Below are 115,343 nucleotides of genomic sequence, written 5' to 3'. Positions count from 1 at the left end.
GTCAGGAAAATGTAATTGCAGGTGAAAGTGGTGGGATTACCCAGCATATTGGTGCTTACAGTGTGCAGCTGGAAGGCGGACAGAAAATGACCTTCCTGGATACACCGGGTCACGAAGCCTTTACGGCAATGCGTGCTCGTGGTGCACAGGTTACAGATATTGCGATTATTGTGATCGCGGCAGATGATGATGTGATGCCTCAAACAAAAGAAGCGATCTCTCACGCCCAGGCGGCAGGAGTCCCTATCGTTTTTGCCATCAACAAATCTGATTTGCCAACAGCAAATCCTGAAAAGATAAAAGAAAAATTAGCTCAAATGAACCTGTTGGTAGAAGATTGGGGTGGAAAGATCCAGTCCCATGATATTTCTGCTAAAACAGGAAGCGGAGTTAAGGAGTTGCTTGAAAAAGTTTTACTGGAAGCAGAGATACTTGAATTACAGGCTAATCCGGATAAGCTTTCCAAAGGTACAGTAGTTGAAGCATTCCTTGATAAAGGCCGTGGATATATTGCCACCATTCTTGTTCAGGCAGGAACCTTGAAGATTGGGGATTATGTACTTGCCGGTAGAAATAGTGGTAAGGTTAAAGCAATGCATGATGAACGTGGTCACGAGGTAAAGGCCGCAGGTCCTTCAACGCCGGTTTCAATTCTAGGTTTAGATGGAGCACCACAGGCTGGTGATACGTTTAAGGTCATGGAAGATGAGCGTGAAGCGAAAGATATCGCTGCCAGAAGAACGCAGTTGCAACGTGAGCAGAATGTTAGAACTCAGCGTCATATTACCCTAGATGAAATTGGAAGACGTATCGCGCTTGGAGATTTCAAAGAATTGAATATTATCCTGAAAGGGGATGTTGATGGTTCTGTGGAAGCGCTTACAGATAGTTTCCAGAAACTTTCTACGGAAGAGATTCAGGTAAATATTATTCATAAAGGAGTTGGGGCAATTACTGAAAGTGATGTATTGCTAGCATCAGCTTCAGATGCGGTAATTATTGGCTTTAACGTTCGTCCGGCTGGAAATGCCAGACAGGTTGCTGATAAGGAAGAAATCGACATCAGGACTTATTCTATTATTTATGATGCGATCAACGATCTGAAAGATGCCATGGAAGGTATGCTCTCTCCGGAATTGAAGGAAGAGATTACCGGTACCGCAGAGATCAGGGAAACTTTCAAGATATCGAAAATTGGTACGATTGCAGGTTGTATGGTGACTTCAGGAAAAATTTATCGAACGGCTGGCGTAAGATTGATACGTGATGGCGTGGTTGTTTACACTGGTGAACTTTCTTCTTTAAAACGTTTTAAAGACGATGTGAAAGAAGTTGCAAAAGGTTACGATTGTGGGCTTCAGGTCAAAAACTACAACGACATAAAAGAAGGCGATGTAGTGGAAACATTCCGTGAAGTAGAAGTGAAGAAAAAGCTTAAATAAGAGGAATTATATAAGAACAAACCTCACAGGTTTTTAAAACCTGTGAGGTTTTTTTTATAAAGAGATTTAGATCGTTCTTCTAAGCTTTTGCGCGGGACAGGAGTAATTTACCGCATCTAAGTATTAAGTAGTGCGAAGTTGCAATTTTCGCACAGCACAAAACCTTTCGCGAAGTTGAGGTAAGAAATACGGTAAAATAATGGAAAATCTGGAATAAAAACCTGTGGGGTTTTTTCTTAACGAACTTTAGATTGCCCTACAAAGTTTTTAAATTTATAGCACGAGATTTAAGAGGTGATAAATTTGACTTCAGCTTTCAAAACATTTCAAAGCCATCCATTATACCTTTTACATTAATTATTATCGTCTCTGCGGCTTCGGGATAAACGCTGCAGGAAAATTTTCTTTTATTTTCAATAAAGCCCTATCGGCTTCCAGCCTGCTTCTAAATTTACCCACCCAAACTTTATAATTTGGAGCTTCGTAGGTGATTTCAGAAGAATACTCGTATAAACTTCTGTATTTCTGAATCACATTATTTGCTTCCCCATTATCGCCATAATATAACTGGATCACGTAGCGGTCACCAATTTTATTACCTTCATTTAAGCCTTTTTTTACTTCCATCAGCTTCTCGATTCTGGAATCTTGTTGAATATGAACAGTTCCCTCCTGGGCTTGTGAATTCGTGTTAAATAGGATCATTCCTAAGATAATAATCAGGCTATAAATGGGGTTTTTCATCTTCATATTTGTGTATTTAATGACAAAAGTAAAACTTAATAACTTAAACAGGACTTAATTTATTATTTAGAACAAATATAAATTAGCTGTTAACACTTATCTAACATTCCTAGAATCGTCTATAAGTATTACTTTTGTGCCGGAATTTAACGGTACTTTTTTAGGTTTTTCACCCTAATTTATTGAGTGTAAAAACCGTACCAAAGTTTAGACGTTAATCGAACTTATAATATGAAAAAGGTGATTTTGCGCCAATCAACTTCGCGACAACAACTTTTAAGCGTAGCTTTCTTATTCTCATTCACTTTCCTTTGTTTTTCTCAGGATACACCTCAGCAGGATTCTACATCGCAGGCGATGGAAAATCAGGCTGCCGCCGCAGATGCTTCTACGGCAAGTACAGCTCAGGTTGGGGCAGGGGATGCGACTGCAGGTAAGGAATTATTCAACACGCTTTGTGCGTCCTGCCATAAACCATACTCTAACTCAGTTGGGCCCGCATTAAATGGGATTACTGAAAGACATGATAATGACTGGATTTACAAGTGGATTCATAATTCGGCAGAACTTATTGCATCTGGTGATGCGGAAGCGAAAGCTGTGTATGCAGAATGGAACCAAACGGCAATGCCGGCATTTCCTCAGTTATCTGAATCGGATATTGATAATATTCTTGCTTATGTAGAACAGCCAAAACCTCAAGCACCTACAGCAGTTGCTGGTAGTGGGATAGGAGAAGGTAGTGGCGCCGGTGGCGGGGTTTCCATGAATATAATTTTGGGAATTCTAATCTTTGTATTGGTCCTTCTTTTATTGGTGTTATTTCTGGTTAACAAGACACTTAGGAATTTTGCCAGTGCTTCTGGTATTGTAATTCCGGAAAAGCCAAAAAGAAAGCCTCTGTACAAATCATTTGTAGAAAACCAATTCCTTGTTTTAACCAGTTCAATATTTGTATTGCTGGCCGTGGGGTATTTTGCCTACGGATGGACGATGCAGGTTGGTGTGGATAAAGGATATCAACCCATACAGCCCATTCATTATTCTCACAGGATTCATGCAGGGGATAATGAAATTGAATGTAAATACTGCCACTCCTCGGCAAGGACTTCAAAAACTTCCGGAATTCCGTCTTTAAATGTTTGTATGAACTGTCATAAAGCAATTGCTGAAGTGGCCCCTGAAACAGCAACGGAAGATTACTCAAAAGAATTTTACGATAAGGAAATTGCGAAATTATATAATGCCACAGGTTGGGACCCTGCCAGTAGAACCTATTCCGGAGAAGAAAAACCGGTGAAGTGGGTTCGGATCCATAATCTTCCAGATTTTGCCTATTTCAACCACTCACAACACGTAAGTGTTGCCGGGATCCAGTGTCAGGAATGCCACGGCCCTATTGAGGAAATGGAGGTTGTTTATCAAAACGCCCCGTTAACCATGGGATGGTGTATTAATTGTCACCGGGAAACGAATATAAGGATTGAGGGTAATGAATATTACGAAAAGATCCACGAAGAATTGTCTAAGAAATATGGCGTGGAAGAACTTACCGCCGCTCAAATGGGTGGATTGGAATGTGGTAAATGCCACTACTAATTTGCTGATTTTTCAGAATAATTTAAGAAGCTAATATCTAGATATAATATGTCATCAAACAAGAAATACTGGAAAAGTGTTGAAGAGCTAAACGATAGCTCTGTTGTTGAGACGCTACAACAAAAAGAATTTGCTGAAGAAATTCCCGTGGAGGATTTTCTTGGAGATAAAGCATCTCTGGAAAGTTCCAGTACTTCCAGAAGGGATTTTCTTAAATATGTTGGTTTTAGTACTGCCGCAGCTACATTAGCAGCCTGTGAAGGTCCTGTGGTCAAATCTATTCCTTACGTTGTTCAGCCGGAAAGGATAGTGCCGGGAATTGCCAATTATTACGCATCTACGATTGCCGATGGATTCGACTTTGCCAGTGTTTTGGTAAAGACCCGCGAAGGCCGACCTATTAAGATCGAAAATAATGATATGTCTACCTTTAAAGGTGGGGTTAATGCCCGTGTTCATGCATCGGTATTGTCTTTATATGATACAAAAAGGGTAAAGCGCCCTATGATTGAAGGAAGGAATGTTTCCTGGGAAGAATTTGACCGTGAAGTTGCCGGAAAGTTAGATAGTGCTGAAGGTGAAATTGTACTTCTTACCCAAACATTTGCGAGCCCTTCAACTACAAAATTAATCCAGGAGTTTTCTTCAAAATATGGAAATGCCCGTCATATAGTTTATGATAGTATTTCTGAAGATGCTGCTTTAAATGCTTTTCAGTCTAAATACGGAAGAAGGGCATTGCCAAATTACGATTTTTCAAAAGCTGAAATGATCGTTGGGGTTGGCGCCGATTTTCTTGGTGACTGGCAGGGTGGAGGTTTTGATGCAGGATATGCCAAAACCCGAATTCCGAAGAATGGTAAAATGTCACGTCATATCCAGTTTGAAGCAAATATGACGCTTTCCGGGGCGAATGCCGATAAGAGATTTCCGGCTACTCCTTCACAGCAATTGGCGATTCTAAAAGCTTTAGCGGGATATTCTTCCGGGGGTTCTTCTACCAGTGAGTTAGATTCAAAAATTGATGATGCTGTGGTAAAAGCAGCACGCCAGTTAAGACAAGCGGGTTCTAAAGGAGTGTTGGTTTGTGGTCTTCCAGATGAAGAAGCACAAAAGATGGCTTTGGAAGTAAATGAAAGAATTGGTAGCCAGGTAATAGATACAACCAATGCCAGGATGATTCGTCAGGGTGATTCTTCAGCGGTTGCCCAATTAATTGAAGATATGAATAATGGTAGTGTGGGAGCACTACTTATTGCAGGGCTAAACCCTGTGCATACCGTTCCCAATTCAAAGGAATTTGTGGAAGGAATGAGAAAGGTAGGAACGGTTATAGACTTTGCGGTAAGAACCGATGAAACTTCAAAACTTTGTAAGTATGTTGCTGCTGCTCCGCATTTTCTGGAGAGCTGGGGAGATGTTCAGTTTAGCGAGAACACTTTCAGTATCATGCAGCCTACCATAAAACCTTTATTTGATACGCGTCAAATTCAGGATAGTTTATTAAAATGGGCAGATAACAATACTTCGTATTACGAATATATTAAAGAGACCTGGGGAGCAGGTTTTGGTGGAAAAGACTGGAACCATGCAGTTCAGGATGGTGTTTTTGAAGGCACTTCGCCGGTTTCGGCTACTTCTGCAAGCAATTCCGGAAGCTCTTCAAAAATCGCAATGGAACTGGAGGGTGAAGGGTATGAACTTACGTTATATTCCAGTACGGCTATAGGTGATGGCCAGCAGGCTAATAACCCATGGTTGCAGGAAATGCCAGATCCCATTACCCGGGCATCCTGGGATAATTACATTATGATGTCTAAAGCAGATGCTGAAGATCTTGATGTAATGAATGAGAATGTGGCCAATGGAGGTTTAAATGGGAGTCATGTAGATGTAAAGGTTGGTGACCATATCGTGAAAAACATTCCGGTAATCATTCAGCCGGGACAGGCCAAAGGTTCTGTAGGTTTAGCGCTCGGATATGGTAGAAAGGCCGGAGTCCAGGCTGAAATGCAAACCGGGGTAAATGCTTATCCACTTTATCAGGATTTTAAATCTGTTCAAAAAGTAAAAATTGAAAAAGCTGCAGGGGTTCATGAATTTGCCTGTGTTCAGTTACATAATACCCTAATGGGTAGGGGTGATATCATTAAGGAAACAAGCCTTGAGGTTTTCAATACTAAGGATGTCCATATTTGGAACAAAGTACCTGAAGTTTCCATGGATCACCAGGAAATTGCGGTTACGTCTCCAGAGGTTGATATCTGGGAAAGTTTTGACAGGACTACCGGGCCACATTTTAATTTGAGTATCGACCTTAATGCCTGTACCGGTTGTGGTGCCTGCGTGATTGCATGTCATGCTGAAAATAATGTGCCTGTTGTTGGGAAAACCGAGGTTAGGAGATCCAGAGATATGCACTGGTTGCGTATTGACAGATATTACTCTTCTGAAGAAAGCTTTACTGAAGATCGTGAGAAAAAAGAAGACATTAGTGGCCTTGGAAGCTCGCTGTCCGAATTCGGGGAATTAGAAGAAGCCGCTGATAATCCTCAGGTGATCTTTCAGCCGGTAATGTGTCAGCATTGTAACCATGCACCATGTGAAACTGTTTGCCCGGTAGCGGCAACTTCACACGGTCGCCAGGGTCAAAACCAGATGATTTATAACAGATGTGTGGGTACAAGATATTGTGCCAACAACTGTCCTTATAAAGTACGTAGATTCAACTGGTTCAGTTATGTTCAAAATGAGGAGTTTGATTATCATATGAACAACGACCTTGGAAGAATGGTGTTGAATCCAGATGTTACTGTGCGTTCCAGAGGGGTTATGGAGAAATGTTCTATGTGTATTCAAATAACACAAAAAACGATTCTTGATGCCAAACGGGAGGGAAGAGCAATTAAAGATGGTGAATTCCATACGGCATGTTCAGCTGCATGTGATAAAGGAGCGATGGTTTTTGGAGATGTAAATCTTGAAGGAGCTAAAATTATAGAAAAGAAAAATGATGACAGGATGTATCATCTACTTGAATCTGTAGGTACTAAACCAAATGTAATGTACCAGACCAAGGTTAGAAATACAACTGAAGCTTAATAATAACGAATAACTAAGAACCAATTAGATAAGGATATGTCTCATTACGAAGCACCTATACGAAAGCCTTTAGTTACCGGCGATAAGACCTACCATGATGTATCGGTAGATGTTGCTGCCCCGGTAGAAGGAAGGGCTAACAAATCCTGGTGGATAGTTTTCTCTATCGCCCTTATTGCCTTTCTTTGGGGTGTAGGCTGTATAGTTTATACAATATCAACAGGTATTGGAACCTGGGGATTAAACAAGACCGTGGGTTGGGCCTGGGATATTACCAACTTTGTTTGGTGGGTAGGTATTGGTCATGCGGGTACACTTATTTCCGCGGTACTTTTACTTTTCCGTCAAAAATGGAGGATGGCAATTAACCGGTCTGCAGAAGCAATGACCATTTTCTCGGTAATGCAGGCAGGTCTTTTCCCGTTGATCCACATGGGGCGGCCCTGGCTGGCTTATTGGGTGTTGCCAATTCCTAACCAATTTGGTTCTCTTTGGGTGAACTTTAACTCCCCATTACTTTGGGATGTATTTGCGATCTCTACCTATCTTTCGGTATCCTTAGTTTTCTGGTGGACGGGATTACTTCCTGATTTTGCGATGATTCGTGACCGGGCGGTAACACCTTTTACAAAAAGAGTATACAGCATTCTTTCTTTTGGATGGAGTGGTAGGGCAAAAGACTGGCAACGTTTTGAAGAAGTTTCTTTGGTGCTTGCAGGTTTGGCGACTCCCCTGGTACTTTCGGTACACACCATTGTATCTTTTGACTTTGCTACTGCGGTGATCCCGGGATGGCATACCACGATTTTCCCGCCTTATTTCGTTGCGGGAGCCATCTTTTCCGGATTTGCCATGGTGAACACACTTTTGATTATTATGAGAAAAGTGTCTAATCTTGAAGATTATATTACCATTCAACATATTGAATTGATGAACATCGTAATTATGATTACGGGTTCTATCGTGGGGACTGCCTATATTACTGAGTTGGTTATCGCTTGGTATTCCGGGGTGGAATACGAACAGTACGCATTCCTTAACCGGGCGACCGGCCCTTATTGGTGGGCTTATTGGAGTATGATGACTTGTAATGTGTTTTCTCCACAGCTAATGTGGTTCAAAAAACTTAGGACCAGTATTATGTTCTCCTTCTTTATCTCCATTGTGGTGAATATTGGAATGTGGTTTGAGCGTTTCGTAATTATTGTGACTTCGTTGCACCGTGATTACCTTCCGTCTTCATGGACGATGTTCTCTCCAACCTTTGTAGATATTGGAATTTTTATTGGGACTATTGGATTCTTCTTTGTCCTTTTCTTATTGTATGCACGTACTTTCCCGGTAATTGCACAGGCAGAAGTTAAAACGATCCTGAAGGCTTCCGGAGAAAAATATAAGAGATTACGTGAAAAACACGGTGATGATGTGAAGCATTATGATCCGCAGGCTGTAGGCAGAAATCCTGCTCAAAATGATGCTGAAGGGATCCATACGCATCTTAGCGGGACTGATAATGACCCAACAACAGAGACAGATCATATCCATGAGGATACCGTGAATATGGATTCTATGGTGATATCTGAAGTTCAGAAAGATCGTGTTGATGAAATGTTAGGTAGAATTGGCACATATGATCCTAAGCTTCAGGATGCAGATGATCTAACCAGACTGAAGAATGTAGGGCCATTATTACAACAGCATTTCCATCAGGTTGGTATCTATCTGTTCGACCAGATTAGTAAATTAACAGAACCTGATTTTGAATTGCTGGATGAAGTTATCGAAAACTTCCCTATTCAGGAAAATAGAGAAGGATGGGTAGCTCAGGCAAACAAACTAAAAAATAAATAATCGGCATGGCATCTAAAGTAATACACGCTCTTTACAATGACGATGATTTGCTTCTGCAGGCAGTAAAGCAAATTCGCGAAGGGAGATATCATATTGGTGAAATTTATACACCTTTTCCGGTTCACGGGCTCGATAAAGCAATGGGGCTTGCAACGACCAGAATAGCCATTGCATCCTTTATGTATGGAATTGTTGGCCTTGGTGTTGCGGTGGCCATGATGAATTTTATAATGATCGAAGACTGGCCACAGGATATTGGGGGTAAGCCAAGTTTTAGTTATATCCAGAACATGCCGGCATTCGTGCCCATCATGTTTGAATTAACGGTATTTTTCGCTGCTCACTTAATGGTGATCACGTTCTATATGAGAAGTAAATTATGGCCGTTTAAGAAAGCTGAAAATCCCGATTTGAGGACTACAGATGATATGTTCCTTGTAGAAATAGATGCTTCACACCATGATGTGAATGATCTTACAAATTTTCTATATGATACAGGTGCAGCTGAAATTAATTTAATTGAAAAATAAATAGTGATAATGAGAAGTTTATTCCATAAAACTATAGCATTACTTCTTTTCGCGGTTATGGTCACTTCCTGCCATGATAAAGATAGCCCAAACTATCAGTATATGCCAGATATGTATGAGCCGGTGAGTTATGAAGCTTACGGGGAATACACAGTCTTTGAAAATGGGCAGGAAGCTAAACTCCCGGTTGAGAATTCAATTCCTAGGGGTTGGATGCCTTATGAATATCAAAACAATCCTCAGGATGCAGCAGCAGCAAAATCAGGATTAACCAATCCCCTTGCTTATACCGAAGATAACCTGAACGAAGGAAAACAATTATATACTATTTATTGTGCCATTTGTCACGGTGATAAAGGTGATGGAAAAGGTAAATTGGTAGAGCGTGAGAAAATTCTTGGTGTGCCTTCTTATAATGACGCTGGTAGGGCAATTACTGAAGGTAGTGTTTATCACGTTATGTATTATGGTTTGAACAATATGGGTTCTTATGCCTCGCAAACAACCATTGAAGAACGTTGGCAAATAGATCATTATGTAATGAGTTTGAAAAATTCATTAGATGGTGCTCCTGAAAGGGAATTTGAGAAGGAAACAGCTAAAACTCAGCTTCTTCCTTCAAGAGCCGATGCTGATATTTATAAAGAGGGGGAGGATGTTGACCAGGGCCAATCAGGAGCAAATACCCGGGCGACTGAAGAAAATCAAACTGAAACTCAAGAATAAAGATTTAGATCTATAGATATGTATACGCTATCCAGTAAATTAAGATTAACAGCAATCATTTTTATGATTGTGGGCGCAATAGGTCTCATTTATGGGTTTATCGCCGCACCGGAAACCGTAGAAGAAGTAAAGGAAATGATGGCTTCTCATGGTGAACACGGAGAAGAGGCTACAGATCATGCTGAGAAAGTTAATGTGGAACAACTTCCCGGCGGAAATAACGCCGCCCTTCATACAGATGAAGAAAATCATACGAACTCAGATTCTATGAATACTGAAGCCAATCAAACTGCTACAGCTTCAGATTCTACAGAAACTGAAACAAATCATGATGCATCTGCTTCAGAAGAAGATACAACGGCAACCGCGACGCATGCACAGGGAAATATGGCCCATGAGGACCATGAAGAAGGTGCAGCTGCTGTTCATGGAGAAGATCACGATGGCGGGGAAGCGCATGGCGCAGAAGCAGAACATGGAGATGAACATTATGAACATATTTTACAACAATTACAGAATAAGCCATGGGCAGCATTATATGTTGCGGCATTCTTTTTCTTTATGATCTCCCTTGGGGTAATGGCTTTTTATGCCGTTCAGTACGCTGCACAGGCAGGATGGTCCCCGGTACTTTTTAGGGTAATGGAAGCTATTACCGCTTACCTGCTTCCGGGAGGGCTTATTGTATTTCTTTTACTAGTACTTTCAGGATTACAGTTGAACCATCTTTTTATCTGGATGGATCCGGATATCGTGGCACACGACGAGATTATTCAAAATAAAACTGCCTTCTTGAATGTTCCTTTCTTTCTCATAAGGGCAGCTATTTATTTAGGTGGATGGTGTTTCTTCAGATATCTAATGGTCAAGAATTCCAGGAAATTAGATAATGCCGATGTTGATGATTTATATTACTTCAAAAAGAATTTTAAACTGGCCGCCGGATTTTTAGTATTCTTTATTGTTACTGAATCGATGATGTCCTGGGACTGGATCATGAGTTTAGACCCGCACTGGTTTAGTACGCTATTTGGATGGTTTGTTTTCGCCAGTTTGTTCGTATCTGGGATCACCACTATTGCCATTATTAGTATTTATTTAAAATCAAGAGGATATCTGGAATTTGTAAATGATAGTCATATTCATGATTTGGCGAAATTCATGTTTGGGATGAGTATTTTTTGGACTTACCTTTGGTTCTCACAATTCATGTTGATTTGGTATTCCAATATTCCTGAAGAAGTAGTTTATTTCATTCAGCGAATTGAAGATTACCAGTTACCATTCTTTGGAATGCTGGCCACAAACTTCCTTTTACCTGTTTTGCTATTGATGAACAGCGATTATAAGAGAGTGAACTGGTTTGTGATCATGACTGGGCTTATTTTATTATTCGGTCATTATATCAATATATATGTATTGGTGATGCCGGCTACTGTAGGGGAATCCTGGTTTATTGGAATCCCGGAAATAAGTGCATTGCTATTCTTTACAGGATTGTTTGTTTTCATTGTATTCAGTGCGTTAACCAAAGCACCCTTACTGGTAAGCAGAAATCCTTTTATCGAGGAAAGTAAACACTACCATTATTAATAAAGATTGATTGTTTAAAGAAGAACTTATAAAATGACCGTATTTTTAGTAATCATAGTACTCGCACTTTTGGCCGTTACAGGTTGGCAGATCTCTAAGATCTTTCAGTTGTCCAAAACACACGAAGCAGATACAGATACTTCAGAGGTTGCAAGCGATAAGGATAACCGATGGAACGGTATCCTCATGTTAGGTTTTGTAATCTTTTTATATGTAATAAGTATTTACTGTTTCTGGGAATATGGGAAATTTTACCTGCCGGAATCTGCTTCAGATCATGGTAGTGAATATGATACCTTAATGTTTGTATCCATTGCTTTGATCATGGTGGTTCAAATAATAACCCAGGGACTTTTACATTATTTCGCCTATAAATACAAAGGTAAAAAGGGACAAAAAGCCCTGTTTTATGCTGATAATAATCTTCTTGAAGCGATCTGGACGATTATACCGGTAATTGTTTTAGCGGGCCTTATTCTTTACGGACTTTTCACCTGGAGTGATATTATGAATATCAACGAAGATGAAGATCCTATGGTCATTGAGCTTTATGCCTATCAATTTGCCTGGAGAGCACGATATTCGGGAGAGGATAATACCTTAGGAAAAGCGAATGTTCGTTTTATTGAAGGCGTAAACCAGCTGGGTGTGGATGAATCTGATTCTTATGGTGAAGACGATAAAATTGTGACTGAATTACACCTTCCGGTGAACCAGCCGGTTTTGTTCAAATTTCGCTCTCAGGATGTGTTGCATTCAGCTTATTTTCCCTTTTTTAGGGCGCAAATGAACGTGGTGCCCGGAATGATCACTCAGTTTAGTTTCACGCCAACAATCACTTCCGAAGAAATGCGCCAAAGTGAATATATGGTGGATAAAGTAAGAAGGGTGAATGAAATTAGAAACGACAAAAATAAAGTATTGGCTGCAACGGGAGAATCTCCTTTAGATTCGTATGAATTTGAATACTTCCTGCTTTGTAATAAAATTTGTGGACAGGGTCATTACAATATGCAAATGAAAATTATTGTAGAATCTGAAGAAGATTATAGAGCCTGGATAGCCGAGCAGGAATCTTTTTCTGAAACTATGGCCAAGCAAAATGCCAGCGATTCAGAAAACGCAAATGCACCTACAGAAGAGCCAGCGGAAAATCAGGAAAATAGTGAGCAACCACAGAATGATGTGGCTGTTGTAGCAGATAACGAACAAAATTAAGATAAAGAATTAAAGATATGTCAGCAATTGCAAGCGCACCGGCACACGATCACCACGACGATCACGGACATCATCACAAAGAAACTTTTATAACAAAGTATATTTTCAGCCAGGATCATAAGATGATTGCCAAGCAATATCTTATTACAGGTTTGATCATGGGTATTATAGGTATAGCTATGTCTGTCCTGTTTAGATTGCAACTTGCCTGGCCAGAAAAGTCTTTCTGGGTATTCGAATTCTTTCTTGGAAGGTTCGCTCCAGATGGTGTCATGACCCCAAGTATTTACCTTGCCCTGGTTACCATTCACGGTACCATCATGGTATTCTTTGTATTAACCGCAGGTTTAAGTGGTACTTTTAGTAACTTATTGATTCCGCTTCAAATTGGGGCCCGTGATATGGCTTCAGGATTTTTAAATATGATCTCTTACTGGTTGTTTTTTACTTCCAGTGTGATCATGCTCTCTTCTTTATTTGTAGAAGCAGGGCCAGCATCTGCGGGATGGACGATTTATCCTCCGCTTAGTGCTTTGCCACAGGCAATTGGTGGATCGGGTACTGGAATGACTCTATGGCTGGTATCCATGGCTATTTTCATCGCATCGTCCCTAATGGGTTCCCTTAACTATATTGTTACCGTTATCAACCTTAGAACGAAGGGAATGTCTATGACCAGGCTTCCGCTTACAATTTGGGCCTTCTTTGTAACCGCAATTATTGGGGTTGTTTCTTTCCCCGTTTTATTATCTGCAGCATTGCTGCTTATTATGGACCGTAGTTTTGGAACTTCCTTCTTTTTAAGTGATATTTTTATCCAGGGAGAAGTATTGGCACATCAGGGTGGTTCACCGGTACTTTTTGAACACCTGTTCTGGTTCCTGGGTCACCCGGAGGTATATATCGTAATTCTTCCGGCGATGGGTATTGTTTCCGAAATAATGGCCACCAACTCCAGGAAACCAATTTTTGGTTATCGAGCCATGGTAGCCTCAATCCTGGCGATTGCCTTTTTATCTACTATTGTTTGGGGGCACCATATGTTTATTTCTGGTATGAACCCATTCCTTGGATCGGTGTTTACCTTTACAACTTTATTGATCGCGATTCCTTCAGCTGTAAAAGCTTTTAACTGGATCACAACTTTGTGGAAAGGGAATTTGCAAATGAACCCGGCCATGTTGTTTTCTATAGGATTTGTCTCCACATTTATTACCGGTGGTTTGACCGGGATTATTCTAGGGGATTCCACTTTAGATATTAACGTACATGACACCTATTTTGTGGTAGCGCATTTTCACCTGGTTATGGGTATCTCCGCTTTATATGGCCTTTTAGCTGGGGTCTATCATTGGTTCCCAAAAATGTTTGGAAGAATGATGAACAAGAACATGGGTTATATTCACTTCTGGGTTACGGCCGTGGGTGCTTATGGGATATTCTTTCCCATGCACTTTATAGGGATCGCCGGTTTACCGCGTAGATATTATACCAATACCAATTTCCCTTATTTTGATGATTATGCCGATGTGAATGTGATCATTACCATCGCCGCTATTATCACGGCAGCTATTCAATTGGTATTCTTATATAACTTTTTCCACTCTATTTTCTTCGGAAAAAAAGCAGTGCAAAATCCATGGAGATCAACAACCATGGAATGGACTACCCCGGTAGAGCATATGCATGGTAACTGGCCGGGAGCAATCCCATCAGTTTACAGGTGGCCTTATGACTATTCAAAAATGAACGAAGATGGAGAATATGTGATCACTGGTCAGGATTTTATTCCGCAAACCACACCACTCTTGGAGAACGAGGAAGAAATGAATCATTAGCCAACTTAGTTCAAACAAAACAAAGAGCTCCTTTTTCAACAAAAGGGGCTTTTTTCTTTATATTTGGTAGAACTGTATACGGATTCTAATCAATAGAAATTCCTTCAATTTAAATATGATCAACGAAAATCTTGATGCTTCCGGAGAAAATTTTTCTTCTGAAGAATTTGATGTCGAAAGAGCGCTGAGGCCCTTAAGTTTTGATGATTTTGCGGGTCAGGAGCAGGTACTGGAAAATTTACAGGTTTTCGTGCAGGCGGCAAATATGCGTGGGGAAGCTTTGGATCACACCCTTTTTCATGGTCCTCCTGGTTTAGGAAAAACGACCCTTGCCAATATCCTGGCTAATGAATTACAGGTAGGGATCAAAGTGACTTCAGGCCCTGTTTTGGATAAGCCCGGGGATCTCGCCGGACTCTTGACCAACCTTGAGGAAAGGGATATTCTGTTTATTGATGAAATACACCGCTTAAGCCCGATTGTAGAGGAATACTTATATTCTGCAATGGAAGATTACCGTATCGATATCATGATCGAAACCGGACCGAATGCGAGAACGGTTCAAATTAATCTGAATCCTTTTACCTTGATTGGGGCAACAACCCGTAGCGGTCTCTTAACCGCGCCCATGCGTGCTAGGTTTGGTATCTCCAGTAGGTTGCAATATTATTCCACCGAACTGTTATCGGGAATTGTGGAAAGAAGTGCTGAAATTTTAAAAGTGCCCATAGAACAGAACGCCGCAATTGAAATTGCCGGAAGAAGTAGGGGGACACCGCGTATCGCCAATGCATTGCTTAGAAGAGTCCGTGATTTTGCCCAAATTAAGGGCAATGGAAAGATTGATATGGAAATTGCCAAATTTGGGCTGAAGGCTTTGAATGTAGATGCACATGGGCTTGATGAAATGGACAATAAAATTCTAACCACCATAATAGACAAATTTAAAGGCGGTCCGGTTGGAATTTCAACCCTGGCCACAGCCGTAAGCGAAAGTGCTGAAACTATTGAGGAAGTATATGAACCCTTTTTAATCCAACAGGGATTTATTTATAGGACTCCACGTGGCAGGGAAGTTACCGAGGCAGCCTATAAACACTTAGGCAGGGTTAAAGGAAGCACGCAGGGTGGCCTTTTTTGATAGATATCCGGAATATTAAGGCTATTAGTTTTTTTTGACGGTCAGGCTGAGTCCTTCGGCTTCGCTCAGGATAAATTAAAGTCGATGTCCAAAAGGGATTTTCAAAATTGTCAGGCTGAGCAGCTTGTCCTGAGCGAAGTCGAAGGGCAGTCGAAGCCCTCATGGAAAAGCAAAAGCCCAATGAAAAATAATAAAAAGATTCCTGAGATTTCACTATTAAAATTTCTGAAGCATTCTGCTAATATTTTAAAGAACCCTCTGCCTTTTCATCATCAGAATTTTACGGAGAAAGGAGATACTTTTCGCCTTAATATCGGTTTTAGCAATTCGGTTATTTTTTCCAGAAATGCTGCTTTAGCCGAATATGTACTTCAGAAAAACCAGCGAAATTATGTAAAGTCTAAGATCCAAACTGAAGATATGGTAAAATATCTTGGAGAAGGTTTATTAACTGCTGAAGGTGAACTTTGGAAAAAACAGCGAAAACTTATTCAGCCGGCATTTCATAAAAAACAACTGGCCAATCTTATGGAATCTGTGAAGCAGGCCATTCTCACAGAATATAAGCGGATAGAAACCAGCGAGAAAATGGATATTTTTCCAATTTTTAATGATCTCGCTTTCCAGTCTGTAGTGAAATCATTATTCAGTAGCGCGGCCGGTCAAAAGGAAATTAATAGGCTTCAATACATCACCGAAGCTGCACAGAAAATGCTGGTTAAAGAACTGCGCCAGCCATATTTAGGCTGGTGGTTTAAAGGCAGTGGTCAAATAAAGGAACATGTTGAACTTACCGAAGATGCCCGACGGATTTTGTTGAAACTGGTAAATGAAAGAAAGAATTCTCAGGAAAAACATGGAGATCTTTTGGATATGCTTTTGGAAGCGAGATATGAGGATGGAAATTTTATGGACCAGGGCCAGTTGTTAGATGAAATTTTGATCTTATTTACCGCAGGCCATGAAACGACATCCAATGCGCTCACTTTTATATTTCAACTCCTGGCGTTGCATCCGGAATGGCAGGAAAAAATTTCAGAAGAAATTAAAATTCTGGAGTCTGAAAATGATGATCTCATGATGGTCCTTGCTCAGTCAAAAATCACCCAACAGGTTATAGAAGAAGGGATGCGATTGTATCCGCCGGCCTATTTTATTGATCGGATAAATGTAGAAGCTGACGATTTTGAAGAAATTCATTTAGAACCTAAATCCAATCTTTTATTTTCACTTTACGAAATACACAGGCATCCCGATCTTTGGGAGGATCCAAACAATTTTATGCCGGAGCGTTTTGAGAATGCCGGGAATAAATACAGTTCGCAATATTTTCCATTTGGTGCCGGACCCCGAAAGTGTATAGGAAACAATTTCGCCATGTTTGAAATGATCATTGCCGTTCAGGAACTTGTAAAAAATTACAAAATCTATCCTGAATTTTCAGAGATAGAAATTACACCGTTGATAACTCTCAAGCCGAAAAATGCTATCCTGAAATTCATGAAAAGGTAATGCTGCCTGATGTTTATTTCAACAATTACAATTTCTCAAAATTGCAGCATGTTCATCAATCTTCATAAGATCTCCAAAGATCGTCAGTTGGTCAACCCTATAGGATTAGAGATCTTTTATTTACATACATCTCTGTAAATCAATATTTTGTATATTTATAATTCAAGTTTTTAGCCATGCCAATATATATGGATTACCATATTTTCCCTGGAGTTACCGTAGAGGAGGTGAAAGCCGCCCATATGTCCGATAAGGCAACCCAGGATAGGTATGGCGTAAAATACCATCAATTTTGGGTAAATAAAAAGACGGGGTCTGTATTTTGCTTAATTGAAGGACCCAATCCCGAAGCTTGTGTAAAAGTTCATGAAGAGGCCCATGGCGCTATTGCATGTAATATTATTGAGGTACAGCCCGGAATGTTAAACTTGTTTATGGGCGAAAATCTTCCAGTAAATCACGGTATAGTTTATGACAAAAACGGGGAAATAGATTCAGGCTATAGATTTATAATGGTTTTGGACATTGTGGTAAATACGTCCTTGAATAGTCATTCTGACCTAAACAAATTCATTTTTCCCGAAGTACCCAGGAAACAAGCTCAGAAACTTATAAATAAATTTAAAGGGGAATTAGTGGAAAATCTCTCTGATGATAGCCTTATATCTGTTTTTAAGGATTCTGAAAGTGCCTTAAAATGTACTCTAGAAATTCAAAAGATATTTAACCGCAACCTTGGTGTCAAGGATTGGAACATAACTTACAAAATGGGTCTCAATGAAGGTCAGCCGGTAACAATGTCCGATGGTTTTTTTAAAGATTCTATTGTATATACCAAACAGCTTAGTTTGATAGCGAATAAAAGTCAAATAGTAATATCGCAAGGCTTTAAAAAATTGTGTTCATTTCAATTGATAAAGTTTGATCAAAATAAAATTAAGGTTTTAAATGAAAGACAAAAATCTTTTATTGGTAATTTTTGGCGTTATACAGAATCCAACCCCACCACCGAAAAATTGTCGATAGAGGCAATAAGTCAGGATATTGGACTAAGTAGGCCCCAACTATATAGAAAAATAAAATCCCTTACAGGGCGTTCTCCCCTAAATTTTATACGGGACCTAAAAATGCGTACCGCATTTAACCTTATCAAGGATAACAATCTCAACGTTTCTGAGGTAGCCTATAAAGTGGGTTATGATGATCCTTCTTACTTCTCTAAATGTTTCTCCCAAAAGTTTGGGATTTGCCCCTCCAAATTAGTCTAGTTCCTTTTTTTCTGCTTAAATGAATCAAACTTTCATGATTTTGAACGATTTAACCTGGGTTCACTTTACCATTGCCCAGTAATTTAGAGCATATAAATTCAGTAGCTCATTCATTAGCAGTTACAGCTATAACAAACTATCACCATGAGAGAACAAATCACCCAATTGAAAACCTCCATTGACGGCACAATAATTTTGCCTGAAGATGACAATTACAATGAGGCTAGATCCATCTATAATGCCATGATAGATATAAAACCTGCAATTATAGTGAAATGCAAGGACGTGGTCGATGTCGTTGATACCGTAAACTTTGCAAGAAAGAACAAAATAGAGGTTTCCATTCGCAGCGGTGGGCATAATGGTGCAGGCCTTGCGTTGATCGATGATGGTTTGGTCATAGATCTTTCCGATATGAAAGGATTAAATATAGACCCCACCACAAAAATTGCCATCATAGAGCCTGGCAATACCTTAAGTGAGGTAGATGCAGCTACATACGAACATGGTCTTGCACTCCCAAGCGGTATAATCGGGACAACCGGGATGGGTGGAATAACCTTGGGTGGGGGCATTGGTTACCTAAGCAGAAAAGCAGGATTAACGATTGATAATTTATTGGAATGTAAAGTAGTCTTGGCAAATGGTGATTTGGTCACTGCCAATAAGGATACAAACGCTGATCTCTTTTGGGCCCTTAGAGGTGGAGGAGGCAACTTCGGAATCGTGGTATCCTTTAAATTTGAGCTTATAGAAGTTAAGGATGTTTATGCAGGACCTATGTTTTGGCCTATAGAAATGGCAGAAGAAGCAATGAAATTCTACGATTCCATTACCAAAAATGCCTCTAACGATCTATATGGTTTTTTTGCATTTTTGATAGTACCTCCAGCAGAACCTTTTCCAGAACATCTATGGAACAAAAACGTGTGCGGCGTAGTTTGGAATTATACCGGACCACGTGAGAAAGCGAAAGAAGTTTTTAAACCTATACGAGAATTTGGCCCGCCTATAATGGATTTTGTCGGGGATATTCCTATGAAGAATTTAAATGGAATGTTCGATGCTTTGTACCCACCCGGACTGCAATGGTACTGGCGCGCCCATTATATTAAGGAATTAAGTGAAGATGCCATCAAAACAAACATAGACTATGGTTCAAAAGTTCCATCTATGCACTCTACAACTCATTTTTACCCTATAGATGGCAGAGTCCATGCTAAGGGTAGTGACGATACTGCCTGGGCTAATCGCGAAGCTCGGTGGTCTCAGGTTATAGTCGGAGTCGATCCAGATCCTGCCAATGCTGATAAGGTAACAAATTGGTGCAAAAACTATTTTGATGCTTTGAAACCTTATGCTATGGGAGGGGCCTATGTTAATTTTATGATGAATGAAGGCCAGGATAGGATTAAAGCTTCATACAAAGATAATTACGATCGGCTCGTAAAGGTCAAAACAAAGTACGACCCTACAAACTTTTTCCACGTTAATCAAAATATTAAACCTGGTTCGGAGTAATTATTTAAATGAAAGTAATCTCTAAGGGCAAATTTTAATCCCCCTCATGCATTGAAACGATACAGTCTGAATCCAATGCTCTAATGCTATGGCCAGGCGAATGTGCGGACAACTCAAATTATCATTATTGTGCACTCCAAGTGAAGTGCTGCGGAAACACCTTTTAATTAAATTCTTGAGGCAAGGCCTTGATTATAATTAAATCGAAAAGACAGTGCTTAAGCTTTAATATAAAAACTAGAAAATTAATCATTTAAATATATTTATTATGAAAACAAAACTTGTATTAACAGTAATTCTAACATCCTTTTTATTTTTATATGGTTGTTCGGATAATGATGACACTACTGAAGAATCAGAATTAATTTCCCAAAGTACATTTTCATCCAAGATCTCAAATGAAGGCAAAGGTTCTTCAGTAACTTCCCAAGCGTTTCCGCAAGCAAAACAAGAGGTCATAGAGACTTTCGAAGCCATTGCACAAAGTATTATTGATGGGGATATGGATCTTCTCATCTCTTTTCATGCATATGGACCTAAGTTTACCGAATTCAAAGACGGGGCCTTAAGAAATGGAGGTGAAGCAAATGAAGCTTATGAACGCACGGTTTTTGGTTCTGTGACGGAAGTAGTCAGGTTTGATGCAAATGATTTGCAAGTTGCGGTATATTATGGGAATGTAGCTAATGTAACCTTTCACTCCGATTTTCGTTTAAGGTTTGGAGAAGGGACAGAACCTGTTATAATTAACAATCAAATAACCTTGCTATTTGTTAAAACAAAAGGTAAATGGAAAATTGTTCATGAACATCATTCTCCGCTGCTTTAATATCATACTACAAAACAAGTATAAGTAATAGCGATTTGAATTTCAATTCAAATCGCTATTACTATATATAAACCGTTGGAAAACATGGGAAAAAGATCCAATAACAAACATGAAATGGAAATACAATTTTTAGAAAAAGAAATTCCAGGGCTCGATAGCTATTGGATCCAACCTTGCTGGTTCTTCCCGAAGTATAATTTTCTGAACTGTTCCAAGCAGTGATAAAGGTTAGATTACAGAAGGCCATGTAATTAATGAAAGCCCCACATTCAAATGTTCTATAGGCAGAATTTGCTTCCTGGTTGAATAGTCCGAATATTTTTCGAAATGCTTTTTTTATAAACATATCCCTTGCCCTCCGCTTATAGACGTATATGTTAAGTACGTTAATGTCTTTTGATCTAAAATTACTACTATTTGAATCAAATGTAGAATCCTTTAATATAATAATGAGATAATTTTAAATAATTAAAGTTCTGATAATTAGATACTTAAACAGCATAATTTTTTTTCACCAAGTAATTCGCTGAAGAATAATGTTTTAGAATACAATAAGTCATCGTGGTTTTAACAGGATCAGCCTGTTAAGTGCAAATAATAAAATATCCTATCAAAAACGTTCAGTTCTTTAGTCAATCATCCAAACATTCTTGTAGTAGCCCCCATTTAAGTGAAGTTAAAAAGTTTAATTCTAAAAACAATTAAAATCAATATAGTATGAAACACAAAACTTTTAATGTCCAGAAGCATTCGGGAAGGCTCTTTAGCCTTAAATTTAGGGGAATAATTCTTTTATTCTTTTTTTCATTTTACATTTCGTCTTGTAGCATGGACGAAGTAAGTCTTGTCCCTGAAGATGTAAGTTCAGATTTAACGACGGTTGATCTAAAAATGGGAATTCATTTTGAAACATGGCAGGGCCAAATTAAAAGGCTAGAGCAAAAAACACAAAGGTTTCATAATTTCCGCGTAGGTCTAGCACAGGGATGGGAGCTTCAGGTAACCGAGCATGTGCCAGGAATGGGAATTCACTATTTAAATCCCAAGTATGCAGATGGTATATTTGAGTTGGAAAAACCAGAAGCCTTAATGTATATTTCTACTGAAGAGGGTAAAATGCAATTTGCAGGAGTGGAATATTTAATTTTTGGAATTCCCCCTGAAGGGCCTGCACCAGAAGGATTCATTGGGGATCAAGATGAGTGGCATTATAATCCCGATGTCCCCGCCTGGACCTTGCATGTCTGGGTAGGATTGGAAAACCTTGATGGGGTGTTTGCAGCCACTAATCCCGATGTAGATTAGCTCCAAACATTAGTCCTACTAATTAGACTTTTTAAGTTTAAGCCTAATTAAGCTTAGTAGGATCGAAACGATGAGATACCAATTTAGTCAAAGCCGAAGCGAACCGCCTCGGCTTTTTTTTGTGGTATTTCCAAAGCTAAGTTCCTTGACGCAGAAACTCTAAGGCTGAAATACTGGTAAAAAAAACATACAGGGCGAAATGCACTATAGAGAGAATTGTTTTTATTAACGCCGGGCTCCTCCTAACCTAGCGACCGTTATCTCCTTTTACCCAATTATGACCTTCGGGAATTTCTAAATAAGGATCTCTATATAATCAGTAAAAATGCATACAGAGGGAATACCGCTTTGTGATAAAAGATATACTGAAGGAGTTTTTCTTTCAGTTTTAAAAAGGAGATAGGTGAATTTTAGGGCTGGGACTGTAGGGGATTCCGCCCCGGTGCCGGAGAAAGCTTAAAGGAAAAAAGTACTACCATATAAATTTCTTGATAGGATTTAAAGTGCTGAAGTTTAGAATTTTAAACACTAAACCAATATATTTACTATAATCATTAGGAGAAAACGAGTTGCCAATTTATATGGATCTTCATATTGTCCCTGGAATTACTGCCAAAGGTGCAGCAGAAGCACATAGGCAAGATTTATTGATCCAAAAAGAATATGGTTGTAACTGTATGACCTATTGGGTAGATGAATCGAGAAATAGCGCATTTTGTTTGATTGATGCCCCAAATCCGCAAAAGGTTAAAGAACTTCATGACAAAGCGCATGGATTGATGACGCATCAAATTATTGAAGTAAATAGTACTGTTGTTGAATCTTTTCTGGGGCGAATTTATGATCCCGAAACTTCAGACGTTTTAGAAAGTCAATTAAAAGTATTTAACGATCCTGCGTTTAGAGTACTCCTGGTGATAAATAACTTAGACACTATAATTTTGACCCATCGCCTGGGTAGAGAGAAAGTAAAAAAAATAGTTTCAAAATATAAAAAGTTTTTACAACGCCAGGCTGAAGCCCATGGGGGTCGCGAGGTTGAATATACTGATGTAAATATTATAAGTTTTACCTCCACCTTCAATGCGGTGGCGTGTGCTATAGCCATGCAAAAAGTAATTTCCAAAGAAATACAGGAATTATTGAATGTAAAAATGAGTGTACATGCTGGGATGCCAGTAGCTACAAGTAGTGAATTATTTGGTGATACGATACAATTCGCAAAGCGATTATTTTACACTATAAATAACAAACAAATTGCTGTAGCATCAATAATAAAGGAAATAACCCATAAAAATTATTTCAATCAAATTAATCACCAAATTATCACCTTATCTACCAGCGATGAAAAAATACTGGATCAACTTCTTGATGTTTTGGAGAAAGAGAGTGGGAATTCAAATTTTAATGTCACTGATTTTTGCAAGCACATGGGTGTAAGCAAATCGGGATTGTATAGAATCACGGAGATCTTAATCAAGAAATCCCCTAATCTATTGATAAAGGAGTTTAGACTAGAGAAAGCTATGGAATTAATGAGAAACTCAGGTTTAAATGTTTCGCAGGCAGCATTTGATTCAGGGTTTAGTAGTCCGGGTTATTTTTCGAAATGTTTTTTGGAAACTTATCACTTCCTGCCTTCCGCATATAAACGTATGTGTTAATACGTTAAATTTCTTTTGAACCAAAATCACTAATTTTTGAATAGAATGTAGAAGCTTTTAATAAAAAAGCAGGATACTTTTATAGAGTTAAACCTGTAAAAATGAATGTGATGAGTAAGATAATAGCTTTTATTTTTGGCATCTTAGTATATCTCCTTTTTTTAATATCGTTTCTTTATGCAATTGGATTTGTTGGGAATATATTAGTTCCGAAGTCAATAGATTCGGGCGTAGAAAATGCACTTGCGCCATCAATTTTAATAAACCTGGCTCTGTTAAGTATTTTCGCAGTACAGCACAGTGTAATGGCCAGGCCGGTATTTAAAAAATGGTGGATTAAAATAGTGGGGAAAACTATAGAGCGAAGTATTTATGTATTATCCTCAAGTTTAGCGTTAATATTCCTTTACTGGCAATGGCGACCCCTAAAGACTGTGGTGTGGGAGATAGAAAATGCCACTATTTCAGCAATTGTAATCGGATTATATTTTTTGGGCTGGCTTATTGTCTTGCTTTCAACATTTATGATCAATCATTTCGAGTTGTTTGGGTTAAAGCAAATCTTTGATAATCTAAAAAATATCTCAGCTAAATCTCCAGCTTTTCAAATAAATTTCTTTTATAAAATAGTACGTCATCCTATTATGTTAGGATTTTTGATCGCATTTTGGTCCACCCCTGTTATGACCGTAGGGCATCTTATATTCACGGTCACCACCACGTTCTATATCATTGTTGCAGTAAAATATTTGGAAGAAAAGGATTTGATAAAGCATATTGGGGAGCCCTATGAAATATATCAAAAGAAAGTGCCCATGTTTATTCCGTTTTCCAAAAGCTCAAATTAAAGTTTCAAAATATAATTAAATATAAAAAATACGATCATGGAACCAACAATGGAAAAAGATAAAAAAGAACTTTTAATTAATTTGGAAGGAATATTTAAAAGTTGCGAAGAAAGAGCCGCACACTATGACGCCAACAACCTTTTTTTTCAAGAAGATTTTGAGGAACTCAAGGGTGCAGGTTATTTGCTAATTGCAGTACCTGAAGAATTTGGTGGCTATGGGATGCTCATGGACGAGTGTGAGACACTCACCAGAAAGCTGGCATACCATGCTGCACCCACCGCACTGGCACTTAATATGCATATTTATTGGACGGGTTTAATTGCAGACCTATATCGTCAAGGGGACAAATCCATACAATGGGTGCTGGAAGAAGCTGGGCGGGGAAAAGTTTTTGCCGCAGGACATGGAGAATCAGGTAATGATATTCCCGTTTTATATTCAACCTGTAAAGCGGAAAAAGTTGAAGGAGGATACAGCTTCACGGGCCATAAAATGTTTGGAAGTCTAACCCCGGTATGGGATTATCTCGGCTTTCACGGACAGGACAATAGCGATTCAGAAAACCCAACGATAATTCATGCTTTTTTGCCCAGGGATACTCAAAATTTTGAAATAAAAAAGACCTGGGATAATGTTATGGGAATGCGGGCAACTCGCTCAGATGATACTATTTTAAATGATGTAATGATACAGGATAAATATATTGTAAGAAAAGTTCCGGCAGGGTTTAACGGAATTGATGGTTTCGTTCTTGGTATTTTTTCTTGGGCATTAATTGGATTTGGCAATATCTATTTTGGTTTGGCAAAAAGGGTGGTTGATATGGTATTAGAAACGCTCCATAAAAAGAAATCAATTTCATTGGGTCGTCCCTCGATGGCATATCATCCAGGAATACAACGCGACGTTGCAGACATGGTATTGGAATTGGAAGCCATAGAGCCGCATTTGGATACTATCGCCCGTGAATGGAGTCAGGGAAAAGCCTATGGAGCTGCCTGGGGCATTAAAATATTCGCAGCTAAATGCCATGCCGTAGAAGCTGCTTGGAGGGTTGTAGATAAAGCCATGGATGTCATGGGCGGCTATGGAATTTCAAGAAATTCAGGATTTGAACGCTTATTTCGCGATGCGCGGTTGGGAAGGATCCATCCATCCAATACTTATATAACCAGAGAGGTCATCGCCAAAGGAATGTTGGGATTGGATCTGGATTACCAACCCAGATAGTGGTTATCGGGAAAAGAATTTTGCCCAGATAAAAGGAACTGGTGAGAGAGACATTAAAATTGCAAAACTCGCCTCAAAAGCCCTGAACTTCGATGACCACAGCCTAGGTCAATTGGATAATAAGATCCTTACAACCATCTTAAAACTTAATTTAATGGAGTACCGTTGGGTTAAACACTCTCGGTACTGTCGTTAGCGAAAGCCTGAAACCCTTGTATTAAAGTTTCTATACAAACTGTAGTGATTTAGAGAGGATTTTAAACTCAAAATCATACTCTAAGAAATACAATTTTCACTGTTGAAATTCAGCGGCCGGGTAATTTGTGCCCTGTACCGAACAAAAAGCTAACCCCATCCAGGCAGATCCTTAAATTATAGCCAATGCATCATTAAATCCATAAAATGAAAAAGTATCTACATATTCTAATTGGCCTTTTTCCAATCTTGTTTTATTCCCAACAGGAAATCACTGGACGGGTAGTGGAGGAGGATTCCATTCCCCTGGGATTTACCAATGTTATGTTATTGTCACTACCCGATTCGGTTTTTGTAAAGGGAACAACAACGGATGAGGAGGGAACTTTCGAACTAAAATTAGATAAGGATTTTAATGGGTTTTTACGGGTCTCGTCACTAGGCTATGAAACCCGTGAGATTAAAGTTGTATCCGGTAAGAACAATTACAATTTTCAACTTCCTGTGGCTATGAACCAGTTGGAGGATGTAACAGTGAGTTTCAGGCAGCAGCTTTTTGAAAAACGCCCTGACCGGCTCATTGTGAATGTTCAGAATACCGTGAGCGCTGCCGGAGGAACCGCATTGGAAATCCTGGAGAAAAGTCCGGGTGTTGGGATAGACCGTCAAAATAGTGGTATTTCCCTCAATGGCAAACAAGGTGTGCAGGTGCTTATCAATGGTAAGCTTTCCCGGTTACCGGCTAGCGCGGTTATACAGATGCTTAACGGGATGAGCTCCGAAAATATCGAAAATATTGAGCTTATCACCAATCCGCCTGCAAAATATGAGGCTTCCGGCGCGGCATTGATCAACATCAACCTGCTCGAAAACGAATTTTCAGGCACCAATGGCAGCTATGGCGGCCACCTCGCCTATAATGATGATATGGGCTACGGGCTTAATTTCAGCTTGAACAACCGGGCCGGTAAGTGGAACAGTTTTATAAATTACAATTCGAGCTTAAGCCAAAATAAAAATGAGTGGTACTCCCTTAACCGCTTGAATACCAACGGTGAAATTTTGATAAATGAAGCTTTGCTCGATAGGCATGCTTCCCAGTTCAATCATAATTTAAGATTGGGAACAAGTTATTCCCTAAATGATAGAACCGATCTCAATGTGTTGCTTGCCGGCTTTAATAATAAATGGAAAACCAACGATACTAACCGCGGCCTAATTGAAATAACTCGTGATTCTACCCTCAGTTTTACGGGGGATATTGATGAAAAAAACCATTGGAAACATGGTATGGTTGGGCTGGGTATGGATCACAGATTTTCGGACAGATCAGATTTGACAGTTTATGTGGATGTTTTGCTTTATGATAATGATCAACCGGCGATTTTCGACATTGGTTTTCTGAATCTCCAAAGCAGGAACACCTTCAAGGATATTATTGAAACCCGAAAGAATACGGAAATAAGCATCCTGGTAGGGAAAGTAGATTATTCTGTAAATCTTTCGGAAAAACTGAAGCTGGAAACCGGGGCTAAATCCAGCCTTTCCGAATTTGAAAATGATTTTCAGGTAGCCCAGTCAGGTGATGTCTTACAGGGGGACCTAGAAGGGCTTTCTGCCTTTCTTATTCTGGATGAGGATGTATATGCCGGCTATATCTCTTCAGAATTCAACCCCAATGAAAAATGGAATTTTGCTGCCGGCATCAGGTATGAACATACGCTAACAGAACTGGGTCCACCCGGCGAGGCATTGATCGTCGACAGGGACTATGGGAATATATTTCCCAATTTTACCGCCAACAGGAAAATAGGCGAAGATGGAAATCTTTCTTTTTCCTACGGAAGAAGAATTGCCCGCCCTACTTTTAACGACCTGGCACCCTTTGCTTTTTTTCAGAACCCACAAACCCTGTTTTCTGGAAATTCGAATCTGCTCCCGGCAATCATAGATAATCTGGAGATCAGTTTCCAGCCGGCAAAATGGTGGGTCTCCCTGTCTTACAGCCACACAAAAGATTTTATAGCGGCCTTTCAGCCCGAATTGGATGAAGAGACAGGCACACAGCTTTTCCGAGCGGCGAACCTCGAATATTTACGAAGTTATGGTGGGCAGGTATACCTACCTATAAAAGTAGGTGACTGGCTGGATTTTCAGAATACCATTTCATTATTTAATATTGAAATAAATCCGTATGGCAACGGAAATGAAGACCTGTTCAAAAATCTAAATTTCGGCTATCAGGGTTCCGCTACTTTCTTTATGCCAAATGATCTTTCTTTCGAAGTTAATGCCAATTACCAGTCAAATCCCTCCTGGTGGGGGTTAACTGATTTGCAGCCTTTATATCGTTTTGATCTTGGAATAAAGAAAAAATTAGGCGAAAATGGCGGCACTTTAAGTCTGGTGGGAACTGATGTGTTAAATACCTATAAATGGGAATGGCAAAATCCCGATGAAGCCGGAACCGATTTTGATTTTGAAGGATACTATCACCTGGGGCTTCAGGGCATACGGCTAAACTACACCAGGAATTTCGGCAACAGAAGGCTGAAAGATGTGACTATTGATTCCGGCTCTGATGAAGAGCAGGGAAGGGTGAATTAGATCATCTTTATTTGAGTACCTCTTTCAGTATTTTTTCCAACCCCCACTTAAGTAATTTTTTGGATTCATTATTATTCAGCCCACAAACATCTTTGGTAACTATAAAGGCTTCGATTCCCATTAGAACAGTGGCCAGGTTAGCTATATTTTCCCGTTCCTTCGGGGTGAGTTTGTTTGATTTTTGCTTAAGTGCCAGCAAAAGGGTGTTTTTCCTCCGTGCACCCCGGCTGCGTTTATCTGCCTGGGCATCTATAATTACACTTAGGTATTTCCTGAACCCGGCCTCATTGTCTTCCGTTAGCTGGTTATAATAATCCTGGATGGCCAGGATAGCTTCTGAAAGTTCCCGGGATTTAACTTCTTCATATATTTCTTCCGAACTTTTTGTATTGAAGTCCAATACCGCTTCGGCAGCCAATATTTCAACATTGGAGTAATACCTGTAGATAGTCGCCCTTGAAATGGAAGCATTATTTGCAACGTCTTCCAGGCTAAAATCTTTCCCCTTATTCATTATTTCCTGGGCACTCTTGAGGATTTTCTCTCTAGTCCTAAGCTTCTGGTTTTTCCTGCCGGTATTTACATATTTATTTTTCATGAGACAAATATCTTATAAAATTTGGAATATTAAAAATTCTAAAATATATTTGTGAGACAAAAATCTCATAAGATGAAAAATAATTCCGTTAAATGGGTAATAGGGCATAAAGTAACACTTTGTGACCAGTCAGATGATTATGATCTCGCGATAGGAGAAACGCCTGCCCAGGTACCTGGGCCACCACCGCATCTACATCACACTTTCCATGAAACCTTTTTAATTGTGGAGGGGGAAATGGAATTTATGATCAATGGTGAAACGAAAATATATAAGAGCGGGCAATGTGCCGATATTCCGCCAAATACACTGCACACTTTCGCCAATAAGACGGATAAGTTATGTCGTTGGGTGAACATTCATCGCCCACGGGGGTTTTCAGAATTTTTTAAATCGGTTGGAATTCCCGAAGAAGAAGAAAATGCGAGGGGGAACTCCATCGCTCCCGAAGTCATTCAAAAGGTAATTGAAACCGCACCAGACTTCGACATGCAAATAAAAATGTAAACTAATTATTTATTAACCATTCTAATTAAACTATTATGAAAAAACTCAGTTCCATCTGTTTAGGCATTCTTTTATTTTTAGGTGCTATTTTATTGTCCTGTTCCAGTGACCCGGCAGAAGAAGGGATTTTTGAAACCTATGATTTTAAGATAGAAAAAGCAGAGAGCCTGGAGGACCAGCTTGAAATGCTTACCAAGGCCATGCGCCGCTTCCATAATTTCAAAGTTGCTGAAGCGCAAGGTTATGTGCAGGTGAGTCCGCTCGTTCCAGGTATGGGCTTTCATTATGCAAAACCTGAATATGTAGATGAAAAATTTGAAATATTAAAACCCGAAATTCTCGTATATCATCCAGATGAAAATGGCGTAATGCAGTTCGTGGCTGCAGAATATTTAATTCCTGTAGAGAATTGTGATCCTGAAGGGGATTATACACCACCTTCAGATGGATTTATAGGTGATCTGGATCATTGGCATTTAAATTGTATTGCCGGAGGATGGACATTGCATGCCTGGGTAGGATTAGAGAATGAAGATGGAGTTTTTGCACCATTTAATCCCGCGCTACAATAATCTCCAATATTTAATCTTTAAATTAGCTGTTCAAATTACAATTTTGAATACATCAGCTGCTAAATATTCAGAAAAAATCAAAGCCGAAGCCAAACGCCTCGGCTTTCTTTCATGCGGCATTTCTAAAGCCGAATTTTTAGAAGAAGAAGCTCCAAGGCTTGAAAAATGGCTTTCAGAAAACAGGCATGGCGAAATGCGCTATATGGAAAATTATTTCGATAAGCGGCTGGATCCAACATTACTGGTTCCAGGTTCAAAAAGTGTCATTTCCTTATTGCTGAATTATTATCCTTCAGAATTTCAAAATAAAAAATCCTATAAAATCAGTAAATATGCCTACGGAAGGGATTACCATTTTGTAATTAAGGACAAACTAAAACAATTACTTTCAACACTTCAGGATGAAATTGGGGATTTTCACGGTCGGGCTTTTGTAGATTCGGCTCCGGTTTTAGATAAAGCCTGGGCAGCAAAAAGCGGCCTTGGTTGGATTGGGAAACATTCAAATTTGCTCTCCAAACAAACCGGATCGTTCTATTTTATCGCTGAACTCATTGTAGATCTCGATCTGGAATATGATACTCCTGTAACCGATCACTGCGGAAGTTGTACTGCCTGTATCGATGCCTGTCCCACTCAGGCGATTTATGAACCTTACAAAGTTGATGGCAGTAAATGTATTTCCTATTTCACGATTGAATTGAAGGATGAACTGCCTTCAGGTTTTAAAGATAAATTTGATGACTGGATGTTTGGATGCGATATTTGCCAGGATGTGTGTCCCTGGAACAAATTTTCCAAACCACATGCAGAACCACTTTTCAATCCGCATCCCGATCTTTTGGAAAATGATAAAAAGGACTGGGAAGAAATTACCCGGGAAACCTTCAATGAAATCTTCCGAAAATCAGCAGTGAAAAGAACCAAATTTGAAGGTTTAAAGAGGAATATCGAATTCCTTAAAAAGGACTAATCAAAATTATAGGAATATCTCACTGCTGTTGGTTTCCCATTTTTGTCTTTTGCCGGTTGCTGAATTTCCAAATTTCCCAGTATTTCCTTTATCTCATTTTGAAACTTAGCCGGCAGTGTTCGTACTAAAAGATGTTGCATTCTTCCTTCAGGATCTATCATAAATGTAAATCGTACCTCATTTAACTGCTTTTTAGAATAACCTTTTGCTTTTAATTTTTCCAGAGTCTGATTTTCGATGAGATCTTTTAAGCAGTTCATTTTACTGCAATTATCAATTACTGGTAGCTTTGCTACTTTTTCAAAACTTAAAACCTTTTTTTTACCGGCTTCTTCAGCATAAAAATCATCATAACTGGAGAATTGATTGGATTTGAACCTTATGGGAACTGTATATTTAATTGCTACCGGTTCTCCATTCTTGTATGCTGGTTCTTCAATTTTCATTTGCTGAATAAGTTCCCGGGTTGCGTTTTTTAAAGCTTCCACATTAGATCGCACCTGCACGTCATCAATCTTTCCTTCAGAATTTACAATAAATTGGGCATAAGCTGTGCCGCTGTTGCTTTCAGAAATTTTATTCAGGTCAAGATTTTTTAAAATATAAAGAGTGATCTCATTTTTAAAACATTCTTTCGAATTTTTCGCGTTTTTACACGATTTAAATAAGGGTGCTTCATCCACATTTTCAATGAGCTCAGCATCCTGAGCAGTAACAAAAACTGAAAGGAACAAAGAGAAGAGGAAAGAAAGGCAGTATTTCATGAATAGGTATTTATTACAAAGTAGTAAAAATTTGAATAAATCGAACTTGAGGAAAATAGATGAAATCTTTATCAACATTTTTTCTTTCATGATAAAAGCCTTGTTAACTTTGTTATTCAGCCAAAATTATAGTTATGAGCAACGACTCCAGAAAGAGAAGAGAAGCATTAATCTATCATGCCAAGCCAAGACCGGGAAAAATTGAAGTGGTGCCCACTAAGAAATACGCTACGCAAAGGGATCTTTCCCTGGCTTATTCACCCGGCGTGGCTGAACCTTGCTTAGAAATTGAAAAAGACCCGGAGAACGCTTATAAATATACCATAAAGGGAAACCTTGTTGCGGTAATATCAAATGGAACAGCAGTGCTGGGCCTTGGCGATATTGGGCCGCTGGCTTCAAAACCAGTGATGGAAGGTAAAGGTTTGCTCTTTAAAATTTTTGCTGATATTGATGTTTTTGATATAGAAGTCGATACAAAAGATGTAGATAAATTCATTGAAACGGTAAAAAATATCGCTCCTACTTTCGGCGGAATTAACCTTGAGGATATTAAAGCGCCTGAAGCTTTTGAAATAGAAAGAAGGCTTAAGGAGGAGCTGGACATTCCGGTAATGCATGATGACCAGCATGGAACGGCCATTATCTCGGCAGCAGCTTTGCTAAATGCCCTGGAACTTGCCAAAAAGAAAATTGAAAAAGTAAAGATCGTAGTAAGTGGCGCCGGCGCCGCCGCGGTTTCCTGTACCAAGCTTTATAAATCCTTTGGTGCAAAAGCTGAAAATATCGTGATGCTGGACAGTAAAGGGGTTATAAGACAGGATCGGCCAAGCCTTTCTGAAGATAAAGCTGAATTTGCTACCGCCAGAAAAATTGATACGCTTGATCAGGCCATGAAGGATGCCGATGTTTTCGTAGGCCTTTCCATCGCCGATATTGTTTCTCCGGAAATGCTGAAAAGTATGGCCAAACGTCCCATCGTTTTTGCCATGGCGAATCCAAATCCTGAGATCAATTATGATCTAGCCATGAAATCCCGAAAAGATATTATCATGGCAACGGGTAGAAGCGACCATCCTAATCAGGTTAACAATGTGCTTGGTTTTCCTTTTATTTTCCGAGGAGCTTTAGATGTACGCGCATCAAAGATCAACGAAGAAATGAAACGAGCGGCGGTAAAAGCTTTAGCTGAACTCGCCAAGGAAGCTGTTCCCGAACAGGTGAATATCGCTTATGGGGAAACACGTTTAAATTTTGGCCCGGAATATATTATTCCAAAACCTTTCGATCCCCGGTTAATTGCCAAAGTACCCCCGGCGGTTGCCAGAGCTGCTATGGGAAGTGGTGTTGCCCGCGAAGAAATTACCGACTGGCAAAAGTATGAAGACGAGCTCTTAGAGCGAATGGGAAGTGATAATAAGATCACCAGGTTGTTGATGAACCGCGCGAAAATGAATCCAAAAAGGATCGTTTTTGCGGAAGCTGATCATTTGGATGTGCTTAAAGCCGCTCAAATTGTTAATGATGAGGGAATAGGGACGCCAATTCTTTTAGGAAGAAAAGATGTGATCCACGAGTTAATGGCAGAGATCGATTTCGATCCGGAAGGGGTACAAATTATCGATCCTAAATCAGACGAAGAAGAGGAAAAGCTGAAAGGCTATGCACAAAAATTCTGGGAAACCAGAAGACGTAGCGGAGTTACTTTGTATGATGCTCAAAAACTGCTGAGAGAAAGAAACTATTTTGCTGCGATGATGGTGAACGAAGGTGATGCCGATGCATTGCTTTCAGGTTATTCCAGGGCTTATCCCACAGTCGTGAAACCAATGCTGGAATTAATTGGACTGGCTAGTGGTGTATCCAAGGTTGCCACCACCAATGTGATGAATACCTCACGAGGGCCAATTTTTATTAGTGATACTTCCATTAATATCGATCCTTCCGCTCAGGACCTGGCGAAAATTGCCCAAATGACTTCACGTGTGGTTAAATTATTCGGAATGGATCCCGTAATTGCCATGATATCTTATGCGAATTTTGGCTCCTCGAAAGATCCAAGAGCGAAAAAAGTTAAAGAAGCCGTTAGTTATTTGCATCGGGCATATCCAGATCTCGTTGTGGATGGAGAACTACAAACTGATTTTGCCCTGAACAAAGAAATGCTTCAGAGTAAATTCCCCTTTTCAAAACTGGCCGGGAAAAAAGTAAACACCCTTATTTACCCTGATCTGGATTCTGGGAACAGTACTTATAAACTTATTAAAGAGCTCAATAATGTGGATTCCATCGGGCCAATTATGATGGGGATGAGTAAACCCGTTCATATTCTGCAACTGGGTGCCAGTGTAGAGGAAATGGTAAATATGTCTGCCGTTGCCGTGGTAGATGCTCAGGAAAAGGAAAAGCAGGTGAAAAGATAAGGAGGGGCTTCGCCAGGCTCAACCGGACTTTGTTTTAAAATTGAAATTATTCTTTCTCCCATCTTGATATGTTGAAAAGTAATTTATTGGGGTAGCTAGTAAAAAATATAATGATTTTGTACCGCTGAGCCTGGCGAAGCGCTAACTATGATTTCAATTATGAAATTCTACTACGTGTATATAGTGCTATGTTTAGATTTGTCCTTTTATACGGGAATTACCTCAAATCTTGATAAAAGGATTCAGGATCATAATGATGGCAAGCATCCCGATGCCTATACTTTTTTAAGAAGACCTGTGGAACTAAAGTGGTTCGAAAAATTTACGAATGCGCAGGAAGCTATTGCATGGGAGAAGCAAATTAAAGGATGGAGCCGACGTAAAAAAAAGGCCTTAATCGCAGGGGACTGGGAAAGTTTGATCGAATTTTCAAAAAATTATACTGAATATGGCCACCCGGATTCGAGAAAAACGAAGTAAGTTATTCTGAAATTGGCTTCGACAAGCTCAGCCGGGTAGTGTTTTTATATTGGAATATTTCTTTGCCGGGCCTTTCGATTTTTAGATTATCAATCGAATATTCTAATGTAATAATAGCACTAAAAATCAGCTCTTTCGGAGGGGACGAGGGAGGATTTATTTTGTTACATTTGAGACCGAACTTAAGTTTTTTTCATGATTCATCATTTAAAGGGGCAGTTAATTGAAAAAAATCCAACTTATGTGGTTATCGACTGCAATGGAGTTGGTTATACCGTCCATATTTCCTTACATACCTATTCGCTTCTACCTGAAGGGGAAGCAGTGAACCTGTTTACCTACCTTCATGTAAAGGAAGATTCCCATACACTCTACGGATTTATGGCAAAATCTGAACGTGAGATCTTCAAATTATTGATCTCGGTTTCCGGAGTGGGAACAAGCACAGCAAGGATGATGTTATCATCATTAAACCCGGCTGAAGTTACCGAAGCAATTGCCAAAGGAGATGTTCCCACAATTCAGAGTGTAAAAGGGATTGGAGCGAAAACCGCTCAACGGGTGATCCTGGACCTAAAAGATAAAGTTTTAAAAGTCATGGGGGACGAAGAACTTTTCATCTCCCCAAACAATACAGATAAGGAAGAAGCGTTATCAGCATTAGAGATCCTGGGATACAACCGTCGCCAGGCCGGGAAGGTTGTAGATAAGATTCTGAAAGATGAACCCGACTCTAAGGTAGAATCGATTATAAAACTGGCTCTTAAAAAGCTTTAACCACATTGAGGAACAATTACCCGAAAGTGTCTGTTTCAATACGCCTTATTTCTGCACTTATGCTTGTTTTTGCAAGTCAGGTTTCTGCGCAGGAAACTCCGCAGGACACAACCAGGGCGCCCTATGTTCTAGGGGAAATTAGGCTTCCCAATCCTCAAAGCATCCAAACGAAATACGAATACGATCCCATCCTGGATCGTTATTTTTATAAAGAAAATTTAGGGGATATCAATTTAGGTTTGCCCCTGGTTTTAAGTCCTAAGGAATATGAAGATCTTGTCCTGGCCGAAGAAATGCGCAATTATTTTAAACTGAAAAATGATGCGCTCTCCGGAAGAAAAGAAGGTACTGAAGATTTTCAGCGCGATCTTTTGCCAGACTTTTATGTAAATAACAATCTCTTTGAAAGCCTTTTTGGTGGTACTGAAATCAATATTGTGCCGCAGGGTTCTGTGGCGATCGATCTGGGTTTGCTCTACACCAAACAGGATAATCCTTCATTTTCCCCAAGAAATAGGCGTAATCTTTCCTTTGATTTCGATCAGCGGATTAGTTTGAGCATGCTGGGACAAATTGGGGAGAGGCTTCAGGTAACCGCCAATTATGATACCGAATCTACTTTTGATTTCCAAAACCAGCTAAAACTGGAATACACGCCCAACGAAGATGATATCGTTCAGAAAATCGAATTGGGAAATGTGAATATGCCTTTGAACAATGCTTTGATCCAGGGAGCACAAAGTCTTTTTGGTTTTAAAACCGAATTGCAATTTGGAAAGACCAGGGTAACCGGGGTTTTTTCAGAACAAAAATCAGAAAGAAGAACCGTAAATGTTGAAGGTGGCGCTACGGTAGAAGATTTTGAAAGCTTCGCTTTAGATTACGACCAGGACCGTCACTTTTTCCTGGCGCATTATTTTCGGGATACTTATGATGAAGCCTTGCGAAATTATCCTTTTATCAACACCAATATCCAGATAAAAAGGGTTCAGGTTTGGATCACCAACAGGACGAATAATATTCAAAACATCCAGGATACCAGGAATATTGTAGCTATTCAGGACCTTGGGGAAACCAATGTTCCGGGGAATATAGGACTGGATAACCCGCCTGCGGGATTCTTCAATCAACCCGCCGGATCTTTTCCAGATAACAACAATAACGATTTTAATCCCTTCGGAATTACCGGTGCAGCGGAGTCTATTTTAACTCCGGCGATTCGGGATATCGCCACGGTGGATAATGGTTTTGGCCCGGCCACGGTTTCTGAAGGTATCGATTATGCCAAACTGGAAAATGCGAGACAATTAAAACCTAATGAGTATACGGTAAATACACAGCTTGGTTATATCTCTTTAAATCAGCGATTGAGCAATGATGAAGTATTGGGGATCGCATTTCAATATACTATAAATGGGGAGGTTTTCCAGATTGGTGAATTTGCCAATGATGGGGTGAATTCTACCAGTACAGATATCGATCCTAATGCAAATAACCCCCGGGCCAACCAAAATCTGGTGGTTAAATTGTTGAAGAGTACGGTAATCAATGTAAATGAGCCATTATGGGATTTGATGATGAAGAACATCTATAGTCTTGGGGCTTATAATCTGGAGCGGGAAGATTTCAGAATGAATATTTTATATACAGATCCCCAGCCAATTAATTATATCCAGCCGGTAGAGGGAACTGTACTTCCAAATGATGTGAGCGAAACCCCATTATTGCGGGTTTTTAATCTGGATAATCTGAACAATAACAATGATCCCATTAATGGTGGGGATGGTTTTTTTGATTATGTTCCTGGAATCACTATAGATCCCCAAAATGGGAATATTATTTTCACTACCGTGGAACCTTTTGGAAGTTACCTTTTTGATAAGTTAGATGATACGCCAAACACAGGTGGGGAAGATTATAATATTCCGGAAACCTGGAATGAGAATCAGCAGAAATATGTGTTTAGGTCTATGTATGAAACCACGAAGATCCAGGCAGAACAACAGGATGCGGATAAAAACAAATTTCAGTTAAAGGGAAGATATAAATCTTCTGAAGTTGAAGGGATTCCGGTGGGGTTCAATTTGCCGCCGGGTTCTGTAACGGTTACTGCGGGAGGGAGAATTCTTCAGGAAGGGGTAGATTATGTGGTAAATTATGAACTGGGGCGGGTACAAATTCTTGATGAAGCTTTGCTCGCTTCCGATATTCCCATCCAGGTAAAAACGGAGAATAATGCGCTTTTCGGTCAGCAGACTAAGCGTTTTACCGGGATTAACGTGGAACACCAGTTCAATGAAAATTTCCTTATTGGGGGAACTTTTATCAATTTGAAAGAACGGCCGCTAACCCAAAAAGCCAATTATAGTTACGAACCTATCAATAATACCATTCTGGGGTTTAATATGAACTACAATACCGAAGTTCCATTTTTGACCCGGCTGGTAAACAAACTTCCAAATATTGATACCGATGTAAAATCGAATGTTTCGGTGCGAGGTGAATTTGCGTATCTCATTCCGGGAGCTCCAAATAACAATGATTTCGACGGAAAAGCGACTACCTATATAGACGATTTTGAAGCAGCGCAAACTTCTATCGATATCAACAATCCTTTAAGTTGGGAACTTTCCAGTGTGCCCATTGGATATGGTGGGGAATTGCCCAATGGTTCAATTGATGCCGGTTATAAACGGGCAAAATTATCCTGGTATACTATAGATCCTATTTTTTATAGCAACCGAAGGCCAGATGGGATCAACGATTCTGATATTTCAGGATATGCTTCCCGAAGGGTTGCCTTAAATGAAATCTTCCCGAATGTAGATGTGGTGCAGGGACAGTCGCAGGTGCTCTACACTATGGACCTCGCTTTTGACCCAACAGAAAGGGGTCCTTACAACTATAATCCGGCTGCGTCTGGCACGAATACGCTACCTAATCCAAATGACAATTTTGGAGGGATCATGCGGGCGATCAATACCACCAATTTTGAACAATCCAACGTGGAATATATTCAGTTTTGGGTGATGGATCCATTTATTTATCCTGAAAATGTCGGAAATCAGGGCGGTAATATCACTTTTAACCTGGGAAATATTTCCGAAGATGTGCTCAAGGATGGAAGAAAACAGTTTGAAAATGGCCTTCCGGAAGGCGACGGCGAATTTAATACGATAAACACCAATTATGGAGTAGTCCCGGCAGACCAGTCCCTTATATATGCATTTGATTCTCAGGGTGATGCCAGAACCAATCAGGATGCGGGTTACGATGGATTACTTGATGCCGGGGAAGCTGCCATGTTCCCAGATTTTGGGGCAAACCCAGATCCTTCCGCAGATAATTACGAGTATTTTTTAAATGCTGAAGGGGGAATCCTCGATCGCTATAGAAATTATAACGGGACACAGGGAAATTCACCAACCAATGTGACCGATAATAATCGGGGGAATACCACTTTGCCAACGACAGAAGATATTAACCGGGACAACACCATGAACACGATTAACAGTTACTTTGAATATGAAGTGCCTGTTTTTCCCGGGATGAATATCGATAACAACCGGTACATCACCGATATTAAAGAATTAAGTGTCGAGCTTCAAAACGGCCAAAACCTACCGGTAAGATGGGTGCAGTTTAAAGTGCCCATTTTTGAACCTACGAATGCGGTTGGTGGAATTGCAGATTTTAGATCGATCCGTTTTATACGTATGTTCTTAAATGAATTCCAGGATCAAACCATTTTAAGGTTTGGGACTATGGATCTGGTTCGTGGGGATTATAGGAGATATACACAAAGCCTTCAGGAAGAGAACGGGCAAATTGAAAATCCGAATACGCTTTTTGAAGTTAACGCGGTGAATATTGAAGAGAACGAAAATCGCCAGCCTATACCTTACAAATTGCCTCCGGGAGTAGTTCGGGAAGAATTGTATGAAGGAAATACCAATATCAGGCAAAATGAGCAGTCACTTTCTGTCACCGTTTGCGGATTAGAGCCTCAGGATGCGCGTGCAGTTTACAAGAACTTCCAGATCGATATGCGCCAGTATAAAAATTTGGAAATGTTCCTTCATGCGGAATCCCTGCCCAACCAACAATTGCTTAAAGATGGGCAGTTAGTTGCTTTTGTAAGGATTGGAACCGATTTTACCGATAACTTTTACCAGGTTGAAGTTCCCTTATCACCCACTTCTTTTGGAGAAACCAGTGCCGAAGCGATCTGGCCGGAAGTTAACCGACTAAATCTTCAGCTTGATCTATTACAACAGGTGAAAACTGCCGTTTTAGGGGATCCTTCTCTAATTTCTACGGAACTAAATTTCTTTACGGAAGATCTTCAGCAAATAGATTCTGAAGATCCATATGATCTAGGCAGGCTGCGTATTGGGGTAAAAGGAAATCCAAGTTTTGGAAATGTACGATTGCTCATGCTGGGTGTGAAGAACGGTACCAGAATAGATGGTGTAACCGATCTTTGTGGGGAAGTCTGGTTTAACGAATTACGCCTTTCCGATCTTAAAAATGATGGCGGTTGGGCCGGAGTGGTGAGTATGGATAGTAACCTTGCTGATTTTGCCAATATCTCTGCCACCGGAAGAAGGAGTACGGTTGGTTTTGGTAGCCTGGAACAGGGACCAAATCAGCGAAGCAGGGAAGACCTTCAGCAATATGATTTTGTGACCAATGTAAATATGGGTCAGTTACTGCCGAAAACCTGGGGTGTAAAAATCCCCGTGAACTATAGTAGGGGAGAAGAACTCATCACCCCAAAATATGATCAAGAATTTTTGGATGTGGAACTGGATACGAGGCTGAACAATATTCAGGATAGCAGGGAACGAAAAGCCGTAAAAGAACAATCCCAATCCTATACCAAAAGACAGAGTATTAATGTGATTGGCTTGCGAAAAGAACGGGTGGGTGAGAAAAAACCAATGCCTTACGATATCGAGAATTTCGCTTTTTCCACCTCTTATAATCAAATAGATCATCGCGATTTCGAAGTGGAAGAAAGTCTGGATCAAAGTGTGCGTGTTGGCGGAACTTATGAATATAGCTTTCCGCAGAAATCTATAGAACCACTTCGGAAAATTACTGTTTTGGACAGTAGTGATTATTTTGCCCTTCTGCGTGATTTCAATTTTAATTATTTGCCAACGAATATCAATGCGAGTTCTAATTTCTTCCGGCAGTATAATCAGCAAAAATTCCGATCACTGGATCTTTCAGATAATGATATTGGGATTCCCACGCTTTACCAGCGTAATTACTTATTCGACTGGAACTACGGAATCAATTATAATCTTACAAAATCATTGAATTTCAGCTTTAATGCCAGTAATAACCGGATTATTAGAAATTATATAGACGAAGAAGGTTTCGCCGATAATTCGATTGGCCTATGGGATGATTTTTTCAATATTGGGGAGCCTAATTTGCATTTTCAAACGCTGCAGGTGAATTATGATTTGCCCTTTGAAAAGATTCCCGTGCTAAAATTCGTGAATGCGACCTATTCCTATACCGGGGATTTCCAGTGGCAAAGAGGTTCCAAGGTTTTTGAAAATCTGGAAGGCATTCCGGATATTGGTAATTCTGTACAGAATTCGAATACGCACCAGATCAACGCCAGTCTAAATATGCAGGACCTTTATACATATTTGGGCCTGGTTGAGAAAAAACCAAAAAGCGCGGCAAAAACCATCAGTGAAAGAAGCCGGGGAGTTCCCACATTAGGCCCGCCTGATGCAGAAAATAATCCAGCGCAACAACCGCAAACTCCGCCTGATACCAGGCAGCACAAAGGCTACAATACCTTTATAAATATTGTTACCGGAATTAAAACCTTCCAGGTAAATTACCGGAATAATCGCGGAATATTTTTACCGGGTTATACAGAAAGTATTGGTTTTATGGGCACTTTAAGGCCTTCTGCCGGTTTTACTTTTGGGTTTCAGGATGAGATTCGATATATGGCTGCGGAAAGGGGATGGTTAACCCTGTACCAGAATTTCAATCAGCAATATTCTACCGTTGAAAATGAGCAATTGGACTTCCAGGCCGGGCTGGATCTTTTACCAGATCTAACCATAGAGCTAACCGGGCGTAAAAATTATGCGGAAAATTTTTCAGAAAATTACCGCGTAGATCCGGTTTCCCTGGAATACATTTCGCTAACCCCTTATGTTTACGGAAACTTTAATATTTCAACTATATTGCTGAAGACGGCTTTTAACCAGACCACAGAAGCTTCTTCACAAACTTTTGAAACATTTAGAGCGAACCGTTTAGAGATTGCCCGAAGGCTGGCTATGGAAAGAGGTCTCAATCCCAATGATGTAGATGCTGAAGGATTTCCCATTGGCATTGGGAAAAGCAACCAGGCTGTTTTGTTGCCTGCCTTTATTTCGGCCTACTCCGGAAGGGATCCTTCAGGCACCAAATTGGGGCCTTTTAGAAACATGCCTTTACCAAACTGGAATGTAAAGTATACTGGATTGATGCGGTTGGACTGGTTCAGGGAAAAATTCAGAAGATTCTCCATATTGCATGGGTATAGATCTGACTATACACTGAATCAATTTCAAACCAATTTAGATTATGATGCGGCGAATCCGTTGGAAATGAATCAGGCCGGGGATTTTAAAAATCCTATCCTGTATTCCAATGTGGTTTTAACGGAATTGTTCACACCTCTTGTGCAGGTAGATTTTGAAACCCAGGGAAATATTCAAATTTTGGCGAAAGTTGAAAAAGACCGTTCACTGGCCTTTAGTTTTGATAATAATCTGCTTACCGAATATAGCGGGAATGAATATACCACAGGCCTGGGTTATAGAATAAAAGATCTAAAAATCTCCACCGGAATTGGGGGAAGGAACAGGATTTTAAGCAGTGATCTTAATTTTAAGGCAGATGTTTCCTACCGTAAAAACCGAACGGTAGTGCGATATCTCGATTTGGCCAACAATCAAACCATCTCCGGGCAGGATATCTGGTCCATCAATTTCACGACAGATTATGGTTTGACCAGGAACCTTACCGCACGTTTTTATTATGACCATACCTTTTCTGAATATGCCGTTTCCACAGCATTTCCACAAACCACGATTCGATCAGGGATCACCCTTATCTATAATTTCGGGAATTAACCGGTTAAGCTTTCTTTTTATGAGCGCTCTTTTAAAAGAAAATTACCTCCTTTCGGGAGGTGGGGATTACTTTTTAGCAATTGCGGGTAGGGTAAAATATAATCTCGGGTAACTGAGATTATATTTTGAACAATTCGCTTAAAAAACTAACTTTGCGACACTTTAAAAGAAGACCATGAATATTCCACAAGAATTAAAATACACTAAAGACCACGAATGGGTTAAAATTGATGGCGATGTCGCCACGATTGGGATTACAGATTTTGCCCAGGGAGAGCTGGGAGATATCGTTTATGTTGAGGTTGAAACGCTGGATGAAAAATTAGACAGGGAAGAGGTTTTTGGAACTGTGGAAGCAGTAAAAACGGTATCAGATCTATTTATGCCACTTTCAGGGGAGATCATTGAATTTAACGAAAGTCTTGAAGATGAACCGGAGAAAGTAAACTCTAATCCTTATGTAGACGGTTGGATGATCAAAATTAAAATGAGTGATCCATCTCAGGTAGACGATTTGCTCTCTGCTGAAGCTTATGCAGAAATTGTTGGGAGCTAGAATTTTATTTTTTATTGCCTTTGCCTATACCATGACGCTTACATGGTTTTCTTTAATTCGAATGAATTTTAGAGTGCATCTAGGTGATTTTAATCCTACAGACAAAATGCTCCATGCCGGGGCATATTTGTTTTTGGTACTTTTCTGGAAAATATTTTTCATTATAAAAAAGGACAATTCTTCTTCTTATAAGTCTAATCTACTTTGGGTTGGGTTGGGCTGTTTTCTTTTTGGTATGTTAATTGAGGTTTTACAAGGAACCCTAACCAGTTATCGCACACCCGATTGGTGGGATATTGTCGCGAATAGCACTGGTGTAATCCTTGCTGTGCTTATCTTTTGGTTTTTGGCGCCAAAGATCGAAAGCTGGAGAAAGCAGGGGATTTAATTTAAATAAATCATCGGTGGATCTGCCACCTCTCCCTTGGGAGAGGTCGGAACTGGCCTTCCAGTTCCGGGTGAGGGGCAATATGAAATTTATCCAAATTTTCTATTGCCTTGTAACCTTATTAATCTTTTTTATTATGAAACCCAAGAAAAACCCGAAAGCCGATCTTCGGCGTAGATGGATGCTATTTTTTCAAATAGGACTCATTATTGTACTTTTCACTACCTACCAGGTAATCAACTGGACCACATCAATTCCTGCAATGCAGGTACAGAAAGTAAAAGAGCCAAAAATATCTGAAGAAGAAACCCCGCCTCTCATAGTTTTAAAGAGTGAAACTCCCCCGCCTTTAAAAATTGAGATTCCCGACCCCGTAGATTTCAAAATCATAGATGATGAAACTCCGGAACCTTCAGAAACACTAAAATCTACGGAAGCACCTAAGAAAATTGATATTCCGGAGTATAAAGATATTACCGAGGCTAAAATTCCAGATGAGGATATTGTGGTTCCTTTTCGATTAATCGAAGACGTTCCCATATATCCGGGCTGTGATGATCTGGACGATAATAAAGAACGAAAATCCTGTATGAATTCCAGGTTAGGACAATTTATCAATAAGAACTTTGATACTTCCCTTGGGGAAAAATTGGGATTAGAAGGAATTACCACCGTTTATTGTAGTTTCGTGGTGAATAAATACGGAAAACTAGAAAAGATCCAGGTGAGGGCGCCACATCCGGAATTACAAAAGGAAGCAGAACGGGTGATCAATTTGATCCCGGATATGAAGCCCGGAAAACAAAGGGGAAAACCTGTCCCGGTCTCTTATAGCATCCCCATTCGTTTTAAAGTTCGTAATTGATCTAAGAAACATCAGGTATTTTTAAGTTATTATCCTATATTCATATAGTTTTTTAGAAAAAATCTTTATTTTAGCAAACCTTAATATATAAAAGCATCATGGAACCAAAGAAAAATCCTAAGGCTGATCTCAATAGAAACAGTGTGCTGTTTCTGCAACTTGGTCTTATTTTAGTTCTTTTAATCACCTGGCAGGCGATTGAATGGAAAACGTATGAAAAAGATGATATTGACATAGGTCAGGTTAATATGGATCAACTGGATGAGGAAGATGTGCCGATTACTGAAATGCAGAATCAGCCTCCACCACCTCCACCTCCACCACCGGCTCCGGAAATTATTGAGGTTGTAGAAGACGATGAAGAAATAGAAGAAGATGTGATCGAATCTACGGAAACTACTCTTGATGAGATTATTGAAGTAAAAGAAGTTGTGGAAGCCCCTGTTGAAGAAGAGGTGGCCGATGTTCCTTTTGCTGTTATTGAACAGGTGCCAATTTTCCCTGGATGTGAGAAACTAACCAATAACAACGCGCGTAAGGCTTGTATGCAGGAAGCAATCACAAAATTCGTTCAAAAAGAATTTGATACAGAACTGGGTTCTGAACTTGGATTAAGCGGGATCAACCGTGTAATCGTTCAATTTAGGATTGATGAAAAAGGTAATATTGGTCAAATCCAGGCCCGTGCACCGCACCCTCGTCTTAAAGATGAAGCGGTTCGGGTAATTAATGGACTTCCGAAGATGCAACCCGGTAAGCAACGTGGTAAGCCGGTAGGGGTAATGTACTCTTTACCAATTACCTTTAGAGTTCAGGATTAATCAACTCATATATATTTAAAATCCCGGCAATGCCGGGATTTTTTATTTTATAGCTTTCTCTTTTGGAAAAACTGTATATTAGGCTTCTAAAATAACAGATTTTAGCCCATGAAGTATTTTTTACTTCTTCCCCTTTTCTTAACCTCCATTTTCGTTTCTGCTCAGGACGATAATAGCTTTATTGAAACTTATCCCCAATTTCCTGAATGTGCCGGAATACAGGAAGAATTACAGGAGAATTGCTTTAAACGCAACTTTACAAGCCTTATTTTAGAAAAATTTCAGTTGCCTGAAATTGTCTCTTCGGAAAATTATCGCGGCACTCAAACCGTCATTTTTGAAGTTGATGAAGAAGGAAAGTTCATGATCGTCTATCAGGATGCTGAATTTGATGAACTTAAAAATGAAATGATTCGTGTTTTTCAGGATCTGCCCATCATTAAACCTGCTACCTATAGTGGGCGGCCCATGCATATGCAGTTTAAGATGCCTCTGCGCATTCCGTTAAATAATAATCAGCCCATATTAGAAGAAATTGCTGCGGAAGAGAAAGCCATTATTGCTGCTTCGGAAAATGATGTTCAGAAAGAGAAAGTAAAAGAGGTTAAAAAACCAGGTATTAAAAAACAACCTGATGATAATTATGTAGATAAACCCATTTCAGAATATGACCTTATCAAGTCTGAAAAATTTACCAGTCCGCGTTATACCAGTGAAATCAATATTCCACTTTCTCATGAATTCTATGGTCGTTTTGATGCGGAATTCAATAGAATAGGAACCAATACACATGCTGCTTCAAAACCATTATTGTTCAGTGAAGTAAATAAGTATTACAATTTTGAAGCACATCGTGATGCTTTATTGCAGGACAGAAGATCCTGGGGTGGGCGTAAATTATGGAATGAACATTTAATTAGATTTCAAACCGATAAATATTGGTTCACTTTGGATGCGGGTTTTGACCTTCAGTTGGGCAAGGATTTTAATGATAACAAACATAGTTTTACCTACAATAATACCCGTGCTGCCATCATTCAGGGGGGGTTGGGTAAAAATCTGAATTTTTATTCAGTAATTTATGAAAACCAAGGCCGCTTTGCCAATTATTATAATCGTTATGCGGAATCGATTCGTCCTGCCGGCGGTGATCCTGCAATTATTCCCGGTCGTGGGATCGCCAAGACTTTTATGAATGATGGCTACGATTATCCTGTGGCTGAAGGTTATTTGTCTTTTACGCCTTCAGATTTTTTAAACATTCAGTTTGGTCACGGAAATAATTTTATAGGTGATGGTTATCGCAGTTTGATCGTGAGCGATAATGCCTCGCCCTATCCTTATCTTAAACTAAATACCACTTTCTGGAAATTAAAATACACCAATACCTGGATGTCTTTGCGGGACGTGAGACCTGAGGTGACCAATAGTGGTTCTTACAGGACCAAATATATGGCTAACCATTATTTGAGCTACAATGTGACCAAAAGACTGAACCTTGGTTTTTTTGAATCGGTAGTGTGGGAAAATGATAATGATCGCGGTTTTGATTTGAATTATTTGAATCCGGTAATCTTTTACCGGGCGATCGAATTTAGTACAGGGGCTGATGGCGGTAATGCCATTATTGGGCTTACCGGAAAATATAAATTAAGCAATCAGGGCTATGTGTATGGCCAATGGCTCATCGATGAGTTTTCTTCCGGAGATATTTTCGGCGGGGAAGGAAGCTGGAAGAATAAACTGGGATTCCAGATAGGGGCGAAATATTTTGATGCATTTAAAGTAAAAAACCTGTATTTACAGGCTGAATATAATCAGGTTCGCCCCTATACCTATTCTCATAATTCCTTTGTGCTGAATTATGGTCATAACAACCAGTCTATGGCGCATTTATGGGGGGCAAATTTTCGGGAATTTATTGGAATTGCCCGTTATCGCTGGGATCGATATTATGGAAATGCGAAGATCATTTATGGGAAGCGTGGATTCGATTTTGAGAACACGGGAGATAAAACAAATTTTGGGCAGGATATTTATCGTACCGAAGATGATCGCGCACTTGAAAATGGTGTGGAAATAGGGCAGGGAAATACAACCACTTCATTTTACACGGAACTGGAGGCGGGTTATATTGTGAACCCTACCACTAATTTAAAGTTGTTCGCCAGTTTTATTTTCAGGGATTTTAATCCGCAGGCGAATACGATAAATACATTTAAAAATTCTACGTCCTGGATCAATGTAGGATTACGTACAGATATCTTCAATTGGTATTTCGATTACTAGAATCCAGGCTATCAAATTTAACAGACTCATCTCCTTGCTAAAACCTAATTATGGGGTATCTTTGCGCCAGTTAAAAAAAAGGCTTTTTGAGCACCACACGCGTACATAATCCCAGCGTTTCAATTCTTACTGATTTCAAGGAAATTACCAAGATGAGGCTGGCTATTAGCGTGGTTTTTTCCTCGGTTGCGGGTTATTTTTTAGGTGCTGAAACTGTTGATTTTGTAGTCGTTCTTTTACTTGCGGTTGGAGGTTATTTTATGGTGGGCGCATCAAATGCTTTTAACCAGATTATTGAAAGAGATCTGGATGCTTTGATGGATCGCACGAAAAATCGGCCCCTTCCGGCAGGAAGGATGTCGGTAAATTCGGCATTTGCCATAGCAAGTCTCTTCACCATTTTAGGATTGATCGTTTTATATATCATCAATCCGAAAACGGCCATGTTTGGAGCGATAAGTATTTTTATATACGTAAGTGTCTATACACCTCTAAAGACCAAAACACCGCTTTCAGTTTTTGTGGGGGCTATTCCGGGAGCGATTCCGTTTATGCTGGGTTGGGTCGCTGCTACAGATGATTTTAGTATAGAGCCGGGAACTTTATTTATGATCCAGTTTTTCTGGCAGTTTCCACATTTTTGGGCAATTGGCTGGTGGTTATATGATGATTATAAAAAGGGTGGGTTTTTTATGCTGCCTACCGGAAAGAGAAACAAAGGGACTGCGGTACAGGTAATCTTGTATACGGTTTGGACAATCCTGGTGTCGTTAATCCCGGTTTTTGGGGTTACCGGAAGACTTTATTTAACGCCGGTTTCAGGAGTGATTATATTATTATTGGGATTGGGAATGCTGTATTATGCTTTTAAGCTCTACCAGGAAAAAACAGCTGAGGCAGCAAAAAAATTGATGTTTGCAAGTGTATCTTATATCACGCTTTTACAAATAGTTTATGTATCTGATAAATTTATTAGAGAATGGATTTAACACAGGAAACTGAGAATATAAAGATCGCAAGATCGAAAAAAATGATGCTTTGGTTCGGGATCGCAAGTATGGTGATGACTTTTGCCGGGCTAACCAGCGCTTATGTGGTGAGTAAGAATCGACCGGATTGGTTGATAGATTTTGAACTTCCAACTTCATTTTTATGGAGCACCCTCACTATTATTTTTAGCAGTATTTTTTTAATTTTATCTAAGAAGAGTATACTTTCAGGTAATCAAAGGAATGCGACAGCTTTTCTCATCGGGACTTTTGTGCTGGCAGTTCTTTTTGTAGTTTTCCAATTTTATGGTTTTGCTGAAATCATGGAGCAGGGATATTTTTTCACCGGAAGTGAGAGTAGTATTACGGCAACTTTTATTTATGTTCTTGTCCTTGTACACATGGTGCACCTGGGCGCCGGGATGATCGTGCTGCTTGTGTTAATTTATAACCATTTTAAACAGCGTTATGATGCAGGGCAAATGCTTGGATTTGAGCTTGGTGCGACTTTCTGGCATTTTGTAGATATTTTGTGGATATTCCTGATTTTGTTTTTATATTTCTTTAGATAATAAAATTGCGTATTTTTGCGCAACCTTAACTTAAAATTCTTCTAATGGAGGCTACTGTTGTTAGAACAGGCACTGAAGGTAAAACCTGGGGAGGCGGAAATCAACCGCTGGGAGCCAGCTACGGAAAATTGATGATGTGGTTTTTCATCCTTTCCGATGCGTTGACTTTTTCAGGATTCCTTGCCGCTTATGGTTTTTCCCGTTTCAAATTTATAGACTCCTGGCCTATTGCAGATGAGGTGTTTACTCACTTCCCATTTTTGCATGGTATTGATGCCCCGATGTATTATGTGGCATTAATGACGTTTATCCTTATTTTTTCATCTGTAACCATGGTACTGGCCGTAGATGCCGGTCATCATATGAATAAATCCAAGGTTACGATCTATATGTTCCTAACCATTATCGGGGGTGCAGTTTTCGTAGGTTCACAGGCCTGGGAGTGGAAGAATTTCATTAGTGGGGAATATGGTGCGCTCACTACCAAAGGGGGAAATATCCTTCAGGTCTTAAATACCGATGGTGAAAGGGTTGCTCTTTCTGAAGTTGCTGTTCCTATGGGTAGGGATCGGGTAGAACATGAAAGCAATACCGGGATTTGGTTTGATCAGGGAGAGACTTTACCCACCTATAATTTAGAGCAGATCAAAGCTGGATTTATGGCAAATGAGGATCTTCTGCTTAGAACTCAAATATTAACCGAAGACGGGGAAAAAACCATTTTGACTAGGGAAGAATCCCTTGCGAAATTAAATAAAGATGCCATAGGAACTGTGGAGGGTGCAAACCTTAGCGAAAATGAATATGGCACACCTTTATTTGCAGATTTCTTTTTCTTTATTACAGGATTTCACGGTTTCCACGTATTTTCCGGGGTACTCATCAATATTATTATTTTCTTCAACGTGATCATTGGTACTTATGAACGTAGGGGAAGTTATGAAATGGTTGAAAAAGTGGGGTTGTACTGGCACTTTGTAGATCTTGTTTGGGTATTCGTATTTACATTCTTTTACTTGGTTTAATTCTGAAATAATTTATTATGGCTCATTCAACAGAACACGTACACGAATCTAACACTAAAAGGATCTGGATGGTATTCGGAATTCTTTCTGTAGTTACCATCGTAGAAGTTTTTCTTGGGATCATTAAACCTGAAATTCTTACACACAATCATTTATTGGGTATGAGGCTCCTTAACTGGATCTTCATTATTCTAACATTATACAAGGCATATTATATTGCCTGGGCTTTTATGCACCTGGAAGGTGAAACCAAAGGCCTGAGAAGGGCAGTGGTTTGGACGGCAATCTTTCTAATTGGTTATTTGATGTTCATTCTTTTAACTGAGGGTGGTTACATCTATGATGTTTATAAAAACGGGCATGTAGCTTGGGACTTCTAGGAAAAGTTAAAAGCATTGGAAAAGGCGGTTTTGTAAAACCGTCTTTTTATTTTTGTAATCGTTTGTAAAAGGCTTTTTATCTAAGAAAACAATAGATTCGGCCTAAACATTTAAAGCTTCCCAATGAACCCACAAAGAAATACACAGATAAAGAAATTTCTGGTTCTTGGAATCTTATTCGCTTTGCCCATCGTTGCTTATTTGTTTTTTGCTTCTGGAAAGAATAATTTTGCCAGACTCCCTATCCTTACTGAAAATGTACAATCCATCGATGCTTTTGAATCTGCTTCAGATTCTGCAGTAAGTTTTCAGGATAAAATAAGTGTAATTGCCTTTTTTGGTTCAGATCTGAATAATATAAAGGGCAATACCTTTAATCTCGATAAAAAAATCTTAGAGAAATATTACGATTTTGACGATTTCCAGTTTGTCCTGATCCTTCCCAAAGATGCCCAGGATGAAACTGAAGCTTTTGTAGAGGAATTTAAAAGGATTACCGCATCCACCAAGTGGAAGATTGTATATAGTACGGAAGAAAATGTAAAAGAAGTGTTTGAGAGTCTGAAGACTTCACATCACCTGGATTCAAAATTACATTCACCATATGTTTATATCATTGATAAGGAGGGAAATTTACGCGGCCGGGATGATGACGGTGACCAGGAGAAATTGTATGGCTATGATTCGCGTGATGTCGCTGAACTCAGCGATAAAATGAATGATGACGTAAAGGTGATTTTAGCTGAATATAGGCTGGCGTTAAAAAGAAATAATAAAAGGGAAATTTAATGAAAAAATACATTGGTATTTCACTGGTTATTCTTGTTTTCGGGATCATATTCATTCCTAAAATTCTGGAGAGGATAAAAAATAAAGAAGTTGTTGAAGCAGACAGGCTGAATATACAGGGTGAAAAAGAATATGATGATGCTGAAGAACTGGCTTATTTGGAAATTAACGGTGAATCAAAAAAAGCCCCTGATTTCAAATTTGTAAATCAGCATGGCGATACGATCACCAATCAGGATTATAAAGGAAAAGTTTATCTGGTCGAATTTTTTTTCACCACCTGCACCACCATTTGCCCGGTTATGCATAAGAATTTATTGGAAATCGAAAAAGAATTTGAAAATAATGAAGATTTTGGGATTGTTTCTATCAGTATAGACCCCGAACATGATACCCCTAAAGTCCTTACAGAATATGCTGAAAATTATGGGATAGATAATCCCAACTGGAATTTTCTTACCGGCGATAAACAGAAAATTTATGCTTTGGCCAATCAGGGATTTAATATTTATGCGGGGGAAGATAAAAATGTTCCCGGAGGTTTTGCCCATCAGGGAATGTTTGCCCTGGTAGATAAGAATGGATTTTTAAGATCAAGGAAAGATCAGTTTGGAAATGTGATCTTGTTTTATCGCGGTTCCTTAGAAAGAAATATATCTGTTGCGGAAGGTGGACAAAAGCCGCAAATTGATATCCTGATTGAAGACATTAAAAAGATATTGTGAAAGCATCTATAAAAGAATCTGATAAAATCGCGATTCCGGTGATCATCGGTTTGTCCATCGCGGTGCCATTAATTGTACTGGTGCTAATGTTGTTGCCGGAACGATATAATATTTTTGGGGCAGATCCACTAACGTTTCCAATTTTCCATGGAATTCTTAATTTTTTGACGGCTTGTCTCTTGATTTTTGGATATTTTTTTATGCAGGCAGGATATATCGTAAGGCACAGGAATACAATGATAGCTGCTTTTGGTTTATCTGTAGTTTTTCTGGTAAGTTATGTGTTATCGAAGATTAGTAATGAGCCGGTACCATATGGGGGACAGGGAATTATAAGATATATTTACTTTTTTATATTGATTAGTCATATCGTACTTTCAGCGATCATTGTTCCTTTGGTTCTTTTCACCATGTATCGCGGTTTAAGTGGCCAATACGAAAAACATCGAAAAATTGCCCGATGGACCTTTCCTATTTGGTTGTATGTTGCAGTTACCGGGGTAATGGTATTTATGTTCATGCTGCCTTATTATTAATTTAAGCGGAATTTTTAAATTTGTAATTATAGTTTAATAATGAAAAAATCAATTTACATAGCGATCCTTTTTCTGGGTCTTTTGTTCACCCCGCAGTTTACAGAAGCGCAATGCGCAATGTGTAGGGCCGTCCTGGAAAGTGAAACAGATCAAAGCACCGCTAAAGGAATTAATGATGGCATTATTTATTTAATGATTTTTCCATACCTGCTAATTGGGGGAGTTGGGTACTTTATCTTCAAAACCCTCCGCGATAAAAAGAAAGGTTCTTAAAAATTACCTCGTCTATTTTATAAAATTTTAAGTGCCTATCTGTCTGAAGGCCTAAAAGTTGCTTTTGTCTCCCCGAGCCCAGTCGAAGGGCTAAAAGAAAGCGTCCCGACTTAAACTTTATGTATTTAGGAAGCTTTATGGATATACAAAATTTTATTTTCCTCTGTCGAAAATGTAACTTTTTCGATTTACATGAGTCTTATGTCTTAGAAGGCTTATCACTTCTAATTCATCAATCATGATCGAGATATCAAATCTTCACAAATCCTATAAAACCGGGGCTAATAAGCTTCATGTTTTAAAAGGCATCAATTTCAGCGTACAGGAAGGCGAACTTGTTTCTATAATGGGTTCTTCAGGTTCCGGTAAATCTACTTTGCTCAATATTTTGGGGATGTTAGATGAAGCTGATGAAGGTTCCTATATATTAGATGGGGTTCAGATTAAAAATCTAAATGAAAAGATCGCCGCACAGTACCGCAATAAATTTCTGGGGTTCATTTTTCAGTCTTTTAACCTGATCAGTTACAAAACCGCTTTGGATAATGTTGCCTTGCCCTTATACTATCAGGGTCATCCCCGTAACGAACGTATGGATCGTGCCATGTCTTATCTTGAAAAGGTTGGACTGGCAGATTGGGCAGGACATTTACCTAACGAACTTTCCGGAGGGCAGAAACAACGTGTGGCCATTGCCCGGGCTTTGGCGAGTGATCCTAAAGTATTACTGGCCGATGAGCCTACGGGAGCCTTAGACACTAAAACGTCTTATGAAGTGATGGATTTGATCCAGCAAATTAATGATGAAGGAAGAACTATCCTGGTTGTAACCCACGAGCATGATATTGCTCAAATGACCAAACGTATCGTAAACCTGAAAGATGGGTTGATCATCGAAGATTCTTTAGTCAATCAAATTAGAGCTGCTGAAAATGTTTGATCTTGATAGATGGGAAGAAATTTTTGAGACGATCCGCAAAAATAAATTGCGAACGTTTTTAACAGGCCTGTCTGTCGCATCAGGAATTTTTATTCTGGTAATCCTACTGGGAATTGGAGAAGGAATGAAAAATGGGATTTCCCAGGAATTCGAGCAGGATGCTTCCAATCTTATTTTTGTCTTTTCAAACGTTACTACCAAAGAATATAAAGGTTTGAATCCAGGTCGCAGGATTCAGTTAAAAAATAGGGATTACGAAAATATCTTAAAAAAATATTCTGATAAGATAGACCAGTCTTCATCCAGTTATCAAATATGGCAACTGGTCACCAGTTATGGTAAGGAGACCGGAACTTATAGAATGAATGGCGTTTTTCCCGATTATCAGTTTTTAGAAAACATGACGCTTACTACCGGAAGATTCATCAATAAGACCGATGTTGATAATATGGAAAAAGCCGTAGTCATTGGAAATAGGGTGAAATTAGATCTTTTTAAAGAAAAGGATCCTATAGGGGAAAACATTGAAATGGGGGGGATCAACTTTAAAGTTGTGGGTGTTTATACAGATCCAGGCGGGGAACGTGAAGAGGCCAGACTTGTATTGCCTATTACCACGGCACAGCGCGTTTACGGCGGAAGCAATGATATAGGAACTTTGTATGTTACCCTAAAGCCCGAAGATAACTTTAATAAAGCGGTGGCAGCCAGTAATCAGTTTACCCAGGAAATGGGAAGTATGCTGAAGGAGGCACATACCGTAGCTCCAGATGATGATCGCGCTATCATGATCAATAACTCCCTGGAAAACGCGAAACGTTTTTTCGATCTTATAACCATGATCCGGTTATTCTTTTGGGGGGTGGGAATTTGTACCATAATAGCAGGAGTGGTTGGTGTAAGCAATATTATGCTGATCATTGTAAAAGAACGCACCCGGGAAATTGGAATTCGCAAAGCTTTAGGAGCTCAGCCTTTATCTATTATCGGGATGATTTTACACGAGTCCATCTTTGTAACTGCGATTGCCGGTTTTCTCGGCCTCATCTTCAGCCTGGCACTTCTTGAATTTGTAGGGCCCATGATAGAGACTCAATATATAAGTAATCCTACGGTAAATTTTTCCGTAGCCTTAACCACAGTTTTAATTTTGGTGGTGGCAGGAGCCGTCGCCGGATTTTTTCCAGCCTGGAGGGCGGCCAGGATTAGACCCATTGTTGCATTAAGAGACGAATAATATGTTTAGCAGAGATCGTTGGGATGAAATTATCGAAGCTTTAACCGCAAATTGGTTTAGGACCATTTTGACGGCTTTTGGCGTGCTCTGGGGAATCTTTATCCTCGTAATCCTTCTTGCTGCCGGGAAAGGGCTTGAAAATGGGGTGATGCAGGGTTTTGGGGGTATGGCTACCAATAGCATGTTTATGTGGACGCAAACTGCCAGCAGGCCTTATAAAGGTTTACCAAAAGGAAGAAGGTATAATTTTGAAATTAATGATGTTCAGGCATTAAAAGACCAGATTCCTGAATTGCGATTTGTGTCCCCAAGAAATCAATTAGGGGGCTTTGGAGGGGCAAATAACGTAGTTAGAGGTTTAAACACGGGTGCTTTTAATGTTTATGGGGATTATCCTGAAATTATTCAGCAGGAACCTATGGATATTACCACTGGAAGGTTTATAAATTATTCTGATATCGATCAGAAAAGAAAAGTTGCTGTAATTGGAGAAGGGGTAAAAACCGCGCTGTATGAATATAGCGAAAATCCTATTGGCACTTACATCAAAGTAAACGGAGTAAGTTTTATGGTTATTGGAACCTATAAGAAAAAGGGCAATAATGGGAATGCTGAAGAAAACCAGAAGCAGATTTATGTTCCCTTCACCTCCTTTTCCCAGGCTTTTAATAGGGGAAATACTGTTGGTTGGATGGCGATTACCGCTAAGGATGGTTCATCTATTACCAATTTAAAAGGAAATGTGATGGAGATTATCAAGTCCCGCCACACCATACATCCCGAAGATGACCGCGCCATAGGGAATTTTGATCTTTATGAAGAATACAGCAAAGTGAACGGACTTTTTGTGGCACTTAAGGCGGTGGCCTATTTTGTTGGGGTTTTGGTATTGCTTTCTGGAATTATCGGGATTAGTAATATCATGCTTATCGTGGTAAAAGAGCGTACCAATGAAATTGGGATCCGTAGGGCTTTGGGGGCAACGCCCTGGTCTATTCGGGGCCAAATTTTGATGGAATCTATCTTTTTGACCATTGTTTCAGGAATGGCCGGGATTATTTTATCTACCTGTGTGATCTGGCTGGTCAATTTTCAGCTCAATCAAATGGACACTTCAGAAATGATGTTTTTAAACCCTTCCGTAAATCTGGGAGTGGTGATTGTCGCTTTAACAATTTTAATCCTTTCCGGGCTTTTGGCCGGACTCATACCTGCACAGCACGCCATTAAAGTAAAACCGGTAGATGCTCTAAGGACGGAATAAAATAAGGGACTTGTCCCGGTAATCGTTTATAAGTTGATTATGATCATGCTGAGCTTGTCGAAGCACAACCAAAAAGCCCTTCGGCAGGCTCAGGGAGACACTAGGATCAAAAAAATAATATTGCAGGATATTACGAATAAGAATTTAAAATAAAATCAATTAATATCAATCAAGAAAATGAAAAGAATTGTAACCATCGTCATCTTAGTGCTTATAGCGGTTTCATTCGTGGGGGCACTTTATTATCTCTATCAAAAAAATCAGGAGGATCCTATTGTTTATGAGACTGAAGAACCAAGCGTTCAAACCATCATAAAAAATACGGTGGCCACTGGTAAAATTGTTCCTAAAGAAGAGGTGCTCATCAAACCGAATATTTCAGGAATTATCGATGAGATCTATATTGAAGCCGGGGATAAAATCAAGGCAAACGACCTTATAGCTAAAATTCGCGTGATCCCTAACGTATCATCGCTGCAAAGTGCGAAAGATGCCGTGGCCACTGCGAGGATCAATATGGAAAATGAGCAGAAAATATATGATCGCCAAAAATCCCTTTTCGATAAAGGGGTAATCTCTGCAAATGATTTTGATAATGCCGAAGCTTCCTTTAAAAGAGCGGAACAAAATTACAGATCTGCACAGCAGAATAACGAGATCATTAGAACCGGAACGACCAGCGGAATTGGCAGTTCTTCAAATACCTTAATTCGATCTACCGTGGAAGGAATGGTGCTGGATGTGCCTGTGAAAACCGGAAACCAGGTGATTGAAAGCAACAACTTTAATGATGGTACCACTATCGCTACCCTCGCTGATGTAAATGAAATGATCTTTGAAGGCAAGGTAGATGAAAGTGAAGTGGGGAAAATAAAGGAAAATTTGCCACTGCAAGTAACCGTTGGAGCTATTGAAAATAAAACTTTTGATGCGGTCTTAGATTATATCGCCCCAAAAGGGGTAGAGGAAAATGGAGCTATTCAGTTTGAAATTAAAGGAACGCTCAATAAAGCTGATACTACATTTATCCGCGCCGGTTTAAGTGCGAACGCATCTATTATTTTGGCGAAAGCTGAAGAAGTTTTGGCTATCAAAGAAGCATTGGTTCAATTTGATCCTGAAACTCAGAAGCCGTTTGTGGAAATTATGACCGGCGATCAGGAATTTGAAAGAAAAGATATTGAACTGGGCGTGAGCGACGGCATTCATGTAGAAGTTAAGAATGGCTTGAAAAAAGGCGATAAGATCAAGGTTTGGAACCAGTTGAAACCGGCTAATCCCATGGCTCAAAATTAGATTTTTCAATCTTTTTGTAACAACACTCATTAATTAAAGACATATTATACAGAATAACCATTATGAAGAAATTTAGCATCACCATCTTCTTAACTCTTTTTTGCGCGATCTTAAATGCTCAGGAAAAACAATGGACTTTAGAAGAGTGCGTTAATTACGCACTTGAAAACAACATCCAGGTTAAACAGGCTGAACTGGACGTAGAATTTTCAGATATTGAAAGACGTGACGCCATTGGGAACTTAATTCCAAACATTAACGCACAGGCTTCCAATTCCTGGAACACGGGTTTAACCCAGAATGTGACGACCGGAATTTTACAAAATCAAACCGTTAGGAACTCCTCTTATAATATTACGGCAGGACTCACTTTATTCGATGGTTTAAGAAATTTCAAGCAATTACAGCGGGCAAGAATGTCCAGGCTAGCCAGTGAATATTCCCTGGATAAAATGCGGGATGATATTGCGCTTTTTGTTGCCGACTCTTATTTGCAGGTGTTGTTCAATAAACAGAATTTAGAAGTGCTGCGTTCACAAAATGATGTAACCCAGCAGCAATTGGATAGAACGAATGAGCTTGTTGATGCAGGTGTTTTGCCTCAGGGGGATTTATTAGAAATTAGGGCTACAAATGCAGATGAAGAACAGCGTATCATTTTAGCCGAAAATCAAATTCGTATTTCGCTTATTGGTCTTGCACAGTTATTGGGAATTAAAGATTACCAGAATTTTAATATAGCTGAAAGGGATTATGATATTCTTGGTTCTGAAATATTAGGGAACCAAATTGATGATATCATTTCCAGGGCAAGGGAAGAAAGATCTGAAATTAAAATCGCTGAAGCCAATCGTTCGCTTGCAGAGCAGGATGTGGCCATAAGCAAAGGAGCTTATTTGCCTTCTTTAGGAGCATTTTTCAACTACAATACCCGGGAATCTGGGCAGGGAAGAATTATATCCGGAGGTGTAGATCCAGATGATCCAACCAGGACAATAGGTTTTGTTCAGGAAACAAATCAATTGGTGGTAACTCCAAATAACATTGCAACGATAGGGGAACCGCTCCCATTTTTCGATCAACTATCGAATAATGATGGTTTTAGTTATGGTTTCCAATTAAGCATTCCTGTTTTAAATGGGTTTGCCGCAAGAAATTCTGTTCGTAGAAGTCAGATAAACGTAAGAAGGGCTGAATATCAGTTAGAACAGGCGGAATTAGATCTGGAATCTAATATTTATCAGGCCTATACAGATGCAAATGGAGCTCAAAAAGCTTATGAAGCGGCTCTTGTTGCAGCTGAAGCCCAGGAAAAAGCTTTTGAATACGCTACGGAAAGATATGATGTTGGATTGACCAATGCTTTTGACTTTAGCCAGGCAAAAGCCAGATACGAGAACACCCAAGTTGAAGCCTTAAGGGCCAAATATGATTATATTTTTAAAATTAAAGTCGTAGAGTTATATTTTGGAATTCCGGTGGGGGAATTAAAATTTTAAACAATGAAAAAAAAGACTCTTTTTATAATTATCGGTGCAATCGTTGTTCTAATCATCGTATTGATCGCTGGGAAAAAAGCAGGTTGGTTTGGCAGCTCTACGAATGTTCGTGAAGTTGAGATTGCTAAGATCGAACCTATCAATATTACGGAAACCGTTTCCGCAACCGGTAAAATTCAGCCGGAAGTAGAAGTAAAATTATCTTCGGAAGTCTCCGGAGAAATTATTGAACTTCCTATTGTTGAAGGACAAATGGTGGAGAAAGGCGATCTTCTGGTAAAAGTAAACCCAGATTTGTACCAATCCAGTGTACAAAGAGCCCAGGCAGGATATCAAAATTCGAGGGCGAATTATTCTCAAACTGAAGCGGGTTTAAAACAAGCTGAAGCCGATTATAATCGTAACAAAACACTTTTTGACAAAGGAGTGATTTCCAAGGCAGAATGGGATGGAATTGTCTCTCAATACGAAATGGCACAGGCCAATAAAGAATCGGCATATTTTAGTATGCAGAGTTCTGCCGCTACGGTTACCGAGGCCAAGGATAACCTGGGCAGGACCAATATTTTCGCCCCTATGACAGGGACAATTTCCAAACTGGATGCCGAACTGGGCGAAAGAGTTGTGGGAACCCAACAAATGGCAGGTACTGAAATCCTTAGAGTTGCCAACCTTGATAATATGGAGGTTGAGGTTGATGTAAATGAAAATGATATTGTAAAAGTTTCCGTGGGAGATTCAACAATTGTTGAGGTTGATGCCTATTTAGGCAAGGAATTTAGCGGGATTGTTACGGAAATTTCCAATACTGCCGATAATCAGTTAACAACAGATCAGGTTACCAATTTTAAAGTAAAAGTGAAAATCCTGAAGTCTTCTTATGAAGATCTTTTAGAAGGAAAACCGGAAAGTTTTTCTCCATTTAGACCGGGAATGACGGCGACTGTTGATATCGTCACAAATAAGCGTTCCAATGTAATTGGAGTGCCCATTAGTGCTATTGTCATTAAAAATGATACTACATCAACCAAAAAAGTTTTTGGGGCAAAACCAGTTGTGGGAGTAGATCAAACTTATGAATGTGTTTTTGTAAAAGACGGAAACAAAGCTAAACTGAGAGTTATAAAAACCGGAATCCAGGATGATTCCAATATCGAAATCACCGAAGGTCTTAAAAAAGGTGAGGTTGTGATAACCGGCCCATATAGCACTGTTACCAAGACATTAATGACAGGTGACGAGATTGAAGTTAAGAAGGAAGACGATAAAGCTGAAGAAGACTAAATTAATTTCCCTTGGCCATAATTATTTGTTTAGAAACAGCCACTACAAACTGTTCTGTAGGAATTGCAAAAGATGGTGAAATTATAGCCATCAAAGAAGATAATAGTCCCGGCTATTCCCATGCGGAAAAACTGCATGTTTTTATCGACGAAATTTTAAAGGAAGCTAATCTTAAACCGGGAGATCTGGATGCGGTGGCGGTAAGTAAAGGCCCGGGTTCCTATACCGGATTGAGAATTGGTGTTTCTGCAGCGAAAGGATTATGTTTTTCTCTTGATATTCCTTTAATTTCAGTGCCAACCCTGGAGCTATTGGCACTTCAGCTTAAAGATGAAGAAGGTTTTAAAGTTCCCATGATCGATGCCCGTCGTATGGAAGTTTATTCCGCAGTTTACAATAATAACATTGAAGAAATTAGGAAAACGGAAGCTCAGATCCTGGAAGAAAATTCCTTTGAAAAGTACTTATCAGAAGATAAAGTACATTTTATAGGAAATGGCGTCTCCAAATTTGAAAATATCTGTACCCATAAAAATGCCATTTTTCATATTCAGAAATTCCCTTCCGCTAAGCAAATGGGTAGAATTGCTGAAGAAAAACACCAAAAAAGCGACACCGAAGATGTCGCCTATTTTGAACCTTATTATTTAAAAGATTTTATTGCGGGTTGATCTTTTTCGTTTTTTCAGATTTCTCGACCGTTCCCCTCATTTTCGTTTGATCGTATAAATAAACGTCCCTTTGTGGATATGGTATGGTCATTCCAGCTGCTTCCAGCCTGTATTTCGCTTCTTCTATCATCATCCAGTGTAAATTCCAGAAATCTTCATTCTTGGCAAAATAGCGGACTGAGAAATTAACGGAACTATCCCCAAGTTCTGCTACTAAAACCTGTGGCTCCGGCTCTTTTAAAATTAGATCCTGCTCCATCACCAGTTGCGTAAGTACCTCTTTGGCTTTTTTAATATCATCGTCATAAGAAATTCCGAAGGAAAGTTTTTCACGTCGTGTTCCGTTAAAACTATAATTGGTGATATTATCATTGCTCAACTGCCCGTTGGGAATCACTACCCGTTGATTTCCGAAGGTATCGATCTTCGTGTAAAAAAGCGAAATTTCCACCACGGTCCCCGATGTTCCCTGGGCTTCGATAAAGTCCCCAATTTTAAAAGGTTTAAGGACGATAATTAAAACTCCTCCGGCAAAATTAGATAAAGATCCCTGTAATGCCAGGCCTATGGCCAGGGCAGCAGCACCAATTGCGGCAACCAGGGAAGCGCTTTCTACTCCAAGTTGAGTAATTACTAGTACAAAAAGCAATATTTTTAAACCTCCGCTGCTCACATTTAAGGTGAATCTTTCCAGTGTAGGGTCGTAATCCTTTTTGTCGAATAGTTTTGTAAGATATTTAAGTATAAGCTTAATCAACCAAAGCCCAACGATTAGCAGCAAAATGGCGCCTACTAAGGTGGGTAAGTAATCTATTAGTTTATTTGCGTATTGTTTGGCGATTTCTCCCCAGTTATTCAATTTATCCATATAATTCATCCAAATTAAATTCTAAGCCGCCATTGTAAAAAAACTGCGCCGATTTAATCTTTATTTAATGTTAAACTTTTTTTAGCAATTCCATCGCTTCTTCTTCTGAAGATAGCGGCAACTGGCATTTTCCATGTTCGCAAATATAAATGAGATCTTTGTCATCTGAAAACCGATCTTTTAAAATCCCAATTTTAGATCTCTCTTCTGAAGCTACAACCACTGCCTGTGGAATATATTTTTGCTGAAAAAATGAGTTTTTCTTCTTGGCGTTTGCTCCCAAAATTGCTACTTCTTTAAAAGGGTAAATAAAGTTCAGCATCAAATCGAGCCAGTTGGAATAAGCTTGCGGGTAATGGGCGATTTTCGGAAAAACAGCCTTTAACATCGCTTCAGCCTTATCAACATACACTTGATTATTCAGGATTTTCCCCAGCTTAAAGAGATTTTTTGCCATTACCGAATTTGAAGCGGGAATCACATTGTCTTCGGTTTCAACCGGTTTTGTGATCAATGCGCGATCTTGTGAGGAATTAAAATTAAAAAATTCAGAATCCTTTGCAGGGAAATCTTCATGGACTATCTCCAGCATTTTTACGGCAAAATCAAGGTATTTTTCATCTGTGGTAATTTCAAAAAGAGTGATAAATGCTTCAATGACGAAGGCGTAATCTTCCAGATAAGCATTGATCTTGCTTTGGCCATTTTTGTGGGTATGAAAAAGTCTGCCATTTTCCTGAAGCAGGTTTTTTAAAATAAAATCGGCATTCTTTTCAGCAATAACCAGAAACTCCTTTTCCTGAAATGCCTTAAAAGCTTCGCAGAAACCATTTAACATCATCGCGTTCCATGAGGTGAGCGATTTATCATCAATCCCGGGTCGATCCCTTTTTTCCCGGGCAGTTTTTAATAAGTGTAGCCATTTAGCATTTTGCTTCAATAATTGAGATAATTCAATTTGCTCATTTTTGGCAAATTCTTCGAAACTCATATTTCGGATAAGCACAAAATTATCATGCTCCCATCTTCCGAAGGAATTTATGTTATAAAGTTTCGCAAATAGATTAAAATCTGAACTTAAAATGTCTTTCAACTCACTTTCGGTCCAGGCATAAAAAGCACCTTCTTCCTTTTCGCCCTTTGCATTTAAACTATCGGCGTCCAAGGCAGTATAAAAGGCTCCTGAACCATCGCTTAGTTCATTTTGGATAAATTTCAGGGTACCATAAACCACAGATTTGTACCAGGCATTTTTATTGATTTTATAAGCTTTTGAATACAATTGCACTAATTGCGCATTATCATAGAGCATTTTTTCAAAATGTGGAACATGCCATTTTACATCTACAGAATATCTTGAGAATCCGCCGGCGACAGGATCATAAACCCCACCCCAGGAAATTTTATTGAGCGTATGAAAACAAAATTCCAGTAATTTTTCATCCTTATCCTGATAGGCATAACGAAGTAAAAACTCATAATTTGTAGGCATCATGAATTTTGGGGCTCTTTTGTAACCTCCGTGTTCCTCATCGAAGGTATTTTGCCATTTTTCAAGGATGTTCTCGAGATATTTTTTTTCAAAGATTTGATCTTCAGACGGGGCAGGGATAATATTGGCGCTTTGGATCCCTTCTTCCAGCTGCCTGGCATATTCAATTAGTTGCTCCGGATCGTTTTTATATAATGCTGAAATTTGACCAAGCGCATCCATCCAATGCCCTTTTTTGAAATAGGTGCCTCCCCAAACCGGGCGGCCATCCGGTAAAGCCACAATATTCAGGGGCCAGCCACCGGTTCCTGTCATGATTTGGACCGCAGTCATATACACCTGATCTACATCTGGCCTTTCTTCACGATCTACTTTTATACAAAGGTAATTTTCGTTCATTATTTTAGCCACTTCTTCATGTTCAAAACTTTCGTGCTCCATGACATGGCACCAGTGACATGCCGAGTATCCTATACTAATAAGAATAAGTTTGTTTTCTTTTTCAGCCTTTTCGAGGGTTTCATTGGTCCAGGGATGCCAGTCTACAGGATTGTGTGCATGCTGCAATAAGTAAGGACTTGTTTCGTGGATGAGTTGATTGGTAAATTTTTCTGAATTCATAATTGCTATGGTGAACTTTATGTGGAAAACCTTAAAAGTAAAAATTAATAGGTTGGGAATTAAATACGTTTTTGTAATATTAAACTTTTATAAACTACATAATTTCTGATAATTTCAGGAAAAACCACAAATTTGTTGGTTGATAACTTAAAACTGTATGGAACAAATTTATATTGTAATGCTGGTGGCCCTTTTTGCCCTTGCTATTACAGACCTGGTAGTTGGGGTTAGTAACGACGCCGTTAATTTCCTTAATTCTGCTATTGGCTCCAAAGCTATTTCCATGCGAACGATCATGATCGTTGCCAGTTTGGGGGTAGCGGTGGGAGCAATCTTTTCCAGTGGGCTCATGGAAGTCGCCAGGAAAGGAATTTTTATGCCCGGGGAATTTTACTTCGATGAGATCATGATCATTTTTATGGCGGTGATGATTACCGATGTTTTATTGCTTGATTTCTTTAATTCATTAGGTCTTCCAACCTCTACCACCGTTTCCATTGTGTTCGAATTATTGGGGGCAGCGGTTTGTTTGGCACTAGTAAAGATCTATACGCAAACCGATGGCAATGTTTCTGAATTAGTCAATTATATCAATACTTCCAAAGCTACTGAAATTATCATAGGTATACTCATGGCCGTAGTAATTGCGTTTTTTGTAGGAAGCGTGGTACAATATATTTCAAGACTTATATTTTCCTTTCAGTTTGAAAGAAAAATGAAATATGTAGGGGCAGTATTTGGTGGGGCCAGCCTAACCGCAATCCTCTATTTTATTGTCATTAAAGGTCTAAAAAGTGTGCCTTACATTTCTGAAGGTACTATGGAATATATTGATGAAAATACCTGGTTAATCGTGGGAACTGGCTTGGTGATGTTTTCCCTGATCTCACAATTATTGATGAGCTTCTTTAAAGCTAATATTCTTAAGATCATTATCGTGATTGGAACTTTTGCCTTGGCGCTTGCATTCGCCGGTAATGACCTGGTGAACTTTATAGGAGTCCCTATCGCGGCATGGCAATCTTTCCAGCTTTGGGAGGCAGCTTATTCTGTGACAGGAGTTTTACCATCTGAATTTGCCATGACCGGTCTTTCAGGAAGTGTGAACACCCCTGAAATCTTATTAATAGCTGCCGGAGCGATCATGGTAATTACGCTCTGGTTTTCCAGTAAGGCGAGAGCGGTGGTAGATACCGGGATCAACCTTTCCAGGCAGGGTGATGGCGTAGAACAATTTGAACCAAACTGGTTGTCCCGCGGGATTGTACGCTATTCTATTATAATGGGCGGGGCTGTTACCTCGGTTTTGCCCAAAGGCTTGATTCAAAGCGTGGAAAGAAAGTTTAAAAAGTCTGAGAGTATCTCCAGAAGCAAAAGAAGGGATGCCCCCGCTTTTGATATGGTACGGGCTTCCGTTAACCTGGTCGTGGCCAGTGTGCTGATCTCTATTGGTACCAACTTAAAATTACCTCTTTCTACTACTTATGTCACTTTTATGGTGGCTATGGGGACGTCACTTGCTGATAGGGCCTGGGACCGTGAAAGTGCGGTATATAGGGTTGCCGGAGTTTTAAATGTGATTGGCGGGTGGTTCGTTACCGCTCTTGTTGCTTTTACAGCTGCCGCTATATTTGCTGCCATCATTTATTATGGGGGGACCATCGCCATGGTAGTGCTCATTATACTCGCCCTTACGTTGGTAACCCGAAGTGCCATTCTTCATTCTAAAAATAATAAGCAGGAAAGGGATAGCAAAAAGTTTAATAAAAGTGATATCATCACGATTAAGGAAATCACTTCTGAAACTTCAGAAAATATATCAAATGTAATTGATGGGATTAATAAGCTTTTTACTAAGACTGTTGATTATTTAGGGGTGTATGATCTTGGAAAATTAAAGAAAACGAATAAAAAAATCAATAAACTGGAAGAAGATGTTGATGAATTAAAAGGGAATATTTTTTACTTTATTAAATCTCTTGAAGAAGATTCTATGGAAGCGAGCAAGTTCTATATCTTAACGCTGGACCATCTTCAGGATATGGTACAGTCTATTAGTTTTATTACCAGAAATAGCTATAACCACGTCCATAACAATCATAAAAATTTAAAATTCAATCAGATTCGTGATCTTAAAAGAGTTGATGAAAGAACACAGGTGTTGTTCGATGAGATCAAGAAAATTTTTGATGACCACGAGTTTAGAAATATCACCAAAGTTTTAGGTGAAAAACAAGAGCTCTTGGATTATGTAAGTGAGTTGATCGATAAGCAGGTGAAAAGGATTAGAACTTCAGAAACAAGTCCTAAAAATACCAAATTATACTTTGGACTTTTATTAGAGACCCGGGATCTTATAAGTTCAACCATGAATCTTTTGCAGTTATTCCAGGAGTTCTATAATGAAGCCAAAATTTCAAGATATTAATCTAAGTAATTCCCAGATGCTTTTGCGTCTGGGTTTCCGCTTTTCACCTCTCCCCTGGGAGAGGTTGGAACTGCTTTTTCGCAGTTCCGGGTGAGGGGAATATAAAATTTCGGTTTTTTGACCAGAGGCCAAAATAAGACCGGTGCAATAACCCTACGTCTTGCCTGGGGGAGAGTCGGTTTTAAGAAATTTTTTATTAAAAAATCCCTCGTTTTAGGGGGATTTTTAAGTTTTGTACTGAGGTGATTAACCATTTATCGCTTCCACATATTCAACTTTATCCTTAAGCATATCCCGAAGCATGGTTTCAATTCCATTTTTTAAGGTCATCGTAGAAGAAGGACAACCACTGCAGGCACCCTGAAGGATAACCTTAACCGTTTTATTTTCAGGATTATAACTGTCAAAGAGAATATTGCCACCATCGCTGGCTACAGCCGGTTTTATGTATTCATCCAGAATTTCAACAATCTGCTGGGAAATATCATCCAGACTTTCAAATTTCTCTTTTTGCTGAATACTCTCTTCTTTCAATTTTTCTTTAGCCGAAGTCCCATTCTCACCAGACATTACTTCATTCCCTTCCTGCAGAAATTCCCGGATAAATTCCCGTAATTCCAGGGTTATATCGTTCCATTCGGCAATATCAAATTTTTGTATGGAAACATAATTTTCATCTACGAAAACTTCTTTTACAAAAGGAAAATGAAACAGCTTTTGAGCTAAAGGAGAATTTTTAGCCTCATCAATATTCTTGAATTCTGCTGCCTGAAGCACCAGTTTTTTATTGGCAACAAACTTCATTACCGCCGGGTTCGGAGTGCTTTCTGCATAGATGGTTACCGGTACATTCCCGGTCTTCGCATCAGATTCTTTTATGATAATCCCGCCTTTATTCAAGTACGCTTCAATTTGCTGGGCAACTTCTGCCTGCACATCTGCCCACTCGACAATATCATATTTCTCAATCGCAATAAAATTTTGGGCGATATAAATCGTTTTTACAAAAGGCAGATAAAATAATTGCTGGGCAAGGGGAGAAGTTTTAGCTTCATCTATATTCTTAAATTCAAAGTTTTCGTGCCGTGTAAGGAACTTATTCGCTTCGAATTTTACTATGGAAGTTTTATTAGTGGGTACAATATTTATGTGGAATTCGCTCATTACAATATTTTGTGCAAAATTACTAAAGAAAAACTAGGTTTTATATATATTTACAAGCTTTATGTTTTGCAATTCTCTGGCTATTTTCGACTTAAACAATAATGTGGATATTTCAAAAAAAATCATCTGTATAGTTTTGTGCAGCCTATTTTTTCAAACGACAGTATGTTCACAGGAAGTGATCCCAACTTATTCAGATTATCTTACCGATAATTTATACCTCATCCATCCTTCTATGGCCGGGGCTTCAAATTATGATCAAATTCGACTGACAGGAAGGACGCAATGGTTCGACGTGGAGGATGCTCCCAACTTACAAACACTATCGATAAACTCACGAGTTACCGATAAAATTGGTTTAGGCGGGATCCTTCTTCGGGATGAGAATGGAAATTATTCCAAATTGGGAGCTTACGCGACTTTTGCTTACCATTTAATGTTTTCCAGAAGCACTGTGGATCTTAATCAATTATCCTTCGGAATAAGTGGGGGGATTATTCAGCATCGATTAGATCAAAGCAATTTTACAGAATTTGATCCTTTGTTGGGTAGCAATAATCAGAATGACATTTTTGGAAATATGGATCTGGGAATTTCATATTACGTGAATGATTTTTATTTTCATCTTGCCGCTAAAAATATATTATCCATAAAACGTGACTTATTTTATTCAGATGCCGTACCAAGCAATATGCGGAAATATCTATTTTCAACCGGCTATGTTTTTGACTTAAATCCCAATGATGCCTGGAGTTTTGAACCTTCAGTGATGTTTCAGTTACGGGAAGCTACAGATGAAATGAATATTGATGCGAATATCAAAACCTATTATCAGCTTGAATTTGGGGAGCTATGGGGCGGCTTATCCTATCGAAACAGTTTTGAAGGCGCTGAATATACGTTAGATGGTGAAGAAATAAAAGATCAGCAACTACAGGTAGTTACACCTTTTCTTGGGGTGAACTATAATAAATTTATGGTTGGGTATACCTTTAGTTACCAGATAAATTCGCTGGTGCTTAGCAATAATGGCTTTCATCAAATCACTTTGGGGTATAACTTTGGAAAGTCAAGGCAACGTTACGATTGCAATTGCCCGGCGATCAATTAAAAATCAAGATATTTTACAGAATAATTATTCTTGCTGAAGTTTAAGATTTCTTTTAAAACTTCAGGGTTTGTATTTGTATAAAATTCTGGAATGATCTCCAGATTTTCAGAATTTATCAAAGAATTTTTTTCTAAAATTGCTTTAGTTTGCCTGGCCACAGCTTCGCCGGAATCTATTATTTGAACCGAAGAAGGTAATATCTTTTTTAGTAGGGGGATTAAATAAGGATAATGACTACAGCCAAGTACTAAAAAGTCAATTTCAGCCTGTAGCATAGGTTCCAGTAAATTACCCAGCAATGCTTCAGTTTCTTTGGAATCTTTTTTACCACTTTCAATGAGTTCCACAAAACCATTTCCTTCTACTTCGATAACAGTAATATCAGTGGCATAACTTTCCGAAGTTTTTGAAAATAATTCGCTGGCTAAAGTTCCTTTCGTGGCTAAAATTCCTATCGCTTTATTCACGCTTTTTAAGGCCGCAGGTTTAATCGCCGGTTCAATTCCTATAAAAGGCACGGGAAAGGTTTCTCTTAAAACTTTAATGGCATTTGTGGTGGCCGTATTACAGGCAACTACAATCATTTTACAACCAAAGCCGAGCAAACGCTCGGTGTTTTTTAGGGAGAGTTCGATGATTTTTTTCTGACTTTTGATCCCATATGGCGCATTTTTACTATCAGCTAAATAGATCGTTTTTTCCTGGGGAAGCAGGGAATGGATCTCTTTCCAGATGGAAGTACCGCCAACTCCTGAATCGAATAAACCAATAGGTTTTGATGATTGCATAGATACAAAAATAAAAACTGCGCCCGAGTGGAGCGCAGTTTTCAGAATTTTATTTATGTGAAAATTAGATTCCCAATTCTTTCTTTACATCTGGCATTAGATCATAACCATCTGCTAAAAGAACACCTGTTCCGGTTGTAGAATCCAACACGTAGTCATATCCTTTTGCCCTGGCAACTTTCTGGATAGCTGCACGAACTTTTTCAAGTACCGGTCTTAAAAGATCATTCTCTTTCTTTTGAAGGTCCTGTCTTGCATTGGCACTATGTTCCTGAATTCTTCTTTGAGCCGATTGGATTTCTGTAGCTCTCTTCTGATTTTCTTCTTCAGTTTTTGTAGCGGCTTCAGCTTCGTATCTCTGGAAAGTACTTTGAGCTTCCGCAGTCATATCTTCAATTTCAGCCTGATATGTTTTGTTTAGTTTTTCAAGCTGATCCATTGCGCTTTTGTATTCAGGTAAAGATTGTACCAAATCCTGAGTAGCGATGTGGGCAACTTTAGATTGTGCATTCGTGAAAGCGGTAGCGCCAATCGTTAAGGCTAAAGCTATAAAAAGTGTTCTGAATTGTTTCATTGTAATAGTAGTTAAGTTTAGATTTAAAATTTAGTTTACTGTGTCTTTCTTTTTCTCTCTGGCTTTGAGGATGGAATCTTTTCTTGCTTCTCTTTCTTTAAGAATTTTTTCCCGTCTTGCCTCAAATTCTTGTTGCCTCGCGGCTTTTAATGAATCTCTTTCTTTTTGTTTTGCGAGGATAACGGCCTCTCTTTCATTTTGTCTTTCTTCAACTAAAGCCTCTTTCTCCTCGATCACCTGGTCCTGTTCAGGGGTCCTGCTCTCAGCCCTCTCCATTTCAGCGATTTCATCTTTGCCCTCCAGCTGCTCCCTGTTTGCAGTTCTTTTGATGGTTCGCAACACCTGCTCACTCACATCAAATTGTGTATCTGCATATATCATTCCAATATCTGAAGAACGATCAAAAACAAAGTCAAGATTTCTTGTTTTTGCAATTTCCTGCACCGCCGAGAAAACCTGATCCTGAATTGGTCTAACCAATTGCTTTTTCTGAATCATATAATCACCATTGGGGCCGAACCTTTTTTGCTGATAATCCAAGGCCTGCTTTTCCATATAGTCGATCTCATCTTCTCTTTCTTCGATCAATTCTTTGGTAAGCAAAGCACGCTCGTTATCTAAAATTTTGCGCATGTTATCAACATCCCGCATTTTAACTTCAGCCTCTAATTTCCATTCCTGAATTCGTTTTTCCAGCTGATTGTTGGCTTCCTGATATTCTGGCACATTTTCAAGAATATATTCCATATCGATATACCCCAAACGAATCGCTTTTTGAGCTGAAGTTACCGTCGTTGAAAAACAGAGTAAAATCAGTATGTAAAAAAGCTTATTTATCATTGTGATCGATTATAGAAAATATCATGCCAAATTAAAATTGCTGTCCAATGATGAAGTGGGTTTGCCATCCACTTGGACCCTGCTGCCCAACAACCGGATCAAAACCATAACCAAAATCTATTCCCAGTAAACCGAAGGTTGGCATAAAGATTCTTAATCCCGCACCTGCAGATCTATTTACCTGGAACGGGTTATAATCTCTAAAATTATCATAAGATGCCCCCGCTTCTGCAAAGGTAAGCATATAGATTGAGGCTGCTTGTTTCAGTGTAATTGGGAATCTCAACTCCATACTATACTTATTATAGATCGTTGCCCCGTCATCTCTCGCATTAGACGGTCTATCTAAAGGAATTATAGATTGGTTCTCATATCCTCTTAACTGAATTGTTTCACGGCCATCCAGACTGTATTGTCCTAAACCATCACCTCCCACATAGAAACGCTCGAAAGGCGGAATCCCTCTTTCACTATTATAAGCTCCAAGGAAACCGTATTCCGCACTGGTTTTAAGCACCAAATCTTTACTGGGGCCAAAGTTGGCCAAAGTCGTATACCAGGTTCCGGCGAATTTAATTTTATAGAATTCGAGCCAGTTGTATTTCTTCTGGTCAACTTTTTCGGTATCTGGAACTGAATTTTCCGGAGATACGCGGTTCCCGTTATAGTCCACTAAATTCCCATTGTCATCTTTTAACTGATAATCCGGATTGTTTTCCAGGTTTCCATAATCAATACCATTCCATAGAGAATAAGGAGGTGTAAATTTGGCAGTTATATTAAATAGGGATCCACCCGTTGGGAAAATTGGGTTAATTCTGGTATTGTCCCGGCTAATCCCAAATTGATAGTATAGGTTATTAGAGAATCCGTCACCAAAGGTAAATAGCCCCGTATTGTAGTTGTTAAGATCATATCTCTGGAAACCAATCTGGTTAGAAATCGTCATGAATTGATCTGGTTCCTGAAGTCTTTTCGCTAAACCAATGCTCACCCCAAGAATATCAAAACTCCTGGTTTTATCAGCTCTCCTATTAATATAATCAAATAAGAATTGTCTTGTATAGCTGAAAGAAGTAGAAAAACTTACCGGTCTTTTGCCTCCTAACCATGGCTCTCTAAAAGAAAGACTATAGGTTTGGTAATAGGTGCTGGCCTGTGCCCTTAGCGATAAGGTTTGACCATCCCCCATAGGAATAGGATCATAGGCGTCTTTATCAAATAATCCCTGAACAGAAAAGTTATTGAAGGATAATCCCAATGTCCCAATGAAACCTCCACCACCGTAACCACCTTGTAGCTCTATTTGGCTGGCGCCGGCTTCCACTACCGGATATTCCAGGCTCAAAGTTCCTGTTTGGGGATTCGGATCTATAAATTCCGGTTCAAGCTGTTCCGCATCAAAATAACCCAGTCTACCTAATTCCCGAATTGTACCAACCACCGCTTCCTGCGAATATTTCTGTCCGGGTTTGGTGAGCAATTCACGATAGATCACATGATCTTTGGTCTTGTCGTTTCCGGTAACAAAAATCTCATCAAAATAAGCCTCCTTACCTTCAACGATTCGAATTTCGAAATCTATCGTATCGTTATAAACGTTAGTTTCAACAAGATCGATATTGGAGAAAAGATACCCGTTATTCTGATATATATTTGAGACAGATTGTTTGGAAGGATCACGTCCCTGGATCCTTTCGTCGATAAGAACACCATTGTAAATATCCCCTTTTTTGAGTCCTAATACACGATTTAACTGATCATCTGTATAAACCGTATTTCCCAAATAATCTATTTCACCAATTACATACTGGCTTCCTTCTTCAATGGTTAACTCCAGGGCAATTTCTTCGGCATTTTTGATAATAAGGGTATCGGAAGTTATACGGGCATCGCGAAAACCTGATTCTTTATATTTTTCAATGATGGAAAGCTTATCATTTTCGAATTCGTTTTCAACATATTTGGAACGTTTCCAGAATCGTATGGGATTTTTCTGCTTTGTTTTCTTCATATTTCGGCGAAGCTTCGCATCAGGAAATTGTTCGTTTCCGGTAAATTTAATCTCATCGATTTTTACGCGGTCACCTTTATCCACATTCACGATCATATTCACACGGTTTTTAACGCCGGTAGTATCTGTAAAAGGACGAACATCGATGTTTGCTGAAGCGTTAAAGTAGCCTTCTTTGCTATATTTACTTTCAATATAGTTCTTAGTGGTCGTGATAAGGTTTTCAGTAACCTTAACGCCAGGTTTCAAATTGTTTTCATCGATAAGGTCTTCGGTTTCAGTCTTCTTTTTGACTCCGGTAATCCGCGCCTGGTTTAAAACCGGGACCTCTTTGATTTCCAGTTCCAAATCTGCTACATTTCCTTCCACATTTGTAATGTAGAAATTGATGTCGCTAAAAAGCCCCGTGTCCCAAAGGTCTTTTATGACTTTGCTTAATTTGTCCCCGGGGATGTAAATTTCGTCACCTTCCTTAAGCTTGGTAAATCCCACAACGATTTTCTCGCTATAGGTGGTAGTACCGGTAACTTTAATATCCCCAATTACGTATTTTTTAGAATCACCCAGTGGTAATCCCTGTGCTTTGGCTCCTAAACTTGCTATGAAACAGATTAAAAAAAGTATTAAAATCTTTTTTGTCATGAATGCACTAACTAAGTTGCTCACTTGTTTTTCCAAATCTTCTTTCTCTGTTTTGATAATTGTATATGGCTTCAAAAAGATTTTCCCTTCGGTAATCTGGCCATAATATTTTTGTAAAATATAATTCCGCATATGCAATTTGCCATAGAAGGAAATTGCTAATGCGCTGTTCCCCACTAGTTCTAATTAATAGATCCACATCGGGCAGGTTTTGGGTATATAAATGATCACTGATCATCTCTTCAGTAATATCCCCGGTTTGTATTTCCCCATTTTGAACCTTTTCTGTAATCGCTTTTACGCAATTGGTAATTTCTTCCCGGCTTCCATAACTTAATGCAAGCGTTAAAACCATTCTTTTATTGCCTGAAGTTTTATCTATTACATCCAGAAGTTCTTTTCTGGCTTTTTTTGGTAAACTGGAAATATTCCCAATAGAATTTAAGGTGATATCATTATCCTGAAGTGTTTTGATTTCCTTTTTAAGGGAGGAGACCAATAATTTCATTAGAGTGTCCACTTCAAGTTTAGGGCGGTTCCAGTTTTCCGTAGAAAAAGCATAAAGGGTAAGATGGGTAATCCCAAGTTCTGCACTTCCTTCTACTACATCGCGAACGGCTTTAGTGCCTTCTTCATGTCCTGAAGCCCTTAAAAAACCTTTGCTTTTTGCCCATCTTCCATTTCCATCCATAATGATGGCGATGTGTTTAGGTAACTTATTAAGATCAATATTGTCTTTATAATTCATCTAGAAGCAATAACAAGGTTTACGTCCAAAAGTAAAAGTGAAGCTAATTCCACTAAATACATACCAGTCGTTGGTATTTCGATTGCCAAACTCAATAGTGGGCGATCGTTGTCCTAAATATTCTTCAGGCCAGCTTCCATCCAGATTGTCAGTAAAAGTGTATCGTGCACCTATTTCAATAGCTCCAATAATATCCCTTGTGATCTCTTCTTTATAGCCCATCACCATGGGAATGGCAAATTCCCAATTGGATCCTTCGTTTACAATATTATTATTTCGGCCGTTTTTCAAATACATATGATCTGCTCTAAAGTAAGTTATACCTGTATACAGATATGGCGTACTTTGTTTTGTTGCTTCTGAAAGATCAAAACTCCAGAAGTTAAATTCCAATCCCAGAGATGCCTCAGCAACAGTATTCTCAAAAGAGTATCCTCTTTGCTGTCTCCGGGTATCTTCAGATTTTGCATCGTCTGCACTTAATTTGGCATATAATAATGACAATCTAAAAGCATAACGCGGACTTCGATTCCACTTTCCTATGAAGCCTCCAACAGGTGCGTTAGGCCAGATATATGTGGAATTCCCAACGTCTCCGATAAAGTTTGATCCACCCCCAAAGACACCTACTTCAAAATTCTGTGAGTGTATTTGGGGCGAAAACATAGCTATCACTAAAAATGTGAATAGGTACCTCATAGGTCTTTAAAAGTTTGCAAATATAACAATTCTGTTTGCTCTGCAATAGTTTGGGCAGATTTGTCTCTACGTATAAACAGTTTTTGTAGATTTTTATTGCTTAGTTCCTTTTATCTTCGCCCCATAGGAGCTTTTTTCGAAGTGTGTTAAGAAAGCTATCTTCCTGCAATTCCACAAAATTTATAGTATAGGGGGCTTTTTTAATAATAATTTCGGTTTCGTTGTTCAAAGTTGCAATTCTTGAGTCCATGGAAACAAGGTGTGCATTTTCTCTTCCGGAAACTTTCAGTTTAATTTCAGTGTGATCTTTAATCACCAAAGGCCTGGCATTTAAATTATGCGGGGCGATGGGTGTGATTACTAAGGTATCGGCATCTGGCATAATTACCGGCCCGCCACAACTTAAAGAATAACCTGTAGAACCGGTAGGTGTTGAGATAATAAGACCATCAGCCCAGTAGGAGGTGAGGTATTGATTGTCTAACCAGGTATCTACAGTGATCATAGAAGTGGTGTTTTTTCGGCTTACGGCAATTTCATTTAAAGCTACATGTGAAAACACGGGATCATCAGATGATGGATTGATAGCTATCGTAAGCACAGATCTTGGTGAAAGGCTGAATTTTTTATTCAGAATATTATCGATTGTATCTTTGATCTGCTCCTTTTGGATTGTCGCTAAAAAACCCAGTCTCCCTGTGTTAATACCTACAATAGGAATATTTAGGTTTCTAATGTAATTAATAGATTTTAGAATGGTCCCGTCCCCACCAATACAAAAGAAAAGATCAAAAGAATTATCCAGTTCTTCAAACGAATTAAAATGCTGGTAATCTTTCTCGATCGTTTTATTCTCATGGATGAGTTCGAGAAAATCTTCTTCAATAAAAACTTCCGCATTTTTTTGCTCGAGCAATTCCAGCAACTGCCCAATGTAAAAGCCTGCGTTTTCATGATAGAACTGTCCGTAAATACCAATTTTCATCCTTTATATATTAAGGTATTTATCCAGGTATTTTGAACGGTCTTTTAAATTCTTGCTAAAGGTATCTTCCTGATGTTCAGAAATAATAATATATCCATACCTCCTAAAAGCCTGTATGATATGCATCATTCCGGAAGGGCTTATTTTTATAGTAATTTCTGCCATTTCATTTTCGATCTTGGAAACAAAGGCTCCCAGAACGTGGGCATTATTAGATTCAATTATTTGTGTCACTTCGCTAAAGGTAAAATCTTTAAAAGCTTTTTCTACCACTAGAATATTCCCGGGTTCGTGCAAAAAGGGGGTTTCCTTAAATAAGGAGATCATCTCATTTAATTCAACATAGCCTAAGTAATTATTTTCATTATCTAATACCGGAAGGATATTGGAGTTATTTTGAGCGAAAGCTTCCAGGCTATCCAGCCAGTAATTATTCTCACGAACAAAAAATTCTTCCAATGCATACCTATAATCATCAAGGCTTTTGTCGATATCAAAACAACGTGCATCATTTTCAGAAATACAACCAACGTAAACTCCTTCACTCTGTACAGGTAAATGCGTATAGGTTAATTGATTAAAAATTTGCTGCACCTCTCTAATGTTCTCAGAAATATCCAGGATTTTTACATCATTTAATATATAAGCTTCCATATTCATGCTCTTTCTGCTTTTGTCGCAAATTAATCAAAATAAAAACATTCAAGCAGGGAACACTTTGTATTTTTGTTGCATAAACGCAGGAATTATGACCAAATTAAGTGTGAATATTAATAAAATCGCAACACTTAGAAATGCACGTGGAGGCAATGTTCCAAATGTAGTGGAAGCTACCAGGAAAATTGAAAGTTTCGGGGCTCAGGGGATTACGGTTCATCCAAGACCAGATGAGCGACATATCCGTTATCAGGATGTTCGCGATTTGGCGCCAATCGTTACAACTGAATTTAATATAGAAGGTAAACCCGTCCAGGACTTTATGAACCTGGTGCTGGAAGTGAAACCGGCCCAGGTTACTTTGGTGCCAGATGCGGAAGAAGCCATCACTTCAAATGCGGGTTGGGATACCATTATAAATAAGGAGTATTTAAAAGAAGTAATTTCTGAATTTAAAAGAAATGGGATTAGAACTTCCATTTTCGTAGATCCTGTTGAGAAAATGATTGAAGGTGCGGCTGAAACAGGTACAGACCGGATTGAATTATACACTGAACAGTTTGCGGTAGATTTTGCCGCGAACAAGAAAGATTCGGCGAAGGCTTATGCGCAATGTTCGCAACTTGCCCACAATTTAGGCCTCGGCATCAATGCAGGTCATGACCTTTCTTTAGAGAATATCGAATTTTTCAATAAGGAAGTACCTTTTCTTGACGAGGTTTCTATTGGACACGCGCTAATTGCTGAAGCTTTGTATAACGGACTGGAGAAAACCATTCAGCAATATTTAAAATTACTGAAATAGATGAAACTGCATTCCAATATTATAGGTGAAGGGAAACCATTTTTAATCCTCCACGGATTTTTAGGAATGGGGGATAACTGGAAAACGCTGGGCAAACAATTTGCCGATGATGGATTTGAAATTCATCTCATCGATCAGCGGAACCATGGAAAAAGTCCGCATTCACAGGATTTTTCTTATGAATTGATGGCGGAAGATCTTTTGGAATACTGTAATTCGAAAAATCTGAAAGATATCATTCTGCTAGGCCATTCCATGGGAGGAAAAACCGCGATGCTATTCTCCTGTTTACATCCTGAAATTGTACAAAAATTAATCATTGTAGACATTGCACCTAAATATTATGCACAGCACCATCAGCAAATTTTAAAAGGTTTGACCGCACTTGATGAAGCCAGTCTTACTTCCCGAGGTGATGCGGAAGATTTTCTAAAAAATTATATCCCTGAAACCGGCGTACGCCTTTTTTTACTGAAAAATTTGTACTGGAAAACTAAAGACAAATTAACCCTGCGGTTAAACCTTCAGTCTTTAATAGATAATATTGAAAATGTTGGTTTAGCCTTGAACACTGATTCAAAATTTGAAAAGCCAGCCATCTTTATTCGTGGAACAAATTCAGATTATATTCAAAATTCAGATTTCAGCTTAATTGAAAAGCATTTTCCTTCAGCTGAAATTGTGGATATACAAGGCGCAGGACATTGGGTCCACGCTGAGAAAATGAAAGAATTTTACGACGCGGTGCTTCAATTTGTTTAAAATCCTTCTAAATTTATTATGTATGCATAATAAATTTCCAAAATCTGTTGCATAATATGTAATTTATATTATTTTTGGGCATATCATTAACAGATACAAAATTTAATCCTTTGAACTTATGAAAAGACTATTTGTACTTGGTCTCATGCTTATGGCCGGAGCCATAACTTATGCCGGTGGATACAGGGTAAGTCTACAGGGTCAACGTTCGTTGGCCATGGGGCATACAGGTGTTGCGGTTGTGAATAATGCTGAGCTTGCCTTTTTTAACCCGGCCGGTTTAGTATTCCTGGAAAGTAAGATAAATGCTGCTGTTGGGGTTAGTGCGGTATTTTCAGATGTTGTTTATCAAAATGAACAATATGGGCAAATAGCCAGAACCGATAGCCCTGTAGGAACGCCTTTCTACGCATATTTTTCTTATAAATTAAGTGATAAGTTCTCATTAGGTTTTGCAGCTTACACGCCTTATGGAAGTTCTGTAGCCTGGGAGAAAGACTGGGCTGGTTCACACCTGGTGAACGATATCGAGCTCGCCGCGATCTATGTGCAGGCTTTGGCATCATATAAGATCACTGAAAATTTAGCTGTTGGAGGAGGGCCTATCTATGTGAGTGGATCAGTGAATTTCAACAGAAATTTGAATAGAACTTTAACCGATCTTGAAGGGGAACGCTCCAATGTTACTGTAGATGCTTCCGGAGTTAGTGCTTTTGGATGGTCGGCCGGGGCAATGTGGAGCCCAATGGATAGTTTAAGAATTGGAGTAAACTACCGTTCTGAAATTTTGGTAAAAGCTAAAGATGGGGATGCCGATTTTGAGAATGTTCCAAACTCACCATTAACGCCATTTCAGGATACTAAATTCGATGCTACATTACCTTTACCTGCTGAATTATCTGTGGGTGCTTCCTACCAGTTAAATGATAAATGGTTATTTGCCTTTGACTATAACCGAACTTTTTGGGGCGTATACGAATCCCTGGATATAGATTTTGAGAACGCGAATGTTCCGGATTCCCAGAACCCGAGACAATATGAAGATGCTTCTATTTATAGATTCGGCCTTCAATACACAGCAAATACAACAGTTACTTTAAGGGCAGGTTATTATTTCGATCAGTCACCGGTTCAATCTGGATATTTTGCCCCGGAAACTCCAAGAAACGATTCAAATAACTTTACCGGGGGACTTTCAGTAAACGTAAGCGATAGTTTTGCCATTGATGCTTCTTTCCTATACAGTAGGTTTGAAGAAATCAACGAGTCTTATGATTATTATCAGGAAAATGGACAAAATGTGCCTTTTGGCGGAACGTATAAGTCCAGCGCTTTTGTGCCTGGTCTTGGTGTAACTTTTAAAATATAAGAGATCTGATTTTGCTCTAACAACAATAAAATATTTCAATAGATGAAAAATTACTTTAAATATATGGCAATTCTGGCACTGGGAATCATTTCCTGTGAGCCTGAATTGGAAAATTCCATCGAAGATGATGGGTTTTACGCTGCTGGAGAGGCCGATTTTACAAATTACGTAGCTTTAGGGAATTCCCTAACCGCAGGATATGCAGATGGTGCCCTTTACATCACAGGACAGGAGAATTCTTATCCAAATATTTTAGCTGAAAAATTTGCCCTGGTTCAGGAAACAATGGATTTTACTCAGCCATTAGTAAATGATAATTTTGGTGGACTACTTTTAGGAGGTAATCAAATTGCAGAGACAAGGTTTGTGCTTGGAGGTGAATCTTTGGCTACAGCTCGTCCGGCAAGGTATAATGGTACCCCAACTACCGAGGTTACCGCTAAGCTTAGTGGTTCTTTTGGGAACATGGGTGTTCCTGGTGCTAAATCTTATCATCTTTTAGCTCCTGGATACGGTAATGTAACCGGTGTGGCTACAGGTGCGGCGAATCCTTATTTTGCAAGATTTGCTTCTACGGAAAATGCTACTGTTTTAGGAGACGCTATCGCGCAAAATCCAACATTCTTTACTTTATGGATCGGGAATAATGATGTACTAAGTTATGCTACTTCAGGCGGTGACGGTATTTACCAAGAGGGTAATACTAACTTTTCCGAATATGGATCTAATGATATTACAGATGCGAATGCTTTCGCTTTTGTATATAATTCAATCGTAAGTGAGCTGGCAGGACAGGATGGTCTTGGTGCTGAGGGTGTTTTAATTAATATTCCCAATGTTACTGATATCCCATTTTTCAAGGTTGTTCCTGTGAATCCAATTCCACTGGACGCTGCAACAGCTGGAGCTCTTAATGCGCAATTTGGAGCCTATAATACAGCGATTTTACCTGGTTTAGTGCAGGCTGGGCTACTTACAGAAGCTGAAGCAAATAGCAGAAAAATAATTTTTGCAGAAGGAGCCCAGAACTTCGTGACTTTGGTTGATGAAGATCTTACAGATATTACTGGAGTACTTCAACAAGAGCCTTTTAATCTTGATCCTCAAACCGCCGGTTTACTTGGTCAGTTAAGACAGGCAACACCTTCAGATCTTATTCCTTTAACTTCATCTTCATTCATAGGTACTACGGTAAATAATAACCCGATGTTAGTTAACGGGGTGTCTGTTCCTCTTGGTGATCAGCATGTATTAACAGCGTCTGAGCAGGCTTTGGTCGCTCAGGTAACCGCTCAGTATAATGGAGCTATCGCTGCCATTGCCCAAAATTATTCATTAGGACTTGTAGATGTAAATACATTGTTAGGAACTATTGGGGTAGACGGAGGTACCATTTACCAGGGAGTACCAATTTCTTCAACCTTTGTTTCTGGAGGTGCATTCTCACTTGATGGTGTGCATTTAACTCCTAGAGGTAATGCGGTTATTGCCAATGAGATTGTTAAGGAGATCAATGCTACTTACAGCGCTAATATGCCTGGTGTAGATGTTGGAAGTTATGGTACAGTTACTATAAACAACAATGTTCAATAATATTAAATTTGTTAAAAAATTGAAAGACCGGGGAATTACCCGGTCTTTTTTTTGCAATTTTAAGCCCTAAACCAATCCTTATGAATTTTATACTCAGACTTTTACTAACTGCGGTCGCCGTGGTTATTTTGGCAAAAGTACTTCCCGGGGTGGAAGTAGCAAGTTATTGGACGGCGATTGTCGTTGCCATCATCCTGGCTTTATTGAATTTTATCGTGAAGCCTATTCTGGTTTTGCTAACCCTTCCGGTGACCATCCTTACCCTGGGGTTATTTCTATTGGTCATCAACGCAATTATCATTTTTATTGCTGATGGTTTTGTAGATGGATTTAGTGTAAGCGGATGGCTGATGGCGATCATTTTCAGTTTATTGCTTTCGCTTTTTCAATCGCTTCTTTTTTCAATTTTAAAAACTGATTAGATTTAACTGAATTTCAAATAATTGAAACTTTGCTGGCTTTCAGAAAAATCGTAATTTTGCACTCCAATTTTTATATAAGACAGAAATGAATATTACCAGAGAGAATATTGATGATTTAAATGCGGTAGTAAAAGTAGACATCGCGAAAGAAGATTATGAAGGAAAAGTTGATAAGATCTTAAAGGATTATCGTAAAAATGCTAATATTCCTGGCTTCAGAAAAGGCCATGTCCCTATGGGCATGGTAAAGAAACAATATGGCCAGGCCGTATTGGTAGATGAGGTGAACAAAATGCTCCAGGATGCTTTGAACAAGTATTTAACTGAAGAAAAACTGGACGTTCTGGGAAATCCACTTCCAAAGGAACAGGAGAATTTCAACTGGGACAATGATACGTATAGTTTTGAATTCGAATTAGGGCTCGCCCCAGAATTTGACGTAAACCTGGATCTTAAGGATCCGGTGACCAAATATAATATTGTGGCTGATGAGAAGATGGTGAACAACCAGATCGAAAATATTCAGAAACAATATGGGAAAATAAAGACCAAAGAGGTTGCTGAAGAAGGAGATACTGTCGCGGGAACTTTTAAAAATGAAGAAGAAAATATTGAGAAGGAAGCTACCTTCGAACTTTCAAAATTAAAGGGAAAGAGAAATCTAAATAAGTTCGTTGGTGCCAAAGTAGGCGATACTGTTTCCCTAAAAACAAAAGATTTGTTTGAAGATGTTCATGACCTTCAGCATAATTTAGGGATTGAGCATGACCGGGCACATGAATTGGATACCGATGTAGAATTTATCATTTCAGAAATAAACGAACGCGAACTGGCAGATCTTGACCAGGAATTGTTCGATAAACTCTTCGGAGAAGGCAAAGTAAAGTCGGTTACCGAGTTAAAGGACAAAATCAAGGAAGATGCAGCGAAGCAATTCGTGCAACAAAGCGATCAGCAGTTGATGAATGATATTACAGAGAAGCTTATCGAAAATATCCAATTTGAGCTTCCTAAGGAATTTCTTCAGAAATGGATCCAGACAGTGGGTGAAAAACCTTTAACTGATGAAGAAGCTGTTGAGGAATATAACAATAGTGAGAAAGGATTGCGCTATCAACTTATCGAAGGTAAAGTAGTAAACGATAATGAGCTTACGGTAGATTTTAATGATTTAAAAGAATTTACCGGAGAAAGGATTAAAGAGCAAATGGCCCAATTTGGCCAAACAAATCCTTCTCAAAAAGAATTAGACGATATTTCTGCAAGGATTTTGTCAAATCAAGACGAAGTAAAGAGACTATCGGAACAACTTATGAATGAGAAACTTCTAAAATTCTATAAAGAAAATATGAAGTTTAACGAGAAAGAGGTTACTTATGAAGAGTTTGTGAAAGCCATCTCTAAATAAGCGTTTTTAGGATATATTATCTATCTTTAAGGCGTTAACTCTTATAGGGGCTAACGTCTTTTTGATTTTATAAACCACGAACACATTTAAATAAGATTAAAAATTAATGGATTACGGAAAAGAATTTCGAAAATATGCTACGTTAGATCATAATATTAATAGCAATTATTATGATAAAATTATCGACAGTATGATGCCTGTTGGAATGACGCCGAATATTATTGAAGAACGCCAGATGAATGCGGTGGCCATGGATGTTTTTTCCAGGTTAATGATGGATAGGATTATCTTTCTGGGCACAGGGATTAACGACCAGGTGGCGAATATTGTACAGGCGCAGTTATTATTTTTAGAAAGTACTGAAGCTAGTAAAGACATACAGATTTATATAAATTCCCCTGGAGGTAGTGTTTATGCCGGTTTGGGAATTTATGATACTATGCAGTTTATAAAGCCCGATGTAGCTACAATTTGTACAGGAATGGCCGCTTCTATGGGAGCTGTTTTACTTTGTGCAGGAGAAAAAGGAAAGCGCAGCGGTTTGCCCCATTCCCGCGTTATGATTCACCAACCTATGGGTGGAGCCCAGGGACAGGCTAGTGACATAGAGATCACAGCCAGGGAAATTGTAACTTTGAAAGAAGAATTATATAAGATCATTGCCAAACATTCCGGGCAAACTTATGAAAAGGTACATGACGATAGTGATCGTGATTACTGGATGAAAGCTGAAAAAGCTAGAGAATACGGAATGATTGACGAGGTATTAAAGAGAGATAGTTAAATATTTAATTGTCCAAACCCTTTAGGTAATACTGAAAATTTAAGTAATGGCGAAAGAAGATTTAGAATGTTCCTTTTGTGGAAGGAAAAAACCGGAGACAAGTTTACTCATTGCAGGATTAGATGCACATATTTGCGACCGTTGTATAGAGCAGGCGCATGGTATTGTAGTTGAAGAATCCAAGCAGGGGGAGGCCAGGGAACTTAGTTCAGATTTAATGTTAAGTAAGCCAAAAACCATAAAACAGTTTTTGGATGAATATATTATTGGTCAGGAAGCAACAAAAAAAGTAATGTCTGTTGCGGTGTATAACCACTATAAGAGATTATTGCAGCCAGATAGTGATGACGATGTAGAAATACAGAAGAGTAACATTATTATGGTTGGTGAAACCGGTACCGGTAAAACACTAATGGCGCGGACTATTGCAAAAATGCTGAATGTGCCTTTAGCCATTGTTGATGCCACTGTTTTAACTGAAGCGGGATATGTTGGGGAAGATGTAGAAGGAATCTTAACCAGGTTGCTTCAGGCTGCCGACTATAATACTGAAAAAGCCGAAAGAGGAATCGTTTTTATCGATGAGATCGATAAGATCGCCCGTAAAAGTGATAATCCATCCATAACCCGGGATGTTTCCGGGGAAGGAGTGCAGCAGGCTTTGTTGAAATTACTGGAAGGTACCACGGTAAATGTTCCGCCTAAAGGTGGACGTAAGCATCCAGATCAAAAATTCATCGAAGTAAATACTGAAAATATCCTTTTTATTGCTGGTGGAGCTTTTGATGGAATTGAAAGAATTATCAGTAAAAGGCTGAATATGCAGGCAGTTGGATTTAGTACTTCAAAATCTGAAGATACGATTGAAAGAACCAATCTGCTGAAATATATTATTCCGAAGGATCTAAAAGAATTTGGATTAATTCCTGAAATTATTGGAAGGCTTCCTGCGCTAACTTATATGAATCCGCTGGATCGTGATACCTTAAGGGCAATTCTTACAGAGCCTAAAAATGCGATCATCAAGCAATACAAGAAATTGTTTGAAATGGACGATATCGAGTTTAATATCACCGAAAGTGCTTTAAGTTATATCGTAGATAAAGCAGTAGAATATAAGTTGGGGGCGAGAGGATTACGTTCGCTTTGCGAGGCAATTTTAACCGATGCTATGTTCGAGCTTCCTGAAAGTGACGAAAATGAATTTACGGTCACCCGGGAATATGCTGATGATAAGTTGAATAAATCTACTATAAGTAAACTGAAAGCGGTTTCTTAAGTTCTAAGTTCTAAGTTCTAAGTTGAAAGTTGAAAGTTGAAAGTTGAAAGTTGAAAGTTGAAAGTTTCAGGTTCAAAGTTTCAAATTTCGGGTTTAAAGTTAAAATTCTAAGCAATTTAAGAGCTTACGGTCTTAACAGGATTATGAATATCTGGAAGATTTTCTTTTAGAGTGAAAATATACTAAGCATAATGAGGTTCGTCTGGATCCTGGATCTTAGAATTAAAAAAAAGGAAGAAGTGGTAAATTTATAGCTCAATTTTACTGCCAACTGCCAACTACCAACTACCAACTTTTGACTAACCACTAAAAACTACGAACTACGAACTACGAACTACGAACTACCAACTACCTCCGGCTCCGCCACCACCAAAGCCGCCACCGCCGAAACCTCCTCCAAAGCCGCCGCCGCCAAAGCCACCGCCGGAACTTCCACCAAATCCGCCGCCGCCAAGACTTCCTCGTCCCAGGCTGCTTAAAATAATCGCGTCCCAAATGGAAGGGCCTCTTCCGCCACGACCACCTTTACCACCTCCACGCTTATTATAACTAGAGATAATCACTAATATGAAAATGATTAAAAAGATAATGGCCTTAACTGGAATTCCACCTCCACCAGCGTTACCTGGTCTGGTTCCCTGGAAGGTTCCGTTTAGAACCTGAAAGATTGCCGTTGTACCTTTATCGAGCCCACCGTAAAAACTCCCATTTTTAAATTCAGGAAGGATGATATTTTCAGTAATTTCCTTGCTCTTTGCATCGGTTAAATATTCTTCCAGGCCGTAACCAGTGGTAATCCATAATTTTCTATCGGCTTTGGAAACCAATATTAAAAGTCCGTTATCTTCCGAAGCCTGACCAATTTTCCATTCCTGCGCCCAATGAGCGGCATAAGTACCAATATATTCGCCTTCTAAAGAATTAATAGTCACCACAACAATTTGCGTTGAAGTAGTATCAGCGTAATTAATCAGTTTTTGCTCCAGCATGCTTTTCTCTGAAGCGGTAAGCATATTGGCTTCATCATAAACACTCGTCTGTTTTGATGGAATAGGAGGAATATCGCGTTGAGCGTTCACTTGAAATACAGTGAACAACACTAATAAAATAAAGATCTTATTAAACAAATTAAGCTTTTGAGATTTGATCGGGAAGTTCATTGGTGTCAGCTTCATCCCATGGAAAATGTTTTTGTAGTTGTTCGCCGGCTTTTAAAACACCTTGAGTAAGACCTTTGGCGAATTCACCTCTTTTAAAGTGGGAAACAATAAGATCTTTAGTGCTTTCCCAGAAATCATCAGGAACAACCTCATTAATACCACTATCGCCATAAATAACAAAATTTCGATCTTCTACGGCAACATAAATTAAGACCCCGTTACTTTCTTTAGTATTGTCCATTTTCAGCATATGGAATACTTCCATAGCCCTTTCGAAAATATCTTCTTTTCCGGAAGTAGGTTCAAGATGCACACGAATTTCTCCGGAGGTTTTTCTTTCAGCAACCCGAATGGCTTCAACGATTTCCTCTTCTTCTTTTTTGGTTAGAAAAGCTTCGGTCTTATTCATAATTATTCGAAATCAAAATCTACATCAGGAGCGTTTTCTGCACCGGGATCAGACTCAAAGCCGTCCATTTCATCAAAACCAAATAACATCGCGGTGATGTTGCTGGGAAAGCTCCTACGTGTTTTCTCATATTCTGCCACTGCTTCATTAAAGCGGTCCCTGGCCACGTTAATCCTGTTTTCAGTTCCTTCTAATTGCGACTGCAATTGTTGAAAATTCTGATTGGCTTTAAGATCAGGATACCTTTCTACGGTAACCAATAATCGTGATAAAGCTGAGGTTACTCCTTGTTGTGCTTCCTGGAATTGTGCTATTTGAGCTGCATTTAGGTTACTTGCATCTACATTTACTGAAGTAGCTTTTGACCGTGCCTCGATCACATCAGTTAAAGTCCCCCTTTCAAAATCTGCAGCTCCCTGTACTGTTTTTACAAGGTTTCCAATAAGATCATTTCGTCTCTGATATGAGCTTTCTACATTGTTCCATGCTTTTTCAGCATTGGTATCCTTCTCTACAAGAGAATTATAGGGAGAAACAAATAATATTGCCAGCACGACGATGATCCCGATAGGTATTAACCATTTTTTCATTTTATAATTGATTTTTGAGGTTGATTAGTTCAGATTTTATGCCTTCCAACTTTCTGATAATTTCGAAGTTGCTCAGCGTCTTTTGTTTTTCTTCTTTTAAATGGATTTTCGCACCGTCCAGGGTGAAACCACGCTCTTTTACCAGGTGATAAATTAACTCCAGATTTTTAATATCTTCAGGAGTGAATTTTCGATTTCCCTTGGCGTTTTTCTTTGGCTTGATCGCATCAAATTCCTTTTCCCAAAATCGAATAAGGGAAGTATTCACGTTAAAAGCTTCGGCGACCTCGCCAATTCCATAGTAACGTTTTTCAGGAAGGTTTATATGCATTAATCAAGTGATTGGTTTTCCCGTTCCGCTTTCTCAAGCACCTGCGAAAATTCATCTGCAGAAAGGTTTCCGTAGTAGAAATTTATAGGATTAATGCGTTCGTCATCCTTAAATATCTCATAGTGCAAATGTGGAGCTTCAGATCTTCCTGTACTCCCAACATAACCTATCACATCACCTCTTTTTACACTCTGGCCACGTCTTACATTATATTTGTATAAATGGCCGTAAAGACTGGTGTAACCATATCCATGATCAATCCTTATATGGTTTCCATAACCGGTAGAACGATTGTCTGCCCGTGCCACTTTTCCATCTCCAGTCGCGTAAACAGGAGTTCCCCGTGGAGCAGTGAAATCCATTCCATAATGGAACTTCCTCACTTTTGTAAACGGGTCATTTCTCCAGCCGTAACCGGAGGCGATTCTACTTAAATCCTGATTATTCACAGGTTGAATTGCGGGAATTGCCTGAAGCAGTTTTCCTTTTTCCCTGGCAAGTTCTGTAATTTCATCTAAAGAACGTGATTGTACCACAAGACGTTTGGTTAAAATGTCCATTCGTTTTGTAGTTTCAGTGATGAGCTTGCTATTATCAAAACCCTCAAGATCCTTATAGCGGTTAATACCACCAAATCCTGCCATTCTCTGCTCTTCGGGAATAGGGTTGGCTTCAAAATAAAGTCTATAAATGTTATTGTCCCTGTCTTCAATGTTAGCCATCACATCCTGGATCTGATCCATTTTTTTATTCAGCAGGCCATATTGCATTTGGATGTTATGTAATTCGCGTTTCAATGCCTTCTCCTGGGGAGTTTGTATTTGAGGAATATTCAAATAAATAAGGAGTAAAATAAAACCACCAAGGAAACAACCGGTAATGCCCAGTAAGGTAATCCCTAATTTTCGACCTTTTTTACGCTCTATCTTTTTATAAGACAGGGTTTCACTATCGTAAAAATATTTAACCTTCGACATGAGTTAAATTTATGCTATTTTTGCGTTGTTTACGGTTTGAACAACCGTGTTTTAATTAACGGTAAACGAACAAATATAGGAATTGTTTCACCGTCTTCATAATTTAATAAAAATTGCAAGAAAATAACGGAATGAAATCACAGGATATCCGCAAAGAATTTCTCGAATATTTTAAATCAAAAAAACATAGTATAGTCTCTTCTGCACCTATGGTGATCAAAAATGATCCTACTTTAATGTTCACCAATGCGGGAATGAACCAATTCAAAGAATATTTTCTTGGAAATACCAAACCAACTTCCAAAAGGCTTGCCGATACTCAAAAATGTCTTCGGGTAAGTGGGAAACACAACGATCTTGAAGAGGTAGGACATGACACGTATCATCATACCATGTTTGAAATGTTGGGCAATTGGAGTTTTGGTGATTATTTTAAAAAAGAAGCCATTTCCTGGGCCTGGGAATTATTGACTGAAAAGTTCAAAATAAACCCTGAAAACCTTTACGTTTCAGTATTTGAAGGTAGTGAAGACCGTGATAACCTTAAATTGGATACCGAAGCATTAAAGATCTGGAAAAAGATAGTTCCGGAAGAACGTATCATTTATGGCAATAAAAAGGATAATTTTTGGGAGATGGGCGATCAGGGCCCATGTGGGCCATGTTCTGAAATTCATGTAGATATACGTTCAGCTGAAGAAAAAGCGAAAATTCCCGGTAGGGACCTGGTGAATAATGATCATCCTCAGGTGGTAGAAATCTGGAACCTGGTTTTTATGCAATATAATCGTAAAGCTGATGGAACTTTAGAGGAACTACCGGCGAAGCATATCGATACGGGAATGGGTTTTGAGCGGCTTTGTATGGTTTTGCAAAAAACACAATCAAACTATGATACCGATGTGTTCACTCCGCTTATTTCTGAAATTGAAAAAGTCACCCAGTCAAAATATGGCAATTCCGAAGAAGTTGATATTGCAATTCGCGTAATTTCAGATCATGTGCGTGCGGTTGCATTTTCTATTGCCGATGGCCAGTTGCCAAGTAATACCGGGGCAGGCTATGTGATTAGAAGGATTTTGCGAAGGGCAATTCGCTATGGTTTCACCTTTTTAAATAGTAAAGAACCTTTCATCTATAAATTGGTTGCGGTGTTGAGCGAGCAAATGGGAAATGCATTTCCTGAACTCAAGTCCCAAAAAACACTTATTCAAAATGTGATTAGGGAAGAAGAAGCTTCTTTCCTGCGAACTTTGGACCAGGGATTGGTGCTCTTAGACAATTTGATGAAAAGTGTTCCCGGGAATAGAATTCCCGGGGAAAAAGCATTTGAGCTCTATGACACGTATGGTTTTCCCATCGATTTAACTTCGCTGATTCTTAAAGAAAATGGGTATTCGTTAGATGAAGCTGGTTTTGATGCAGAACTTCAGAAACAGAAAGACCGCTCCAGAAGTGCTACCCAAATGAGTGCCGGGGATTGGGAAGAACTTACCGAGGTTGAGGAAAATTCCTTTGTGGGTTACGAACTCCTGGAAGCCGATGTGAAAATTGCCAAATATCGGAAGGTAGATTCAAAAGCGAAAGGGGAGATCTTTCAAATTATATTAAATAAAACACCTTTTTATCCTGAAGGCGGAGGCCAGGTTGGGGATAAAGGGATTTTATTGTCTTCGGAAGGGGAAACGATCAAGATTTTTGATACGAGGAAGGAAAATAATCTAATTGTTCATTTTGCTAAAAAATTACCTAAAAATCCTGAAGCTGAATTTAAAGCTTTGGTAAACTATCAGGAAAGGGCAAATACGGCCTCTAACCATTCAGCTACCCATCTTCTACATCAGGCATTGCGCAGCGTTCTGGGGACACATGTGGAACAAAAAGGTTCCATGGTACAAAAAGATTATTTAAGATTCGATTTTTCACATTTCAGTAAAGTTACTTCTGAAGAGCTTGAAAAAGTGGAACGATTTGTAAATGCACGAATTAAAGAGCAACTTAAGTTAGAGGAGCAGCGGGATATTTCTTACGATCAGGCAATCGAGCAGGGCGCCATTGCACTATTTGGGGAGAAATATGGGGATTCAGTGCGTGCGATTCGATTTGGTGATTCTATGGAGTTGTGCGGAGGAATTCATGTTAACAACACGGCTGATATCTGGTATTTTAAAATCACGGGAGAATCGGCAGTAGCCTCGGGAATTCGACGAATTGAGGCCATTACCGGTGAAGCTGCGATGAAGTTCTTTGAAGAGCAAACGCAAATGCTGGATGAAATTAAAAGCGGATTAAAAAGCAATAATAATCCGGTAAAAGCGGTACAATCTCTTCAGGAAGAAAATGCAAGTCTTAAAAAGCAGGTGGAATCTTTACTGCGGGATAAAGCGAAAAATTTGAAAACAGATCTAAAATCTGAAATCGAGCATAAAAACGGGGTAAATTTTCTGGCTAAAAAAGTAGACCTTGATGCCGCGGGAATAAAAGATCTGGCATTTCAATTAGGCGATGAAATTGATAATTTATTCCTTCTTTTTGGGGCAGAACAGGATGGAAAAGCACTGCTTTCCTGTTATATTTCCAAAAATCTGGTAGCTGAAAAAGACATCGACGCAGGAACAATTGTTCGTGAACTTGGAAAATATATCCAGGGTGGAGGCGGTGGCCAGCCGTTTTTTGCTACGGCAGGAGGAAAAAATCCGCAGGGAATTAATGAGGCTTTACAAAAAGCAAGCTCTTATCTTTAAAATAATAAATCCCGAAACGACTTTCAGGATTTTTAATTTTCGATAATGAAATTTAGAACTGAATTTTCAATTCCGGAAGGTTTTCCTAAAATAGATCATAAGAGCAAATTGTTTTTATTGGGCTCCTGTTTCGTGCAGAATATTGGGAAAAAACTGGATTGGTTTCGGTTTCCAAATCTTCAGAATCCCACCGGGATTATCTTTCATCCTTCCCCGATAAATCAATTTTTACGCCGGCTTGCGGAAAATCGAAAATTTACGGAAAAAGATATTTTTGAATTTAATGATACCTGGCAAACTTTGGAAGCTCATTCCTTAATGCGAAGAAATTCCAAAGAAAGTTGTTTGAACAATTTAAATGAAACCCTAGAAAGTGCCCGGGAATATTTAAAAGGCGCCTCACATCTAATTATAAGCTTAGGCACCGCCTGGGGCTATTTTCACCCAGAGACAGGTATAGTTGCCGCAAACTGTCATAAACTGCCGCAAAAACAGTTTAAAAAGCAATTAAGTACTTCTGAAGAAATTTTAAAAGATCTAAATGATATCATATCCATGGTGAGATCTTTAAATCCTGAAATCCATTTCATCTTCACCGTTTCACCAGTGCGACATTTAAAAGATGGGGTAGTTGAAAACCAGAGAAGTAAAGCCATTCTTATAAGTAGTATTCATAATTGCCTGCAGGAAAATAAACAGGTGCATTATTTTCCATCTTATGAGATTATGATGGATGATCTTCGTGACTATAGATTTTATGCTGAAGATCTCATTCATCCAAATGTGACAGCGATAGATTATATCTGGGAAAAATTCCTTCAAATTTGGATGGGTGAAGAGTCCACAAGCTTAAATTCTGAAATAGATCGTATTCAAAAATTAAGGAATCATCGCTTTCCCGCCAAAACAAACTCTTCATATACGAAAATTCTTACGAAAATTCAGGAAGGAATTGTCAAAATTCAGACAAAACACCCTGAAATATCGTTTGATGATCCCCTATAAACACTAGAAATCTTAAAATTTTTAAGATTTGGTAATTAAAAACTTTTTTCGGGTTTTAATTTAATTGTATTTTTACTACTCAAATTTGAAGTGAGTCTGAGATTGTCAGGAGGCCTACGTTTCCGATTTTCAAAGGTTTATGAGAATTTGTTTTCTAAAATTTGTTGGGGTAGATTTTAGATTTACTAAGGGACGGGTGGGGCCGTCCTTTAGTTTTATATTTCATTTTAGAAATTATTTAATAGAGAAGTTATTTGTCTTCCATTATCTTTCCACGAAATCTCTATTCGGGCAATAATGAAAAATATTCTTTTAGCTGTTTTATTCATTGCAGTGGTCATTCTTGGCTTTATGTATTGGGAACAGAAAAATAATGAAAAGGAATCATTAGAGGAATCTACCGCATTAATTCAGAAACAAATACGAAATGTTGGAAAACTCGTGGTTACTGAAGGTAGTTTTACCCAGGTTTTTACCTATAAAAATTCTAAGAGCCTTTATTTCGATGTACTTTCTGCTCGTAAGAAGGCGCTAATTGTGGTAAATGCAGATGTGACCATTGCTTATGACCTGAGTAAACTGGATATTGAAGTCGACGAAGAAAATCGACGGGTGATCATTAAAAATATTCCGAAAGAGGAGATCAACATTAATCCCAATATTAAATATTACGATGTAACGCAGGATTATCTCAATCAATTTGAAGCGGAAGATTATAATAAAATCAAGGATCGCATCGACAAAAACCTGCAAGATAAAATTGAAAATTCAAGCCTCAAGTCAAATGCTCAAAACAGGCTGATAAGTGAACTTCAGAAAATATATATTTTAACCAATAGTATGGGGTGGACACTTGAATACCACGATACCGAAATCAATGATAATAATATGCTGGAAAGTATTAGGATTTAAGTGGTAATTAATTGCTTTTTTGCCATTTCTATTCCATCATCGATAAGATGGGCAATTTCAGGTCTTTCCTTTTTGATTTCCAGCAGTCTGTTTTTTACAGTTTTAGCAAGTTTCGCATCATTTTCAAGGGCAAGTTCATAAATTTCGATACTAAGCAACCAGTCTTTCTTATGAAATTTGCTTAAAATATCGAATGCGGCTTCCAATGAAAATTTAGTGTTTTCACCATTTCTAATATGATGAACGGACTCATATAAGGATTCCAATTCTTCCCTGGATTTACTTGTTTTAGATTTGATGGTGCTGGTGGAAGTCTTATGCGTAATAAGATCGAAAGATTGATAGTCTGCTGGTCCGGCAAATGCTGAAATAATTTCTTTACCTACAGCCATATCAAATTTGCCCCATTCCGGTTGAAATAAGATTTCATCAAGATACGTTACGGTACAATTTTTAAAACTGATCAAAATAATTTTCCCCTGAAGATTTCGGGTTCCGGTGATGATCTCGCCTTTCACCATTATTCCACCCTCGAACTCCAAAGATATCTGTTCACCTTCATAAATATCATAAGCTTTAAGATCCCTTGGGCTCATATCTTCTATAGCGAGGTTAATTCCTTTTAGTTTTCCCAGAGGGGACCCAAAACCTTCTTGATGGCTGGAAATTCCATGACCAACCAGTTCCTTTTCCCTATAAGATAGGGCAGTTTCCCCTTCAGTTTTAATATAAATAGGTTCGCCTTCATGCTCAATAACCCTACTGAAATTTCCTGAGATTTGTATCCCTGTGCTTAATTCAATAGTTCCAAGATTTTTAGAATCGATTAGCTTCTGTATTCCTTCTAATCCACCTTTTCGTAAAGCCATTTTATTGGCAAACTCTTCCAGTACCAGGCTTAAATGTGCAAAATCTGGGGTTACATAAAGCTGGGGTTGTGGTTTGGTAATATCAAATTCCTGCTTGGCTGCTTCAATGGTATAAGGTAGCTTCTTCACTTTATCTGTCATACAGGATTTGCTTTCCCCGATAGATGATAAAAGTCCCGCCCCATAAATTTTCGGATTCTCCGGAGTGCCAATTAGGCCATATTCCACGGTCCACCAGTGTAAATTCCTTATTTGGGACATTTCGCTTGGTTTTACCTCTTTATGCTGAAGTTCTTCCACGCGTTTTTCCACCGCTTCAATTCTTTCCTTCGGTGTATTTTCAGCTTCCTTTAAAATGGAAAGTTCCCGGATGGCTTCATAAATATCAAAATCATGGGCACTGGAAATCGCTTTGCAACCAATTTCACCAAATCTTCGAAGATACTCGGCATATTCAGGATTGGCAATAATAGGAGCGTGACCGGCACCTTCATGAATAATATCGGGAGCTGGGGTATATTCTAAATGTTCCAGCTGGCGAATGTCACTGGCAATGACCAGGACATTATAAGCCTGGAATTCCATAAAAGCGGCGGGCGGAATAAATCCATCTACGGCTACTGCCGCCCAGCCAATTTCTTTCAGTATACGGTTCATTCCATACATATTGGGAATATGGTCTATTGAAATTCCTGTTTGCTGCAATCCATCCAGATAACTGGAATGCGCTACCTTGCTTAGATAATCTACATTCTTGCGCATTACGTATCTCCACACCGCCTGATTAATGGCCGTATAATTTTCGTAATTCTGCGGTTTGATATATTGCTGAAGATGGGCCGGAAGCCTGTCTAAAATTACATTAGATTCAATTTGTTCTAGCATGGTTTCTCTTACTAAATCGTTTGCGTTAAAAGTACAAAAATTGCCTTAGAACGAAGAATTTGAAGTTAACGAGAAAGCATAAAAAAAGCCCCAAAAAGGGGCTTTGAATATTTTTTAATCTAACTAATTTTCCCGATGCTTTGCGTCGGGGTTTCCTCTTCACCTCTCCCGAGGGAGAGGTCGGAACTGCTTTTTCGCAGTTCTGGGTGAGGGGAAATATAAAATTTCGGTTAAATACCCCTGCGGCTTGCCTCGGGGGTAGTCGGTTTAAGAAATTTTTTATTCAATTCCGGGAGGATATTTTTCCATGATCTTGGCAACAATCTCATTAATGCGTTCCTGCTTCTTATTAACCTCACTTGCAAGAGCAGCAGTTCCCATTCCCTGCCAAACCAGTTCCTTACCTTCAGAATCGATAAGATCGATATATAAAGTTCCTTCACTGGTCCTGTTTACCGTATTGAAGCCTGATCCCCAATACCAGGGAGACCAGCCCCATCCATATCCCCAGTAAGGATTTCCCCCCTGGTAAATATTGATGTTTTCATTCGTTTTGGTAAAAATACTCACTAAAAGATCGGGATCTTCAGATTTTGTAAATCCTTTCTTTTCCATTTCAACTTCAATCGCTCGAAGAATTCGTTTTTTGTCAAGGTCTGAAATATCTGCTTTATCGATTCCCGGCTTAAAGAAGGCATAGCTGCCATAATTGCCAAAATTTGCTTCCCGATCATAATCTGAAGCTACACGAACACTACTACAAGAAGTAAAAAAAACTGCGAGCAGTAAGAGGAGAGGGGTAATTTTTAGAATTTTCATAGGTATGTAATTAGTTTTACAATTGCTTAATCGAAGAGTTTGGCATCTACGAGATTGGGAATGGTTAATTTTAAATTAGGATTAGATTTCATTGCCCGTTTTGCGGTAAAAATTGCCTCCTTATTTCTTGCCCATGACCTACGGGCAATTCCATTATTTACATCCCAGAATAACATCGATTTTAAGCGCTCTTCAGAGTCTTCATTACCCTCAAGAATCATGCCGAAGCCTCCGTTAATCACCTCTCCCCAGCCTACGCCACCGCCATTATGGATACTTACCCATGTGGCGCCCCTAAAACTGTCCCCAATTACATTTTGAATGGCCATATCTGCCGTAAAACTTGAACCATCATAGATATTCGAGGTTTCACGGTATGGACTATCGGTACCGGAAACATCATGATGGTCCCTGCCTAAGATTACATATCCAATTTCCCCCTTTTCAATAGCTTTATTAAATGCTTTGGCAATTTCTATTCTTCCTATCGCATCAGCATAGAGTATTCGCGCTTTGGAACCTACTACTAAGTTGTTTTCCTGGGCTCCCTGGATCCACTGAATATTATCTTGCATTTGCTGCTGAATTTCTTCCGGTGCTTCCTGCTTTAGCTTCTGAAGAACTTCAGTAGCGATTTTATCTGTCTTTTGAAGGTCTTCTTCTTTTCCCGAAGCACATACCCAGCGAAAAGGCCCAAATCCATAATCAAAGCACATGGGACCCATAATATCCTGAACATAACTAGGGTAAGCCCATTCCTGCCCCTCCCTAACCCTTCCCGAAGGGGAGGGAACAAAACTCCCATTTTTGTCTTTATAAACTTTTGCTCCTGCCCTGGAAGCTTCCAGTAAAAAAGCATTTCCATAATCGAAGAAATAAGTTCCTTTTTGAGTATGCTTATTAATGGCGGTTACCTGTCTTCGCAAACTCTCCTGAACTTTTTCTTTAAATTTTTCAGGATTTTGCGACATCAATTCGTTGGACTCTGCAAAGCTTAAACCCACGGGATAATATCCACCGGCCCAGGGATTATGCAGCGAAGTCTGGTCGCTGCCCAAATCGATATAAATATCATTTTCGGCAAAGTATTCCCAGACCTCTACAATATTTCCCTGGTAAGCTATGGAAACAACTTCCTTATTACTCCGCGCTTTTTCAACTCTTTCCGCCAGTTCTTTAAGATCGTTAATCACTTCATCTACCCATCCCTGCTTGTGGCGGGTTTGTGTTGCTTTAGGATTGACTTCTGCGCAAATGGTGATGCATCCGGCAATATTTCCGGCTTTTGGCTGCGCACCACTCATTCCACCTAATCCTGAAGTAAGAAATAATGCCCCATCCCCTGGCCCCTTTCCCTCTTGGGAAGGGGAAGTTTGCCATATTTTTCTGAGCGCATTTAGTACAGTGATCGTAGTGCCATGAACAATTCCCTGCGGACCAATATACATATAACTGCCCGCGGTCATTTGCCCGTATTGGGTGACGCCTAAAGCATTAAATTTTTCCCAGTCATCAGGTTTGGAATAATTAGGAACCATCATTCCGTTAGTGACCACTACCCGGGGAGCATTTTTATTCGAAGGGAAAATTCCCATAGGATGCCCGGAATACATGGCCAAAGTTTGGTCGTCGTTCATCTCTGCCAGGTATTTCATGGTAAGGAGATATTGTGCCCAGTTTTGAAAAACCGATCCATTGCCTCCATAGGTGATCAATTCTTCAGGATGCTGTGCAACTTCCGGATCCAGATTGTTCTGGATCATAAGCATGATCGCTTTTGCCTGTACGGTTTTACCCGGATAATCTTCAATAGGCCTGGCAAAAAAATCATATTCCGGCTTAAAGCGGTACATATAAATCCTCCCATATTCTTCCAGTTCGTTACGAAATTCAGGTAATAATTCTGCATGATGTTTTTTATCAAAATAGCGCAGGGCATTTTCCAAAGCCAGTCTTTTTTCAGCAGCTTCCAGGATATCTTTTCGCTTGGGAGCGTGGTTAATCGTGGGATCGTACTTTTTTGGTTCAGGAAGAACTTCAGGAATACCCTGAAGGATTTGCTCTTTAAAAGTCATGTTAAGATTCTTGAGTGTTCGTTTTCTTATTATATCCGTATGGACAATGGCGGCATCCGCTCTCACAGCAATAACCTCTTTTTAGATGATATTGCTCTGTAAAACATCGGTAACCCTCGGGAGTAAGGTAATAATCACCGTCTTCAACTGGAATTCTTTTTTTCTGAAAACCCATGCAGCTAAAATACAATTTCTTATCTTGAAAGCATGATTCTCATTGTGAATAGGCATTTTCTTTCTGGAAGGTTTAAGGGCATTAGCCTATGGCCTTTTGTGATCCTTGAAAATGCTCACCTCAAGAAAGATAAGTACTTTATCAACCATGAAAAGATCCACCTACGCCAACAAATAGAAATGGGGGTTATCTTTTTTTATATTTGGTATGCCCTTGAATTTTTTGTGCGTTATATCGATTGTCGAGATGCAATGCTTGCCTATAAGAATATAAGTTTTGAAAGGGAAGCCTATCGCAGGGAGGTAAATCTTAAGTACCTTAAAAAACGGCCTTTCTGGGCTTTTCTGAAATTTCTCTAAGATTATTCTTTTTCATCCTTTAGTTTTGCAACATGCAGGACTTTTTTGATTCAATCTCTTCGGAAAATATTCCCAATCAATTTCTAAGGAAATTTGAAGATGGAGTAGAAGTCTGGATCAAACGGGAAGATCTTTTGCATCCTGAAGTTTCCGGAAATAAATTCAGAAAATTAAAATATAATCTTCGAGAAGCCAAAGCCACCGGATTTTTAAAAATCCTCACGTTTGGTGGTGCACATTCCAATCATATCGCCGCCACTGCTGCTGCGGGTAACATATACGAATTTCAAACTATCGGGATTATTAGAGGCGATGAATTAAAAGCAAATAGAAACAAGTGGAGCGCAACTTTGAAATATGCAAAAAGTTGTGGAATGAGCTTTGAGTTTGTTAGTCGGGAAAAATATCGGGAAAAAGAATCAGCATCATTCTTAAAAGAATTACGATCAAAATTTGGCAAATTTTATCTTCTTCCTGAAGGAGGAATCAATGATCTGGCCATAAAAGGCTGCGCTGAAATTCTAAATAGTGAAGATAGAAAATTCGACTTTATTGCCGTATCCGTTGGAACTGGTGGCACGATTGGCGGGCTCATAAAATCTGCAGGTACTAACCAAAAAGTTCTGGGTTTTCCGGCATTAAAATCAGCACACTTTAAAAATGATGTTACAAAGCTGGTCGTAAAAACGAATTGGGAACTTTTTTCAGACTACCATTTTGGCGGTTATGCGAAAGTTGATGCAGCATTGATCGACTTTATGAATAAATTCAGCAAAGAATTTAAAATCTTACTCGATCCTGTCTATACTGGAAAATTACTTTTTGGTATTTTTGACCTGGCAGAGAAAGGTTACTTTCCCGCCAATTCAAAAGTTTTGGCCATCCATACAGGTGGTTTTCAGGGAATTCCTGAAATGAACAGACTCTTAAAAAATAAAAATTTGCCTCAAATTAACCTGATAGATGAAGATTAAACAAATTCTCACTTTATTTTTTGTTTCATTATTTATTTTCTCCTGCGGAAGTAAGAAAAAAGTAGTGACCCGTAAAGAGGATACAGTTGAAATTAATAACAGGGGGGAAGAAAACCGAAGAACTCCTGCGGAAGTTTTGGATGATGTAAAAGAAGAACTGCCCCGTAATTCCTATCATTATCGTGTGGAAGATTACATACGCGACTATGCGACTATCGCCCAGGAAGAAATGGAATTGTACAATATTCCCGCGAGTATCACTTTAGCCCAGGGAATACTTGAGTCCGGAGCCGGAAATGGGGAGCTTACCACTCACGCTAATAATCACTTCGGAATTAAATGTCATGACTGGACCGGAGAAAAAGTTTATCATGACGACGATCGCCGTCAGGAATGTTTCAGAAAATATAAAAATGCAAAATATTCCTTCCGGGACCATTCCTTGTTTTTAGCTAATAGAAAACGATATGCCGGTTTGTTTGAATTAGATCATGATGATTATAAGGGCTGGGCAAAAGGGCTAAGACAGGCGGGTTACGCCACAGATCGCCGTTATCCCGATAAACTTATCGATCTTATTGAAAGATATGAACTTTATAAATTTGACAATGGGAAAGCTCCTCGAAAAGCTGCCACTTATTCTTCCAATACCCAGGCAAATGCTGCCCAACACAAGGTAATTAAAGGAGACACGCTTTACTCCATTGCCAAAAGATATAACACAACAGTTGAACAGATTAAAAAAGCCAATCGTCTCAATGGAAATACTATCTCCATTGGGCAGGTTTTAGAAATTAAATAGGAAAACATTTTATGATTTATAAGAGGAGCAGTGAACTTTTTGCGAATGCGAAGAAAGTAATTCCCGGCGGTGTAAATTCTCCGGTTCGGGCTTTTAAAGCCGTGGGTGGCGATCCCATTTTTATCAAAAAAGCAAAAGGAGCCTACATTTATGATGAAGATGGAAATAAATATATAGATTATATCAATTCATGGGGCCCGTTAATTTTGGGCCATGCGCACAAACCCGTAGTAGATGCGGTAATTGAAAAAGCGAAAAACGGAACTTCTTTTGGGACACCTACTGAAATTGAGACAAAGATTGCAGAGCTCGCTGTAGAAATGGTGCCTAATATTGATAAAATTCGCATGGTGAACAGTGGAACCGAAGCCTGTATGAGCGCGGTTCGGCTTGCCCGTGGCTTTACCGGAAAAGAAAAGATCATCAAATTTGCCGGTTGCTATCACGGCCATAGTGATTCCTTCTTGATCCAGGCGGGGAGTGGCGCCATGACTTTTGGAACACCAAATAGTCCCGGGGTCACGCAGGGAACAGCCAAAGATACTTTGCTGGCGAGCTACAACGATCTTGAAAATGTAAAGCAACTAATCGAAAATAACAGGGACCAAATTGCCTGTATTATCATTGAGCCAGTTGCAGGGAATATGGGATGTGTCCCTCCAAAAAAAGGATTCCTGGAAGGTTTAAGAAGACTCTGTAATGAAACCGGAATACTTCTGATTTTTGATGAGGTCATGACCGGTTTTAGGCTTGCTGCCGGTGGTGTACAGGAAAGGTTGGGTGTAAATGCAGATATTATTTGCTTCGGAAAAGTAATCGGCGGTGGTTTGCCCGTGGGTGCTTTTGCCGCGAGAAAAGAGATCATGGATTATCTTGCCCCCATCGGACCGGTGTACCAGGCGGGAACTTTAAGCGGGAATCCACTGGCAATGGCAGCCGGATTAGCCATGCTTACTGAACTTCATAAGAATCCTAAAATTTTTGAAAGTATCGATAAAAAGACTGAATATTTACATCAGGGAATTGAAAAAGCCCTTAAAAAAAATCAGGTGCCGCATACAATCAATCGGGAAGGTTCGATGATTTCGGTACATTTTTCTGAAGAACCGGTGACAGATTTCGATTCTTCAGCTAAAGCAGCCTTAAATGGAATTTTCAATAAATTTTTCCACGGAATGCTGGAGCACGGAATTTATATCGCGCCCAGCGCTTTTGAAACCTGGTTTATAAGTGAAGCCTTGTCTTATAAGGATCTTGATAAGACGATTTCCGCAGTAGGGAAAGTGGCGAAGTTGCTTTAAAAGTCCAATCAAACCTCCCAGGTTTCCGAAACCTGGGAGGTTTTGCAGGGCAACATTTTAGTAGGATAATTGGGCAGTAAAAAAAGGATTAAAACTTTAGTTTCCTGAAGTAGTAGTCTTTATCCTCTTCGGTAATTTCACGAACCACCTTGCAGGGATTACCGAATGCGATCACATTCGCCGGGATGTCTTTAGTCACCACACTGCCAGATCCAATCACGGCATTATCCCCAATGTTAACTCCCGGATTGATCACCGTGTGGCCACCAATCCAAACCCCATTCCCAATAGTGACGGGAATGGCGTATTCTATAAATTTATTCCGTGGTTCCTGATGCACCGGGTGGCCTGCCGTAAAAATGCTCACGTTTGGAGCCATCATTACATTATCCCCAATTCGCACTTTGGCACAATCGAGAATAATAAGATTATAATTACTGTAAAAATTGGAGCCTACAAAAATATTATAACCATAATCACAGCGAAATGGAGGTTCAAAATAGAAGCTCTTTTTGGTTCCTCCTAAAAGCTCCTTCAGAATAGTGTTGCGCTGTTTTATTTCTTTAGGATGTGTATGATTAAAATCGAAAAGCAATTCTTTCGCTTTCAAACGTTCCTCAGAAAGTTCTTTTCCCATGGCAAAATATGGTTTTCCGGCCAGCATTTTTTCTTTTTCAGATTCCATTAAATCATTATTTAATTACATCATTTTCAATAATTCTTCCAGGTAAGATCGCGAGTTGGAAAGCCTGGGGACTTTATGCTGGCCCCCAACTTTATTATGCTTTTTCAACCAGTCATAGAAAAGATTTTCCCTGGCCTGGTGAACTTTGGGCATGTTCAGCGTCATGTTGTTATACCTCTTGGCTTCGTAATCACTATTCACTTCCTGTAGCGCCAGGTCTAATTGTTTCTGAAATTTGTCAAAATCTTTGGGTGGCGTTTTAAATTCTATAATCCATTCATGGGCACCTTTTTCCCTGCCCTCCATAAAAATAGGAGCCACCGTATAATCCATAATTTCGCAACTGGTCACTAGGGAAACTTTTTTTAAGGCAGATTCAGCGTTTTCGATGATTAGTTCTTCCCCAAAAACATTAATATGATGCTTGGTTCTTCCGGAGACTTTTATGCGATAAGGATTTGTGCTGGTAAAACGCACCGTATCACCAATTTTATAGCGCCAGAGTCCGGCATTGGTCGTAATTACGATGGCATAATTTTTACCAATTTCAACTTCACTAAGCGGAATGGCTTTTTCTTCCTCTTTTCCGTAGAGGTCCATGGGAATAAATTCGTAAAAAATACCATAATCCAGCATTAAGAGAAGATCTTTATTGTCGTTACGTTCCTGGCAGGCAAAAAATCCTTCGGAAGCATTGTAGATCTCATAAAACCTGAAATCTTCATTCGGCAAAATCTTTTGAAACTGTGGTGCGTAGGGTTCAAAACTCACACCCCCATGAAAATATACTTCCAGCTGGGGCCAGACTTCAAAAAGATTGTCCTTACCTGTGGTCTCGAGTACATTATTCAGCAAAACCAGCATCCAGCTTGGAACACCCGCTAAACTGGTCACTTTTTCATGAATGGTTTCATTAACTATCGCCGGCATTTTTATTTCCCAGTCATGCATAAGGGAAACATCATTACTTGGCGTACTGCTGAATTCTGCCCAAAATGGCATATTATCTATGAGGATGGCACTAAGGTCACCATAGGAAGTTCCATTTTCCCGATAGATTTCTTTGCTTCCACCCAATCTTAAACTTTTACCCGTGAACATTTGCGACTGCGGATTGTTGTTGAGGTAAATACATAATAAATCCTTTCCCGCAGCATAATGACAATATTCCAGGGAATCGTCACTCACCGGAATAAACTTGCTTTTGGCATTCGTTGTCCCACTGGATTTTGCAAACCATTTAATAGGCGTAGGCCAAAAAATATTGTTTTCGCCACTCCTGCTCCTTTCTATACAATTCTCCAGGTCTTCATAACGATGAATAGGCACCTGCTCCTGAAACTGGCGATAGTTTTTTATTCCTGAAAAATGGTATTTATTACCTATTTCAGTATTTCGGGCTTTAAAAATTAGATCTTTAAGAAGTTCGTTTTGAACCTCATGGGGATATTTAATGAACAATTCCATTTGATGGATCCTTTTTTTAAGGAACCATGAAGCAACGGAGTTAACTAGAGGAATTGGCATTTTTAATAGTATATTTAGGCTTCAAAATTATTGAGAAACCCTGTTTTTCGTTAAAAATAAACGAAAGTTTGGTGCTGGCAAAAATTATTCATTCAGCCATAAATAAAATTTCATGAGATACGAAGGCGTCTTAACAAAAATGCGAACCGAATTATTGGAAACCGTGCAATATTACCTGGTTTGGGATCATGATTTTATAAATATGAATCAGTTACTGGATAAAAAGTTAAGCATTAATTTTTTAAGGTTTGAATGTTTGAATTGTGGACTCCAAAAAAAGATATTTAGACAGGGTTATTGTTACGATTGTTTCAACTCTATTCCCCAGGCGGGAAATTGGGTGATAAGCCCGGAGTTGAGCAAAGCCCATTTGGATGAAGAAGATCGTGACCTGGAATTTGAAAAGCGCTCACAACTACAACCCCATGTGGTTTATCTGGCCAATTCCAGTGACGTTAAAGTTGGTGTGACCAGGAAAACTCAAATCCCAACTCGTTGGATCGACCAGGGCGCGCATGAAGCCATTGAAATTGTAGAGGTTCCCAATAGATACCTTGCCGGAATCACTGAAGTTGCTTTGAAAGATCATGTGAGCGACAAAACGAACTGGAGAAAAATGTTAACCAATGAAGTACTCGATCTTAATCTTCAGGAAGAACGGGAAAAACTGAAAGAATTTATTCCAGCTGAGGCTAAGGATTTTTATCTGGCTAACAGCAAGGAATTGGAAATTAAATTCCCGGTACTGCAATTTCCGAAGAAAATAAAAACGCTTAATCTCGCAAAGAATCCTTTCTACGAAGGAGTCTTAAAAGGCATTAAAGCACAATATCTCATTTTTGAGGATGGCACGGTCTTCAACGTTCGCGGCCACGAGGGTTTTGTTGTAGAAATGAATATTTTTTAATTTTCTCAAATAATATTCTTTGAAATCATTGAGACCCTGAAACCAGTTACTATTGACGTATGTTTATTTGGTCTCGTAATGACGAATGCTTTGTCACATTTAGCGGAGTCGAAATGTGCAAGCAGGATTTCAGTACATTGGTTATTGCTAATTGTTCATGAGATTCCTCCCTTTGGTCGAAATGACCTGGGTGATATTCTTTTAATTATTTATTATTCTGAAGCATTTAATAGTGGAAGTCATTCCGAACGCAGTGAGGAATCCCATGGAGAGACTGCTTGATTTTCGTTTTTTTCTTTTCCATTGCTGAATCCTTCGTCTTTGCTCAGGAAAAACAAAAAAGCTAGTCTGCAGTTTCTCGTTCACCCGTAACGGTTTAAATCCTAAAAGAATTGAACTCGCTTCGCTCAAACAGCAATTCTTTTGAACGAATTTTGCACCTACGGGTCCCGAATCCGAAACTGAGGACGTTTCCCTGGTTGTCACTGCGACGCTTTGTTTTATTACCATTGAGGTATTTATTTACGTAGTATAGACCCTGAACCCAGTTCAGGGTGACGATCTGATCTTTAGAATTGCCGTCATGCTGTCCCGAGCTATCGGGAGGTTTCAGTATCTCATTAGATATTCTAAAAAATACGTCAATTTCCTACGCTAGATAAAGATTTTTATCACGGTCTCAGGATGATGAAAGTGATATTATTTTAACTTCCAACTTCTCACCGCTAGTTGTTCCCAGTAGTATCCGTTTTCTTTTTATTGTTTTTCAAAATTCCCCCTAAAATATTCTTCGCGGCATTCTGAACCTGCTCCTGATTGGTTTTATTGATCGAATCCCTTTTTGTTTGTGGAATCGTTCTCGTGGAATCGGTTGCTGTTTTGGTGGAATCGGTCGTGGTATTATTTCCTTTATTAATCATTCCGCCAATTAAATTGCCTAGCGCATTTTCCCCTTTTTCCTGAAGTTTACCTTTTTGTTTTGCCACTATTTGCTGCGTAAGGTTATTCACGGCCTGTTGCATATTCAGGTTGATCTGCGGATTTTGAAAATTTCCTTTGATACCAACAGGTAAAGCAACTGTCATATTTTGGAGGTCGTTCCCGCTTAACTGGCTCAATGTATTTCCAATTTGCGATCCCAGATATTTCGCCGGAACATCCAACGATAAATTATAATTCATGTTCATATCAAATCCATGGCTTCCGGAAACTTCTACATTAATTCCCTTTACATCAAAATTGAAAGGAGCGATCTCAACCTGCCCGTTATTAAAGGTGAGCTTTGTCTTCAGCTTACTAAGATCTATATCATTGAAATTGACAAAATTCAACTTGTTATCCAATTCAGCCAGAAGTTTCGCTTTTTCAGGATCAATTTCCGCAGTAAGTAATTCAGCTAAAGCATTTCCGGCTAAAGAAGCCATTTGCGGCGTAAGATCATCATTAAGATTACCGGATAATTTAAGCGTAGATTGAATTTTTCCCTTTAAAGCGGTAGCGATTGGTGCTAAATTCTGCATCATTTCCAAGCCATTAAAGGAGGAAGCAATATCGAGTGAATTTAGATCGAGATCCATTTCAAAAGTAGGTGTCTCATTTTTTGTTGAAACCAGCCCGTTAAGACCAATGGAGCCATTAAAAATACTGGTTGAAATATTCTCCAGTCTGGCCGTTTCATCCCTAATCACCAAAACACCTTTAGCGTTCTTCAGTTCTAAATTGTCATAAAGAATGGTATTGGCATTAAAATTTAACACGATATCCAGGAATGAAGGAATTTTAATCGCTTCTTCTCCGGTTGTTTTTGAAACAGTTTTGGTGGTTCCTTCCTCGGTCTTTTGTGTTACTTCTTCCGTTTTGGCAATCATAAAATCATTTACACGGAAAGTATTAGATTTCGCCTGAAATTCTCCTTTAAGCTGTTGATCTGTAAATAAGAAGCCCATCAGGTTTTGTAGTGTTCCCGAAGCTTCCAAATCGGTCCTCCCGGTAGTAAGGGATAATTCAGGAATTTTTACATTTCCCTGATTAAAATACATGTTGGCTTTAGAAATCTTTACTTCATTGGGAATCTCCGGCGATCTATAACTAAAATTGGTGATCGTAGCGGTACCGTTACTATTTACATTTTGATATTGTTCTTTTTCGATAGAGTTCATATCAAAACTGGTTCTAATATCAGCATTTAGAATACCATTAAGATCCTGTTCCAGTTCAAGTGGATAGGCCTGGCTCAAATTGGCAAGATTTACAGTTCCTTTTAGTTCCATGTTTACGAGCATATTTTCCGTGAGATTGCTCACTTTCCCATTTATGGCAAATTTGTCCTGTTCAATTCTAAAGGTGGCATTGCCAATATTCAAATAAGTATCTTCTACCAGGCCGGTGTCATTCATCAGCTCCATGGCCAGGTTGATATCCTGCACACTTTTGGGAAGATCTGGATATTTGAAGGAAGCATTGTCTGAACTTATTTTGATATCCAATTTTGGAATATATGTGTCATCCACGGTTCCAAAGATTCTTCCATTAACCACAAAATCACCGCTGGTATCCACATTTTCAATATTTTTGGCATAAGTTTCCGGAATCACCGCGAGGAAATTTTTAAAATCTGAAGAAGGCGTTTTAAAGCTGATATCCATTTCCTGGTTATTTTCATTTACCTGCACAAATCCGTCAAAAGTTAAAGGCAGCTGATTGATCTTTGCTTCATTTTCTAAAAAGGTATACCGCATATTTTCCAAATCCATTTGGAAAACGGCATCCAGAACCACATTATGCTTGTTGAGGTAATTCACGCCATCAAAATCGAAACTTACCATAGCTTCTGAATACGTATCAAGTTCAGAAGTATCCAGGGAAAAATCCCCGGTGCCTTCGTGATTAAGATGTAGCACATCCAGTGCAATTTTCCCTTTTTCGTCTACATATTTTACCCGGGAATCATTGATCTCATAATGTTTGAGATCCAGACTAAATGCTGAAGCGGTATCTGCAGGCGTTTGCGTAGCGGTTGAATCGACTTTGGCAATATCATAATTTGCTCTGCCTAAAGAATCTATTTTAATGTTGATAAAAGCATCGTTCAATTTGAGCTCATCAATTTTTTTGGGTTCGCTGCTGCCTTTGAACAATTCTTTTATGGACATTTCCAGTACTACTTCTTTACTTTTGGCCAGCGTATCCCCGGCAAAAGGAGCATTGTTCACCACACTCAAATCATCAATCACCAGCGTTGCCTGCGGAAAACTGCGGAACATGCTCAGATTAATATCTGAAAACTCAACTTTAGCGTTTACATTATCGTTGATGGTTTTCCTGAGTAAATCTTTTAACTGCGATTCAAATATATAAGGTGCAGCTGCAAGTAAGATCACCAGGGTTAGCACTACAAATCCAAAAATTTTTAAAGCTTTTTTCATTTTTCTATATAATTTTGGCTGAATGTTTCAGCGGGTCATTCAAAATTTAACTCTTCTGCCGGTTTTAAACTGAATTTTTTCCGAAGCGCATACACTGCCGCATATAAAAACGGAGTATCACATACCGCCACCAGCACTTTAAAAAGAAATCCGCTAAGTAACAGTCCGCCAAAAAGTTCCCAGCTTATTTTCCCAAAACTACAGAGCAAAAACAAGACCGAAAAAGTATCCGCAAATTGGGAAAGAAAAGTAGAAAAATTATTCCTGATCCATAAATGCCTGCCCTGGGTAATTTTTTTCCAAAAGTGGAAAAGTTGAATATCGATATATTGGGCGATCAAATATGCGACCATCGAGGCAAAAACCGCAATGGCGGTAGCACCAAAAACCCGGGTGAATAAGGTATCGCCAATTGGGGACCAGTTGGTTGCCGGAGCATACTCTGAAATTACAATAATTAAAAGTGAAAAAAATGAGGCAAAGATTCCAGCGGTGACCACCTGGTTCGCTTTCCGTTTCCCGTAAATCTCGCTAATAATATCTGTAATTAAAAAAGTGATAGGGTAGGGCAGGATCCCAACCGAAATCTCAAACCTGTAAATTCCAAAAAAATCCCAGTAAAAGAATTTTTGAAAAATGAGGTTCGAAACCACTAGGGACGAAATAAAGAGTGCGCTTAATATCAAATAAATATGCAGTGCCCTCGACTTATCTTTAGAATTAAGTTCTGCCAAATTTTTTTATTAAGTCTTCAGGCAAAATTAAGGGTATGTGCTTTTGTTTTGCTTAATTTGCTGTGAAATTATTTTTTCCTACTTCTTAAAATTCTCTTAATTCATTTTGGATCTCCCGAAAACAGTCACAATAGCGCTTGGTAGTAACCTGGGTAACCGCCTTCAGTTCATGAATATTGCCCTAAGACGAATTCATGAAGAAATAGGCTGGGTTAGGGAATTATCCGGGGTCTATGAAACCCCGGCCTGGGGTTTTGAGGGCAATACCTTTTTGAATGCCTGTATTTTGGTTTCTACCCGATTGAGCCCCGATCTCGTTTTGAAAAACTTATTAAAGATAGAAACGGAACTTAAACGTGACCGGGGCGATAAAAGCGCTTATCAAAACCGGACTATTGATCTTGATATCCTGCTTTTTGAGGAAGAAATAATCACTTCTGAAAAGTTAACAATTCCACATCCGGGAATTTCTACCCGAAATTTTGTGCTTTTTCCACTAAGGGATATTGCGGCAAATGAAATTCATCCAATCCTAAAAAAACGGATTTCTGAACTTTTAAAAGAAAGCAGTGATAATTCAAAAGTTGAGTTAACGCGACTGAAATTAGAGAAACCTATCCAAACGTATTCTTTTCCCCAAAGAAATTATATCGCGGTAGAAGGAAATATAGGGGCAGGAAAGACCAGTTTTTCTACCATGATCTCTCAGGATTTTAATGCCAAACTTATATTAGAACGTTTTAAGGATAACCCTTTCCTGCCCAAATTTTACGAAAATAAAGAGCGGTATGCCTTTCCGCTGGAAATGTCTTTCCTGGCTGATAGATATCAGCAGCTTTCAGATGATCTTGCGCAGTATGATTTGTTCAGGGATTTTGTAATTTCAGATTATGATGTTTTTAAATCGCTGATATTCGCCCAAATTACCCTGCAGAAAGAAGAATATTCGTTATATCACAAGCTTTTTCATTTGATGTATAAAGAGCTGGTAAAACCGGAACTTTATATATATCTCTACCAGTCTACAGATAGGCTGCTGGAAAATATTAAAAAAAGGGGACGGGATTACGAGCAGAATATCCAGGCGGAATATCTAAGCAAGATTAACCAGAGTTATTTGAATTTCATAAAAACCCAGAAAAATATGCAGGTAAAGATTGTGGATATTTCCGGGATGGATTTTGTGAACAACCGCCACGATTATTTACAATTACTGGACAAGATCAACCAGTAGTGAACCTAATTTTCGAAAAGAGGTCCCAAAGTACCACGCCTGCGCTTACTGAAATATTGAGCGAATGTTTACTGCCTTCCTGAGGGATTTCAATAACCCCGTCGCTTCCAGAGATCACTTTTTGCTGTACACCTTTGATCTCATTTCCAAAAACCACGGCAATTTTTGAATTATTTACCGGTAAAAATTCATGTAAAGAAATTGAATTTTCTGCCTGTTCGATGGCATAAATTTCTATATTTTCCTGCTTTAATTTTTTCACCACTTCTAAAATATCTTCAAAGTGTTCCCATGCTACAGTTTCCGTAGCGCCTAAAGCGGTTTTCTGAATGTCTTTATGAGGCGGAGTGGCCGTGATCCCACAGAGGTATATTTTTTCAATAAGGAAAGCATCGGCTGTTCGAAATATGGAGCCAATATTATTAAGGCTGCGCACATTGTCCAGAATTACGATAATAGGGGTTTTGGCCGCTTCTTTAAATTCGGATATCGATTTCCGGTCCAGTTCAGAATTTTTTAATTTTCTACGCTTCATGCCGCAAAAGTATAGGAAAATTTTTCGGCTGAAAAGTGTCTCAAAATTAAATTAGTACTGAGCATTTATTAATCAAATCAGCCTGGCCGGGTAGAAAACTCACTTAAGCTTAAAACAGAAAACAAAATAATGAACAATAAAATTAAAGCTATCATCGAATATTTATTTCAGGAGTGAAGATTACCTGAAGAATATAGGGATTCCTAGCGTCTAAATTACTAAATTAAGGCTGCTAAGTAATTGATTGTTCAAAACTTAACCAGTTAATTGCTTTATATAACCAATTTGATAATTTATGGATGAACCTAAAAAAATCCCTCACCTAAAACCCAGGCCTTCCCATGCTGAAGATCTTGTTGACCATTATTGGGGAAGTATGAATTATGTTTTTAGCCTTATAAAAGCCTCTGAGTTAAAAGCAGGTTTAATTCTTTCATTTTATGGGATTCTGCTTAATTTTATTTTTCAGAATTTATCTGTGGCTTATGCAACTTCTGAAGATAACGTTTGGTTTTTCCTTTTTTCAGCAGGATGGTTTTTTTGTACGGTGATGTCTATTTATTTTAGTATTCGCTGTTTTATGCCGAAAATGGAGAACAAATACGATCGCAATATGTTCTATTTTGGTGATGTGGTGAAAAAGTTTGGCACTATAAAAGAATTCTCTAAAACTTTTTACGAAACGAGCCTGGATGAAGATAAACTTTTCGATCAGCTGGGGCAGCAAATCTTTATCATTTCAAAAATTGCCTCCTTCAAATTTAGGAATGTGAACCGCTCCCTTAAATTTCTTGCCCTTGGTCTGGGAATGTTACTCCTGGTTTGCATAAGCATAGCCATGAAAGACTTTTTTTAGAATTGACCTGCTTTCTACGGAAACCGATAAAGAAAATTGATTTATTATGAAGAATGAAAGGTATATTCTCAACAATATCATTTATTGAACCATCCTGGTAAGTTTTTCAATAAAATACATTTTAAACATCCCTCTATTTTTAACGGAAATTTCACCGCGGTAAGTGCAATCATAATGATCACAAATAAGATCATGCGTACTTTCAGATATATTGATTTTACCGGTTTCTGAAGAGGTTTGCATTCGCGATGCTATATTAACCGTATCTCCCCAAATATCATAAGCAAATTTGTGGGTGCCTACCACACCTGCGACCACTGCCCCGGAGTGAATACCAACCCGTACTTCCAAACCCCCATATTGAAATCTCGGATTATCTTCTGAATCTTTCACGAAATCCAGGATTTCAAAAGCAGCTGCCACTGCTTTTTGCGCATGGTTTGCATCTGAAAAAGGAAGGCCTGCAACAGCCATATAACAATCGCCCATGGTTTTGATTTTTTCAACCTTGTATTTGGCCATAATTTCATCAAATTTAGAAAAATAGAAATCCACAGTTTTAATCAATTTTTCGGGAGGAAGATTTTCGGCAAATTTGGTAAAACCCTTGAAATCGGCAAATATAACGCTTACCATCTCAAACTTTTTAGCATCCACACTGCCGCTATCTTTTAATTCTTTGGCCGTTTCCTCAGGTAGTATATTCAGCAGTAAACGATCGCTTCTATTTTTCTCATTTTCAATAAGGGCACTTGTGCGCTTTATAAAGCGATTACGCCTATAAAGACCAACAGCGAGTATGGCTATAAGGGCTGCGGTGACCCCGGCGGTGATATTAATTAGTTTCTGATTCTTTCTTTCTTCGTTTAAGAGGCCTATTTCTGCCTGCTTTTTAAAAACTTCATTATCTGCCCTCAAACCGGCCATTTCCTGGGCAGAGGTTAAATTTCGAACACTATCCCTATAGGTGATATGGTCTTTATAATATTGATAGGATTTTTCTGTTTGCCCGCTGGCTTCATATAATTGTGATAGTTTGAGGTTAGCATCACTAATCTGATCCTTAAAACCATAAAGCATTGATAATTCCAGGCTTTGTTGTGCAAAATCTATAGCGGTACCGAGATCATCTTTTTCAAAGTAAATTTCAGACATATAGATGAGAAAAACGCAAATAGGGTAAAAATCCCCATTCTTTTCCAAAATATGGGTGGCTTCGGAAAGGTTCTTTTCAGCCATTTCATGATTGCCCATTTTTGCAAAAACCAGTCCTGTATTTCCTAAATTATAGGCCAGGCCTTCCTGGTAATTTTTGTTTTCGAAGATTTTTCCAGATTCCCTGAAATACACCAGGGCTGAATCCAGTTCATCGTGCATAAAGAACTCATCTCCGGTATTAAGGAGTGCTGAGCCTAGTTTTATACTATCAGGAATGGCCCTCAATTCCTTTATGGCAATGCGATAGTAGGAAATTGAACGATTGTGGTTCCCCATGATGGAGTAGGCATCTGCAATGGTTATATTGGCTACCCCAACTTCCGTAATTAGTTTGCGATCCTCGGCAATCTGGGCAGCTTTAAAGTAATTATCCAGGGCATTGCTAAGATCCCCTTCAAGGCGCAATGCATTCCCTGTTTGAATATAACCTGAAAAGAGCAATTTTGGGGAATCAACTTTTTGAGCCGCTTTAATGAGAAGCGTAGAGTAACGAAGTTTTTCTTTAACCTCCAGCTCATTTTCGGCAATCTCCCTTAAAGTATGCAATTTTTCAACTGGGGAAAGAGTGTGTTTTTGGTAAATAGTTTTGAGGCTATCTGCTATATTTTGATCCTGGGAATAGGTATGCTGCCCGATTAAAAATATCGAGAGATAAAAGAGATTACGAAAAAATTTAAGAGAAGTTCGCAAAATTATGGTTTATTCCCAATGTACCTTAATCAATAGTCCTTACCTGAATTTTAGGGTCAATTTGAAAAGTACCATTTCTTCTTTGTTCATTGTTTTTTACCTTAAATTTAATTATGTATTTTTCTTCTTGTCCGTTTGTATTAGCCTGAACTTCCCCTAACACAGTCCCGGGCACATCTCGACTTTCATTAAGTTGATTGGTGCCAAAAACATTATGGCCTCCGTGATAATTTATTGAGGTGATTATCACTTCATCAAGATCGCTACTTGTCGACTCGCCTTTCCAAATAATGAAATCCCCTGGTTCTACTAGTGTTGTATAATCTTCATTAGACATTTCCTGGGTTTCTTCAAAGTAACAGGTAGTACTGGTATTGTCTTTAGTGACTTCCGCAGTTTTAACTTTTAGGATGATAATATGGGTATTTTGAGCTTGTATGAAAGTGAAAGGTGCTAGGGAGAAAAGCAATACTAAGGTGAAGATTAGATTTTTTGGCTTCATAATACTATGTTTTGGTTGGTTCTTTAAAAAAATGTAGGAAATAACGTATTTATCTGAATAACAATATTTTACGCAAAACCAATTTACTTCTTTTTCAATTAATATTATCGTTTTTCATGATTAATAAGATTTAAGAATTATTACAGGAATTAACAAATAATAGAAGTTTAGTTTGTTTCAAATCCTCGTTTTGAGTAATTTCAGACCAATTAAAACCTAACATCTTCAGGTATGAAATTTTTAAAAAATTCCTCAGTCTTAATATTCTTTTTCATCTTCGGAAACACCTTTTCTCAAACGATAAATACTAAAAATACACGCCTGCTTTCCCAGCCGGCAATAAGCCAGTCTAAGATTGCCTTTATTTATGCGGAAGATCTCTGGACAGCTAACCTCGATGGTTCCCATCCACAAAGGATCACTATTGATGAGGGTGTGGAGAGCAATCCGGTTTTTTCTCCAGATGGCAAGACGATCGCTTTTTCTGCTGAATATGATGGAAATCAGGATGTTTTCACCGTTCCTGCAGAAGGAGGGATCCCAAAAAGATTAACCTGGCATCCTTATCCCGATATGGTTCGCGATTTTACTGTAGATGGGAAAAAAGTACTTTTCGCTTCCCAGCGGGATATTTTTACAAACCGTTATGCCCGCTTGTTTGAAGTAGATATGGAAAATGGAAATGTGGAACCGCTAAAAATCCCCAACGCTTTTTGGGCAAAATATAATACAACCGGGGATCGTATTGCTTATACCCCTATTTCCGACAGGTTTACTCAATGGAAAAATTATAGAGGTGGTACGGCAACGAGGATCTGGATCTATAATCCTGATAATTATGAAGTAGAAGAAATTTCGAAACCGGAAACTGGAAGTAATGATTCCCAACCAATCTGGCTGAATGGGAAAGTATATTTTAAAAGTGACCGCGATGGGGAATTTAATTTATTGAGTTATACGTTTAGCGACTGTTTTATACTTTCTTGAAATATTGGATTAGCGGTCACCATTCTTTCTATTGTTTGGTGAAAGATACTTTGTTTACTCTGTGAGCGGTTTATCCTAAAACAGAACTCATCAAAGTAGGATTGGATATGCCATTTACTTACATGGGTCGGAATAGCCCTCAACCAAGATTTCAATTGCATTATAACGATATGTAGTTCCTTGA

General features: G+C 39.0%; 97 protein-coding genes and 1 pseudogene (1 of these 98 running past the window's edge). 67 read left to right on the top strand and 31 right to left on the bottom strand.

The features are described from left to right. Window positions 1-1,442 carry the 3' portion of a translation initiation factor IF-2 gene (gene infB, locus DHD80_RS04915; RefSeq protein WP_251740033.1) on the top strand. It extends 1,309 nt beyond the left edge of the window, so only the last 1,442 of its 2,751 coding nucleotides appear in the window; its start codon lies off the left edge, out of view; it ends in the stop codon at window positions 1,440-1,442. A 360-nt stretch (window positions 1,443-1,802) separates the two neighbouring features. On the opposite strand, the gene DHD80_RS04910 is transcribed toward infB, so the two are convergent. Further along, entirely contained in the window at window positions 1,803-2,186 is a 384-nt protein-coding gene (locus tag DHD80_RS04910; RefSeq protein ID WP_251740032.1) for an SPOR domain-containing protein, read from the bottom strand. 231 nt (window positions 2,187-2,417) lie between these two features. On the opposite strand from DHD80_RS04910, the gene DHD80_RS04905 reads away from it, so the two are divergent. The 18 genes from DHD80_RS04905 to DHD80_RS04820 all read left to right on the top strand — a co-directional run bounded on the left by DHD80_RS04905 (window position 2,418) and on the right by DHD80_RS04820 (window position 28,766). Then, complete coding sequence (locus DHD80_RS04905; RefSeq protein WP_251740031.1) at window positions 2,418-3,785, top strand: c-type cytochrome; 1,368 nt, start codon at window positions 2,418-2,420, stop codon at window positions 3,783-3,785. A gap of 48 nt (window positions 3,786-3,833) precedes the next feature. After that, the gene (locus DHD80_RS04900) at window positions 3,834-6,887 is read left to right on the top strand and encodes a TAT-variant-translocated molybdopterin oxidoreductase (RefSeq protein WP_251740030.1); all 3,054 of its coding nucleotides are present in this window, start codon (window positions 3,834-3,836) and stop codon (window positions 6,885-6,887) included. Between the two features lie 36 nt (window positions 6,888-6,923). Continuing rightward, window positions 6,924-8,738: an NrfD/PsrC family molybdoenzyme membrane anchor subunit gene (nrfD, locus tag DHD80_RS04895; RefSeq protein WP_251740029.1), complete on the top strand. Its 1,815-nt coding sequence runs from the start codon at window positions 6,924-6,926 to the stop codon at window positions 8,736-8,738. A 5-nt stretch (window positions 8,739-8,743) separates the two neighbouring features. Next, window positions 8,744-9,268: a DUF3341 domain-containing protein gene (locus DHD80_RS04890; protein ID WP_251740028.1), complete on the top strand. Its 525-nt coding sequence runs from the start codon at window positions 8,744-8,746 to the stop codon at window positions 9,266-9,268. Window positions 9,269-9,277: 9 nt separating this feature from the next. Continuing rightward, complete coding sequence (locus DHD80_RS04885; RefSeq protein WP_251740027.1) at window positions 9,278-9,994, top strand: cytochrome c; 717 nt, start codon at window positions 9,278-9,280, stop codon at window positions 9,992-9,994. An 18-nt stretch (window positions 9,995-10,012) separates the two neighbouring features. After that, entirely contained in the window at window positions 10,013-11,587 is a 1,575-nt protein-coding gene (locus DHD80_RS04880) for a quinol:cytochrome C oxidoreductase (protein ID WP_251740026.1), read from the top strand. 33 nt (window positions 11,588-11,620) lie between these two features. Then, on the top strand, window positions 11,621-12,805 hold the full coding sequence (locus DHD80_RS04875) for a cytochrome c oxidase subunit II (protein ID WP_251740025.1): 1,185 nt from the start codon (window positions 11,621-11,623) through the stop codon (window positions 12,803-12,805). Between the two features lie 17 nt (window positions 12,806-12,822). Then, on the top strand, window positions 12,823-14,643 hold the full coding sequence (locus DHD80_RS04870; RefSeq protein ID WP_251740024.1) for a cbb3-type cytochrome c oxidase subunit I: 1,821 nt from the start codon (window positions 12,823-12,825) through the stop codon (window positions 14,641-14,643). Between the two features lie 118 nt (window positions 14,644-14,761). Next, on the top strand, window positions 14,762-15,784 hold the full coding sequence (gene ruvB / locus DHD80_RS04865; RefSeq protein WP_251740257.1) for a Holliday junction branch migration DNA helicase RuvB: 1,023 nt from the start codon (window positions 14,762-14,764) through the stop codon (window positions 15,782-15,784). 180 nt (window positions 15,785-15,964) lie between these two features. Further along, complete coding sequence (locus DHD80_RS04860) at window positions 15,965-17,296, top strand: cytochrome P450 (RefSeq protein WP_251740023.1); 1,332 nt, start codon at window positions 15,965-15,967, stop codon at window positions 17,294-17,296. 176 nt (window positions 17,297-17,472) lie between these two features. Beyond that, window positions 17,473-18,564: a nickel-binding protein gene (locus tag DHD80_RS04855; RefSeq protein WP_251740022.1), complete on the top strand. Its 1,092-nt coding sequence runs from the start codon at window positions 17,473-17,475 to the stop codon at window positions 18,562-18,564. Window positions 18,565-18,708: 144 nt separating this feature from the next. Beyond that, window positions 18,709-20,085, top strand: coding sequence for an FAD-binding oxidoreductase (locus DHD80_RS04850; protein WP_251740021.1), 1,377 nt, complete (start codon window positions 18,709-18,711; stop codon window positions 20,083-20,085). Window positions 20,086-20,353: 268 nt separating this feature from the next. After that, complete coding sequence (locus DHD80_RS04845; RefSeq protein ID WP_251740020.1) at window positions 20,354-20,914, top strand: nuclear transport factor 2 family protein; 561 nt, start codon at window positions 20,354-20,356, stop codon at window positions 20,912-20,914. Between the two features lie 717 nt (window positions 20,915-21,631). Next, entirely contained in the window at window positions 21,632-22,219 is a 588-nt protein-coding gene (locus DHD80_RS04840) for a hypothetical protein (protein ID WP_251740019.1), read from the top strand. Window positions 22,220-22,800: 581 nt separating this feature from the next. Further along, entirely contained in the window at window positions 22,801-23,883 is a 1,083-nt protein-coding gene (locus DHD80_RS04835; protein ID WP_251740018.1) for a nickel-binding protein, read from the top strand. 110 nt (window positions 23,884-23,993) lie between these two features. Continuing rightward, the gene (mddA, locus tag DHD80_RS04830; RefSeq protein ID WP_251740017.1) at window positions 23,994-24,731 is read left to right on the top strand and encodes a methanethiol S-methyltransferase; all 738 of its coding nucleotides are present in this window, start codon (window positions 23,994-23,996) and stop codon (window positions 24,729-24,731) included. A gap of 36 nt (window positions 24,732-24,767) precedes the next feature. Further along, window positions 24,768-25,964, top strand: a complete 1,197-nt coding sequence (locus tag DHD80_RS04825) for an acyl-CoA dehydrogenase family protein (RefSeq protein ID WP_251740016.1) — start codon at window positions 24,768-24,770, stop codon at window positions 25,962-25,964. A 402-nt stretch (window positions 25,965-26,366) separates the two neighbouring features. Further along, window positions 26,367-28,766, top strand: coding sequence for an outer membrane beta-barrel family protein (locus DHD80_RS04820; RefSeq protein ID WP_251740015.1), 2,400 nt, complete (start codon window positions 26,367-26,369; stop codon window positions 28,764-28,766). Between the two features lie 7 nt (window positions 28,767-28,773). Here DHD80_RS04820 and DHD80_RS04815 read toward each other — a convergent pair whose 3' ends face one another. Further along, entirely contained in the window at window positions 28,774-29,364 is a 591-nt protein-coding gene (locus DHD80_RS04815) for a TetR/AcrR family transcriptional regulator (RefSeq protein WP_251740014.1), read from the bottom strand. Between the two features lie 72 nt (window positions 29,365-29,436). Here DHD80_RS04815 and DHD80_RS04810 point away from each other — a divergent pair, with 72 nt between their 5' ends. Genes DHD80_RS04810 through queG form a run of 3 tightly spaced genes read left to right on the top strand, consistent with a single transcriptional unit; the run spans window position 29,437 to window position 31,416 of the window. Further along, complete coding sequence (locus tag DHD80_RS04810; protein WP_251740013.1) at window positions 29,437-29,871, top strand: cupin domain-containing protein; 435 nt, start codon at window positions 29,437-29,439, stop codon at window positions 29,869-29,871. Window positions 29,872-29,906: 35 nt separating this feature from the next. Continuing rightward, window positions 29,907-30,443, top strand: a complete 537-nt coding sequence (locus DHD80_RS04805) for a hypothetical protein (RefSeq protein WP_251740012.1) — start codon at window positions 29,907-29,909, stop codon at window positions 30,441-30,443. A 43-nt stretch (window positions 30,444-30,486) separates the two neighbouring features. Beyond that, entirely contained in the window at window positions 30,487-31,416 is a 930-nt protein-coding gene (gene queG, locus DHD80_RS04800) for a tRNA epoxyqueuosine(34) reductase QueG (RefSeq protein WP_251740011.1), read from the top strand. On the opposite strand, the gene DHD80_RS04795 is transcribed toward queG, so the two are convergent. Further along, window positions 31,413-32,180, bottom strand: coding sequence for an energy transducer TonB (locus DHD80_RS04795; RefSeq protein WP_251740010.1), 768 nt, complete (start codon window positions 32,178-32,180; stop codon window positions 31,413-31,415). The genes queG and DHD80_RS04795 overlap by 4 nt on opposite strands. A 134-nt stretch (window positions 32,181-32,314) precedes the next feature. On the opposite strand from DHD80_RS04795, the gene DHD80_RS04790 reads away from it, so the two are divergent. The 24 genes from DHD80_RS04790 to tsaB all read left to right on the top strand — a co-directional run bounded on the left by DHD80_RS04790 (window position 32,315) and on the right by tsaB (window position 61,419). Continuing rightward, on the top strand, window positions 32,315-34,603 hold the full coding sequence (locus tag DHD80_RS04790; RefSeq protein ID WP_251740009.1) for an NADP-dependent malic enzyme: 2,289 nt from the start codon (window positions 32,315-32,317) through the stop codon (window positions 34,601-34,603). 159 nt (window positions 34,604-34,762) lie between these two features. Further along, on the top strand, window positions 34,763-35,083 hold the full coding sequence (locus tag DHD80_RS04785; RefSeq protein WP_251740008.1) for a GIY-YIG nuclease family protein: 321 nt from the start codon (window positions 34,763-34,765) through the stop codon (window positions 35,081-35,083). Window positions 35,084-35,278: 195 nt separating this feature from the next. Continuing rightward, on the top strand, window positions 35,279-35,860 hold the full coding sequence (gene ruvA, locus DHD80_RS04780) for a Holliday junction branch migration protein RuvA (RefSeq protein WP_251740007.1): 582 nt from the start codon (window positions 35,279-35,281) through the stop codon (window positions 35,858-35,860). A 59-nt stretch (window positions 35,861-35,919) separates the two neighbouring features. Next, window positions 35,920-43,020 (top strand): cell surface protein SprA, encoded by a 7,101-nt coding sequence (gene sprA, locus DHD80_RS04775; protein WP_251740006.1) that lies wholly within the window; start codon window positions 35,920-35,922, stop codon window positions 43,018-43,020. Window positions 43,021-43,195: 175 nt separating this feature from the next. Next, window positions 43,196-43,576: a glycine cleavage system protein GcvH gene (gene gcvH, locus DHD80_RS04770; RefSeq protein WP_251740005.1), complete on the top strand. Its 381-nt coding sequence runs from the start codon at window positions 43,196-43,198 to the stop codon at window positions 43,574-43,576. Then, complete coding sequence (locus DHD80_RS04765) at window positions 43,554-43,964, top strand: VanZ family protein (protein ID WP_251740004.1); 411 nt, start codon at window positions 43,554-43,556, stop codon at window positions 43,962-43,964. Before gcvH ends, DHD80_RS04765 begins: the two co-directional genes overlap by 23 nt. 136 nt (window positions 43,965-44,100) lie before the next feature. Continuing rightward, on the top strand, window positions 44,101-44,829 hold the full coding sequence (locus tag DHD80_RS04760; protein ID WP_251740003.1) for an energy transducer TonB: 729 nt from the start codon (window positions 44,101-44,103) through the stop codon (window positions 44,827-44,829). 98 nt (window positions 44,830-44,927) lie between these two features. Continuing rightward, on the top strand, window positions 44,928-45,650 hold the full coding sequence (locus tag DHD80_RS04755; RefSeq protein WP_251740002.1) for an energy transducer TonB: 723 nt from the start codon (window positions 44,928-44,930) through the stop codon (window positions 45,648-45,650). A gap of 108 nt (window positions 45,651-45,758) precedes the next feature. Further along, window positions 45,759-47,939 (top strand): gliding motility protein RemB, encoded by a 2,181-nt coding sequence (locus DHD80_RS04750; protein WP_251740001.1) that lies wholly within the window; start codon window positions 45,759-45,761, stop codon window positions 47,937-47,939. An 86-nt stretch (window positions 47,940-48,025) separates the two neighbouring features. After that, window positions 48,026-48,928, top strand: coding sequence for a heme o synthase (gene cyoE / locus DHD80_RS04745; RefSeq protein WP_251740000.1), 903 nt, complete (start codon window positions 48,026-48,028; stop codon window positions 48,926-48,928). Next, window positions 48,919-49,500, top strand: a complete 582-nt coding sequence (locus DHD80_RS04740; RefSeq protein WP_251739999.1) for a cytochrome c oxidase subunit 3 — start codon at window positions 48,919-48,921, stop codon at window positions 49,498-49,500. The genes cyoE and DHD80_RS04740 overlap by 10 nt, the downstream gene beginning before the upstream one ends. A gap of 44 nt (window positions 49,501-49,544) precedes the next feature. Continuing rightward, window positions 49,545-50,525, top strand: a complete 981-nt coding sequence (locus DHD80_RS04735; protein ID WP_251739998.1) for a cytochrome c oxidase subunit 3 — start codon at window positions 49,545-49,547, stop codon at window positions 50,523-50,525. A gap of 17 nt (window positions 50,526-50,542) precedes the next feature. Continuing rightward, window positions 50,543-50,905 (top strand): cytochrome C oxidase subunit IV family protein, encoded by a 363-nt coding sequence (locus DHD80_RS04730; protein ID WP_251739997.1) that lies wholly within the window; start codon window positions 50,543-50,545, stop codon window positions 50,903-50,905. A gap of 123 nt (window positions 50,906-51,028) precedes the next feature. Continuing rightward, window positions 51,029-51,694, top strand: a complete 666-nt coding sequence (locus DHD80_RS04725; RefSeq protein ID WP_279346994.1) for a hypothetical protein — start codon at window positions 51,029-51,031, stop codon at window positions 51,692-51,694. After that, on the top strand, window positions 51,694-52,419 hold the full coding sequence (locus tag DHD80_RS04720; RefSeq protein WP_251739996.1) for an SCO family protein: 726 nt from the start codon (window positions 51,694-51,696) through the stop codon (window positions 52,417-52,419). The genes DHD80_RS04725 and DHD80_RS04720 overlap by 1 nt, the downstream gene beginning before the upstream one ends. Then, a complete protein-coding gene (locus tag DHD80_RS04715) occupies window positions 52,416-52,955 on the top strand; it encodes a DUF420 domain-containing protein (protein ID WP_251739995.1) in 540 nt (179 codons plus the stop codon). The genes DHD80_RS04720 and DHD80_RS04715 overlap by 4 nt, the downstream gene beginning before the upstream one ends. Before the next feature lie 39 nt (window positions 52,956-52,994). Then, complete coding sequence (locus DHD80_RS04710) at window positions 52,995-53,228, top strand: hypothetical protein (protein ID WP_251739994.1); 234 nt, start codon at window positions 52,995-52,997, stop codon at window positions 53,226-53,228. Window positions 53,229-53,466: 238 nt separating this feature from the next. Beyond that, window positions 53,467-54,168, top strand: a complete 702-nt coding sequence (locus DHD80_RS04705) for an ABC transporter ATP-binding protein (protein WP_251739993.1) — start codon at window positions 53,467-53,469, stop codon at window positions 54,166-54,168. Next, window positions 54,161-55,405 (top strand): ABC transporter permease, encoded by a 1,245-nt coding sequence (locus tag DHD80_RS04700; RefSeq protein WP_251739992.1) that lies wholly within the window; start codon window positions 54,161-54,163, stop codon window positions 55,403-55,405. Before DHD80_RS04705 ends, DHD80_RS04700 begins: the two co-directional genes overlap by 8 nt. Before the next feature lies 1 nt (window position 55,406). Next, window positions 55,407-56,669, top strand: a complete 1,263-nt coding sequence (locus tag DHD80_RS04695) for an ABC transporter permease (protein ID WP_251739991.1) — start codon at window positions 55,407-55,409, stop codon at window positions 56,667-56,669. A 177-nt stretch (window positions 56,670-56,846) separates the two neighbouring features. After that, entirely contained in the window at window positions 56,847-57,965 is a 1,119-nt protein-coding gene (locus DHD80_RS04690) for an efflux RND transporter periplasmic adaptor subunit (protein ID WP_251739990.1), read from the top strand. Between the two features lie 62 nt (window positions 57,966-58,027). Next, window positions 58,028-59,464 (top strand): TolC family protein, encoded by a 1,437-nt coding sequence (locus tag DHD80_RS04685; protein WP_251739989.1) that lies wholly within the window; start codon window positions 58,028-58,030, stop codon window positions 59,462-59,464. 3 nt (window positions 59,465-59,467) lie between these two features. Then, window positions 59,468-60,748 carry an efflux RND transporter periplasmic adaptor subunit gene (locus tag DHD80_RS04680; RefSeq protein ID WP_251739988.1) on the top strand — a complete coding sequence of 427 codons (1,281 nt, stop codon included), beginning with the start codon at window positions 59,468-59,470 and terminating at the stop codon, window positions 60,746-60,748. A gap of 11 nt (window positions 60,749-60,759) precedes the next feature. After that, window positions 60,760-61,419: a tRNA (adenosine(37)-N6)-threonylcarbamoyltransferase complex dimerization subunit type 1 TsaB gene (tsaB, locus tag DHD80_RS04675; RefSeq protein ID WP_251739987.1), complete on the top strand. Its 660-nt coding sequence runs from the start codon at window positions 60,760-60,762 to the stop codon at window positions 61,417-61,419. Here tsaB and DHD80_RS04670 read toward each other — a convergent pair. Next, window positions 61,406-62,287 carry a mechanosensitive ion channel domain-containing protein gene (locus DHD80_RS04670; RefSeq protein ID WP_251740255.1) on the bottom strand — a complete coding sequence of 294 codons (882 nt, stop codon included), beginning with the start codon at window positions 62,285-62,287 and terminating at the stop codon, window positions 61,406-61,408. The genes tsaB and DHD80_RS04670 overlap by 14 nt on opposite strands. A 70-nt stretch (window positions 62,288-62,357) precedes the next feature. Continuing rightward, window positions 62,358-64,400, bottom strand: coding sequence for a thioredoxin domain-containing protein (locus DHD80_RS04665; RefSeq protein WP_251739986.1), 2,043 nt, complete (start codon window positions 64,398-64,400; stop codon window positions 62,358-62,360). A gap of 157 nt (window positions 64,401-64,557) precedes the next feature. Between DHD80_RS04665 and DHD80_RS04660 the strand changes: the two genes are divergently transcribed. Then, window positions 64,558-66,828: an inorganic phosphate transporter gene (locus tag DHD80_RS04660; RefSeq protein WP_251739985.1), complete on the top strand. Its 2,271-nt coding sequence runs from the start codon at window positions 64,558-64,560 to the stop codon at window positions 66,826-66,828. 246 nt (window positions 66,829-67,074) lie between these two features. On the opposite strand, the gene DHD80_RS04655 is transcribed toward DHD80_RS04660, so the two are convergent. Next, a complete protein-coding gene (locus DHD80_RS04655; RefSeq protein ID WP_251739984.1) occupies window positions 67,075-67,992 on the bottom strand; it encodes a NifU family protein in 918 nt (305 codons plus the stop codon). Between the two features lie 61 nt (window positions 67,993-68,053). Between DHD80_RS04655 and DHD80_RS04650 the strand changes: the two genes are divergently transcribed. Next, window positions 68,054-69,103: a type IX secretion system membrane protein PorP/SprF gene (locus tag DHD80_RS04650; protein WP_251739983.1), complete on the top strand. Its 1,050-nt coding sequence runs from the start codon at window positions 68,054-68,056 to the stop codon at window positions 69,101-69,103. Here the strand turns inward: DHD80_RS04650 and murI are convergent. From murI to DHD80_RS04610, 8 genes are all read right to left on the bottom strand, one after another. Continuing rightward, the gene (gene murI, locus DHD80_RS04645) at window positions 69,100-69,891 is read right to left on the bottom strand and encodes a glutamate racemase (RefSeq protein WP_251739982.1); all 792 of its coding nucleotides are present in this window, start codon (window positions 69,889-69,891) and stop codon (window positions 69,100-69,102) included. The two genes, DHD80_RS04650 and murI, sit on opposite strands and share 4 nt — an antisense overlap. 64 nt (window positions 69,892-69,955) lie before the next feature. Beyond that, window positions 69,956-70,465, bottom strand: a complete 510-nt coding sequence (locus DHD80_RS04640; protein WP_251739981.1) for an OmpH family outer membrane protein — start codon at window positions 70,463-70,465, stop codon at window positions 69,956-69,958. 30 nt (window positions 70,466-70,495) lie between these two features. Next, entirely contained in the window at window positions 70,496-71,305 is an 810-nt protein-coding gene (locus tag DHD80_RS04635; RefSeq protein WP_251739980.1) for an OmpH family outer membrane protein, read from the bottom strand. Window positions 71,306-71,336: 31 nt separating this feature from the next. Further along, a complete protein-coding gene (gene bamA, locus DHD80_RS04630; RefSeq protein WP_251739979.1) occupies window positions 71,337-73,961 on the bottom strand; it encodes an outer membrane protein assembly factor BamA in 2,625 nt (874 codons plus the stop codon). 7 nt (window positions 73,962-73,968) lie between these two features. Continuing rightward, window positions 73,969-74,709 carry an isoprenyl transferase gene (locus tag DHD80_RS04625; protein ID WP_251739978.1) on the bottom strand — a complete coding sequence of 247 codons (741 nt, stop codon included), beginning with the start codon at window positions 74,707-74,709 and terminating at the stop codon, window positions 73,969-73,971. Continuing rightward, window positions 74,710-75,408 (bottom strand): DUF6089 family protein, encoded by a 699-nt coding sequence (locus DHD80_RS04620; RefSeq protein ID WP_251739977.1) that lies wholly within the window; start codon window positions 75,406-75,408, stop codon window positions 74,710-74,712. It abuts the gene before it with no gap. A 100-nt stretch (window positions 75,409-75,508) separates the two neighbouring features. After that, window positions 75,509-76,393, bottom strand: a complete 885-nt coding sequence (locus DHD80_RS04615; RefSeq protein ID WP_251739976.1) for an NAD kinase — start codon at window positions 76,391-76,393, stop codon at window positions 75,509-75,511. 3 nt (window positions 76,394-76,396) lie between these two features. Further along, window positions 76,397-77,053 carry an acetoin utilization protein acuB gene (locus DHD80_RS04610; RefSeq protein WP_251739975.1) on the bottom strand — a complete coding sequence of 219 codons (657 nt, stop codon included), beginning with the start codon at window positions 77,051-77,053 and terminating at the stop codon, window positions 76,397-76,399. An 88-nt stretch (window positions 77,054-77,141) separates the two neighbouring features. Here DHD80_RS04610 and DHD80_RS04605 point away from each other — a divergent pair, with 88 nt between their 5' ends. From DHD80_RS04605 to clpX, 8 genes are all read left to right on the top strand, one after another. Next, complete coding sequence (locus tag DHD80_RS04605; RefSeq protein WP_251739974.1) at window positions 77,142-77,855, top strand: pyridoxine 5'-phosphate synthase; 714 nt, start codon at window positions 77,142-77,144, stop codon at window positions 77,853-77,855. Continuing rightward, window positions 77,856-78,617, top strand: a complete 762-nt coding sequence (locus tag DHD80_RS04600) for an alpha/beta fold hydrolase (RefSeq protein ID WP_251739973.1) — start codon at window positions 77,856-77,858, stop codon at window positions 78,615-78,617. A gap of 118 nt (window positions 78,618-78,735) precedes the next feature. Beyond that, window positions 78,736-79,986: an outer membrane protein transport protein gene (locus DHD80_RS04595; RefSeq protein WP_251739972.1), complete on the top strand. Its 1,251-nt coding sequence runs from the start codon at window positions 78,736-78,738 to the stop codon at window positions 79,984-79,986. Between the two features lie 42 nt (window positions 79,987-80,028). Beyond that, window positions 80,029-81,579 carry a G-D-S-L family lipolytic protein gene (locus tag DHD80_RS04590; protein WP_251739971.1) on the top strand — a complete coding sequence of 517 codons (1,551 nt, stop codon included), beginning with the start codon at window positions 80,029-80,031 and terminating at the stop codon, window positions 81,577-81,579. 80 nt (window positions 81,580-81,659) lie between these two features. Then, window positions 81,660-82,001, top strand: a complete 342-nt coding sequence (locus DHD80_RS04585; protein ID WP_251739970.1) for a phage holin family protein — start codon at window positions 81,660-81,662, stop codon at window positions 81,999-82,001. Between the two features lie 85 nt (window positions 82,002-82,086). Next, entirely contained in the window at window positions 82,087-83,409 is a 1,323-nt protein-coding gene (tig, locus tag DHD80_RS04580) for a trigger factor (RefSeq protein WP_251739969.1), read from the top strand. A 106-nt stretch (window positions 83,410-83,515) separates the two neighbouring features. Next, window positions 83,516-84,193 carry an ATP-dependent Clp endopeptidase proteolytic subunit ClpP gene (gene clpP, locus DHD80_RS04575; protein WP_251739968.1) on the top strand — a complete coding sequence of 226 codons (678 nt, stop codon included), beginning with the start codon at window positions 83,516-83,518 and terminating at the stop codon, window positions 84,191-84,193. A 46-nt stretch (window positions 84,194-84,239) separates the two neighbouring features. Next, window positions 84,240-85,472, top strand: a complete 1,233-nt coding sequence (gene clpX, locus DHD80_RS04570; RefSeq protein WP_251739967.1) for an ATP-dependent Clp protease ATP-binding subunit ClpX — start codon at window positions 84,240-84,242, stop codon at window positions 85,470-85,472. A 341-nt stretch (window positions 85,473-85,813) separates the two neighbouring features. On the opposite strand, the gene DHD80_RS04565 is transcribed toward clpX, so the two are convergent. From DHD80_RS04565 to DHD80_RS04545, 5 genes are read right to left on the bottom strand one after another with little or no spacing between them, the layout of a single operon-like run. Then, window positions 85,814-86,599, bottom strand: coding sequence for a TPM domain-containing protein (locus DHD80_RS04565; RefSeq protein WP_251739966.1), 786 nt, complete (start codon window positions 86,597-86,599; stop codon window positions 85,814-85,816). A 1-nt stretch (window position 86,600) separates the two neighbouring features. Beyond that, window positions 86,601-87,041: a TPM domain-containing protein gene (locus tag DHD80_RS04560; protein ID WP_251739965.1), complete on the bottom strand. Its 441-nt coding sequence runs from the start codon at window positions 87,039-87,041 to the stop codon at window positions 86,601-86,603. 2 nt (window positions 87,042-87,043) lie between these two features. Next, window positions 87,044-87,631 carry a LemA family protein gene (locus DHD80_RS04555; RefSeq protein WP_251739964.1) on the bottom strand — a complete coding sequence of 196 codons (588 nt, stop codon included), beginning with the start codon at window positions 87,629-87,631 and terminating at the stop codon, window positions 87,044-87,046. A gap of 1 nt (window position 87,632) precedes the next feature. Next, entirely contained in the window at window positions 87,633-87,962 is a 330-nt protein-coding gene (locus DHD80_RS04550; RefSeq protein WP_251739963.1) for a MerR family transcriptional regulator, read from the bottom strand. Continuing rightward, on the bottom strand, window positions 87,962-88,939 hold the full coding sequence (locus DHD80_RS04545) for a M23 family metallopeptidase (RefSeq protein WP_251739962.1): 978 nt from the start codon (window positions 88,937-88,939) through the stop codon (window positions 87,962-87,964). The genes DHD80_RS04550 and DHD80_RS04545 overlap by 1 nt, the downstream gene beginning before the upstream one ends. 131 nt (window positions 88,940-89,070) lie before the next feature. Between DHD80_RS04545 and alaS the strand changes: the two genes are divergently transcribed. The 3 genes from alaS to DHD80_RS04530 all read left to right on the top strand — a co-directional run bounded on the left by alaS (window position 89,071) and on the right by DHD80_RS04530 (window position 93,600). After that, window positions 89,071-91,683 (top strand): alanine--tRNA ligase, encoded by a 2,613-nt coding sequence (alaS, locus tag DHD80_RS04540; RefSeq protein WP_251739961.1) that lies wholly within the window; start codon window positions 89,071-89,073, stop codon window positions 91,681-91,683. 45 nt (window positions 91,684-91,728) lie between these two features. Next, the gene (locus tag DHD80_RS04535) at window positions 91,729-92,688 is read left to right on the top strand and encodes a GSCFA domain-containing protein (RefSeq protein WP_251739960.1); all 960 of its coding nucleotides are present in this window, start codon (window positions 91,729-91,731) and stop codon (window positions 92,686-92,688) included. Window positions 92,689-92,985: 297 nt separating this feature from the next. Beyond that, window positions 92,986-93,600 carry a DUF4230 domain-containing protein gene (locus DHD80_RS04530; RefSeq protein ID WP_251739959.1) on the top strand — a complete coding sequence of 205 codons (615 nt, stop codon included), beginning with the start codon at window positions 92,986-92,988 and terminating at the stop codon, window positions 93,598-93,600. Here DHD80_RS04530 and DHD80_RS04525 read toward each other — a convergent pair. From DHD80_RS04525 to DHD80_RS04510, 4 genes are all read right to left on the bottom strand, one after another. Next, the gene (locus DHD80_RS04525; protein ID WP_251739958.1) at window positions 93,597-95,354 is read right to left on the bottom strand and encodes an aromatic amino acid hydroxylase; all 1,758 of its coding nucleotides are present in this window, start codon (window positions 95,352-95,354) and stop codon (window positions 93,597-93,599) included. The two genes, DHD80_RS04530 and DHD80_RS04525, sit on opposite strands and share 4 nt — an antisense overlap. 279 nt (window positions 95,355-95,633) lie before the next feature. Then, window positions 95,634-96,173, bottom strand: a complete 540-nt coding sequence (locus DHD80_RS04520) for a DUF4136 domain-containing protein (protein ID WP_251739957.1) — start codon at window positions 96,171-96,173, stop codon at window positions 95,634-95,636. 26 nt (window positions 96,174-96,199) lie between these two features. Continuing rightward, window positions 96,200-98,248, bottom strand: a complete 2,049-nt coding sequence (locus DHD80_RS04515; protein ID WP_251739956.1) for a urocanate hydratase — start codon at window positions 98,246-98,248, stop codon at window positions 96,200-96,202. 1 nt (window position 98,249) lies between these two features. Continuing rightward, entirely contained in the window at window positions 98,250-98,423 is a 174-nt protein-coding gene (locus DHD80_RS04510; protein ID WP_251740254.1) for a DUF5522 domain-containing protein, read from the bottom strand. Between the two features lie 32 nt (window positions 98,424-98,455). Between DHD80_RS04510 and DHD80_RS04505 the strand changes: the two genes are divergently transcribed. The 4 genes from DHD80_RS04505 to hemL are packed head-to-tail and all read left to right on the top strand — an operon-like array spanning window position 98,456 to window position 101,859. After that, window positions 98,456-98,782 (top strand): hypothetical protein, encoded by a 327-nt coding sequence (locus DHD80_RS04505; RefSeq protein WP_251739955.1) that lies wholly within the window; start codon window positions 98,456-98,458, stop codon window positions 98,780-98,782. A gap of 32 nt (window positions 98,783-98,814) precedes the next feature. Next, a complete protein-coding gene (locus DHD80_RS04500; RefSeq protein WP_251739954.1) occupies window positions 98,815-99,756 on the top strand; it encodes a pyridoxal-phosphate dependent enzyme in 942 nt (313 codons plus the stop codon). Further along, a complete protein-coding gene (locus DHD80_RS04495) occupies window positions 99,746-100,558 on the top strand; it encodes a glucosaminidase domain-containing protein (RefSeq protein WP_251739953.1) in 813 nt (270 codons plus the stop codon). The genes DHD80_RS04500 and DHD80_RS04495 overlap by 11 nt, the downstream gene beginning before the upstream one ends. An 11-nt stretch (window positions 100,559-100,569) precedes the next feature. Next, entirely contained in the window at window positions 100,570-101,859 is a 1,290-nt protein-coding gene (gene hemL / locus DHD80_RS04490) for a glutamate-1-semialdehyde 2,1-aminomutase (protein ID WP_251739952.1), read from the top strand. Window positions 101,860-101,947: 88 nt separating this feature from the next. Here hemL and DHD80_RS04485 read toward each other — a convergent pair whose 3' ends face one another. Together DHD80_RS04485 and DHD80_RS04480 are read right to left on the bottom strand one after the other, a co-directional pair. Next, window positions 101,948-102,544, bottom strand: a complete 597-nt coding sequence (locus tag DHD80_RS04485) for a sugar O-acetyltransferase (RefSeq protein ID WP_251739951.1) — start codon at window positions 102,542-102,544, stop codon at window positions 101,948-101,950. Window positions 102,545-102,559: 15 nt separating this feature from the next. Next, the gene (locus tag DHD80_RS04480; RefSeq protein WP_251739950.1) at window positions 102,560-104,071 is read right to left on the bottom strand and encodes a GH3 auxin-responsive promoter family protein; all 1,512 of its coding nucleotides are present in this window, start codon (window positions 104,069-104,071) and stop codon (window positions 102,560-102,562) included. 112 nt (window positions 104,072-104,183) lie between these two features. Here DHD80_RS04480 and DHD80_RS04475 point away from each other — a divergent pair, with 112 nt between their 5' ends. Then, complete coding sequence (locus DHD80_RS04475) at window positions 104,184-104,978, top strand: DUF2797 domain-containing protein (RefSeq protein ID WP_251739949.1); 795 nt, start codon at window positions 104,184-104,186, stop codon at window positions 104,976-104,978. Between the two features lie 725 nt (window positions 104,979-105,703). On the opposite strand, the gene DHD80_RS04470 is transcribed toward DHD80_RS04475, so the two are convergent. Further along, window positions 105,704-108,403: an AsmA family protein gene (locus DHD80_RS04470; RefSeq protein WP_251739948.1), complete on the bottom strand. Its 2,700-nt coding sequence runs from the start codon at window positions 108,401-108,403 to the stop codon at window positions 105,704-105,706. Between the two features lie 35 nt (window positions 108,404-108,438). Beyond that, on the bottom strand, window positions 108,439-109,137 hold the full coding sequence (locus DHD80_RS04465) for a queuosine precursor transporter (protein WP_251739947.1): 699 nt from the start codon (window positions 109,135-109,137) through the stop codon (window positions 108,439-108,441). Window positions 109,138-109,243: 106 nt separating this feature from the next. On the opposite strand from DHD80_RS04465, the gene folK reads away from it, so the two are divergent. Beyond that, window positions 109,244-110,371 carry a 2-amino-4-hydroxy-6-hydroxymethyldihydropteridine diphosphokinase gene (gene folK / locus DHD80_RS04460; protein WP_251739946.1) on the top strand — a complete coding sequence of 376 codons (1,128 nt, stop codon included), beginning with the start codon at window positions 109,244-109,246 and terminating at the stop codon, window positions 110,369-110,371. Here the strand turns inward: folK and DHD80_RS04455 are convergent. Then, a complete protein-coding gene (locus DHD80_RS04455; protein ID WP_251739945.1) occupies window positions 110,361-110,906 on the bottom strand; it encodes an RNA methyltransferase in 546 nt (181 codons plus the stop codon). The two genes, folK and DHD80_RS04455, sit on opposite strands and share 11 nt — an antisense overlap. Before the next feature lie 295 nt (window positions 110,907-111,201). Between DHD80_RS04455 and DHD80_RS04450 the strand changes: the two genes are divergently transcribed. Further along, complete coding sequence (locus tag DHD80_RS04450) at window positions 111,202-111,762, top strand: Pycsar system effector family protein (protein ID WP_251739944.1); 561 nt, start codon at window positions 111,202-111,204, stop codon at window positions 111,760-111,762. An 81-nt stretch (window positions 111,763-111,843) separates the two neighbouring features. Here the strand turns inward: DHD80_RS04450 and DHD80_RS04445 are convergent, their stop codons facing one another. Beyond that, the gene (locus DHD80_RS04445; protein WP_251739943.1) at window positions 111,844-113,670 is read right to left on the bottom strand and encodes an adenylate/guanylate cyclase domain-containing protein; all 1,827 of its coding nucleotides are present in this window, start codon (window positions 113,668-113,670) and stop codon (window positions 111,844-111,846) included. A gap of 25 nt (window positions 113,671-113,695) precedes the next feature. Next, window positions 113,696-114,172, bottom strand: a complete 477-nt coding sequence (locus DHD80_RS04440) for a hypothetical protein (RefSeq protein ID WP_251739942.1) — start codon at window positions 114,170-114,172, stop codon at window positions 113,696-113,698. 231 nt (window positions 114,173-114,403) lie between these two features. Here DHD80_RS04440 and DHD80_RS04435 point away from each other — a divergent pair, with 231 nt between their 5' ends. Then, a complete protein-coding gene (locus DHD80_RS04435) occupies window positions 114,404-115,159 on the top strand; it encodes a hypothetical protein (RefSeq protein ID WP_251739941.1) in 756 nt (251 codons plus the stop codon). On the opposite strand, the pseudogene DHD80_RS04430 reads toward DHD80_RS04435, so the two are convergent. Beyond that, window positions 115,126-115,343: pseudogene (locus DHD80_RS04430) on the bottom strand (IS1595 family transposase); the annotation flags it as partial. The gene DHD80_RS04435 and the pseudogene DHD80_RS04430 overlap by 34 nt on opposite strands.

Origin of the sequence: Gramella sp. AN32 (assembly GCF_023718305.1) — a bacterium.
Taxonomy (GTDB): Bacteria; Bacteroidota; Bacteroidia; order Flavobacteriales; family Flavobacteriaceae; genus Christiangramia; species Christiangramia antarctica.
Note: the sequence above shows the minus strand (reverse complement) of the source record. Positions and strands in the feature narration are given on the sequence as shown.

Bases quoted from the DNA above. Each gene is read 5' to 3' on its own strand.
- DHD80_RS04910 (WP_251740032.1), bottom strand. From the start codon at position 2,186: ATGAAAAACCCCATTTATAGCCTGATTATTATCTTAGGAATGATCCTA.
- DHD80_RS04905 (WP_251740031.1), top strand. From the start codon at position 2,418: ATGAAAAAGGTGATTTTGCGCCAATCAACTTCGCGACAACAACTTTTA.
- DHD80_RS04900 (WP_251740030.1), top strand. From the start codon at position 3,834: ATGTCATCAAACAAGAAATACTGGAAAAGTGTTGAAGAGCTAAACGAT.
- nrfD (WP_251740029.1), top strand. From the start codon at position 6,924: ATGTCTCATTACGAAGCACCTATACGAAAGCCTTTAGTTACCGGCGAT.
- DHD80_RS04890 (WP_251740028.1), top strand. From the start codon at position 8,744: ATGGCATCTAAAGTAATACACGCTCTTTACAATGACGATGATTTGCTT.
- DHD80_RS04885 (WP_251740027.1), top strand. From the start codon at position 9,278: ATGAGAAGTTTATTCCATAAAACTATAGCATTACTTCTTTTCGCGGTT.
- DHD80_RS04880 (WP_251740026.1), top strand. From the start codon at position 10,013: ATGTATACGCTATCCAGTAAATTAAGATTAACAGCAATCATTTTTATG.
- DHD80_RS04875 (WP_251740025.1), top strand. From the start codon at position 11,621: ATGACCGTATTTTTAGTAATCATAGTACTCGCACTTTTGGCCGTTACA.
- DHD80_RS04870 (WP_251740024.1), top strand. From the start codon at position 12,823: ATGTCAGCAATTGCAAGCGCACCGGCACACGATCACCACGACGATCAC.
- DHD80_RS04860 (WP_251740023.1), top strand. From the start codon at position 15,965: ATGAAAAATAATAAAAAGATTCCTGAGATTTCACTATTAAAATTTCTG.
- DHD80_RS04855 (WP_251740022.1), top strand. From the start codon at position 17,473: ATGCCAATATATATGGATTACCATATTTTCCCTGGAGTTACCGTAGAG.
- DHD80_RS04850 (WP_251740021.1), top strand. From the start codon at position 18,709: ATGAGAGAACAAATCACCCAATTGAAAACCTCCATTGACGGCACAATA.
- DHD80_RS04845 (WP_251740020.1), top strand. From the start codon at position 20,354: ATGAAAACAAAACTTGTATTAACAGTAATTCTAACATCCTTTTTATTT.
- DHD80_RS04840 (WP_251740019.1), top strand. From the start codon at position 21,632: ATGAAACACAAAACTTTTAATGTCCAGAAGCATTCGGGAAGGCTCTTT.
- DHD80_RS04835 (WP_251740018.1), top strand. From the start codon at position 22,801: ATGGATCTTCATATTGTCCCTGGAATTACTGCCAAAGGTGCAGCAGAA.
- mddA (WP_251740017.1), top strand. From the start codon at position 23,994: ATGAGTAAGATAATAGCTTTTATTTTTGGCATCTTAGTATATCTCCTT.
- DHD80_RS04825 (WP_251740016.1), top strand. From the start codon at position 24,768: ATGGAACCAACAATGGAAAAAGATAAAAAAGAACTTTTAATTAATTTG.
- DHD80_RS04820 (WP_251740015.1), top strand. From the start codon at position 26,367: ATGAAAAAGTATCTACATATTCTAATTGGCCTTTTTCCAATCTTGTTT.
- DHD80_RS04815 (WP_251740014.1), bottom strand. From the start codon at position 29,364: ATGAAAAATAAATATGTAAATACCGGCAGGAAAAACCAGAAGCTTAGG.
- DHD80_RS04810 (WP_251740013.1), top strand. From the start codon at position 29,437: ATGAAAAATAATTCCGTTAAATGGGTAATAGGGCATAAAGTAACACTT.
- DHD80_RS04805 (WP_251740012.1), top strand. From the start codon at position 29,907: ATGAAAAAACTCAGTTCCATCTGTTTAGGCATTCTTTTATTTTTAGGT.
- DHD80_RS04795 (WP_251740010.1), bottom strand. From the start codon at position 32,180: ATGAAATACTGCCTTTCTTTCCTCTTCTCTTTGTTCCTTTCAGTTTTT.
- DHD80_RS04790 (WP_251740009.1), top strand. From the start codon at position 32,315: ATGAGCAACGACTCCAGAAAGAGAAGAGAAGCATTAATCTATCATGCC.
- DHD80_RS04785 (WP_251740008.1), top strand. From the start codon at position 34,763: ATGAAATTCTACTACGTGTATATAGTGCTATGTTTAGATTTGTCCTTT.
- ruvA (WP_251740007.1), top strand. From the start codon at position 35,279: ATGATTCATCATTTAAAGGGGCAGTTAATTGAAAAAAATCCAACTTAT.
- sprA (WP_251740006.1), top strand. From the start codon at position 35,920: ATGCTTGTTTTTGCAAGTCAGGTTTCTGCGCAGGAAACTCCGCAGGAC.
- gcvH (WP_251740005.1), top strand. From the start codon at position 43,196: ATGAATATTCCACAAGAATTAAAATACACTAAAGACCACGAATGGGTT.
- DHD80_RS04765 (WP_251740004.1), top strand. From the start codon at position 43,554: ATGCAGAAATTGTTGGGAGCTAGAATTTTATTTTTTATTGCCTTTGCC.
- DHD80_RS04760 (WP_251740003.1), top strand. From the start codon at position 44,101: ATGAAACCCAAGAAAAACCCGAAAGCCGATCTTCGGCGTAGATGGATG.
- DHD80_RS04755 (WP_251740002.1), top strand. From the start codon at position 44,928: ATGGAACCAAAGAAAAATCCTAAGGCTGATCTCAATAGAAACAGTGTG.
- DHD80_RS04750 (WP_251740001.1), top strand. From the start codon at position 45,759: ATGAAGTATTTTTTACTTCTTCCCCTTTTCTTAACCTCCATTTTCGTT.
- DHD80_RS04740 (WP_251739999.1), top strand. From the start codon at position 48,919: ATGGATTTAACACAGGAAACTGAGAATATAAAGATCGCAAGATCGAAA.
- DHD80_RS04735 (WP_251739998.1), top strand. From the start codon at position 49,545: ATGGAGGCTACTGTTGTTAGAACAGGCACTGAAGGTAAAACCTGGGGA.
- DHD80_RS04730 (WP_251739997.1), top strand. From the start codon at position 50,543: ATGGCTCATTCAACAGAACACGTACACGAATCTAACACTAAAAGGATC.
- DHD80_RS04725 (WP_279346994.1), top strand. From the start codon at position 51,029: ATGAACCCACAAAGAAATACACAGATAAAGAAATTTCTGGTTCTTGGA.
- DHD80_RS04720 (WP_251739996.1), top strand. From the start codon at position 51,694: ATGAAAAAATACATTGGTATTTCACTGGTTATTCTTGTTTTCGGGATC.
- DHD80_RS04710 (WP_251739994.1), top strand. From the start codon at position 52,995: ATGAAAAAATCAATTTACATAGCGATCCTTTTTCTGGGTCTTTTGTTC.
- DHD80_RS04705 (WP_251739993.1), top strand. From the start codon at position 53,467: ATGATCGAGATATCAAATCTTCACAAATCCTATAAAACCGGGGCTAAT.
- DHD80_RS04700 (WP_251739992.1), top strand. From the start codon at position 54,161: ATGTTTGATCTTGATAGATGGGAAGAAATTTTTGAGACGATCCGCAAA.
- DHD80_RS04695 (WP_251739991.1), top strand. From the start codon at position 55,407: ATGTTTAGCAGAGATCGTTGGGATGAAATTATCGAAGCTTTAACCGCA.
- DHD80_RS04690 (WP_251739990.1), top strand. From the start codon at position 56,847: ATGAAAAGAATTGTAACCATCGTCATCTTAGTGCTTATAGCGGTTTCA.
- DHD80_RS04685 (WP_251739989.1), top strand. From the start codon at position 58,028: ATGAAGAAATTTAGCATCACCATCTTCTTAACTCTTTTTTGCGCGATC.
- DHD80_RS04680 (WP_251739988.1), top strand. From the start codon at position 59,468: ATGAAAAAAAAGACTCTTTTTATAATTATCGGTGCAATCGTTGTTCTA.
- DHD80_RS04670 (WP_251740255.1), bottom strand. From the start codon at position 62,287: ATGGATAAATTGAATAACTGGGGAGAAATCGCCAAACAATACGCAAAT.
- DHD80_RS04665 (WP_251739986.1), bottom strand. From the start codon at position 64,400: ATGAATTCAGAAAAATTTACCAATCAACTCATCCACGAAACAAGTCCT.
- DHD80_RS04660 (WP_251739985.1), top strand. From the start codon at position 64,558: ATGGAACAAATTTATATTGTAATGCTGGTGGCCCTTTTTGCCCTTGCT.
- DHD80_RS04655 (WP_251739984.1), bottom strand. From the start codon at position 67,992: ATGAGCGAATTCCACATAAATATTGTACCCACTAATAAAACTTCCATA.
- DHD80_RS04650 (WP_251739983.1), top strand. From the start codon at position 68,054: ATGTTTTGCAATTCTCTGGCTATTTTCGACTTAAACAATAATGTGGAT.
- murI (WP_251739982.1), bottom strand. From the start codon at position 69,891: ATGCAATCATCAAAACCTATTGGTTTATTCGATTCAGGAGTTGGCGGT.
- DHD80_RS04640 (WP_251739981.1), bottom strand. From the start codon at position 70,465: ATGAAACAATTCAGAACACTTTTTATAGCTTTAGCCTTAACGATTGGC.
- DHD80_RS04635 (WP_251739980.1), bottom strand. From the start codon at position 71,305: ATGATAAATAAGCTTTTTTACATACTGATTTTACTCTGTTTTTCAACG.
- bamA (WP_251739979.1), bottom strand. From the start codon at position 73,961: ATGACAAAAAAGATTTTAATACTTTTTTTAATCTGTTTCATAGCAAGT.
- DHD80_RS04625 (WP_251739978.1), bottom strand. From the start codon at position 74,709: ATGAATTATAAAGACAATATTGATCTTAATAAGTTACCTAAACACATC.
- DHD80_RS04620 (WP_251739977.1), bottom strand. From the start codon at position 75,408: ATGAGGTACCTATTCACATTTTTAGTGATAGCTATGTTTTCGCCCCAA.
- DHD80_RS04615 (WP_251739976.1), bottom strand. From the start codon at position 76,393: ATGAAAATTGGTATTTACGGACAGTTCTATCATGAAAACGCAGGCTTT.
- DHD80_RS04610 (WP_251739975.1), bottom strand. From the start codon at position 77,053: ATGAATATGGAAGCTTATATATTAAATGATGTAAAAATCCTGGATATT.
- DHD80_RS04605 (WP_251739974.1), top strand. From the start codon at position 77,142: ATGACCAAATTAAGTGTGAATATTAATAAAATCGCAACACTTAGAAAT.
- DHD80_RS04600 (WP_251739973.1), top strand. From the start codon at position 77,856: ATGAAACTGCATTCCAATATTATAGGTGAAGGGAAACCATTTTTAATC.
- DHD80_RS04595 (WP_251739972.1), top strand. From the start codon at position 78,736: ATGAAAAGACTATTTGTACTTGGTCTCATGCTTATGGCCGGAGCCATA.
- DHD80_RS04590 (WP_251739971.1), top strand. From the start codon at position 80,029: ATGAAAAATTACTTTAAATATATGGCAATTCTGGCACTGGGAATCATT.
- DHD80_RS04585 (WP_251739970.1), top strand. From the start codon at position 81,660: ATGAATTTTATACTCAGACTTTTACTAACTGCGGTCGCCGTGGTTATT.
- tig (WP_251739969.1), top strand. From the start codon at position 82,087: ATGAATATTACCAGAGAGAATATTGATGATTTAAATGCGGTAGTAAAA.
- clpP (WP_251739968.1), top strand. From the start codon at position 83,516: ATGGATTACGGAAAAGAATTTCGAAAATATGCTACGTTAGATCATAAT.
- clpX (WP_251739967.1), top strand. From the start codon at position 84,240: ATGGCGAAAGAAGATTTAGAATGTTCCTTTTGTGGAAGGAAAAAACCG.
- DHD80_RS04560 (WP_251739965.1), bottom strand. From the start codon at position 87,041: ATGAATAAGACCGAAGCTTTTCTAACCAAAAAAGAAGAAGAGGAAATC.
- DHD80_RS04555 (WP_251739964.1), bottom strand. From the start codon at position 87,631: ATGAAAAAATGGTTAATACCTATCGGGATCATCGTCGTGCTGGCAATA.
- DHD80_RS04550 (WP_251739963.1), bottom strand. From the start codon at position 87,962: ATGCATATAAACCTTCCTGAAAAACGTTACTATGGAATTGGCGAGGTC.
- DHD80_RS04545 (WP_251739962.1), bottom strand. From the start codon at position 88,939: ATGTCGAAGGTTAAATATTTTTACGATAGTGAAACCCTGTCTTATAAA.
- alaS (WP_251739961.1), top strand. From the start codon at position 89,071: ATGAAATCACAGGATATCCGCAAAGAATTTCTCGAATATTTTAAATCA.
- DHD80_RS04535 (WP_251739960.1), top strand. From the start codon at position 91,729: ATGAAATTTAGAACTGAATTTTCAATTCCGGAAGGTTTTCCTAAAATA.
- DHD80_RS04530 (WP_251739959.1), top strand. From the start codon at position 92,986: ATGAAAAATATTCTTTTAGCTGTTTTATTCATTGCAGTGGTCATTCTT.
- DHD80_RS04525 (WP_251739958.1), bottom strand. From the start codon at position 95,354: ATGCTAGAACAAATTGAATCTAATGTAATTTTAGACAGGCTTCCGGCC.
- DHD80_RS04520 (WP_251739957.1), bottom strand. From the start codon at position 96,173: ATGAAAATTCTAAAAATTACCCCTCTCCTCTTACTGCTCGCAGTTTTT.
- DHD80_RS04515 (WP_251739956.1), bottom strand. From the start codon at position 98,248: ATGACTTTTAAAGAGCAAATCCTTCAGGGTATTCCTGAAGTTCTTCCT.
- DHD80_RS04510 (WP_251740254.1), bottom strand. From the start codon at position 98,423: ATGGGTTTTCAGAAAAAAAGAATTCCAGTTGAAGACGGTGATTATTAC.
- DHD80_RS04505 (WP_251739955.1), top strand. From the start codon at position 98,456: ATGATTCTCATTGTGAATAGGCATTTTCTTTCTGGAAGGTTTAAGGGC.
- DHD80_RS04500 (WP_251739954.1), top strand. From the start codon at position 98,815: ATGCAGGACTTTTTTGATTCAATCTCTTCGGAAAATATTCCCAATCAA.
- DHD80_RS04495 (WP_251739953.1), top strand. From the start codon at position 99,746: ATGAAGATTAAACAAATTCTCACTTTATTTTTTGTTTCATTATTTATT.
- hemL (WP_251739952.1), top strand. From the start codon at position 100,570: ATGATTTATAAGAGGAGCAGTGAACTTTTTGCGAATGCGAAGAAAGTA.
- DHD80_RS04485 (WP_251739951.1), bottom strand. From the start codon at position 102,544: ATGGAATCTGAAAAAGAAAAAATGCTGGCCGGAAAACCATATTTTGCC.
- DHD80_RS04480 (WP_251739950.1), bottom strand. From the start codon at position 104,071: ATGCCAATTCCTCTAGTTAACTCCGTTGCTTCATGGTTCCTTAAAAAA.
- DHD80_RS04475 (WP_251739949.1), top strand. From the start codon at position 104,184: ATGAGATACGAAGGCGTCTTAACAAAAATGCGAACCGAATTATTGGAA.
- DHD80_RS04470 (WP_251739948.1), bottom strand. From the start codon at position 108,403: ATGAAAAAAGCTTTAAAAATTTTTGGATTTGTAGTGCTAACCCTGGTG.
- DHD80_RS04455 (WP_251739945.1), bottom strand. From the start codon at position 110,906: ATGAAGCGTAGAAAATTAAAAAATTCTGAACTGGACCGGAAATCGATA.
- DHD80_RS04450 (WP_251739944.1), top strand. From the start codon at position 111,202: ATGGATGAACCTAAAAAAATCCCTCACCTAAAACCCAGGCCTTCCCAT.
- DHD80_RS04440 (WP_251739942.1), bottom strand. From the start codon at position 114,172: ATGAAGCCAAAAAATCTAATCTTCACCTTAGTATTGCTTTTCTCCCTA.
- DHD80_RS04435 (WP_251739941.1), top strand. From the start codon at position 114,404: ATGAAATTTTTAAAAAATTCCTCAGTCTTAATATTCTTTTTCATCTTC.